General features: G+C 60.4%; 105 protein-coding genes, 2 tRNA genes and 8 pseudogenes (2 of these 115 cut by a window edge). 57 read left to right on the top strand and 58 right to left on the bottom strand.

The features are described 5' to 3' along the window. From ADA16_RS05285 to ADA16_RS05250, 8 genes are all read left to right on the top strand, one after another. Positions 1 to 739, top strand: the 3' portion of a protein-coding gene (locus tag ADA16_RS05285; RefSeq protein WP_048759813.1) for an AMP-binding protein. Its footprint begins 143 nt before the window's first position; 739 of the gene's 882 nt are visible here — the last part of the coding sequence; its start codon lies beyond the left edge, outside the window; the stop codon is at positions 737 to 739. Continuing rightward, positions 736 to 954 (top strand): hypothetical protein, encoded by a 219-nt coding sequence (locus ADA16_RS05280; protein ID WP_148132123.1) that lies wholly within the window; start codon positions 736 to 738, stop codon positions 952 to 954. Before ADA16_RS05285 ends, ADA16_RS05280 begins: the two co-directional genes overlap by 4 nt. Then, positions 951 to 1994: an ABC transporter ATP-binding protein gene (locus ADA16_RS05275; protein WP_048759811.1), complete on the top strand. Its 1044-nt coding sequence runs from the start codon at positions 951 to 953 to the stop codon at positions 1992 to 1994. Before ADA16_RS05280 ends, ADA16_RS05275 begins: the two co-directional genes overlap by 4 nt. Next, entirely contained in the window at positions 1991 to 2743 is a 753-nt protein-coding gene (locus ADA16_RS05270) for an ABC transporter permease (RefSeq protein WP_048759809.1), read from the top strand. Before ADA16_RS05275 ends, ADA16_RS05270 begins: the two co-directional genes overlap by 4 nt. Continuing rightward, on the top strand, positions 2740 to 3477 hold the full coding sequence (locus tag ADA16_RS05265; protein WP_048759806.1) for an ABC transporter permease: 738 nt from the start codon (positions 2740 to 2742) through the stop codon (positions 3475 to 3477). Before ADA16_RS05270 ends, ADA16_RS05265 begins: the two co-directional genes overlap by 4 nt. A gap of 107 nt (positions 3478 to 3584) precedes the next feature. Continuing rightward, complete coding sequence (locus tag ADA16_RS05260) at positions 3585 to 4268, top strand: class I SAM-dependent methyltransferase (RefSeq protein WP_048759970.1); 684 nt, start codon at positions 3585 to 3587, stop codon at positions 4266 to 4268. Beyond that, the gene (locus ADA16_RS05255) at positions 4265 to 6043 is read left to right on the top strand and encodes an ABC transporter ATP-binding protein (RefSeq protein ID WP_048759802.1); all 1779 of its coding nucleotides are present in this window, start codon (positions 4265 to 4267) and stop codon (positions 6041 to 6043) included. Before ADA16_RS05260 ends, ADA16_RS05255 begins: the two co-directional genes overlap by 4 nt. Continuing rightward, the gene (locus ADA16_RS05250; protein WP_048759800.1) at positions 6040 to 7773 is read left to right on the top strand and encodes an ABC transporter ATP-binding protein; all 1734 of its coding nucleotides are present in this window, start codon (positions 6040 to 6042) and stop codon (positions 7771 to 7773) included. The genes ADA16_RS05255 and ADA16_RS05250 overlap by 4 nt, the downstream gene beginning before the upstream one ends. Positions 7774 to 7998: 225 nt before the next feature. On the opposite strand, the gene pth is transcribed toward ADA16_RS05250, so the two are convergent. Next, positions 7999 to 8607: an aminoacyl-tRNA hydrolase gene (gene pth / locus ADA16_RS05245; RefSeq protein ID WP_048759796.1), complete on the bottom strand. Its 609-nt coding sequence runs from the start codon at positions 8605 to 8607 to the stop codon at positions 7999 to 8001. A gap of 152 nt (positions 8608 to 8759) precedes the next feature. On the opposite strand from pth, the gene ADA16_RS05240 reads away from it, so the two are divergent. The 5 genes from ADA16_RS05240 (at position 8760) to ADA16_RS11440 (ending at position 12924) form a co-directional block, all read left to right on the top strand. Continuing rightward, complete coding sequence (locus ADA16_RS05240; protein ID WP_152680730.1) at positions 8760 to 9647, top strand: ABC transporter substrate-binding protein; 888 nt, start codon at positions 8760 to 8762, stop codon at positions 9645 to 9647. After that, on the top strand, positions 9647 to 10645 hold the full coding sequence (locus tag ADA16_RS05235; RefSeq protein WP_048759792.1) for a FecCD family ABC transporter permease: 999 nt from the start codon (positions 9647 to 9649) through the stop codon (positions 10643 to 10645). Before ADA16_RS05240 ends, ADA16_RS05235 begins: the two co-directional genes overlap by 1 nt. Beyond that, positions 10635 to 11618 (top strand): FecCD family ABC transporter permease, encoded by a 984-nt coding sequence (locus tag ADA16_RS05230; protein ID WP_048759791.1) that lies wholly within the window; start codon positions 10635 to 10637, stop codon positions 11616 to 11618. The genes ADA16_RS05235 and ADA16_RS05230 overlap by 11 nt, the downstream gene beginning before the upstream one ends. A 6-nt stretch (positions 11619 to 11624) precedes the next feature. Then, on the top strand, positions 11625 to 12410 hold the full coding sequence (locus ADA16_RS05225; protein WP_048759789.1) for an ABC transporter ATP-binding protein: 786 nt from the start codon (positions 11625 to 11627) through the stop codon (positions 12408 to 12410). Positions 12411 to 12801: 391 nt separating this feature from the next. Next, the gene (locus tag ADA16_RS11440) at positions 12802 to 12924 is read left to right on the top strand and encodes a hypothetical protein (protein WP_275042182.1); all 123 of its coding nucleotides are present in this window, start codon (positions 12802 to 12804) and stop codon (positions 12922 to 12924) included. Positions 12925 to 12995: 71 nt separating this feature from the next. Here the strand turns inward: ADA16_RS11440 and ADA16_RS05220 are convergent, their stop codons facing one another. From ADA16_RS05220 to ADA16_RS05205, 4 genes are all read right to left on the bottom strand, one after another. After that, positions 12996 to 13637, bottom strand: coding sequence for a 50S ribosomal protein L25/general stress protein Ctc (locus tag ADA16_RS05220; protein WP_048759787.1), 642 nt, complete (start codon positions 13635 to 13637; stop codon positions 12996 to 12998). Between the two features lie 250 nt (positions 13638 to 13887). Next, positions 13888 to 14865: a ribose-phosphate diphosphokinase gene (locus ADA16_RS05215; protein ID WP_048759784.1), complete on the bottom strand. Its 978-nt coding sequence runs from the start codon at positions 14863 to 14865 to the stop codon at positions 13888 to 13890. Between the two features lie 7 nt (positions 14866 to 14872). Continuing rightward, positions 14873 to 16360 carry a bifunctional UDP-N-acetylglucosamine diphosphorylase/glucosamine-1-phosphate N-acetyltransferase GlmU gene (glmU, locus tag ADA16_RS05210; protein ID WP_048759782.1) on the bottom strand — a complete coding sequence of 496 codons (1488 nt, stop codon included), beginning with the start codon at positions 16358 to 16360 and terminating at the stop codon, positions 14873 to 14875. A gap of 86 nt (positions 16361 to 16446) precedes the next feature. Continuing rightward, a tRNA-Gln gene (locus ADA16_RS05205) sits at positions 16447 to 16517 on the bottom strand. 96 nt (positions 16518 to 16613) lie between these two features. Between ADA16_RS05205 and ADA16_RS05200 the strand changes: the two genes are divergently transcribed. The 9 genes from ADA16_RS05200 to ADA16_RS05160 all read left to right on the top strand — a co-directional run bounded on the left by ADA16_RS05200 (position 16614) and on the right by ADA16_RS05160 (position 26709). Next, positions 16614 to 17279 (top strand): TetR/AcrR family transcriptional regulator, encoded by a 666-nt coding sequence (locus tag ADA16_RS05200; RefSeq protein ID WP_048733949.1) that lies wholly within the window; start codon positions 16614 to 16616, stop codon positions 17277 to 17279. 44 nt (positions 17280 to 17323) lie between these two features. Beyond that, positions 17324 to 20950 (top strand): transcription-repair coupling factor, encoded by a 3627-nt coding sequence (gene mfd, locus ADA16_RS05195; RefSeq protein ID WP_048733951.1) that lies wholly within the window; start codon positions 17324 to 17326, stop codon positions 20948 to 20950. A gap of 7 nt (positions 20951 to 20957) precedes the next feature. Beyond that, on the top strand, positions 20958 to 22013 hold the full coding sequence (locus tag ADA16_RS05190; RefSeq protein ID WP_048759780.1) for a MazG nucleotide pyrophosphohydrolase domain-containing protein: 1056 nt from the start codon (positions 20958 to 20960) through the stop codon (positions 22011 to 22013). A 70-nt stretch (positions 22014 to 22083) separates the two neighbouring features. Continuing rightward, the gene (locus ADA16_RS05185) at positions 22084 to 22944 is read left to right on the top strand and encodes a lytic transglycosylase domain-containing protein (protein WP_048759777.1); all 861 of its coding nucleotides are present in this window, start codon (positions 22084 to 22086) and stop codon (positions 22942 to 22944) included. Between the two features lie 85 nt (positions 22945 to 23029). Further along, a complete protein-coding gene (eno, locus tag ADA16_RS05180; protein WP_048759776.1) occupies positions 23030 to 24304 on the top strand; it encodes a phosphopyruvate hydratase in 1275 nt (424 codons plus the stop codon). Positions 24305 to 24418: 114 nt separating this feature from the next. Next, positions 24419 to 24955, top strand: coding sequence for an FtsB family cell division protein (locus ADA16_RS05175; RefSeq protein ID WP_048759774.1), 537 nt, complete (start codon positions 24419 to 24421; stop codon positions 24953 to 24955). Positions 24956 to 25093: 138 nt separating this feature from the next. Beyond that, positions 25094 to 25630 carry a DUF501 domain-containing protein gene (locus ADA16_RS05170; protein WP_048759771.1) on the top strand — a complete coding sequence of 179 codons (537 nt, stop codon included), beginning with the start codon at positions 25094 to 25096 and terminating at the stop codon, positions 25628 to 25630. Then, complete coding sequence (locus ADA16_RS05165; RefSeq protein ID WP_048759770.1) at positions 25631 to 26620, top strand: Ppx/GppA phosphatase family protein; 990 nt, start codon at positions 25631 to 25633, stop codon at positions 26618 to 26620. It abuts the gene before it with no gap. Positions 26621 to 26632: 12 nt separating this feature from the next. Further along, positions 26633 to 26709, top strand: a tRNA-Leu gene (locus ADA16_RS05160). Between the two features lie 106 nt (positions 26710 to 26815). Here the strand turns inward: ADA16_RS05160 and ADA16_RS05155 are convergent. Beyond that, complete coding sequence (locus tag ADA16_RS05155; RefSeq protein ID WP_048759768.1) at positions 26816 to 28399, bottom strand: succinic semialdehyde dehydrogenase; 1584 nt, start codon at positions 28397 to 28399, stop codon at positions 26816 to 26818. 71 nt (positions 28400 to 28470) lie between these two features. Next, the gene (locus ADA16_RS05150) at positions 28471 to 28803 is read right to left on the bottom strand and encodes a hypothetical protein (protein WP_048759765.1); all 333 of its coding nucleotides are present in this window, start codon (positions 28801 to 28803) and stop codon (positions 28471 to 28473) included. A gap of 237 nt (positions 28804 to 29040) precedes the next feature. Between ADA16_RS05150 and ADA16_RS05145 the strand changes: the two genes are divergently transcribed. After that, positions 29041 to 29868 carry a Bax inhibitor-1/YccA family protein gene (locus ADA16_RS05145; RefSeq protein WP_048759764.1) on the top strand — a complete coding sequence of 276 codons (828 nt, stop codon included), beginning with the start codon at positions 29041 to 29043 and terminating at the stop codon, positions 29866 to 29868. A 284-nt stretch (positions 29869 to 30152) separates the two neighbouring features. On the opposite strand, the gene greA is transcribed toward ADA16_RS05145, so the two are convergent. Then, positions 30153 to 30665 carry a transcription elongation factor GreA gene (gene greA, locus ADA16_RS05140; protein WP_048759762.1) on the bottom strand — a complete coding sequence of 171 codons (513 nt, stop codon included), beginning with the start codon at positions 30663 to 30665 and terminating at the stop codon, positions 30153 to 30155. Between the two features lie 174 nt (positions 30666 to 30839). After that, a complete protein-coding gene (locus ADA16_RS05135; protein ID WP_048759761.1) occupies positions 30840 to 31307 on the bottom strand; it encodes a DUF4307 domain-containing protein in 468 nt (155 codons plus the stop codon). A gap of 260 nt (positions 31308 to 31567) precedes the next feature. On the opposite strand from ADA16_RS05135, the gene mca reads away from it, so the two are divergent. The 4 genes from mca to ADA16_RS05115 all read left to right on the top strand — a co-directional run bounded on the left by mca (position 31568) and on the right by ADA16_RS05115 (position 34969). Next, positions 31568 to 32422 carry a mycothiol conjugate amidase Mca gene (mca, locus tag ADA16_RS05130; protein WP_048759969.1) on the top strand — a complete coding sequence of 285 codons (855 nt, stop codon included), beginning with the start codon at positions 31568 to 31570 and terminating at the stop codon, positions 32420 to 32422. Positions 32423 to 32449: 27 nt separating this feature from the next. Continuing rightward, entirely contained in the window at positions 32450 to 32734 is a 285-nt protein-coding gene (locus ADA16_RS05125) for a hypothetical protein (RefSeq protein WP_048733974.1), read from the top strand. 319 nt (positions 32735 to 33053) lie between these two features. Further along, a complete protein-coding gene (locus tag ADA16_RS05120; RefSeq protein WP_048759759.1) occupies positions 33054 to 34145 on the top strand; it encodes a 3-deoxy-7-phosphoheptulonate synthase in 1092 nt (363 codons plus the stop codon). A 38-nt stretch (positions 34146 to 34183) separates the two neighbouring features. Next, the gene (locus tag ADA16_RS05115) at positions 34184 to 34969 is read left to right on the top strand and encodes an isoprenyl transferase (protein WP_048759758.1); all 786 of its coding nucleotides are present in this window, start codon (positions 34184 to 34186) and stop codon (positions 34967 to 34969) included. A 30-nt stretch (positions 34970 to 34999) separates the two neighbouring features. On the opposite strand, the gene coaA is transcribed toward ADA16_RS05115, so the two are convergent. Then, positions 35000 to 35935 carry a type I pantothenate kinase gene (coaA, locus tag ADA16_RS05110; RefSeq protein ID WP_048759755.1) on the bottom strand — a complete coding sequence of 312 codons (936 nt, stop codon included), beginning with the start codon at positions 35933 to 35935 and terminating at the stop codon, positions 35000 to 35002. 150 nt (positions 35936 to 36085) lie between these two features. Between coaA and glyA the strand changes: the two genes are divergently transcribed. After that, a complete protein-coding gene (gene glyA, locus ADA16_RS05105; RefSeq protein WP_048759752.1) occupies positions 36086 to 37387 on the top strand; it encodes a serine hydroxymethyltransferase in 1302 nt (433 codons plus the stop codon). Between the two features lie 71 nt (positions 37388 to 37458). On the opposite strand, the gene ADA16_RS05100 is transcribed toward glyA, so the two are convergent. Continuing rightward, positions 37459 to 38523, bottom strand: a complete 1065-nt coding sequence (locus ADA16_RS05100; RefSeq protein ID WP_239659346.1) for an HNH endonuclease signature motif containing protein — start codon at positions 38521 to 38523, stop codon at positions 37459 to 37461. Between the two features lie 356 nt (positions 38524 to 38879). Then, the gene (locus tag ADA16_RS05095; RefSeq protein WP_048759748.1) at positions 38880 to 39419 is read right to left on the bottom strand and encodes a GNAT family N-acetyltransferase; all 540 of its coding nucleotides are present in this window, start codon (positions 39417 to 39419) and stop codon (positions 38880 to 38882) included. Between the two features lie 80 nt (positions 39420 to 39499). Between ADA16_RS05095 and ADA16_RS05090 the strand changes: the two genes are divergently transcribed. Beyond that, positions 39500 to 40258 (top strand): enoyl-CoA hydratase-related protein, encoded by a 759-nt coding sequence (locus ADA16_RS05090; RefSeq protein ID WP_048759746.1) that lies wholly within the window; start codon positions 39500 to 39502, stop codon positions 40256 to 40258. 44 nt (positions 40259 to 40302) lie between these two features. Here the strand turns inward: ADA16_RS05090 and metS are convergent, their stop codons facing one another. The 5 genes from metS to ADA16_RS05065 all read right to left on the bottom strand — a co-directional run bounded on the left by metS (position 40303) and on the right by ADA16_RS05065 (position 45412). Beyond that, positions 40303 to 40470 carry a methionine/alanine import NSS transporter subunit MetS gene (gene metS, locus ADA16_RS05085; RefSeq protein WP_048759742.1) on the bottom strand — a complete coding sequence of 56 codons (168 nt, stop codon included), beginning with the start codon at positions 40468 to 40470 and terminating at the stop codon, positions 40303 to 40305. 6 nt (positions 40471 to 40476) lie between these two features. After that, positions 40477 to 42087 (bottom strand): sodium-dependent transporter, encoded by a 1611-nt coding sequence (locus tag ADA16_RS05080; RefSeq protein ID WP_048759740.1) that lies wholly within the window; start codon positions 42085 to 42087, stop codon positions 40477 to 40479. Positions 42088 to 42417: 330 nt separating this feature from the next. Then, on the bottom strand, positions 42418 to 43590 hold the full coding sequence (locus ADA16_RS05075) for an acyl-CoA dehydrogenase family protein (RefSeq protein ID WP_048759734.1): 1173 nt from the start codon (positions 43588 to 43590) through the stop codon (positions 42418 to 42420). A gap of 620 nt (positions 43591 to 44210) precedes the next feature. Beyond that, positions 44211 to 44984: an alpha/beta fold hydrolase gene (locus ADA16_RS05070; protein WP_048759732.1), complete on the bottom strand. Its 774-nt coding sequence runs from the start codon at positions 44982 to 44984 to the stop codon at positions 44211 to 44213. 35 nt (positions 44985 to 45019) lie between these two features. Continuing rightward, positions 45020 to 45412: a DUF5997 family protein gene (locus ADA16_RS05065; protein WP_048759965.1), complete on the bottom strand. Its 393-nt coding sequence runs from the start codon at positions 45410 to 45412 to the stop codon at positions 45020 to 45022. A gap of 40 nt (positions 45413 to 45452) precedes the next feature. On the opposite strand from ADA16_RS05065, the gene ADA16_RS05060 reads away from it, so the two are divergent. Both ADA16_RS05060 and ADA16_RS05055 read left to right on the top strand, forming a co-directional pair. Further along, complete coding sequence (locus tag ADA16_RS05060; RefSeq protein WP_048759730.1) at positions 45453 to 46205, top strand: LysR family transcriptional regulator; 753 nt, start codon at positions 45453 to 45455, stop codon at positions 46203 to 46205. 64 nt (positions 46206 to 46269) lie between these two features. Beyond that, positions 46270 to 46902, top strand: coding sequence for a GNAT family N-acetyltransferase (locus ADA16_RS05055; RefSeq protein WP_048759728.1), 633 nt, complete (start codon positions 46270 to 46272; stop codon positions 46900 to 46902). A gap of 30 nt (positions 46903 to 46932) precedes the next feature. On the opposite strand, the gene ADA16_RS05050 is transcribed toward ADA16_RS05055, so the two are convergent. From ADA16_RS05050 to glpX, 4 genes are all read right to left on the bottom strand, one after another. Next, on the bottom strand, positions 46933 to 48531 hold the full coding sequence (locus ADA16_RS05050; protein WP_048759726.1) for an MDR family MFS transporter: 1599 nt from the start codon (positions 48529 to 48531) through the stop codon (positions 46933 to 46935). Continuing rightward, on the bottom strand, positions 48521 to 49120 hold the full coding sequence (locus ADA16_RS05045; RefSeq protein WP_239659345.1) for a TetR/AcrR family transcriptional regulator: 600 nt from the start codon (positions 49118 to 49120) through the stop codon (positions 48521 to 48523). The genes ADA16_RS05050 and ADA16_RS05045 overlap by 11 nt, the downstream gene beginning before the upstream one ends. Before the next feature lie 329 nt (positions 49121 to 49449). Then, positions 49450 to 50850, bottom strand: a complete 1401-nt coding sequence (locus ADA16_RS05040; protein ID WP_048759723.1) for a class II fumarate hydratase — start codon at positions 50848 to 50850, stop codon at positions 49450 to 49452. A 160-nt stretch (positions 50851 to 51010) separates the two neighbouring features. Then, on the bottom strand, positions 51011 to 52036 hold the full coding sequence (glpX, locus tag ADA16_RS05035; RefSeq protein ID WP_048759721.1) for a class II fructose-bisphosphatase: 1026 nt from the start codon (positions 52034 to 52036) through the stop codon (positions 51011 to 51013). Positions 52037 to 52406: 370 nt separating this feature from the next. On the opposite strand from glpX, the gene ADA16_RS05030 reads away from it, so the two are divergent. Continuing rightward, the gene (locus tag ADA16_RS05030; protein ID WP_082150658.1) at positions 52407 to 53036 is read left to right on the top strand and encodes a DUF4245 domain-containing protein; all 630 of its coding nucleotides are present in this window, start codon (positions 52407 to 52409) and stop codon (positions 53034 to 53036) included. A gap of 118 nt (positions 53037 to 53154) precedes the next feature. Here ADA16_RS05030 and ADA16_RS05025 read toward each other — a convergent pair whose 3' ends face one another. The 4 genes from ADA16_RS05025 to ADA16_RS05010 all read right to left on the bottom strand — a co-directional run bounded on the left by ADA16_RS05025 (position 53155) and on the right by ADA16_RS05010 (position 57677). Further along, on the bottom strand, positions 53155 to 53445 hold the full coding sequence (locus tag ADA16_RS05025; RefSeq protein ID WP_048759717.1) for an exodeoxyribonuclease VII small subunit: 291 nt from the start codon (positions 53443 to 53445) through the stop codon (positions 53155 to 53157). 61 nt (positions 53446 to 53506) lie between these two features. Then, a complete protein-coding gene (gene xseA, locus ADA16_RS05020) occupies positions 53507 to 54742 on the bottom strand; it encodes an exodeoxyribonuclease VII large subunit (RefSeq protein WP_048759716.1) in 1236 nt (411 codons plus the stop codon). A gap of 107 nt (positions 54743 to 54849) precedes the next feature. Further along, complete coding sequence (locus ADA16_RS05015) at positions 54850 to 56046, bottom strand: DUF6542 domain-containing protein (protein WP_048759714.1); 1197 nt, start codon at positions 56044 to 56046, stop codon at positions 54850 to 54852. An 80-nt stretch (positions 56047 to 56126) separates the two neighbouring features. Then, a complete protein-coding gene (locus ADA16_RS05010; protein WP_048759712.1) occupies positions 56127 to 57677 on the bottom strand; it encodes an AI-2E family transporter in 1551 nt (516 codons plus the stop codon). Positions 57678 to 57771: 94 nt separating this feature from the next. Between ADA16_RS05010 and ychF the strand changes: the two genes are divergently transcribed. After that, positions 57772 to 58854, top strand: coding sequence for a redox-regulated ATPase YchF (gene ychF, locus ADA16_RS05005; protein ID WP_048759710.1), 1083 nt, complete (start codon positions 57772 to 57774; stop codon positions 58852 to 58854). Positions 58855 to 58874: 20 nt separating this feature from the next. After that, positions 58875 to 60386, top strand: a complete 1512-nt coding sequence (locus ADA16_RS05000; protein WP_048759708.1) for a recombinase family protein — start codon at positions 58875 to 58877, stop codon at positions 60384 to 60386. 540 nt (positions 60387 to 60926) lie between these two features. On the opposite strand, the gene ADA16_RS04995 is transcribed toward ADA16_RS05000, so the two are convergent. Further along, the gene (locus ADA16_RS04995) at positions 60927 to 61331 is read right to left on the bottom strand and encodes a MerR family transcriptional regulator (RefSeq protein ID WP_048733850.1); all 405 of its coding nucleotides are present in this window, start codon (positions 61329 to 61331) and stop codon (positions 60927 to 60929) included. A gap of 169 nt (positions 61332 to 61500) precedes the next feature. On the opposite strand from ADA16_RS04995, the pseudogene ADA16_RS04990 reads away from it, so the two are divergent. Further along, positions 61501 to 63061 (top strand): annotated as a pseudogene (locus tag ADA16_RS04990) (SulP family inorganic anion transporter). 169 nt (positions 63062 to 63230) lie between these two features. Here ADA16_RS04990 and ADA16_RS04985 read toward each other — a convergent pair. Further along, on the bottom strand, positions 63231 to 63767 hold the full coding sequence (locus tag ADA16_RS04985) for a hypothetical protein (RefSeq protein ID WP_218079069.1): 537 nt from the start codon (positions 63765 to 63767) through the stop codon (positions 63231 to 63233). A 35-nt stretch (positions 63768 to 63802) separates the two neighbouring features. Between ADA16_RS04985 and ADA16_RS04980 the strand changes: the two genes are divergently transcribed. From ADA16_RS04980 to ADA16_RS04970, 4 genes are all read left to right on the top strand, one after another. After that, positions 63803 to 64276, top strand: a complete 474-nt coding sequence (locus tag ADA16_RS04980) for a recombinase family protein (RefSeq protein WP_080972893.1) — start codon at positions 63803 to 63805, stop codon at positions 64274 to 64276. A 170-nt stretch (positions 64277 to 64446) separates the two neighbouring features. Then, positions 64447 to 65469 (top strand): DUF4192 domain-containing protein, encoded by a 1023-nt coding sequence (locus tag ADA16_RS04975; protein ID WP_048759705.1) that lies wholly within the window; start codon positions 64447 to 64449, stop codon positions 65467 to 65469. A gap of 160 nt (positions 65470 to 65629) precedes the next feature. Beyond that, on the top strand, positions 65630 to 65773 hold the full coding sequence (locus ADA16_RS11225; RefSeq protein WP_016456431.1) for a hypothetical protein: 144 nt from the start codon (positions 65630 to 65632) through the stop codon (positions 65771 to 65773). Between the two features lie 91 nt (positions 65774 to 65864). Continuing rightward, complete coding sequence (locus ADA16_RS04970) at positions 65865 to 66290, top strand: single-stranded DNA-binding protein (protein ID WP_016456430.1); 426 nt, start codon at positions 65865 to 65867, stop codon at positions 66288 to 66290. Between the two features lie 569 nt (positions 66291 to 66859). On the opposite strand, the gene ADA16_RS04965 is transcribed toward ADA16_RS04970, so the two are convergent. From ADA16_RS04965 to ADA16_RS04955, 4 genes are all read right to left on the bottom strand, one after another. Beyond that, positions 66860 to 68191, bottom strand: a complete 1332-nt coding sequence (locus ADA16_RS04965) for a hypothetical protein (protein WP_016456429.1) — start codon at positions 68189 to 68191, stop codon at positions 66860 to 66862. 270 nt (positions 68192 to 68461) lie between these two features. Continuing rightward, positions 68462 to 68692, bottom strand: a complete 231-nt coding sequence (locus ADA16_RS11115) for a hypothetical protein (protein WP_070431900.1) — start codon at positions 68690 to 68692, stop codon at positions 68462 to 68464. Between the two features lie 1042 nt (positions 68693 to 69734). After that, entirely contained in the window at positions 69735 to 70034 is a 300-nt protein-coding gene (locus ADA16_RS04960) for a hypothetical protein (RefSeq protein WP_024058949.1), read from the bottom strand. A gap of 171 nt (positions 70035 to 70205) precedes the next feature. Next, positions 70206 to 70514 carry a helix-turn-helix domain-containing protein gene (locus ADA16_RS04955; RefSeq protein ID WP_024058948.1) on the bottom strand — a complete coding sequence of 103 codons (309 nt, stop codon included), beginning with the start codon at positions 70512 to 70514 and terminating at the stop codon, positions 70206 to 70208. Positions 70515 to 71986: 1472 nt separating this feature from the next. Between ADA16_RS04955 and erm the strand changes: the two genes are divergently transcribed. Further along, positions 71987 to 72841, top strand: coding sequence for a 23S ribosomal RNA methyltransferase Erm (erm, locus tag ADA16_RS10840; RefSeq protein WP_016456425.1), 855 nt, complete (start codon positions 71987 to 71989; stop codon positions 72839 to 72841). A 72-nt stretch (positions 72842 to 72913) separates the two neighbouring features. On the opposite strand, the gene ADA16_RS11370 is transcribed toward erm, so the two are convergent. From ADA16_RS11370 to merA, 4 genes are all read right to left on the bottom strand, one after another. After that, on the bottom strand, positions 72914 to 73267 hold the full coding sequence (locus ADA16_RS11370) for a type IIL restriction-modification enzyme MmeI (protein WP_016423158.1): 354 nt from the start codon (positions 73265 to 73267) through the stop codon (positions 72914 to 72916). Between the two features lie 368 nt (positions 73268 to 73635). Beyond that, positions 73636 to 74025 carry a class I peptide chain release factor gene (locus tag ADA16_RS04940; RefSeq protein ID WP_015381421.1) on the bottom strand — a complete coding sequence of 130 codons (390 nt, stop codon included), beginning with the start codon at positions 74023 to 74025 and terminating at the stop codon, positions 73636 to 73638. Positions 74026 to 74216: 191 nt separating this feature from the next. Beyond that, positions 74217 to 74567: a hypothetical protein gene (locus ADA16_RS04935; protein WP_048759963.1), complete on the bottom strand. Its 351-nt coding sequence runs from the start codon at positions 74565 to 74567 to the stop codon at positions 74217 to 74219. Then, positions 74564 to 75985: a mercury(II) reductase gene (gene merA, locus ADA16_RS04930; protein WP_048759700.1), complete on the bottom strand. Its 1422-nt coding sequence runs from the start codon at positions 75983 to 75985 to the stop codon at positions 74564 to 74566. The genes ADA16_RS04935 and merA overlap by 4 nt, the downstream gene beginning before the upstream one ends. Before the next feature lie 98 nt (positions 75986 to 76083). Between merA and ADA16_RS04925 the strand changes: the two genes are divergently transcribed. Further along, positions 76084 to 76473: a heavy metal-responsive transcriptional regulator gene (locus ADA16_RS04925; protein ID WP_005290994.1), complete on the top strand. Its 390-nt coding sequence runs from the start codon at positions 76084 to 76086 to the stop codon at positions 76471 to 76473. A gap of 46 nt (positions 76474 to 76519) precedes the next feature. On the opposite strand, the pseudogene ADA16_RS11465 reads toward ADA16_RS04925, so the two are convergent. Next, positions 76520 to 76765 (bottom strand): annotated as a pseudogene (locus tag ADA16_RS11465) (alkane 1-monooxygenase); the annotation flags it as partial. A 120-nt stretch (positions 76766 to 76885) separates the two neighbouring features. Between ADA16_RS11465 and ADA16_RS04915 the strand changes: the two are divergent. Beyond that, complete coding sequence (locus ADA16_RS04915; protein WP_224786632.1) at positions 76886 to 77167, top strand: putative quinol monooxygenase; 282 nt, start codon at positions 76886 to 76888, stop codon at positions 77165 to 77167. A 433-nt stretch (positions 77168 to 77600) separates the two neighbouring features. Here ADA16_RS04915 and ADA16_RS04910 read toward each other — a convergent pair. The 4 genes and pseudogenes from ADA16_RS04910 to ADA16_RS04895 form a co-directional block, all read right to left on the bottom strand. Further along, positions 77601 to 77902 (bottom strand): annotated as a pseudogene (locus tag ADA16_RS04910) (cytochrome c biogenesis protein CcdA); the annotation flags it as partial. Beyond that, positions 77899 to 78514, bottom strand: a pseudogene (locus tag ADA16_RS04905) (TlpA family protein disulfide reductase). The pseudogenes ADA16_RS04905 and ADA16_RS04910, both read right to left, overlap by 4 nt. 150 nt (positions 78515 to 78664) lie before the next feature. After that, a complete protein-coding gene (locus tag ADA16_RS04900) occupies positions 78665 to 80146 on the bottom strand; it encodes a multicopper oxidase family protein (RefSeq protein ID WP_048759696.1) in 1482 nt (493 codons plus the stop codon). 70 nt (positions 80147 to 80216) lie between these two features. Next, the gene (locus ADA16_RS04895) at positions 80217 to 80792 is read right to left on the bottom strand and encodes a CueP family metal-binding protein (RefSeq protein WP_048759694.1); all 576 of its coding nucleotides are present in this window, start codon (positions 80790 to 80792) and stop codon (positions 80217 to 80219) included. Between the two features lie 404 nt (positions 80793 to 81196). On the opposite strand from ADA16_RS04895, the gene ADA16_RS04890 reads away from it, so the two are divergent. The 6 genes and pseudogenes from ADA16_RS04890 to ADA16_RS11360 all read left to right on the top strand — a co-directional run bounded on the left by ADA16_RS04890 (position 81197) and on the right by ADA16_RS11360 (position 87279). Then, positions 81197 to 81919, top strand: a complete 723-nt coding sequence (locus ADA16_RS04890; protein WP_038626116.1) for a response regulator transcription factor — start codon at positions 81197 to 81199, stop codon at positions 81917 to 81919. Next, on the top strand, positions 81916 to 83043 hold the full coding sequence (locus ADA16_RS04885; RefSeq protein WP_048759693.1) for a sensor histidine kinase: 1128 nt from the start codon (positions 81916 to 81918) through the stop codon (positions 83041 to 83043). Before ADA16_RS04890 ends, ADA16_RS04885 begins: the two co-directional genes overlap by 4 nt. 111 nt (positions 83044 to 83154) lie before the next feature. Continuing rightward, positions 83155 to 83481: a heavy-metal-associated domain-containing protein gene (locus ADA16_RS04880; protein ID WP_048731341.1), complete on the top strand. Its 327-nt coding sequence runs from the start codon at positions 83155 to 83157 to the stop codon at positions 83479 to 83481. 51 nt (positions 83482 to 83532) lie between these two features. Continuing rightward, positions 83533 to 85728, top strand: a complete 2196-nt coding sequence (locus tag ADA16_RS04870) for a copper-translocating P-type ATPase (protein WP_082150657.1) — start codon at positions 83533 to 83535, stop codon at positions 85726 to 85728. Between the two features lie 89 nt (positions 85729 to 85817). Then, a pseudogene (locus ADA16_RS11460) lies at positions 85818 to 86503 on the top strand (DUF305 domain-containing protein). Between the two features lie 596 nt (positions 86504 to 87099). After that, on the top strand, positions 87100 to 87279 hold the full coding sequence (locus tag ADA16_RS11360) for a hypothetical protein (protein ID WP_239659344.1): 180 nt from the start codon (positions 87100 to 87102) through the stop codon (positions 87277 to 87279). Between the two features lie 136 nt (positions 87280 to 87415). Here ADA16_RS11360 and ADA16_RS04855 read toward each other — a convergent pair whose 3' ends face one another. The 7 genes and pseudogenes from ADA16_RS04855 to ADA16_RS04830 form a co-directional block, all read right to left on the bottom strand. Beyond that, the gene (locus tag ADA16_RS04855) at positions 87416 to 89308 is read right to left on the bottom strand and encodes a heavy metal translocating P-type ATPase (protein WP_048759685.1); all 1893 of its coding nucleotides are present in this window, start codon (positions 89306 to 89308) and stop codon (positions 87416 to 87418) included. Further along, positions 89305 to 89664, bottom strand: a complete 360-nt coding sequence (gene cmtR, locus ADA16_RS04850) for a Cd(II)/Pb(II)-sensing metalloregulatory transcriptional regulator CmtR (RefSeq protein ID WP_048759684.1) — start codon at positions 89662 to 89664, stop codon at positions 89305 to 89307. The genes ADA16_RS04855 and cmtR overlap by 4 nt, the downstream gene beginning before the upstream one ends. Before the next feature lie 82 nt (positions 89665 to 89746). Beyond that, positions 89747 to 90814, bottom strand: a complete 1068-nt coding sequence (locus ADA16_RS04845) for an LLM class flavin-dependent oxidoreductase (RefSeq protein WP_048759682.1) — start codon at positions 90812 to 90814, stop codon at positions 89747 to 89749. A 362-nt stretch (positions 90815 to 91176) separates the two neighbouring features. Continuing rightward, positions 91177 to 91719 (bottom strand): annotated as a pseudogene (locus ADA16_RS04840) (DUF488 family protein). 189 nt (positions 91720 to 91908) lie between these two features. Continuing rightward, complete coding sequence (locus ADA16_RS11350; RefSeq protein ID WP_275042183.1) at positions 91909 to 92394, bottom strand: sodium-independent anion transporter; 486 nt, start codon at positions 92392 to 92394, stop codon at positions 91909 to 91911. A gap of 66 nt (positions 92395 to 92460) precedes the next feature. Then, a pseudogene (locus tag ADA16_RS11345) lies at positions 92461 to 93588 on the bottom strand (SulP family inorganic anion transporter); the annotation flags it as partial. Positions 93589 to 93613: 25 nt separating this feature from the next. After that, positions 93614 to 93922 carry a hypothetical protein gene (locus tag ADA16_RS04830; RefSeq protein ID WP_048759680.1) on the bottom strand — a complete coding sequence of 103 codons (309 nt, stop codon included), beginning with the start codon at positions 93920 to 93922 and terminating at the stop codon, positions 93614 to 93616. A gap of 399 nt (positions 93923 to 94321) precedes the next feature. On the opposite strand from ADA16_RS04830, the pseudogene ADA16_RS04825 reads away from it, so the two are divergent. Next, positions 94322 to 94615: pseudogene (locus ADA16_RS04825) on the top strand (YtoQ family protein); the annotation flags it as partial. A 110-nt stretch (positions 94616 to 94725) separates the two neighbouring features. Here ADA16_RS04825 and ADA16_RS04820 read toward each other — a convergent pair. Next, positions 94726 to 95049, bottom strand: coding sequence for an amphi-Trp domain-containing protein (locus tag ADA16_RS04820; RefSeq protein ID WP_048759677.1), 324 nt, complete (start codon positions 95047 to 95049; stop codon positions 94726 to 94728). Positions 95050 to 95370: 321 nt separating this feature from the next. Between ADA16_RS04820 and ADA16_RS04815 the strand changes: the two genes are divergently transcribed. Further along, complete coding sequence (locus tag ADA16_RS04815) at positions 95371 to 95865, top strand: 2'-5' RNA ligase family protein (RefSeq protein WP_048759675.1); 495 nt, start codon at positions 95371 to 95373, stop codon at positions 95863 to 95865. Between the two features lie 79 nt (positions 95866 to 95944). Here ADA16_RS04815 and ADA16_RS04810 read toward each other — a convergent pair whose 3' ends face one another. From ADA16_RS04810 to ADA16_RS04790, 5 genes are all read right to left on the bottom strand, one after another. Continuing rightward, positions 95945 to 96829 (bottom strand): hypothetical protein, encoded by an 885-nt coding sequence (locus ADA16_RS04810; protein ID WP_048759673.1) that lies wholly within the window; start codon positions 96827 to 96829, stop codon positions 95945 to 95947. 145 nt (positions 96830 to 96974) lie between these two features. Further along, positions 96975 to 98198 carry an MFS transporter gene (locus ADA16_RS04805; RefSeq protein WP_414629646.1) on the bottom strand — a complete coding sequence of 408 codons (1224 nt, stop codon included), beginning with the start codon at positions 98196 to 98198 and terminating at the stop codon, positions 96975 to 96977. A gap of 72 nt (positions 98199 to 98270) precedes the next feature. After that, a complete protein-coding gene (locus tag ADA16_RS04800; protein ID WP_048759668.1) occupies positions 98271 to 98795 on the bottom strand; it encodes a CBS domain-containing protein in 525 nt (174 codons plus the stop codon). A gap of 297 nt (positions 98796 to 99092) precedes the next feature. Next, the gene (locus ADA16_RS04795; RefSeq protein WP_048759666.1) at positions 99093 to 99965 is read right to left on the bottom strand and encodes a patatin-like phospholipase family protein; all 873 of its coding nucleotides are present in this window, start codon (positions 99963 to 99965) and stop codon (positions 99093 to 99095) included. 99 nt (positions 99966 to 100064) lie between these two features. Then, entirely contained in the window at positions 100065 to 101315 is a 1251-nt protein-coding gene (locus ADA16_RS04790; protein ID WP_048759664.1) for a glutaminase, read from the bottom strand. A 151-nt stretch (positions 101316 to 101466) separates the two neighbouring features. Here ADA16_RS04790 and ADA16_RS04785 point away from each other — a divergent pair, with 151 nt between their 5' ends. Next, complete coding sequence (locus tag ADA16_RS04785; protein WP_048759662.1) at positions 101467 to 102900, top strand: GuaB1 family IMP dehydrogenase-related protein; 1434 nt, start codon at positions 101467 to 101469, stop codon at positions 102898 to 102900. Between the two features lie 81 nt (positions 102901 to 102981). After that, positions 102982 to 103500: a YchJ family protein gene (locus ADA16_RS04780; protein ID WP_318155904.1), complete on the top strand. Its 519-nt coding sequence runs from the start codon at positions 102982 to 102984 to the stop codon at positions 103498 to 103500. A 12-nt stretch (positions 103501 to 103512) separates the two neighbouring features. Here the strand turns inward: ADA16_RS04780 and ADA16_RS04775 are convergent, their stop codons facing one another. Next, positions 103513 to 104490 carry a DUF808 domain-containing protein gene (locus ADA16_RS04775; RefSeq protein ID WP_048759656.1) on the bottom strand — a complete coding sequence of 326 codons (978 nt, stop codon included), beginning with the start codon at positions 104488 to 104490 and terminating at the stop codon, positions 103513 to 103515. A 171-nt stretch (positions 104491 to 104661) separates the two neighbouring features. Between ADA16_RS04775 and ADA16_RS04770 the strand changes: the two genes are divergently transcribed. Continuing rightward, positions 104662 to 105369, top strand: a complete 708-nt coding sequence (locus ADA16_RS04770; protein WP_082150655.1) for an isochorismatase family protein — start codon at positions 104662 to 104664, stop codon at positions 105367 to 105369. Here ADA16_RS04770 and ADA16_RS04765 read toward each other — a convergent pair. Further along, positions 105366 to 105920 (bottom strand): gamma carbonic anhydrase family protein, encoded by a 555-nt coding sequence (locus ADA16_RS04765; protein WP_048759654.1) that lies wholly within the window; start codon positions 105918 to 105920, stop codon positions 105366 to 105368. The genes ADA16_RS04770 and ADA16_RS04765 overlap by 4 nt on opposite strands. A gap of 106 nt (positions 105921 to 106026) precedes the next feature. On the opposite strand from ADA16_RS04765, the gene ADA16_RS04760 reads away from it, so the two are divergent. From ADA16_RS04760 to ADA16_RS04745, 4 genes are all read left to right on the top strand, one after another. Further along, complete coding sequence (locus ADA16_RS04760) at positions 106027 to 106350, top strand: putative quinol monooxygenase (RefSeq protein ID WP_048759955.1); 324 nt, start codon at positions 106027 to 106029, stop codon at positions 106348 to 106350. After that, a complete protein-coding gene (locus tag ADA16_RS04755; protein WP_048759652.1) occupies positions 106350 to 106967 on the top strand; it encodes a hypothetical protein in 618 nt (205 codons plus the stop codon). Before ADA16_RS04760 ends, ADA16_RS04755 begins: the two co-directional genes overlap by 1 nt. 170 nt (positions 106968 to 107137) lie before the next feature. Beyond that, the gene (locus ADA16_RS04750; RefSeq protein ID WP_048759650.1) at positions 107138 to 108004 is read left to right on the top strand and encodes a 3-hydroxybutyryl-CoA dehydrogenase; all 867 of its coding nucleotides are present in this window, start codon (positions 107138 to 107140) and stop codon (positions 108002 to 108004) included. Positions 108005 to 108282: 278 nt separating this feature from the next. Beyond that, a complete protein-coding gene (locus ADA16_RS04745; RefSeq protein ID WP_048759647.1) occupies positions 108283 to 109641 on the top strand; it encodes an acid phosphatase in 1359 nt (452 codons plus the stop codon). 8 nt (positions 109642 to 109649) lie between these two features. Here the strand turns inward: ADA16_RS04745 and ADA16_RS04740 are convergent, their stop codons facing one another. The 3 genes from ADA16_RS04740 to ADA16_RS04730 all read right to left on the bottom strand — a co-directional run. Continuing rightward, positions 109650 to 110801: a MalY/PatB family protein gene (locus ADA16_RS04740; RefSeq protein WP_048759644.1), complete on the bottom strand. Its 1152-nt coding sequence runs from the start codon at positions 110799 to 110801 to the stop codon at positions 109650 to 109652. A 96-nt stretch (positions 110802 to 110897) separates the two neighbouring features. Beyond that, complete coding sequence (locus tag ADA16_RS04735) at positions 110898 to 112481, bottom strand: glycerol-3-phosphate dehydrogenase/oxidase (protein WP_048759642.1); 1584 nt, start codon at positions 112479 to 112481, stop codon at positions 110898 to 110900. Positions 112482 to 113165: 684 nt separating this feature from the next. After that, positions 113166 to 114719, bottom strand: partial view of an FAD-binding oxidoreductase gene (locus tag ADA16_RS04730; RefSeq protein ID WP_048759640.1) — the 3' portion only. 141 nt of this gene lie beyond the right edge of the window; only the last 1554 of its 1695 coding nucleotides appear in the window; its start codon lies off the right edge, out of view; it ends in the stop codon at positions 113166 to 113168.

Below are 114719 nucleotides of genomic sequence, written 5' to 3'. Positions count from 1 at the left end.
GTTGGCCGAAGCCGGCATCGGCCCCGGCGATCGCGTGATCTTCCAAGTTTCGGAGAACCGCGGGCTCATCCGGGCGTTCTGGGGCTGCGTCTACGCCGGCGCGGTTCCGGCGCTTGCGCCGCCGGTGTCAGGCCCGGTTGACGTCGACAGGGTGCGGACGCTCTCGGACATGATGCCCGGGGCCCCGATTCTGGTCGACGAACGCAGTCACACGCTGCTCACCGGCGCAAACGGTGCCGTGGTCGTGGGCGAGGATCGGCTGCTCGACGTGTCCATCGTCAATGACGCTGCCGTGGAACCGGGTGCGGCGATGCCGGGTGATGCTGAAACGGACTTCTCTCAGGCGGGGGAGGTGGATTCCGGGGATGGCGCCGGGACGGTCCCCGCGTTCCCGGTGCGAGGTGGGACGGCCGGCGAAGCCCTCATCCAGTTTTCGTCCGGCTCCACGGGATCGCCAAAGGGCGTCATCGTAACCAACGAGTCCGTGCTGAACGGTCTGCGCGCGACGATCCCACGCCACGCGCACCGGTACGAGAACAAGATGCTCACGTGGCTGCCTTTGACCCACAACCTTTCGCTGATCGGCTTCCACGTCTACGCCCTTTTTCGTGGGTACGACCAGGTGTTGCTGCCGGTTTCCGAGGTGGTCGCCGATCCCCCGAGGTGGTTCGAGGCCGTGACCAGGCACCGGCCGAGACGACCGTCGTCCGGGCGACTGGCCCGGGTTCCTACAAAATGACCGCGGCGATTGCTGCCGCCACCGTTGTGGCGGTCGCGGGGAAGCCGGTCGCGCCGGGGTGCCGGGATCTCGTCGGCCACCCCCGGCTCCTCGAACCGGTCCTCGCCTTCGCCCGCGATGCGGGCATCCATATCGAGGTGCCGCATGACAACCCGACCACGGGGCCGCTGCCGACAGCGGCCCACTGCGATACCAAAGAAAAGGGGAAACGATGACGGATCAAGCTGAACGAGGTGCGGCGATCGTCGTCCGCGACCTCACGAAGAGCTACCCGATTGCGGGCAAAGCGGGCACCCCGCCCGAAGGCGGGGCAGGTGCCCCGCCGGACGGCGGGCGCAAGGGAAAGCGCGGCGCCCGGATGCGCAAGCATGTGCTCGACGGCGTGAGTTTTACCGTGCCCGCCGGGGCGATCGTGTCGTTCCTCGGCCACAACGGTGCAGGCAAGACCACCCTCATCCGAATCCTGTCGACGCTCATCACCGCCGACTCCGGCGAGGTGAGCATCTTCTCGCGCGATGTGAAAGAGGACCCGGCGGGCGTGCGCGCCGACATTGCCACCACCGGCCAATTCGCGGCGATCGACGAGAACCTCACCGGCCGGGAGAACCTGGAGTTCTTCGGGCGGCTGCGCGGACTCGACCGCGCCGCCGCGGCCGCCCGCGCGACGGAACTGCTCGCGCAATTCTCACTCGCGGACAGTGCCTCGACGCTGGCGTCGGCCTATTCGGGTGGCATGCGGCGCCGTCTCGACATCGCCGCGTCGCTGTGCGTCGTGCCCAGGCTGCTGTTCCTCGACGAACCCACGACGGGGCTGGACCCTGTCAGCCGCGAAGAGCTGTGGGGCTTCATCCGGCAACTGCGCGACGACGGAATGACCCTGGTGCTGACCACCCAGTACCTGGAAGAGGCGGAGGCGCTGGCCGACCACGTCCATCTGCTCAAGGATCGCCGCATCGTCGCCAGCGGAACGCCAGAGGAATTGCGCCGCGACTTCGGGTCGCACGTGCTCCGCGTGTCCTTCGCCACCGCCGCCGAGGCGGAGGCGTTCGCCCGCTGCCTCGGGGGAACGTGCCTAGACGGCGCCCGCGTCGCGGGGAAGTCGGTGTCCCTCGACGTCGACCCCGGACCGCGGGTCCTCGAGGCGGTGGCGCAGGCGATGGAGGCCTCGGAAGCGTCGCCGGATTCGCTGAGCGTGTCGCCGCCCACCCTCAACGAGGTGTTCATATCGATGAACGCAGGGGGTGCGGCGCGATGAGTGCGACGTCGGTCGCGGCGTTTCTCCGTCGGGATCTGCTGCTGTTGCGACGCAACACCGCGTCGCTGATCTCCATGTTCGTAGTTCCGCCCCTCTTCCTGCTGTGCCTGTACGCGGTGTTTGGGTACTCGGCGGGGCAATCCGGCTTCGGGTACCTGCGTTTCGTGCTCGGCGGCTGCCTGTTCCAGGCGGCGATGTTCACTGCCGCGGCGTCGGCGATGGCGGTGGGACAGGACGTCGAATCCGGGCTCGTTGACCGCGTGCGCGTGTTGCCCGGGGCCACAGGCGGCTATGTCGCCGGCAGGCTCGCCACCGATGTGCTGCGGATGTCCGCGTCGATCGCGGCGCTGCTGGTCGTCGCGTGGGCCTGCGGCCTCGACATGGCTGTCGGTGACGTCGCGTGGACTGTCCTGTGGTCGCTGCTCGCCGCGGCGGTCCTGTCCCTGGTCACGGACGGGGTGATTCTGATGGTGCCCGCCCCGGTGTCGACGGCCTCATCGATCCAGGCGTTGGAAATGCTGCTGCTCATGTTCTCCACCGCGTTCATTCCGGCGACCGCTTTGGACGGCTCCCTTCGCGACATCGTGCGCCACATGCCTTTTTCGCCGGTGATCGAGGTGATTAGGGCGGCGTCCCCGGACGCCTTCCCGGATCGCGCCGGGGAAGAGGCCGCCCTGTGGCTCGGTGTCGCGGCGGTCGCCGGAATCGTCCTGTTCATCCGCCGGTTCACCTCGAGGAGCGAATCATGATTGGCGCCATCTTCGTGCATCTGCGGCGCATCGCCCACATTTGGCTGCGGCGCCCCGACTTCTGGTTCATGACGTTCATTGCTCCGCTCGTGTACCTGTTCATCGTCAACCGCATGTTCGGTGGCCTGGTCAGGCAGCTCACCGGAGAGTTCGAACTCCGGAACGCGATCATCCTGGTCGTGACGGCGTGGGCGTTCATCCTGGCCATCACGGGATCGTCCACCGTGTTCGTTGAACGCAGCAATGGCTTCCACGAGCGGTTGATCACCATGCCGGCGCCGTACGCGGCCGTGCCGGCCGCACGGATCATTGCCGAGTTCATCCGGATCATGGCGATGACGGCCGTCGTCGCGGCGGTGGCCGCCTTGCTTTCCGACGGCCCACCGGAGGTGTCCTGGTGGTGGAGGATCGCGGTGACCGGCGCGATGGTTGCCGCGGCGGCCGCATGCACCGGCACGTACATCGCGTTCTCCATCACCAGCCCCCAGGGTTCCGTGGCCCTCATCCCGTTAATCATCGTTGCGATGTTCGTCAACACGGTGCTCATGCCCGCCGACCACTTCCGTCCCCTCCTGCGCGGAATCGCCGGGCACACCCCCGTATCCGCGGCCGGCGAGGCCGTCAACGGCACCGGGGCTGCGGGTCTGGTGGTCTGCGCGGCCTGGTTCTTAGGCATCGCCGTGCTCGCGGCGTGGGGCATCGCCGTGAAAACGAGGCCGGGGGAGTCTGCATGACGGGCACGTCCACGGGGGCATCGCCGCCGACGACGGCCCGCGAACCCGAGCACCTAACCCGAAACCGCCGCGTGGACGCGGCCCACACACCCAGGAGACAGAACCAGATGAAGTCGATTGCCCAGATTGTCCAGAACAACCGCAGACTCCTCGCGGCCTACGAGGACAAGGTCCAGCCGAGGTTCCTCAGCCGCTATGCGCGTGAACCGATGGACGCCGCCGCCGTGTATCGGAAGCTCCGTGCGCTGGATCCCGGGCCGGATGCGCCGGCCCGGGTTCTCGACCTCGGTTGCGGAACCGGGTGGCTCGCCCGCATGCTCGCCGCCGAGCCTCGATATCGCAGGGCGAACATCGTCGGTTACGACCTGTCGCCCAATGCGATCCGCATCGCCCGCGAACGCGCCGCCGTCGACGGGCTCGGGGCCCGGACGGAATTCCACGTCGCCGACGTCCTCGCGCCGCTCGCGGGAGAGCCCGGCGGGGCCGATGAAATCTGGGTGTGCGGCGCGCTCCACCAAATGAAGGATGCGGGTGCCGCGCTCGGCCGGGTCGCCGGGCTGCTCGCCGACGGCGGCATCGCTTACGTGCAGACGTTCGCCGAGGATCCCGGCGTGAACGAGCGGGTCGACATGGCCGTCATGGCGAAGATGGGCCACCGGGTTTTTCGGGGCAGCGAGCTCGATGACCTCGCCGAAGCCAACGGGCTGAAGCTGGGCGGAGCCTCACGCGCCGGCATGGTGTACTTCTGCACTCTCGCGAAGAAGAGCGCGATCGGGGAGGCGGGCAAGTGAGCGCCGTGGACGGGACCGTCGGCCCGTGGTCGCTGCTCGCCCCAATCCGGACCCGGATGCGTGCGGTGGTCGCGTTGTCCGCCCTGTCGTCGGTGGCTACCGTCGCTTCGCTGGTCGGCATCATCGACATCGCGATGACGTACCCGGAGGCCCCGGCGCATCGGACGTGGTTGGCCGTGGCTGTCATCGTCGTCGCCGCGACGGTGCGCATGGTCGCGGACGGCGCCGCCGGCATGCTCTCGCACCGGGCGGATAACGACCTGCAGCTCCACCTCCGGTGCCGGCTGGTAGCCCAAATCCGGAAGTTGCCGCTGGGCTGGCTGGACGCCCGGCGCTCGTCGGGAGTCATCGGGTCGGTTGAGAAGGACGTCGCGGCTGTCCACCAGCTCATGGGCCACACCGTCGGTGAGACCGTGGTGGCGGTGTTGGTTCCCCTGCTTTCCCTCATCGCGCTCGTCGCGGTGGATTGGCGGATCGCGGCGGTGGCGGTCGTCCCGGTGCTGGTCACCTTCGCCCTGATGGGCGTAATGATGTCGCGTGGCGCCGGCCTTCAGCGCGACTACGAGCGAGCCTCCGAAGGAGTGACGGCCGCGGTTATCGAGTTGGTGCGCGGCATCCCGGTGATGAAGTCCTTCGGACGCGCCAACCAGGGCTCGGGCCGCTACGATGCCGCGGCGTCGTCGTTCGTCCGCGCGTGGTCCGCCTGGTCCCGGCAGTCGAACATCTATCTTGGGCTCATCGACGTGGTGACGTCTCCGATCACGGTCCTCGCAGTGGTGTGCGGCGCCGGCCTCGCTCTGAGGGACGCCGCGGACGGCACACCGGAGGGTCTCGTCGCCGGGCTGGTTCTCGGCCTCGGACTCTCCGCGGCGATCGTGCGGGTGGCCATGAACTCCGAACCCATCATCGCGGGGATCGCCGCCCTGAAGTCCATCGCGGAGGTGCTGGGCACGCCGCCGATTGCCGAGCCCGCCGATCCGGTGCCCGCGCGCGGAGGCACGCTCGAGGTCCGGAACCTGGTCTTCTCCTACGGCGATGGGCCGCGGGCCCTCGACGGGATGTCCGCGACGTTCGAACCGGGGACCCTCACTGCGCTGGTGGGGTCCTCCGGTTCCGGAAAGTCCACCGTCGCCCGGCTGTTGGCGCGTTTCTACGACCCCGTTGAAGGCTCGGTGCTGCTGGGCGGTGTCGATCTTCGCGACATCGCCGTGCGCGACGTGCACCGCTCGGTGTCGGTGGTGTTCCAAGATCCGCAGTTGCTCACGCTGCCGTTGCGGGAGAACATCCGGCTGGCCAGGAGAGACGCCACTGACGGCGAAATCATGGTGGCCGCGAAGCTCGCGAACCTCGATGCGGTCATCGAGGCGCTGCCGAAGCGCCTGGATTCGGTGGTCAACGTCGACGTGACCTTTTCCGGTGGCGAGGCGCAGCGCGTGGCCATCGCGAGGTCGATCGTCACGGACGCGCCGGTGCTCATCTTCGACGAGGCAACCGCTTACGCGGATCCGGCTTCCGAGGCCCTCATCCAGTCCGCAATCGAGCGTTTGGCCCGTTCGCGGACGGTGATTGTGATCGCGCACAGGTTGAGCACGATCCGCAACGCCGACCGCATCCTCGTTCTCGATGGGGGAGCGGTCGCGGAGGCGGGTACCCACGACGAGTTGCTTGCGCGCGGTGGCCGCTACCGGGATTTGTGGCGCGCGTTCGCGCTCGACGACGAACCATCCGCCCCGCGGGGCACTGAATCAGACGATGAAAAGGCGGGGAACCGATGATTCGGGACTTATGGTCGATGACGGATCGGCGCTCGAGAATGACGCTGGCGTGGCTCATTGCGTTGGCCGCGCTTGCCGCGCTGGCCCAGGGAGCGGCGTTCGTCGCGCTGCTGCCGCTGCTGTCGGCTCTGGCCGAGGGAGATGATGCGACGGCGTGGCGTTTCACCGGCGTCATCGCCGGCCTCGCGGCCGCCCATGCGGTGCTGTCTCTCGCCGCGGGGACGGTCGGCAGGGCGAATTCCGCAGCGGTGCTGTCGTCCCTGCTGCGTTCCCTGGGCGAACGCGTGCTGACGTTGCCACTCGGGTACGTCACCAAGTCCACGGCCGGCCGCTTTTCGGAGATGGCGTCGTCGGGTATCGCGTTTGCGGCGTCCGTGCCGCACGTGATCCTGCGGCCCGTCATCGCCGCGGTGGTTGCGCCGACCGTCATCGCCTTCGGAATTCTGGCGGTGGATTGGCGCGTCGGTTTGGTTCTCGTCGCGTCGGCGCCGGTGATCTTCTTCGCCTACCGGGCCATTGGCCGGGTCGGCGGGGAGTCGGACGAAGCGCATGCTGACGCCGTCGCTGCCGTCTCCGGCAGGCTGATCGAGTTCACCCGCTGCCAGCAGGCGATTCGCGCCGCGAGCGACGGTTCGGCGGCGGACGCGATGGTGGATGAGGCGATCCGGGCCCAACACGATGCGTTCGCGAAGGCGACGTCGACGCAGGGGGCGGCCATCGGACGGTTGAGTTCGGTCGTCCATGCGGTGTTCACGGCGGCGGTAATCGTCGCCGTGGCAGTCGCCGCGACGGGCGGGATGGCGCCGGCGCATTTGGCGCCAATGCTCATCGTGGTCGTCCAGTTCACCGGACCGATCACCACGGCGGGAGCGTTGTCCGGCGGTTTCGGTGCGGGCCGCAACACGTTGGCTGCGCTGCGTGACCTGCGGGCAATCCCCGCCCTTCCCGAACCGACCGCACCGGAGCTGCCCGACGGGCATGACGTGGAGTTCCGTGGCGTGAGCTTCGGGTACGGGGAGAAGAAGGTCCTCGACGGCGTCAGCTTCCGTGCACCTCAGGGAGCGCTGGTTGCTGTAGTGGGACCGTCGGGGGCGGGCAAGACGACGGTCATGCGGCTGCTGTCGCGTTTTCATGATCCGGACTCGGGGGAGATCCTCATCGGCGGGGTGCCCTTGCCTCGGATCGGCACCGACGGCGTGAACTCACTGGTGACCCCGGTGTTCCAGGAGACGTTCCTTTTCGACGCGTCCGTGCGGGACAACGTGGTCTTCGCCGACCCCGAATTCGGTTCCGGGCCCGGTGACGGGGACCGCTTGCGCGAGGCCGCCCGGCGTTCCGGGGTGGACCGCATCGTGGAGCTGCTGCCTTCCGGGTGGGATACCCCGGTGGGGGAGGAGGGGACGCTGCTGTCGGGAGGCGAACGGCAGCGCCTCGCCATCGCCCGGGCGCTTCTGAAGAATTCCCCGGTGGTGCTTCTCGACGAGCCGACGTCCTTGCTGGATGCGGCCACTGAGCGGGCGATCATCGGCACGATTGAGGCGTTGCGCGGCGATCACACCGTGATCGTCGTCGCCCATCGCCTGCACACCGTCCGCGATGCCGACCTCATCGTCGTGCTTTCGGAGGACGGGACGGTCGCAGAACGGGGTACGCACGATGAATTGCTGGCGAAGGGCGGTCGCTACGCCGAGTCGTGGGCGTGCCGGACGGGGAGCTCCCCGGGCGCCTGATCCTCATCACCTGGTCGATGCCCTCACGGGCGCCCTGCCGCAGCTTCCCGAATCCCACCGCCAGGCGCTCGGTGGGCAGAGCGAAACCGCCGACGAAAACGCCGAGCAGCACGAACACCGACGAGCTGTAAGGCTGAAGCTTCCTAGAAAGCGAAAATAGCCCCCTTCCTCATCCCTGTGAAAGCTGGGAGGGAAGGGGGCTCTTTGCTGCCTTGCCGCTAGCTACTACCGCCCGTGGACCTGGTTTTGAGCAATTTCCAGCCCGTGGCTGGCGATTAGCTCCACTGCCTCCGCCGCGGTGGGCAGGGTGAAAGCGAGCTCCTCGCGCTCCTTGGCATTGAAATTACGCAGCACATAATCAGCTGGATCCTGGCGGCCCGGAGGACGACCAATGCCAATGCGCACACGCATGTAGTCCTTCGTTCCCAATGACTTCGAGGTCGAACGCAGCCCATTGTGGCCATTCTCGCCCCCGCCGCGCTTAAGGCGCACCACACCCGGGTCCAGATCTAGCTCATCGTGGACCACCACGACGTCGGTAGGTGCGACATTGAAGAACTTGGCCAGCGCCGCGACCGGCCCACCCGACAGATTCATGTACGTCCGGGGCTTAGCCAGAATCACCTGTCGCTCGCCACCATCGGAGGTCTTAAACCGAGTCTGCACAATCTCAGCATTCGATTTCTTGTGCACGCTAAACGACGACGGCATCGGAGAAGTCCGGCTGGCTAGTTCATCTAGCACCAGATGTCCGACGTTATGGCGGGTGAGTTCATATTTGGGCCCAGGGTTGCCGAGCCCTACGACAAGCAGAGACGTGGTGGAGGCGTTCATGAGTTCAATCTTGGCACACGGGCCGGGTTGTGGAGAACAGGCAACTGCGGGGGTAGAGGCCGGGGCTAGTCGAATGAAAAGTCAAAAATAAGTGGTTGCGCTAGGTTAGCCAATGATTGCAAAATTAGGTCATGCTAAATTACTTAAATCGAATGAGCGTGGCTGAACCTCGCCGCGCACGATTTTTCGCCGCCATTATTGCAATGAGTCTCGCCCTGGTGTTTGTCCTGGTCGGATGCGCTGATGGGCAGGAATCTAATGGTGACTCTGCGGCAGAAGAGAAGAAAGACGCTTCCTCCATCCGTGTAGTAGCTCTCGACTGGCGTTACGAGGAAATTCTTTACGCACTTGGTGTTAAGCCGGTCGGTATTGTAGAGATTGGCAAGTCCGCCGCGCCTAAAACCCTCGAGGGCAAGCTCGACGGCATTACATCGGTGGGGCAGGCGAAACAGCCGAACTTGGAGGTCATTCAGTCGCTTGAACCGGACTTGATTCTGGCAAGCCCGACACGGCAGGCATCCATTATGGATCAGCTGAAGGAAATTGCTCCGACCGAAGCATACGGTGACACCTCCTATACCGAGGTGCTCGATGCGATGGATGACATTGCGACCAAGATTGGCGCTGAGGACAAGGCTGCAGAAGTCCGCGCCCGCATCGAGGACAAGGTGGTAAAGGCAAAGGAGAAGGTCGCGCCGGGCACGCGAGCAGCCCTCGTTGGTTGGTCCAAGAACACCCTCTACACTTGGGTCAAGGACTCCTTCGCAGGTTCTCTCCTGACCGCTGCTGGTTACGAGTACGGCTACGATGGAGAGAAGTCCGCCATCGAGTCCAAGACTGACGTAGCCGAGCTGACCGGTGACAAGCTCCCGGGAATGAAACTCGACGTTATGTACCTGTACAACGATATTGAGGGATTCCGTTCCAGCCCGTACGCAGATGTCGTAAGCAACATCGTTGACGTTGATCAGGACACTTGGTCACGCTCCCGCGGTCCGCTGGCCGCAGAGGCGATGTTGGATCAAATTATCAATTCCTAATGAAATTCCGTGCCTTTTGGGCATGCGTACTCATCTGTGTAGTAACTGTCGTGGCAATTAGTTTCTACCGACTATCTGGACTGTCAGCTCCGGCTAATGCCCCGCAGCTCTATCCGGAATTACGCAGCCTTACCCGTGATCGACTTTTAGCAGCTGTGATCGTCGGCGCCAGTCTCGGTGTCGGCGGCGTTCTGCTGCGTACCGCAACTGCCAATCCGCTGGCTGACCCGCAAATTACCGGAGTTAATTCCGGTGCTGCATTTGGCGCTGTTGCGACTGCGTTCGTAACTGGGTCTGCGACTGGTGCGCTGCTTTTGCCCGGCGCGTTAATTGGTGGTGGCGCGGCGGCAGCATTCACTATCTCTTTGAGTATGCGTGGATCTAGCCCAGAATCTGGCGGTGCAAACGCGATTCAAAAGATGGTTTTATTGGGCATTGCTGTGTCGGCCATATTTAGCGCGCTGACATCAATCTTCCTCGTCTTGGATGAAGCTCAGCTGACTACCGTATTGGCCTGGCTCAATGGTCGTCTCGCCGGAGTTCGCCTGCCGGACCTGGTTCCAGCCCTAATCGCCTTGGTGCTCATCTTTCCTGCCTTCGCCGCAGGTGGGCGTGCCCTAGATGCCCTCGGTGCCGGTGATGCAGTCAGTAGGTCTATCGGTGCGAATCCCGCGCGTGTGCGTGTCGGAGCAGTTGTCGGGGCTGTAGTACTGACCGCCACATGTGTAGCGGCCGCGGGGCCGATTGGTTTTCTGGGGCTGCTTGCGGCTGTCGTCGCGCAGCGAGTAGCGGGTCGCACGCACAGGCGCAGCCTGGTGGCAGCTGCCGTCGTAGGCTCGGCCACGCTTCTCATCGCGGATAGCCTGGGGCAGTGGCTGTGGGCCCCCGCGGAGACTCCGGTAGGCATTCTCACCGGTATTGCAGGCGCTCCGCTGCTGCTATGGGGAATCCGTTCGATCAGGTCTGCACGTCAGGGAGGTCGCAGGCGTGGTTACTAAGAGTCGCTTTGCCCTAGTGCTCCTCGTCAGTTCATTGTTCCTCGTGCTGGCTTGCCTAGTCGGTATGGGGATTGGAGCAGTTCAGAAGTCGCTTCCCGACGTTATTGCCGGGCTTCTTTCCGGAGAAAATCTCTATTGGCGCTACAGAATGCCACGCATAGTCGTGGGCGTGCTGGCGGGTGTGGGGATGGCCGTTGCAGGAAGTTTGCTTCAGGTCGCATTGCGTAACCCGCTAGCGGCGCCGGACACTCTAGGAATTACTGCTGGAGGTGGCCTGGCGGCGGTCGTCGCACTTCTCGGTTTCGGATCTCTGCCAGCACTGGCACTCACCCCAATCGCGTTCGTTGGTTCCCTTCTCGGGGGATTGACGGTTTTTGCAGCGGCTGGTCGGGCAGTGGCTGATCCTGCGCGTTTGGCGCTGACAGGCGTGGCTGTATCTGTGGGGCTTGCTGCTGTGACACAGCTGCTCCTTGTGCGTGTGGCGCCAGAGGCCGGTGCCGCGATGACTTGGCTGAAGGGTTCTCTATATGCGCGCACCATGTCGGATGCGCTTACCGTTGCCCCCGTCATCTTTGTGGGGACAGCAGTGGCATTGGTGTTCGCGCGCCACTTCAACACCCTGGTACTGGATGATTCAACGATAGTCAGTATCGGTGGCCGTTTTAACGTGCTGCGAATCCTAGCGCTGATGGTCGCAGTGGCATGCGGCTCCGCGGCGGTAGCAGCAGCGGGTGTCTTGGGATTCGTCGGGCTGATTATCCCGCACGCAGCGAAGCTGTTGGTGGGGCAGAATCTTGCGCGTCAGATTCCCGTGGGCGCCGTGGCGGGTGCAGCTCTGGTGGTCGCTGCTGATGCTGTGGGGCGCTGGGCGTTTGCTCCGACGGAGATTCCCGTGGGGGCGTTAATTGCAATTGTCGGAGCGCCCTATTTCATCTACCTGGTTCATCGAGTAACGAGCGTGAAGAGGAAGTAGAAACTTATGACAGACTCTCTTACCTGTACTGAAGTGTCGGCGGGCTATGGCGCAGAGTTGATTGTCAAGGATGTCACGCTGAAAATCCCGCACGGGAAAATTACGGCTCTTATCGGTCCTAACGGCAGTGGAAAATCGACCCTGCTGAAGGTGCTTGGCAGGCAGTTGACACCTGAACGTGGAGCCGCAGAACTGGACGGTCGCCGAATCTCCGAATTTGGGGCTCGTCAGTTCGCCCGGCGCCTGTCCTTTCTACCGCAGCAGCCTGTGGTTCCGGATGGGATGACAGTTCGCGAGCTCATCGCTTTCGGCCGCTACCCGTATTCGGGAGCTTTTGCGTCGTTAAGCGCCGAGGATCACTCGGCGATTACGCAGGCGGCCCGGCAGACCGGAATTGAACAATTCCTTGATACGGATGCGATGGCGCTGTCCGGTGGGCAGCGGCAACGAATGTGGATTGCCATGACCTTGGCTCAGGACACCGATATTATGCTTCTCGATGAGCCGACGACCTTTCTCGATCCCGCGCACCAGCTGTCGATTCTTGACTTGGTTCAGGAACTAAACCGTAAAGGGCGGACGATTGTAATGGTTGTCCATGACATGGCTCATGCGGCGAAGTACTCCGACTATGTGGTTGTGATGCGCGATGGACGCATCGTTGAACAGGGCCCGACGCGAGAGACTTTCGATTCGGCTTTGATTCGACGTGCATTTGGAATCTCGTCGCTCATGGTTGAAGATCCGGAGACTGGGCGAAATCTTCCAATCGCCTATGGCGTGCATAAGTAAGTTAGGGTAGCCTTACCTTCTGTGTTGCCAAATGTGTATGTAAATAGTGACAGTTGTGAAGCCGAAATTAGGCGACGACTCGTTTCAGCTCTCCGATCCGAGCGTCTCCTGATTCAAGAAGGAAAGTCAGTTCAACAGGCCGAACGCCTCATCGACAGTGAGCTAACTTCAGCAGATTTACTTAGGAGACTCGCTGAAGAGCGCTTGCTCAGCATAAATCCAACGAACCTCGACCGAGCCTATGTCGAGGTCGCCGATAGTGTGGTGGGCCTGCGCTGCTGGCTCGGTGGAAAACAGTTCGGCGTTTTTTTTTGGGGGGGGGAGGCTCCTCTTCGTGTCAGCCGCACCCGCAAAACACTGTGATTGTGCTGCGTGATGGTAGGCCGGCGCGTTGCTGTTTGGCGTTATTGCAGATGTGGGCGGGGTAGCGGCTATGGCCATTGCGATGGCTGGTGCTAATGCTCTGCTGATTACGCCGGCAGTGGCGATGATGATGAAACATCGCAAAGCATAGAAAAGCGGGGACGGAAGATTGCTTCCGTCCCCGCTTCGTCTAGCTGTTAGCTAATTTTACGAGCGCTGAAATTACTCAGCGGACTCATCAGTCGGCTCATCCGGAGTCTCAGCCTCGCCCATGCCCTCGATGTCGGCATCGACGTCACCAGCCGGCTCCTCCTCCGGAGCAACAATGTTGAAGATCAACAGATCGGCGTCGTCCGTGAGCTCCAGGCCCTCCGGCAGGGTGACGTCGCCAGCATGAACCATGGTGCCGACCTCGGCGCCCTCGACGGAGACCTCGATCTCTTCCGGAATAGCCAGAACCGGTGCGATAACCAGAATGGTCTCGGCATCCTGCGTGAGCAGGGCGCCCGGGGCGACCTCGCCGGTCGGGACGACCGGCACCTCAACCTCGACCTTCTCGTCACGGTGAATGGCGAGGAGGTCAGCGTGGTCGATGTCGAGGGTCAGAGCGTTCTGGTCAACAGCCTTGACCATGGACAGCTGGGACTCGCCCTCGATGTTGACATCCAGAACAGCGTTGAGGCCGTGGTTACGGATCACAGCGTGGAAATCCAAGGTGTCAACGAGGATGTGCTTCGGGGCATCCAGAGCGGCGCCGTAGATGACAACCGGGATGTCGCCAGCAACGCGGGCACGGCGAGCGGCACCCTTGCCGAACTCGGTGCGGTTACGAGCATCAATCTTGATGATGTTGGGCTTTGCCATGAAAATGGACTCCTAAACGATTCGATATTGAGTCGTCGAGTCGAGCACGTGCCGCATCCATGCCACCGTGGGGGCAAAAGTTGGGCTGCGAGCGTCGCGTCGATAACGGCAACCAACTATTGTGGCCGCCCTCGCCGAGACTTACCGGAAAAATTGTAGTGGACTAACAGCTCAAACAGCAAACCCCGCCACCACCAGCAAAACTAGGTTGCCGGTCGCGGCGGGGTGCCCGTCGTCAAGCGGATAGAGTTTAAGCCTGCCCCTCGAAGAGAGTGGTAACGGAGCCGTTTTCGAAGATCTCGTGGATCGTCTTAGCCAGCAGCGGTGCGATTGGCAGGACGGTGAGGTTGTCCCAGCCCTCGGTGGACTGCGGCAGGGTGTCAGTGGTGATGACCTCGCGGGCGCCGCACTTGGATAGGCGCTCACGGGCCGGGTCGGAGAAGACACCGTGCGTGGTAGCGATGATGACGTCCTCAGCGCCAGCCTCACGCAGCACGTTGACAGCGCCGGCGATGGTGCCGCCGGTGTCAATCATGTCGTCGATGAGCAGGCATGTCTTACCGGAGACCTCGCCGACAACGCGGTTGGCGACAACCTGGTTGGCGACATCGACGGAGCGAGTCTTGTGAATGAAGGCCAACGGGGCACCGCCCAGGGTGTTGGCCCATTTCTCGGAAACCTTCACACGGCCGGCGTCAGGGGAGACCACGACCAGGTTATCCAGGGAGTAATTCTCCTTGATGTACTCCGACAGAATCGGCATGGCGTGCATGTGATCGACCGGGCCGTCGAAGAAGCCCTGAATCTGGTCGGTGTGGAGGTCCACGGAGACGATGCGGTCAGCGCCTGCGGTCTTGAGCAGGTCAGCGACCAGGCGAGCGGAAATCGGCTCACGGCCGCGGTGCTTCTTGTCCTGGCGGGCGTACGGGAAGAACGGCAAGATAGCGGTGATGCGCTTGGCCGAACCGCGCTTGAGCGCGTCAATCATAATCAGCTGTTCGATGAGCCACTTGTTCAGCGGTGCCGGGTGTGCCTGCAGTACGAAGGCGTCGGAACCGCGGACGGACTCCTCGTAGCGAACGAAGATTTCGCCGTTGGCAAAATCACGAGCGGTCATCGGAGTCAGCTCGATGCCGAGCTCCTTGGCAACTGCCTCGCCCAATTCCGGGTGTGCCCTTCCGGAGAAGAGCATGAGGTTCTTCTGGTTATCAATCCACTGGCCGGTCATCTGCCGTCTAGCCTTCCTGGTCTTCCTTGTTGTCAGCGTTGTCAGTCGCCTGCGCCGCCTGCGCTGCCTCTGCAGCAGCGGTCCCTGGGCGCTTCCGCTCGACCCATCCCTCGATGTTGCGCTGACGGCCACCACTGACCGCCAATGCTCCCGGAGGAACGTCGTCCTTAATAACAGTACCTGCACCTGAGTACGCGCCATCACCCACGGTCACAGGAGCGATGAACATGGTGTCGGAGCCGGTGCGAACATGCGAGCCGATGACGGTGCGGTGCTTATTGACACCGTCGTAGTTCACGAACACGCTTGAGGCGCCGATGTTGGAGTGCTCGCCGATCTCCGCGTCGCCCACGTAGGTCAGGTGCGGAACCTTCGAACCGGTGCCAATCTGCGCGTTCTTCGCCTCCACGAAGCCACCGAGCTTCGCGCCGACACCGAGCTTGGTGTTCGGGCGAATATAGGTGAACGGTCCGACCGTCGCATCCTCGCCAATTTCCGAATCGGAACCGTGGGTACGCACGACGCTGGCGCGCTTGCCGACGATCATGTTGGTCAGTGTCGTGTCCGGTCCCACGGTGGCCCCATCGCCGATTATGGTCTTGCCGTGCAGCTGGGTGCCCGGCAGGATCGTGACATCGCGACCAATTTCTACCTCAACATCAATCCAGGTGGTGTCCGGATCGACGATAGTGGCTCCCGCACGCATAGCTGCCTCGCAGGTGCGACGGTTGAGTTCGCGACCCAACGTGGCCAGCTGGACGCGGTCATTGACACCGGCGACGACGGTGGCATCGGCGAGGCGGTGGCCACGTACTGAGCGGTCGGCTTCGCGGGCAATGCCAATGACATCGGTGAGGTAGAGCTCGCCCTGGGCATTGTTGGTGTCCAGCTGCTTGAGCGCGTTGGCCAAGGTCTCGGCGTCGAAAGCGTAGACACCGGAGTTGACCTCGGTGATTTCGCGTTCTTCGTCGGAGGCGTCCTTTTCCTCTACGATGCGCAGGACTTCGCCGTCTGCGTTGCGGACGATGCGGCCGTAGCCGTGTGGGTTGTCAGCAGTGGAGGTCAGCACGGTCACGGCAGCGCGTGGCATACGGTTGTGCTCTTCAAGGAGGGCCTGGAGGGCCTCGGAATCCAGCAGTGGAACATCGGAGGTGGTCACCAAAATAGTGCCCTTGAAGCTCTGCAGTTCAGGGTGCTCGAGCGCACACTGAACAGCGTGGCCGGTACCGTTTTGCTCTTCCTGTGGCGCAATGACGACGTCGTTGGAGTGCTCGGCCTTCTCCGTCCACGCACCGATGGCGTCAATTACCTTCTCGCGCTGGTGGCCAACGACGACAGCAATCTCATCTGGATTAATGCCCTTGGCGGCATAGAGCGCGTGCTCCAACATTGTGCGACCGCCGAGAGCGTGCAGCATTTTCGGCGTATTGGATTTCATTCGGGTGCCTTGACCCGCGGCGAGAATGACCACAGCGGTGGCCGAACCGTTCGACATGAAACTTGCTACTCCTCAGTCAGGGTGCATCACGGTCACGGCGGGGCGAAAAGTCACTTCTTAACAAGGGGCCGGCCCCCCGCTTGCTCTCCCACCAGGACTCGAACCTAGAATGCCGGTACCAAAAACCGGAGTGTTGCCATTACACCATGGGAGAATGGCACAAAGCGGACCCGCTTGTGCCTGCGATATACGATAGCAAGACTTTAGCCACTAATCTAAAAGCATGGCCTCCAATTCTCCGAGACGACGTATGACCGGTCCACAGCGCAAAGCTCAGCTGACAGAAGTCAGCCGTGGAATCTTTGCCGCCAAGGGGCCGGATGCCGCCTCAATGGAGGAAATCGCTGCCGCAGCCGGGGTATCGAAGCCGGTTGTGTACGAGCATTTCGGTACCAAAGAGCGGCTCTACCAGGCAGTCGTCGACCAGGAGATGAAGACTCTCGAGGCCACGATTACGGAGGCGCTGTCTCTGGGGCGTTCTCGTTACCGTATTGAGCAGGCGGTATTGGCACTGCTGACTTATGTGGAGGAAAACCCGGAGGGATTCTCCATTATTTCTCGCGACCCCGGCGTGGCGGGTGGCTATGAGACGCTGCTGAACAACGCCACCGAGTCGGTTACTCCGATCCTCTCCGAGGCTTTCAAGCGCGCCGGCTTCGACCCGTCCATGTCGGTGCTCTACGGAAACTGCATGGTCGGCATGGTTTCGCAGACCGCTCGCTGGTGGCTGGAGAAGCGCAGTCCGGATAAGGAGACAGTCGCAGCGCACATCGTCAATCTGTGCTGGAACGGGCTGGCCGGTATGGAAGGGGCCCCGGTTCTGCATGGCTCCGCTGATGTGCCAGAGGCTGCGGAGGGGGCGAAGTTCGGCGCAGGTGCTGCAGCAGACCCGATGCAGGTGGCGGAGAACGGCTAACCAGCACGCAGGGCGAATCCGGGGTGCATGGTTATATTGGGGCTATGCCAACTTCTGCGTCTTCCTCGGCGAAAGCCACACCCAGCATTCTGCCGAACCCGCTGTCGGGGCTGGAAAGTCTCGTTGTCACGGATCCTCAATTTGTCGGCGTGCTCGGGCGTATCGGTGAAGACTCGCTGGCGCTCACGGGTGCGGACGCGGTGCGTTCGCACCTTATTTACGCCATGTCCACGAAGGTGCCGGTGCTGGTAGTCACGGCGACTGGTCGTGAGGCGGAGGATCTGACTGCCGAGGTCAAGTCCATGATTGGCAACCGAGTGGCCATGTTCCCCTCGTGGGAGACGCTCCCGCACGAGAAGCTTTCGCCGGCAGTGGATACCGTGGCGCAGCGTCGTAAAGCGCTTTACGACGTTCGTCGGGGCAAGGTCGACGTGCTGATTGCGGCGGTGCGCTCGTTGGTGCAGCCGATTGTGGATGACCTCGATGCTGAAACCAGCGCGCCCATCCACATCCAGCTGGACCAGGACTGCGAGGACCTGGTTGAACGGTTGGTGCATCACGGCTATTCGCATGTGGATATGGTCGGCAGGCGTGGTCAGTTCGCCGTGCGCGGTGGCATCGTCGATGTTTTTCCGGCGACCGAAGAGCTGCCGGTGCGTATTGAGCTCTGGGGTGACGAGGTCACCGACCTGCGTGCCTTTTCTGTTGCTGACCAGCGAACGATTTCCGAGGTAGAGGTCGACCAGCTGGATATCTTCCCGTGTCGTGCACTGCTTATCGACGATGACGTGAAAGCCGCCGCGGAGAAGCTCGCCACCACGCGCTCTGGGCAGGTCCAAGAAATGCTCACCCGCATCGGCGATGGCCAGTGGGTGGAGGGCATGGAGTCGCTGATTCCACTGATCAGTCAGCATCCGATGAAGATGCTCACCGAGGTCATGCCGGAGAAAACGCATGTGCTCATGTGTGGTCCGGAGCGCATTCGCTCCCGTGCGCAGGATTTGATCAGTGCAGGCGAGGAGTTTATGGCCGCAGCTTGGGAAACGGCTGCGATGGGTGGCTCGGCGCCGATTGCCACCGATGGCCTGGAGCCCAGTGCGTACCGCAGCTTGGCATCCATTCCTATGCCCACCTCGTGGCATATTTCGCCGCCCGGCATGTTGGAGGCGGGAGTCACCGAAGATGATGTGCTGCCGCTGACCTTTGAGCCCGGGCCCGCGCCGCGGGGCGACCTGAAGGAAATCGGTCACCTGATGAAGCAGCTGCGCGATGCCACAGTCGCGGGGGAGCGAGTGGCGTACGTGGCGGCGACGCCCGCGGGGGCACGTCGGCAAGCGGAAAAGTTCAGGGAAGCCGGAATTGCGACGCGCATGGCGGCAGGCCCCGAGTATCCGGAACCTGGGCGGATTACCGTCTACCAGGGCGTTTTGCACGGCGGCCTGGTGTTCCCGCGTATTCCTGGTGGCGCGCTGACGCTGATTACAGAGCAGGACATCACCGGCAACCGCATCGCGGAGGGCGCACTTGGTGGGCGCCGCAAACCGGCGAAACGCCGTGGTCGTGTGGACCCACTGGCTCTGAAGGCCGGTGACTACGTCGTGCATGACACTCATGGCATTGGTCGGTTTGTGAAGCTCACTGAGCGCACCATTGGTACGGGCGAGGATCAGGCGCGCCGCGAGTATGTGGTGCTCGAGTACGCGCCGAGCAAGCGCGGAGGTCCTTCCGACCAGCTCTACGTGCCGATGGAGAGCCTGGATTTGCTGTCGCGCTATGTCGGCGGCGAAAAGCCCGCGCTGTCGAAGATGGGCGGCTCGGACTGGAAGTCCACCAAGCGCAAGGCCCGCGGTGCCGTCCGCGAGATTGCCGAAGAGCTGGTCAAACTCTACGCCGAGCGCCAAGCCGCGCCGGGCCACGCGTTCGCTCCGGATACGCCGTGGCAGCAGGAGATGGAGGACAACTTCCCCTTCACCGAGACCGAAGATCAGCTGCAGGCCATCGACGAGATTAAGTCCGACATGGAAAAGCCGGTGCCGATGGATCGTGTGCTCATCGGCGATGTCGGCTACGGCAAGACCGAGGTGGCACTGCGTGCTGCCTTCAAGGCAGTTCAAGATGGCCGCCAGGTGGCGGTGTTGGTGCCGACCACCCTTCTGGCGCAGCAGCACTTGACTACTTTCACTCAGCGTATGGAGGGCTTCCCGGTCACCATCCGTGGCCTATCCCGCTTCACCTCGCCGAAGGATTCCAAGGAGGTCCTCGAGGGGTTGAAGAACGGGACGGTCGATATTGTTATCGGCACGCATCGCCTCCTGCAGACCGGCGTGCAGTGGAAGGAACTCGGCCTGGTCATCGTTGACGAGGAGCAGCGTTTCGGCGTCGAGCACAAGGAGCACATCAAGGCGCTACGCCACCACGTCGACGTGCTCACCATGTCTGCAACGCCGATTCCGCGCACGCTCGAAATGTCGATTGCCGGCATCCGCGAGATGAGCCAAATTCTCACTCCGCCGCAGGACCGTCATCCGGTGCTGACATACGTCGGTGCGCAGTCCGACAAGCAGGTCGCCGCTGCTATCAGGCGCGAGCTGCTTCGCGACGGCCAGGTGTTCTACCTGCACAATAAGGTGGAAACCATTGACAAGGTTGCCCAGAATATTCGTAATTTGGTACCAGAGGCTCGCGTGGTGGTGGCCCATGGCCAGATGGGGGAAGAGCAGCTGGAGCGCACGGTCGATGGCTTCTGGCAGCGCGAGTACGACGTTTTGGTGTGTACCACCATCGTGGAGACCGGACTGGATATTGCCAACGCCAATACGTTGATTGTGGAAAACGCCCACCATATGGGTCTTTCCCAGCTGCACCAGCTGCGTGGTCGCGTGGGCCGTTCCCGGGAACGTGCCTATGCCTACTTCCTCTACCCGGAGAATCAGACACTGACGGAGACTTCCTACGACCGTCTGTCCACCATTGCGCAGAACAATGATTTGGGTGCCGGCATGGCTGTGGCCATGAAGGACCTGGAAATGCGCGGTGCCGGAAATATTCTCGGTGCGGAGCAGTCCGGTCACATTGCCGGTGTTGGCTTTGACATGTACGTCCGGCTAGTCGGCGAGGCCGTGGCTGCGCTGAAGGCAGTGGCCGATGGTGAGACTCCGGATGCTTCCGATAACGAACCGAAGGAAGTTCGGATTGACTTGCCGGTTGATGCGAATATTCCGGCTGACTATGTTTCGTCGGAACGACTGCGTCTGGAGGCGTACCGCAAATTTGCTGCCGCCAGTGCGCTGGATGATATCGACGTAGTGCTCGAAGAGCTCGTTGACCGCTATGGAACCCCACCCATTGAGGTGGAGAGACTGGCAGTTATTTCACGACTTCGAATTATTTGCCGGGAATTCGGCGTGCATGAAGTTCAAGCTATGGGGGCGCACATTAGAATAACCCCTATGGAGCTTGCTGACTCCAAGCAGGTGCGTCTCAAGCGCCTGTATCCACAAGCGACCTATCGTGCGGCAACGCGCACGGTTTCCGTCGGAATGCCGAAGGAAGGGCGAGGATTGCGGGCAAAACCTGTCCGCGATATTGCATTGGTGCAGTGGGTAGCAGACTTCTTGACATCGATGGCGGGAATTCCTCGTATGGACATCTCGCACATGGGAAAGGACTAGAAACCGTATGACTATCATCAAGCTCGATAGCCGCTTTCCAACTGCAATTCCGCTGGAAGCCGCTAACCTGCTGACCGGTGAAGTCAGCTACACCGAAGAAGTCCCCATCCGTGTGCGCTGGGCAATCGCAGACGCCGGTGGGCACTCGGTGTCCCAGGCGGAGATTCTGGTCACCACCGATATGGAAAATGACGAGGTGCTCGATCGCCTCGATGTGGGCGAGAAGGTCTACTCGGTCGAGCTGGATGATGCGCCGGACCCGGCAGCCCCGGCAGCCCCGGCAGCCCCGGTTGCGGCGGCTCCCGTGCAGGAGTCGGCACCAGAACCAGAACCGGAATCTGTGGCGGAACCGGCCCAGGCTCAAGAGACTGGGCAAGAACCGCTGACTCCGCAGGAACAACTTGCCGCAGCTCGCCTGCCCCATGTCGTCGAGGCCGTGGACATCATGGCGGCCGCACGTCGCACGGGGCAGTGGGAAGCTCGCCAAACGCACAAGAGCTTGCTGCCGTATCTCATTGAAGAGACCTACGAGTTTGTCGATGCCGTCAACGAGGGCGGTGACATTCGTAGCGAGCTGTCAGATCTGCTGCTGCAGGTCCTCTTCCACGCCGAAATCGCCGAGGACTTCGACTTCGACGATGTGGCGACCGACTTTATTTTGAAGATGCGTGCCCGTCAGCCGTACCTCTTCGACGGCACTGTGGCCGAGGGAGAGATGGTCTCGGAGGAAGAGCAGGAGCGACTGTGGACTTACGGCCGCGGACGTCCGCGCTCGAACCCGGCCACACAGCTGCCAGCGCTGACACTGGCTGAGGAAGCCATCCGCCGTGCCCGTGCGCTCGGCCTTTCCGATGCCGATATTCCGGTGGAGATTCTGGTTCCGACCCCAGGACTGGAGACCGATTCCGGTGCGGAAGAGCGGACTCGACAGGCTTCACGCGCATTCCTGGCTGAGCTGGCCCAGATGGAGAATCAGCAGGCTAGCCATGCCGAGCAGTGGGCAGTGGACAGCGAAGATAACGAAGAGGCTGAGGGCTCCTGGCCGTCGGAAAGCGACAGCTAGTTTCCAATAAAAGCGATTTCTATCCTCTAATTTGAGTGATTTTACGGCTCACCCCGTAGAGTAATTCTCCATGCCTTCTAATTCTCCCTTTGATGAATACGCGCACCCCGCACCTCGCGGGGCAAAGTCGCGTGGCCGCAGTAAGGGGAAGAAGAAGTCCTCGCGGGGCTGTGGCTGTCTAGGACTTACCTCCCTGGCAGTGCTGATTATCATTGGCACGGTTGGGGCGTTGGCGATGTTCACTGGGCCTGTTATCCCGACGTTGACCAAGAAACCGATTCCGGATAATGTGCCGCCTGCTGCGGCTGGACCACCGCCAATGATTGATGTCAACGCTCCCGGGCGTACCTCTGAGCAGCTGCGACAGTGGGCCCAGCAAATTTCCCCGAAGACGGGGATTTCTGAGGATGCTCTCCGCGCCTACGGCAACGCATATGTGATTGCGACCGAACAGTTCCCGGACTGCCACCTGGAGTGGAACACGCTCGCGGGGCTTGGGAAGGTGGAGACGCATCACGGAACTTACTCGGGCAATTGGCTCAAGCCGGCGCATATCGGTGCCGATGGGGTAGTGCGTCCGACGATTATCGGTCCAGCGCTGGACGGCACAAGCGGGTTTGCCGAGGTTCTCGATACTGACAACGGCGAACTCGACGGTGACACAGAGTACGACCGTGCTGTGGGGCCGATGCAGTTTATTCCCGAGACGTGGCATCGCTTTGCGATGGATGCCTCGGGTGATGGCATCGCCGACCCCCACAACATCGACGACGCGACCGCGACTACCGCACGGATGCTCTGCAGTGAGGAACGTGACCTTGCCACCCCGGAAGGGTGGGCATCTGCAGTTCGCTCATATAACCAATCTGAGCAGTATCTTCGCGATGTTCGGGATGCTGCGGCGAACTATGCACTGAATCAGCCCGCATAGGGTGAAAGAGATTTAAGGCGAAGGTTGGCAAACCGTGCCACAATTGAAGGCATGTGCCGGAAGGGTTCCGGCGGAAAGGTGACCTATGGCTGCAATCATCGAGTTGAACGCACGCGAAATTCTGGACTCCCGTGGTAACCCGACCGTTGAGGTTGAGGTGCTGTTAGAAGACGGCGCTGTGGGCCGTGCTGCGGTTCCGTCCGGTGCCTCCACCGGTGTGCATGAGGCTCACGAGCTCCGCGATGGTGAGGACCGTTACCTGGGCAAGGGTGTCCAGAAGGCCGTCCGCGCTGTGCTCGAGGAAATTGAGGACGCAATTATTGGCCTCGAGGCTGAGGATCAGCGCCTCGTGGACAAGACCATGATTGAGCTGGACGGTACTGATAACAAGTCCCGTCTGGGTGCCAACGCCATTCTCGGCGTGTCCATGGCCGTTGCTAAGGCTGCCGCTGAGTCCGCTGGCCTCGACCTGTTCCGCTACGTCGGTGGCCCGAACGGCCACATTCTGCCGGTTCCGATGATGAACATCCTCAACGGTGGTGCACATGCGGACTCCGGCGTTGACGTCCAGGAGTTCATGATTGCTCCGATTGGTGCCCCGACCTTCAAGGAGGCACTGCGTGTCGGCGCTGAGGTCTACCACGCACTGAAGAAGGTCATCAAGGACAAGGGTCTGTCCACTGGTCTCGGCGATGAGGGCGGCTTCGCTCCGTCGGTTGACTCCACCAAGGCTGCACTGGACCTGATTGTTGAGGCAATTGAGGCCGCTGGCTACAAGCTGGGTGATGATGTCGCTCTGGCTCTCGACGTCGCTTCTTCTGAGTTCTTCAAGGACGGCAAGTACCACTTTGAAGGTGGCGAGCACACCGCTGAAGAGATGGCCGCTGTCTACGCTGACCTGGTTGAGAACTACGCCATCGTCTCCATCGAGGATCCACTGCAGGAAGATGACTGGGAGGGCTACACTACCCTGACCGCTCAGATTGGTGACAAGGTCCAGATCGTCGGCGACGACTTCTTCGTCACCAACCCGAAGCGCCTGGCTGAGGGCATTGAGAAGAAGGCCGCTAACGCTCTGCTGGTCAAGGTCAACCAGATTGGTTCCCTGTCTGAGACCTTCGAGGCCGTCGCAATGGCCCACAATGCTGGTTACAAGACCATGATGTCGCACCGCTCCGGTGAGACTGAGGACACCACCATCGCTGACCTGGCTGTCGGCCTCAACTGCGGCCAGATCAAGACCGGTGCTCCGGCTCGCTCCGAGCGTGTTGCTAAGTACAACCAGCTGCTGCGCATCGAGGAGTACCTCGGCGACGCCGCAGTCTACGCTGGCCGTAGCGCTTTTCCGCGTTTTAAGTAAATAGCTGATGCGCTGCAAAAAGCGGCGTACAGCACTGCCCGCCCGCGCCACGCACGTGGTTGTGGGCGGGTTTTTCGTTATTTCATTGGCTGACGGTCGGGTAGAGTGTGGGGCATGAGTGCATCGGACCGATCTCGTCGCGGAACACAGTCGCGCCTTGCAGGGGCGGGGCAGCGTTCGGCATCGGCAATCGCATCGGGTATGCGCTCGCTGAGCACGGCACAAAAAATCGGTATTGGTCTGCTGGTACTTTTCTTGGTGTCTGTTCTCGCAATTCCGCTGCGGACTTTTGCACAGCAGCAGGCGGATGTGGCTGAAACGCGGGACAATATTGCTCGCATGGAGCAGCGAATTGAGCAGTTAGAGGACGAAAAGGAGCTCTACTCCAACCCCGCCTATATCAAGGAGCAAGCACGTCTGCGCCTGGGGTTGGTAGAGCCGGGGGAGACCCCATTCCGCATCCTCGATCCGGCAGTGGGCGAGCAGCCTGTGATGCAGCCGGAGGAAATTCCGCAGCACCAGGCCAAGAAGTGGTACAAGACCCTGTGGGACTCCATTTCCATCCCGCCCGAGCCCGAGGAGACTCGCCCCAATCCGGGACGCGATCAGGCAACGAGGCCAGAGAGCTTGCCGACGGTACCGGAGTCCTAGAACTCCGTAGGGCCAACTGGGGCCTCTCGGTGAGGTTTTATGCGCGGCAGGGTGTGCTGTCGTAAAGCGAAACAACGCGCCTGTAAGGCGACTGTGAGATTATGTGTCAGTAAAACGGAAGCAAAAGGAGTGTGACCGATGTCTGTGGATACCGCAGATTTGGAAGTGATAGCGGAGCAGCTCGGACGTGAACCGCGGGGAGTAGTGGACGTCTCTTACCGCAGCCCCGATGGCACTCCCGGTGTGGTTAAGACGAAGCCGCGCCTGGACGATGGCACTCCGTTTCCCACGCTCTTTTACCTGACTGATCCGCGTCTGACAGCGGAGGCCTCCCGGCTGGAGACGACCGGCGTGATGAAGGAAATGACTGCGCGTCTGGAAAGCGACGAAGAGCTTGCCGCTGATTACCAGCGTGCACACGAGGCGTTTTTGGCGGAGCGCAACGAGATGGAAGACCTGGGCACGGACTTCTCCGGTGGCGGCATGCCGACGCGCGTGAAGTGCCTTCATGTCCTCATTGCCTACGCGTTGGCAAAGGGGCCGGACCACTTCCGACTGGGTACGGAGTCGGTGGCGTTAGCGGCGGAGAATGAGAAGCTGCGCGGCACCGCGATTCCCGCGGACTGGCCAACGATTTCCGAGCTCGGTATTGCGTATCCGGGGGTGGAGGGGTAAATGACAACGCTCGCTGCCGTCGACTGCGGCACTAACTCGCTTCGACTGCTTATTAGCAGGGTCGAGGTCGTCGATGGGATTCTGGAGATTACAGAATTGCACCGATTGATGGAAATTGTCCGCCTTGGGCAAGGCGTGGATGCCACGGGCATGCTGGCCCCGGAGGCACTGGAGCGTGTGCGGGAGGCTCTGACGAAGTACGCGGAGCTCATGCAGGTCGAAAAGGTGCAGGCAGTTCGCATGGTGGCGACATCGGCGACGCGCGATGCAAGTAACTGCGACGATTTCTTCGCCATGACCCGCGAAATTCTGGCTCCGTGGGGTGCGGAGGCCGAGGTTATCTCTGGCGATGAAGAGGCCGCGCTGTCCTTCCGTGGTGCAGTCGATGACCTGGAACCAGAGCTCGGTCCTTATTGCGTCATCGACGTGGGTGGCGGCTCTACCGAGGTCATTGTTGGCGATCACGACGGCACGGTGGCCGGTTCCGATTCCGTGGCCATGGGAAGTGTGCGCCTGACCGAGCGTTTCCTTAAGACCTCGCCACCGACGGCGGAGCAGGTCCAGGAGGCGCGCTCGTATGTTGCGGAACTAGCTGACGAGGTTGTTGCGCAGGTGCCTGTAGAAAAGGCTCGCACCATAGTCGGCTGCGCCGGGACTTTCACCACGCTGTCCGCGCTGGCACAGGGGTTGGAAACCTATGATCCGGAGGCAATCCACCTGTCACAGCTGCGCTTTACTGCGTTGCGTGCCCTGACAGCATCCGTCATTGAAACCGACGCAGAATCGCTCGCGGCCAACCCGGTCATGCACCCGAAGCGCGCCGATGTCTTCGCCGGTGGTTCAATCATTGTCGACGGCCTGATGGACATGTTTGAAGCGCTGCCGCGTTCCGAAGCAGCGAAGGAAGAGCAGCGCTTTTTCTACATCAGCGAGAAGGATATCCTCGACGGAATTGTGGCGAGTTTGGTAGACATCCATATCGCCCATTAATCTCTTCTAGGGGCCCCTATAGCCCAATTGGCAGAGGCAGAGGACTTAAAATCCTTTCAGTGTGGGTTCGAGTCCCACTGGGGGCACCAAAAGGCCAGGTCAGAGAGTTTTCTGACCTGGCCTTTTCTTACCTGGACTTCAAACCGTCCGAAAAATGTCCGAATAATAATCGGGTATGTGCGCGCTCCACGCGTATTACGGCAGGACGTTGAACTTCTTGCCGAGGATAAGTGCCGTGTTGAACACCTTCGAGTACAGCTCGCGGGACATGTGCGGCATTGACACTGGGGAAAGGCGCTGCACAGTCACCGTCTGCTCGTCGGTGTACTTTAGCAAGCCGCCCGCTGCTTGACGACGGCCCACACCCGAATCCTTGAAACCGCCCATCGGGGCATCGACAGACGCGAAGGCCGCAGCAAAACCATCGTTGACATTGACGGTGCCGGCTTCCAGCTGTGGTGCCAGCTCCTTTGCACGACGCGGGGAGGTCCACAGCGAAGCGTTGAGGCCGTAGCGGGAATCGTTGGCCTTGGCGATCGCCTCATGGACGTCCGAGACGCGCTGGAGGACTACTACCGGGCCGAATACCTCTTCGGTCAGCAGGGCGACGCCCTCCGGGACGTCGGTAAGCACGGTTGGCTCGTAGAACAGCGGCCCCAAGTCCGGGCGGGGACGACCGCCGGCCAGCACGGTGGCACCGGCCTCGATAGCATCGTCGACCATCGACTTGACGATGTCGAACTGGCCCTGCGACTGCAGGCAGCCCATTTCGGTTTCCCACTCGTAGCCAGCGCCGATGGACATGGCCTTAACACGGTCGGTGAATGCCGGGACGAACTCGTCCCAGACGGAGTCCACGACATAGATTCGCTCGATGGACACGCACAGGTGACCGGAGTTGGTGAAGCAGCCGATGCGCGCACCTTCGACCGCGCGGTTGATGTTGGCATCCTCAGCGACAATCAGTGGGTTCTTGCCGCCGAGCTCCGCGGAGAAACTGATCAGTCGCTCACCGCACTGCTGGGCCAGAGAGCGGCCGGTCTCGGAAGAGCCGGTGAACATCAGGAAGTCACACTGACCGACAATGCCTTGGCCGACCACGCGGCCCGGACCTGGAATGACCTGGAAGAGATCCTCCGGAAGGCCCGCTCGGTAGAGCAGATCGACGGCGAAGAGAGCGGTAAACGGCGTCGTGCTGTCCGGCTTGAGCACGATGGCGTTACCGGCCATCAGCGCAGCCAGCGCGTCGGAAACCGCGAGAGTCAGCGGGTAGTTCCACGGCGCAATAACACCGACGACACCCTTGGGGTGGTGATAGACGGTGGTTTTGGACAGCACCGGTACTGCGCCGTGTGCTCGCTTCGGTTCCAGCAGCTTCGGCCCCTGGTTGCCGTAGTAACGAGCCGTGATGGCGGTGTGCACGAGCTCCTCATGGGCGCTAGCGCGGTTCTTTCCGGTCTCAGCCTGTAGTAAATCCAGCAGCTGGTCGCTGTGGGTAAACAGCAAATCGTGGAAGTGGTGCAGCACTTCGCCGCGCTTTTCCGGCGCCATACGAGCCCACTTCTTCTGGGCCGCGCGGGCACGCTTGAAGGCCTCGTCGACATCGGCCTGCGTACCGACGGGGATCTGCGCCAGCTCCTGGCCGGTAAACGGCGCCGAGATGGTGGAGGTTTTCGACTTATCAGCTACCGTGACGCGCTGGAGTAGGCGGGCAACGAGCTCGTCGTTAAGCGGATTGCGGATGGTAGTTCGGTTTGTCGTGGCAGTAGATGCTGTCATGGCACAGATACTACTGTTGCGAGGCACCCCGAGATAGAAAATTTGGCAAAACTACTAAAACTTAGAAAAGTTTAGTAGGTAGTCCAGCCCATCCGGCGGTTGCGATCCGGTTCGCGCGGGCCATCATTGCCGAACTCGAACGGTTCGTGACCATCGACATCGCCGTAGCGCATTTCCGGGTCATCATTCAGATCATCGTCGACATCGATGTCCGGCTTTTCCTCGGCCAACCGCTTGCCGAGGGTGTCATGCGGAGAAGCGCCCCGCCAGCGGTCCGGCGGATCCATCACATAATTTTCGCCATCACCGGTGAGGAAGTCGCCATCGAGTCCCTCCGAGCCATCGAGCGTGGTCTCGTCAAAATCACCAGTGGTATCCGGATCGTAGTCAAGGCCATCAGACATCTTGACCAGCCTCCTGTTCGTAATCACTCAAGTGGTGCCCACGCCTGGCGACTGTGAGTTTTTCCGTGATTACAAGATCACCGCCAGCAGGCGAGGAATTATCTTGATACTAACTGTTTTTCAGGGTTGGGAACAATACCTAGACACCGTCCGTTGTAGACAATGTAGGCAAACGTACGCGCGTGTGCCTGAGTTCAAAACGTGTAAGAAAAACTGAGAAAAAGAAAGAAGGACGACGTGCGCGAAAGCAGCAATCCTGCCTTCAGTTCACTTACTAAGACCGTCGCCCGCGGACAGGCGGGCGCACAACACTACGGCCAAGGTCAGATGGGCGCTGACTACGGGGATAACCCGTACCAGTCGCAGGTTGCCGCCGACTACCGTCCGATGACGGTCGACGATGTCGTTTCCAAGACCGGCATCACGCTGGCAACCATCATCGTTTTGGCTGCAGTCAACTTCTTCATTGCCGTTAGCGTCTCCACCAGCCTGGCCATGATTCTGACCATCGTCGGTGCCATCGGTGGACTGATTACTGTTTTGGTTTCCACCTTCGGTAAGAAGTACGGCTCCGCGCCGGTCACGCTGACCTACGCCGCTTTTGAAGGCCTCTTCGTCGGTGGCATCAGCTTCATGTTCACCGCACCTATCCAGGGCGTTGCCGCTGGTGCGCTGATTATGCAGGCGGTGCTGGCCACCCTGGGTGTCTTCATCGGTATGCTCTTCGTCTACAAGTCCGGTGCTATCCGCGTGACCCCGAAGTTCACTCGCTTCATGAGCGCAGCTCTGATTGGTGTCCTGGTCCTCATGCTGGGCAACCTGCTGCTGTCCCTGTTCGGTCTGGGCTTCCCGCTGCGTGACGGCGGCATGCTGTCGATCATCTTCTCGCTGGTCTGCATCGGCCTGGCGGCCTTCAGCTTCCTGATTGACTTTGATCAGGCTGACCGCCTGGTCCGCGCAGGTGCTCCGGCCCAGTACGCCTGGGGCGTTGCCCTCGGCCTGGCCGTGACCCTGGTCTGGCTCTACACCGAGATTCTGCGTCTGCTGTCCTACTTCAGGGACTAAGCGCTAGAAAACTAACTAACGCACAAGCGCCGGTTAGCCCGTTATTGCGGGTTGGCCGGCGCTTGTGCTTTGCTGTGCTCTGTCTTGGGGCTCAGCAGTCAACATTTTGACCGATCGGGCTGTGCAGTGTGACGTCGTAAAGCGCGATATTGAAGCAGGAGAGGGCACAAAAAATGGACCGATAGGCCATATGGGCTTCTATCGGTCCGAGAATCGGGCGCTGTGGCCCGAGATTGCTGCCTGGGTTGAGGCGGCGTGACGCCGGGAATAACTAACCTAAGCGTTTAGGCGTCCATCTCCGGGTTGTACGGCTCAGCCTTGACCACGGTGACGGACACTTCGTCGCCGCTCGGGGAAGTGTAAGTGCGGGTCTCGCCCTCCTTGGCGCCGACCAGAGCCTTACCCAACGGGGAATCGGTGGAGTAAGTCTCCAGGTTCGGGTTGGAGGAGTCAGCGCCACGGGTACCGATGAGGAAGGTTTCGGCGTCGTCCTCGTCGCCGTCGTAGTAGACGTGGACCACGGTGCCGACCAGAGCCACACCGGACTCCTGCGGAATCTCGCCGACAGTGGCGCGCTGGAGCAGGTCTTCGAGGTAGCGGATGCGTGCCTCTTCCTGTCCCTGCTGCTCACGAGCGGCGTCGTAGCCTGCATTTTCCTTCAAGTCGCCCTCTTCGCGGCGCTCGTTAATCTCGGCGGCGATGACCGGGCGGTTCTCATATAGCGCCTCAAGCTCGGCCTTGAGCTTGTCGTAGGACTCCTGGGTGAGCCAAGGGCTATTGTTCTGTGCCTCAGTCATGGTTCCTCCTGTGTTTTTGGCTTAATTAATAAAAAGCGGCCCCGCGTGGGGCCGTCGGCTGCGTCACAGGATAGCACTGTCACACCTCATGGCAATAACAGGCATGGCGGAGTGTTGTCGCACACGCTTTACGACGTGCCGCTGACGCGCTTCATCCTAGGTAGCGAAAGGGGGTTACTTCGCAGGTGCGAGGAACTCCGGAATGTCGGTGGAGCAGCCGTAGACGTCGCCTGCGACGGCCAGCTCGCGGGTGGCAATAGGAACATCCATGCGCACGGTAGCGGGGCCGCCGCCCGGGACAAATACATCGCGACGGCCGACCTCGGCTAGGTCATAGTTCAGCGCGTAGATGATGCAGTAGCTGTCCAGTTCCGGCTTTTCGCGGGTGACATCCAGTGTGAAGATGAACTGCTCATCTTCCTTGCCCGGAGTGCGGCTCCAGCCCGCCTGTGTTGCGGAGACATCCGGGGCGGAGACGCGGTTCATCTGAACGAAGATGTATGCGCCGGTGATGACGAGCATGCCAACAATAGCGATGACAACCAATTTTGCGGGGAGAGTGCGACTGTTGTCCCCATAGCGCTCGCGCTTTTGTTTAGGCGCCGCGGTATTTCGGGTGTTTCGCTCCGAACTTTCAGCCATGCTTTTTAGCCTATCGGAGTTCCTGGCCGACGTGGTAAAATGTTGACAGTTAAACAATAGTTCTGGTGCGGTGCGGTGTTGTGCTGCTATGTTGTTTCGCTGTGTAGCGATGCCGTGTGGGGCTGTGATGTCGCAGCGTTATAGTGGGGCAGTACTAAACGGCGCTATTGCAGTGTCGTCGCGGTCGAAGGGCACCGACCTTCGCCAGAAAACACGGACCGAGACAGTAGGGGGAGTGGCTTCAATTGGCACTTCGTCTGATGGCAATTCACGCTCATCCTGATGACGAATCGAGCAAGGGCGCTGCAACGATGGCCCGCTATGCGGCAGAAGGGCATCGCGTCAAAGTGGTGACCTGCACCGGCGGTGAGGCTGGCAGCATTCTCAACCCGGCCATGGATCGACCGGAGGTGCGCGAGAATATCGCCGCGGTGCGCGTGCATGAAATGGCTGCAGCCGCTGAGGCTCTCGGCGTTGAGCATGAGTGGCTGGGCTTTACTGACTCCGGTCTGCCGGCAGGCAACCCGGTGCCGGTGCTGTCGCACGGTGTGTTTGCTCGTCAATCGGTCGAGGATGCGACCAAGCCTCTCATCCGAGCTATCCGTGAGTTCCGTCCGCACGTCGTCATTACGTACGACGAAAACGGTGGCTACCCGCACCCGGACCACATCATGACCCACATCGTGTCCATGCGCGCATGGTTGGAGTCCGGTATGGATAAGTATCCCGAACTCGGTGAGCCGTGGGAGATTTCCAAGCTCTACTACACCCACGGGTTTATCAAGGCGCGCCTCATCGCGCTGGACAACTACTACCGCGACAACGGTCTGGAAAGCCCCCTGGCAGAGTCCTTCCGCCGCTGGACTAGGACTCCCGGTGACATCATGACCCGCGTGACCACACAGGTTGAGTGCGGTGACTACTTCCCGCAGCGCGACCAGGCGCTGCTGGCGCACGCCACTCAGATTGATCCGAACGGGCCATTTTTCGCCGTGCCCGCGGACATTCAGCAGCGCGTTTGGCCCACCGAGGAGTTCGAACTCGCCCGCACTCGCGTGCAGACCGAGCTGCCAGAGACCGATCTCTTCGCCGGTATCGACCCCGACGCGGAATAGTCCGGAATTAACGCTAAGCTGGAACTCATGATTGAAAGCTTCGATGCCTTGGCGGCTCGCACGACAATTTTCCTGGCGCAGAACCCCACTGGTCCGCGGGGTGCTGACTTCGGTAAGGCCTCTCCTATTGGCCTGCTCATCATTGTCGTTTTGCTCATCGTCATCCTGGCTCTCGGCTGGGACCTCTCGCGGCGCGCGAAGCGCATGGCCGCTCGCCGGAAGTTCGCCGAGGCGCACGGCATGGATCCCTTCGATTCCGAGGCCGTGGATAAGGCGATGGCTGCAGCGGAGCAGCGTCGTGAAGCGGAGTAGTTAACGCCAAGGCGTGCGTCCGTCGCTTGACGACGGGCGATACGTGCGTGCCCCTGATTGCGTCCCACGGGATGGGATTCGGAGTTCGAATTGCGGGATTACGGGCGGTGCGCTACAGTCAAGCACATGCGTATGTGGCGATTTTATTTTTCGAAGGCTCCGGAGGCAGTGACGACCTAGTCACAGCCGGCGGCTAATCGTCACGTCGCCACCAACCGGAGCCAAAGGCAGCAGCCCCCAACCAATTAGGGGCGCTGCCTTTTGTCGTATCTACAGCCAATTACATGCGTAACTAATCCCCCAGAGAAAAGAGACCCCCGTGACCCCTCCCACTTCCCTCGAAGCCCCCGCCTCGACCGCGAATCGCCGCGTCGTAGCCTTCCACGACCTTCCCTCCCCGGAAGAGGTCATGGCCAAACAGCCACTGACCCCGAACTTGGTTAACGAGGTAGAGCAGTCGCGACTCGACATCGCCCGCGTCATCGCCCGCGAAGACGACCGACTGCTGGTTGTTGTCGGCCCGTGCTCCATCCACGATCCCGAGGCCGCCATCGACTACGCCCGCCGCCTGAAGGCCACCGCCGACGAGCTCGACGAGGATTTGCTGGTTGTTATGCGTGTCTACTTCGAAAAGCCGCGCACCACCGTCGGCTGGAAGGGACTTATCAACGACCCCGACCTGGATAGCTCCTACAAGATCAACAAGGGCCTGCACATGGCCCGCGAGGTGTTAATCGAGGTCCTGCGCACCGGCCTGCCCGCCGGCGCCGAATTCCTCGAGCCCAACAGCCCGCAGTACATCGCCGACGCCGTCTCCTGGGGCGCGATTGGTGCGCGCACCACGGAGTCGCAGGTCCACCGCCAGCTCGCTTCCGGACTTTCCATGCCCATCGGCTTCAAAAACGGCACCGACGGCAACGTCCAGGTCGCCGTGGACTCGCTGGTCTCTGCAGCAAACCCGCACTTCTTCTTCGGCATGAACGACCAGGGCCGCGCCGCCGTTGTCGAAACCGCCGGCAACCACAATTGCCACCTCATTCTCCGCGGCGGCACCTCCGGCCCGAACTGGGATGCGGAATCGCTTGACGACGCCGAAGCCCGCCTGAACAAGACCGAGCAGAACGTCAGCATCATGGTGGATGCCTCCCACGCCAATTCCGGAAAATCCGAGGTGCGCCAGGCCGAGGTTGTTGAGGAGCTGGGCAAGCTCATCGGGGGCGGCGACGAGCGCATCACCGGCATCATGATGGAGTCCTTCCTCGAAGCCGGCGCGCAGAAGATTACCGATGGCCGCGAGGGACTCGTCTACGGCAAGTCCGTCACCGATGCCTGTATGGATTGGAAAACCACCGACCGGCTGCTGCGTACGCTTGCGGCAGAAGTCCGGAAGCGTCGGCAGGCACGCGACTAAGCGCAAAGTGGCCATGCCCATTGGGTAGGGTTACATATGTGAAAGAAAATCAGCCGTCCTCACTCCGGCGGATTGCATATCCGCTCTACGAGCGCAAACTAGCCCAAGAGCTAGAAGGAAAACCTCGCCCCAAGCACGTTGCCATCATGGCCGATGGCAACCGTCGCTGGGCGAGGGAGGCTGGATTCACCGACGTCAGCCACGGCCACCGCGTCGGCTCCCGCAAAATCGCAGAATTCGTCGGCTGGTGCGCCGAGCAGGAAATCGAGCTGGTCACCATCTACCTGCTCTCCACCGAAAACCTCGGGCGCGACCCCGAAGAGCTGGAGTTACTGTTCGACATCATCGCCGACGTCGTCGACGAATTGGCGCAATCGCCTAACGACATGCGCCTGCGCATGGTCGGCCACCTCGAGCTACTTCCGGAAAAAATGACCGTCCGGCTGCGCCACGACGAAAAAGTCACCGCGAACAATACCGGTATCCAGGTCAACATCGCCGTTGGCTACGGTGGCCGGCAGGAAATCGTCGACGCGGTGCGCAAAATCATTCGTGAATCAGTCGCCGAAGGCGTTGACGCTTCCGAACTTGAGGAACGCATCACCACAGATGCCATTTCCCGCCGGCTCTACACATCCGGACAACCGGACCCCGATTTAGTCATCCGCACTTCCGGAGAACAGCGGCTCAGCGGCTTCCTCCTATGGCAAACCGCCTACTCCGAGATTTGGTTCACCGACACTTACTGGCCTGAGTTCCGCCGCATTGACTTCCTCCGCGCACTTCGAGACTTTTCGCAGCGCTCGCGCCGATTCGGCAAATGATTCCCCACATCCGGAAAAATTTTCCGGATGTTAGAGTTTGCGCATTCGGACCCGGGAGACCTTGTGGTCCCGGGACTTCGTCAGAACCAACGACGCCCGCACCCGGGTGGGCAAAATATTTTCCGTCAGGTTCGGCAAATTCACCTGCTGCCAAATACGTCGGGCCACCTCGGCCGCAGCTTCGTCGTCAAGCGTGGCGTAATCCGCGAAGTGCGCGCCCGGAGCGCGAAACGCCGTCTGGCGGAGACTGAGGAAACGATTAATGTACCAGCGTTCGATGTCCGCGCGCGGGGCGTCGACGTAGACGCTGAAATCGAAAAGATCCGAAATCATCAGCGTCGGGCCCGTCTGCAAGACATTGAGCCCCTCGAGAATGAGAATGTCCGGACGGTCGACATCGACGAACTCACCCGGCACCCGGTCATAGAGCGTGTGCGAATACACCGGTGCCTTGACATGCCGCGCTCCCGACTTCACCGCCGTAACAAACCGCATCAACGCACGCTGATCATAAGACTCCGGATACCCCTTACGCTGCATGATGCCACGACGATTCAATTCCTCAGAAGGGTAGAGGAAACCATCAGTGGTGACCAAGTCCACCCGCGGATTGGTCTCCCACCGCTCGAGCAGCACCTGCAGCAGACGCGCCGTTGTCGACTTGCCGACCGCGACCGAACCCGCGACCCCGATAATAAACGGTACCGATGCCCCCTTCGAAGGATTTTCCCCAAGGAAGTTCGATGTCGCAGCGTTCAACTCCCGATGTGCCGCCACGCGCATATGAATCAACCGGGAAAGCGGAAGATAGACCTCGGCGACTTCGTCCAGGTCGATGTTTTCACCGATACCGGAAAGTCGTTCAGCTTCCTCTTCCGTCAGCACCAGAGGCATATTCTTGCGCATTTCGCGCCACTGCTCGCGTTTGAACTCGACGTACGGGCTGGGAGATGTTGCGCGCGTCATACTTCCAATTGTGCCAAGGGGGTGCCGAAAACCGGAAAACGGGTCAATAAAGGGGGCATGCTTGATTGGTGCTGCTTTCGTGGTTTGCCCCATAAAGGGCTAGCATGGCCTGTGGCATTGAAGTTTTATTGAAAGGTCGAAAACCTACTCATGACCGGGTCTAACAATAACGATGTCCGCTACCAATCGCTGCGTGAACTCGATCCCGACCTCGCAGAGGCAATGGCAGGGGAACTCTCTCGTCAGCGTGACATGCTGGAAATGATTGCTAGTGAGAACTTTGTTCCGCGCGCAGTGCTGCAGGCTCAGGGCTCGGTTCTGACCAACAAGTACGCCGAAGGCTACCCGGGTCGTCGTTACTACGGTGGCTGCGAATATGTCGACGTCGTCGAGGACATGGCTCGCGACCGCGCCAAGGAGCTCTTCGGCGCTGAGTTCGCCAACGTGCAGCCCCATGCAGGTGCACAGGCCAACGCCGCTGTTCTGCACGCGCTGATTAACGCCGGCGACAAGATTATGGGCCTTGACCTGGCACACGGCGGTCACCTGACCCACGGCATGAAGCTGAACTTCTCCGGCAAGCTCTACCACGTCGCCGCATACGGTGTGGACAAGGACACCATGCAGATTGACATGGACAAGGTGCGTGAGCAGGCGCTCGCAGAAAAGCCGGATGTTCTCATCGCAGGTTGGTCGGCGTACCCGCGCCACCTCGACTTCGAAGCTTTCCGTTCCATCGCCGATGAGGTCGGCGCGAAGCTGTGGACGGACATGGCGCACTTCGCCGGTTTGGTTGCCGCTGGCCTGCACCCGTCGCCGGTTCCGCATTCTGACGTCGTATCCACCACCGTTCACAAGACCCTCGGTGGGCCGCGTTCGGGCATGATTCTGGCGAAGCAGGAGTACGCCAAGAAGCTGAACTCCGCTGTTTTCCCGGGACAGCAGGGTGGTCCGCTGATGCACGCCATCGCTGGTAAGGCCGTGGCTCTGAAGATTGCTGGTACTGCGGAGTTCAAGGAGCGCCAGGAGCGGACTCTCGCCGGTGCTCGTATTCTGGCTGAGCGTCTCACCGCTTCCGACTGCGCCGAGGCCGGCGTCGATGTCCTCACTGGTGGCACCGATGTCCACCTGGTACTGGCGGATCTGCGCAATTCCGAGATGAATGGCCAGGAGGCCGAGGACTTGCTCCACGCTGTTGGTATCACCGTCAACCGCAACGCTGTTCCGTTTGACCCGCGTCCTCCGATGGTTACATCCGGACTTCGTATCGGTACTCCGGCGCTGGCCACCCGTGGTCTCGACGAGAAGGCTTTCACCGAAGTCGCCGATGTCATCGGTACCGCTCTGGCCGCCGGCAAGAATGCGGATGTTGATTCCCTGCGCGCTCGTGTTTCGAAGGTCGCTCAGGAATTCCCGCTTTACGACGGCATCGAGGACTGGAACCTCATCTAACTCTGCATTTTTGCAGCGTGAGTACCCGTTCTAGCAGTGCGCTAGGACGGGTTTTCCCATACATCCGGGTTTTAGTCCGGAGGTGGTGGCTCTGGCCCAAGCTGTTTCGTCGTGCCCGCTCGATACCCCGCGTACGACCTCCCGGACATTGATGTCACAAACGAGTTACTAAACAGCGGCGGTCGAGTTTTGTCCGGTGGGCGCCACCGAATATGTCCGGATGTGGGGATGCGTTCGAGGTAGCCGTTGCGCCCTTCACGGTCGTCGTCGTTAAGCCCGTTGTGTTCCCGGCAGACCATGGTGAGGTTGTCCAGCGTGGTTGGACCCCCGTGTTTGTGCGCGACTAGGTGGTGCGCTTGTCCGCTATAGGCGGGGCGCTCGCATCCCGGCCAGGCGCAGATGGGGTTGTCGATGAGCATCGCAATGCGCTGCTCTTCGGTCGCCAGGCGGGGGTTGCCGATGGGAAATAAGTCCGTAATGGCGCTGTGTTCGTCGTAAAGCACGGCCCACCCGGTGTCGGCGAGGAGCGTGTTGAGGAAGACGTCGGGCGCGAGTGCGGAACCGTTGGTGGTGGCGGCGAATCGCGGGCTGTAGTCGATGAGATCTTGTGCGGTGATGATGATGGCGGGTTGGTAGCGCATTTCATCGAGCTTGTCGACGGGCGTTGCGGCGTCGGCGTGCTCGAGGCGCTCGGCAAGCGCTTGGCCGACGCAGCGATCGTGGGAAAACTCCGGACGTAACTTCCGGATTTCTGCGGCGCGGATGGTGAGCGGCGACAGGAGATTGTCGAGCATGTCCGAGGGGCCGGAGATGTGGAAGTGCTTCATTCCCCGGATGTCTACCTTCCGGGAAAATCGGGCGCGCAGGTGCTGGGGTGGCTCGTCCTCGGTGTTGAGCTCGGTGAGAGTTTCCCGCATGTAGAGGTCGAGTTCTTCGAAGCCGAGGCGCTCGGCGGCAGCGACGAAGGTGAGGCGGAGGTTGTCGTGGAGTTCTGCGTTGTTGGCTTGGCGGCTGCGTTTGTCGATAAGCACGCAGGTGTCCAAGCTGAGTTCGAGCCGACGGGCAAGGGCGGTGGCGTCTTCGCGAGCTTTGGTGTTGTCCTCGGTATCGGCGGGTTGGAGGTAATGGGCGGCCACGCGCAACAAAAGCCGGAGGCGCGCCGGGTCGAGACCGAGGGTTGCCGCCAGGTGGGAGGTGGCTTCACGGCCGTCGGGACGCGCGGCGTGGAGTTCCGCCAGCGTGTCCATTCCGCGCGAGGCCAGTGCGGCGAGCGTCCCAAGAACTGTCATGCCTTCGAAGGTAAAAGTCCGGATGTAGGGGGACAACGGCCCGCGGGGCTGGCTGTGGATAACTCCGCTGGTTTAGCAGTTATCCACAGCCGGACTTTTCGCGCTGCCCCGCGCAAAAGCAGCACCGAGCAAAAGCATCGCTACGCAACCATGCGACCGCACTGCCGCACCGCCAAACAACCGCCTCGCCGCACGGCCGCCTGTTACGCCCCGAACTCGGCGAGTGGCTGCCCGGTGAGGCGGAAGGTGTCCCATTCGTCCATCGGGAAGGCGCCGAGCGAGCGGTAGAAGTCGATGGAGGGCTGATTCCACTTCAGGACGCACCATTCGACACGCGAGTAGCCGCGTTCCACGGCAATTCGCGCCAGGTTTTGCAACAGTGCTTTGCCCTTGCCGGTGCCGCGCGCTTCGGGGCGGACGTAGAGGTCCTCCAGGTAGATGCCGTGCGTTCCTTCCCAGGTGGAGTAGTTGAGGAACCACAGCGCAACGCCGTCGAGGCGCGGGCCAGCGCCACCGCCACCAACACCGCCACCGGTGCCGTTATCGTCGCAATCGTCCAAATTTCCGGATGTGGAGTCGACGACGTGGCAGAAAATCGCGGGGTTGTCCCCGAAGAGTTGTTCGCGGAGGCGCTCCGGGGTCAGGCGGACGGCGTCGGGTTCTTTTTCGTAGGCCGCCAGGTCTTTGATGAGGTCGACGATCTCGTGGACGTCGTCAGGCGTGGCGGGGCGTGGAAGTGTCATGTGTTCCTTGTTACTTGTGGCGGGTGATTTGGGGCAAAAGTGCGTCCGAGTTGGGGGAGATTGCGATAGTCTGCGGGGTTATGAGCAACGTTACTCAAGAATTTTCCGACGGCATTCTAGCCATCACCATCGACCGCCCGGATGCATACAATTCCCTGGATAAGAATCTCCGGTTGGAGCTGAAAGCCGCTTTTGAGCGTGCGCAAGAGCCGGATGTGCGCGCTGTTATCCTGCTCGGCGGGCCGAAGGCGTTTTGCACGGGCCAGGATTTGAAGGAGCACATCTCTGACCTGCAATCGGGCGCTGGCATGGGCAAGGTTGTCGATGAGTACAATCCGATGATCGCGGAGCTGACCGCGATCAACGTGCCGGTGATTGCCGCTATCGAGGGGGCTGCCGCGGGTGCCGGTTGGTCGCTGGCGCTGCACTGCGACTTCCGCATCGCTGGCCCGAAGGCATCGTTCAAGGCGGCGTTCCCGTCGATTGGGCTGGCCACGGACTGTGGCATGTCGGCGCTGCTGCCGCGCATGGTTAGCGACGCGAAGGCGCGTGAGCTGTTGTTCTTCGATAAAAAGGTGCTTGCCGACGAGGCCCTGAGCCTCGGCCTGGTTACTGAAGTGGTAGACGATCCAGCGGCTCGGGCACGTGAGCTGGCAGCCCAGTTTGCCGCGGGCCCGACGGCCGCGCTGAAGGAGATCAAGACTCTGCTGCGCCGGGACACTCTGGCCGCTGCGGCGGCGGAGGCGGATGCGCAGGCGCGCCTGGCGGTCTCGGCCGACCATAAGGAAGCGGTGGCCGCTTTCTTGGAGAAGCGACCACCGCGTTTTGTAGGTGAATAAGTCACATACCTGGAGCAGCGAGAGGAAAGGGCAGTAGTGAATAACTACTGCTCTTCCTGTGCTCCTAGTACTTCACTGGTGAGTCCTGGGTGATCGCCCAGCTCACCGGAAACCTCATCTGGGTGCTTGGACAGGCTGATCAGCGCGACCGCCAGTCCGCCCCAGATGACGATGATGAACAGTGCCATCATGACAATTGCGATACCGGACATTGTGGCTTAAACCTCCTGATTTTCCGGAGTGTGCTTGCGTGGCAGGTGTGAGGTCCGCTTGAAGTCCGGAGTCACACCGAAGTCTGAGCCCGGAGGGCCATCGAGGCGGTGCTGACCGCGCCATGGCAGGATGGCCATAATCAGGGCGCCGATGAGAATCACGCCGATGACACCCCAACCGAAGACATCGATCTGCGCATCGGAGTAGCCACCGTAGTTTTCCTGGAACAGGCCGATGAGCTCCTGGAACAGGATGACGGCGAGAATGACCGGAGTGATGTTGCCGACGAAGATTTGCCACATGGTGCCGACCTTGAACGAGGACACGGCATTGAGGTGCATGGCGAACTCGTTGGTGCGGCGCAGGATCCAGTCGGTCGCGATGATGGTCAGCAGCGCAACCAGGACGATACCGACGTTGTTGGTGAACTTATCGACGATGTCAAGGGTTGCCAGACCCGAAGTGGTCGGGAAAGCGAGCAGCGAGATGACGGCCATGGAGCCACCGACCGTGAGGGTGGCTTGTACGCGGCCGAGGTTCAGCTTGTCCTTGACCGCGGAGACGACGACCTCCAGCAGCGACATCAGGGAGGTCACACCGGCGATAGCCAGGGAGAGGAAGAACAGCAGGCCGAAGACGGAACCGATGCCGAAGGGCATCTCGGAAATGACCGTCGGGAAGGCGATAAAGGCAAGGCCGATACCGGAGGTTGCGACCTCGTCGACAGCCTGGCCCGACTGCGTTGCCATGAAGCCCAGGGTGGCGAAGACACCGATACCGGCGAGAACCTCGAAGGAGGAGTTCGCGAACGCGGTAACCAGACCGGAGCCGGTGAGGTTAGTGCGTGGCTTCAGGTAGGACGCGTAAGTCAGCATAATGCCGAAGGCCACCGACAAGGAGAAGAAAATTTGGCCGTAGGCGGCGATCCACACGCTGGAGTCAGAGAGTGCAGACCAGTCCGGGGTGAAGAATGCGTCCAGACCCTTTGCAGCGCCATCCAGGGTCAGGGAGTAGATGACCACTGCGACGAAGAGAACGGTTAGCAGCGGGATGAAGATGACGGAGACCTTACCGATGCCCTTGTCCACGCCAGCGGCCAGAATGCCGATGACGAGAACCCAGACAATCAGCAGGACGATGGAGATTGATGGGACGAAGTCCAGCGAGAAGACACTTTCGGTGTCGGCTTGGAGGAAGTCGTTCATGAAGTGGGCCTCGGCATCCGCGCCCCAGCTCCTTTTGATGGACTTCCAGGCGTAGATGAAGGACCACGCGATAATAACGGCGTAGTAGACGGTAATGAAGAAGGCGATACCGACCTGAATCCAGCCAATTGGCTCTGCCCAGGACTTAATGCGGCGCATCGACTTCGGTGCGGAACCGCGGAAGCGGTGGCCGATGGCGAAGTCGAGGAATAGCAGTGGAATACCTGCGGTCAGAAGTGCGACCAGGTACGGGATAAGGAAAGCGCCGCCACCGGAGTCGTATGCGACATAGGGGAAACGCCAGATGTTTCCGAGCCCGACTGCCGAGCCGATGGCGGCGAAAATGAAGGCTGCTCGGGTGGAAAACACCTCCCTTCGCTGAGGGGTAGCGGTCGAGTTGGTTGTGCTCATTGCCTCTGGAACTCCGATCCTTCATCTCCGGTCACGCATCAGCGTGGCCTCGGGCGAAATTGGTGAAGTGCATCACCATTACCTAACAAAATCTTAGTATATGAGATGGGTATCCCATTGTATAGTTTCGGTTTTGCAGGGGGTAATGGTTTTGGTTAGGGCTGGAGCACAGGGGCGCAGGGGAGGGGAGCTCCAATCAAACGTCGAAAAATAGTCACCGACCCTATGAGCTGCCTCAGTCACAAGCACGCAAGCCACAAGCATGCAAAACCCCCGCCAGGAAAACCTGACGGGGGTTTGGTCGAATCAGTTAAGCCGACGCGCTCTGCTTTACTCTGCGCCGCCCTTGGCGATACGACGGAAGATGATCTCCTTCATGATCTCGTTGGTGCCACCGTAGATGGTCTGGACCTTGGAGTCGAGGTAGTGAGTGGAGATCGGGTACTCGAGCATGAAGCCGTAGCCGCCGAACATCTGCAGGCAGCGGGTAACGATGTCCTGCTGCTCCTCGGTGGTCCAGTACTTGGCCATGGAAGCGCCGGTCTCGTCCAGCTGGCCAGCGTTGTGAGCCATAACAGCCTGGTCAACGAAAGCCTGCAGGGCAGTGACGCGGGTAGCGATGTCAGCCAGGTAGTGGCCGTGAACCTGGTGCTGGATGATCGGGCGACCGAATGCCTCGCGCTCCTGAGCGTACTTGTAAGCGAGGGTCCAGGCGCGGCGGGAAGTTGCCACAGAGCCGCAAGCCAGGGTCAGACGCTCGTGAGCGAGGTTGGTGCGCAGGTAGCCGAAGGCTGCGCCCTCTTCACCGAGCAGGTTCTCAGCCGGAACGCGGACGTTGTCGAAGTTGAGCTCAGCGGTGTCCTGAGCCTTCAGGCCGACCTTCTGCAGCGGGCCAGCCTTGGTGAAGCCCTCGAGGTCGGCGTCGACGATGAACATGGAGACACCGGCGCGGCCCTTGGACGGGTCGGTGATAGCTGCAACGAGAGCGAAGTCAGCCATCATGCCGTTGGAGATGAAGATCTTGGTGCCGTTGAGGACGTAGTGGTCGCCGTCCTTCTTAGCGAAGGTGCGCATACCAGCCAGGTCGGAACCTGCGCCCGGCTCGGTCATGGCGAGGCAGCCGATGGTGTCGCCGGCGTTCATGGAAGCCAGGTACTTCTGCTTCTGCTCTTCGTTACCGAACTTAGCCAGGTACGGAGCGACCAGGTCGTTGAGAACGCCGAAGGAAACGACGATGGAGCCACAGTCAGCGTTGGAGAGCTCTTCGTTCAGGACCTGGTTGTAGCGGAAGTCCATCTCTCCACCGCCGCCGTATGCCTCTGGGGTGGACATACCGATCAGGCCCAGCTCGCCGGCCTTCTTGAAGACCTCGCGGTCCGGCTGACCTTCCTTGTGCCAGCGCTCTACGTTCGGGGTGATTTCCTTCTCGACGAAGCCGCGAACCATGTCGCGGAACATGTTGTGCTCTTCTTCGAAGTGAGTGCGGGGCAGAAAGTCCTTCATGACATGCTCCTAGAAATGTTGATCGTGGAAATTTTGTCTTAAGGCCTTTTCATACGTCGTAGATAAACGCGCGTGGCCTCGGTTCATCGTCATAGTGACTATGACTGTTGTACCCCATTATGCACGAGTGTGATGAGAGACACTGATTTTTTTAAAAGTTTTCTCCGATACGTGGCGTGAAATCGCTTGACGACGGTCATTGCGCCCCGGCCGCTGCGCAAAAATTTACCCCCGTTGTGGTTGGGGATTGCTATCACGCCGGGCCCGCTACCAACAATAGACAGGGTTAGGTAATGCTAACCTACCAACCCAGGTAAAAGGCTATTTTTATCTTTGCGGGCAGTTGGATTATCGGGTCTTTTTGATGGCGTGACCGAGCGTGCGAAGTTCTGCCGTGGGGGTGATTAACGAAACATTCTCGTTTTCTTATTCCCATCTGTGCTGGTGGTCGATACTATGGGCTTCAGGTGGAAAGCGGTTTTCTTGATTATCCGAGCTCCTTCCACTGCAGTCATAGCAACCTCCAATTGCACTCGAAAAAATGACGCGACCCGTGCGCCGTCCCTTGTGGAATGGACAGCGAGCAGGTCGCGTCATTTTTTATTGCCGTGGTTGAGGGGCTAGTCGGCAATCCCGTCAATGTGCGCCAGCAGGGCAGAGTTGTAGTACTCCGGAGCCTCCTGGTTAAGCAGGTGCTTGGCCGGCGAAATGGTAATCATGGTCGAGCCCGCGATGCCGTCGTGAAGCGAAGTGACGATGTCGAGGGATGTAGATGTGTCCTGTTTGCCAGCGATGACCAGCGTCGGAGCGGTGATGTCGGCGAGGCGCTCGCGGGTATCGAAGCGAGACAGTGCGCCGCAGGCACCGATGTAACCGTCGTTGGGGCAGTCGGCAATCATGTCGCGGAAGCGGGCTGGTAGCTCGGGGCTGGTGTCGAAGCACTGGTCGGTGAACCAGTTGCGGACGACAGTGTCGGCAAGAGCGACCGTGCCCTTTTCGCGCACGAGCTCAGCCTTTTCCTGCCAGGCCTCGGGTGTGCCGAACTTCGGCGCCGTCGACGACAGCGTCAGGCTGGCCACGCGATTGGCGTGCTCTAGCGCGATGGTCTGGGCGATAGCGCCGCCGAGCGATAGGCCGACAAAGTGCGCGCGGTCGACATCCTCCTCATTGAGAACCTCGATGATGTCGGCAGCCAGGTGACTCATATTCCACTCGCCCTCGGGGATGGGGGATTCGCCATGGCCACGGACATCAGGGGTGATGACCTGGTACTTCTCGCTCAAAGCGGCTACCTGCGGCTCCCACATCTCCTGTGTGGTGCCCAGGGAGCCAATCAGGACAACCGTGCCGTTGCCCTTGTGGTTGATTGCATGTGCGGTGTAGTCGATGGCCATGGGAAAACCTCCTTAAAAGGTGTTGGCTGTGTCAGCTATTTCTCGGCGTTGCGAGCAGCTTCAGCGGCAGCCCGACCGGGGCCGTCGTCCTTCTTGGCCTCTGCCTCCGCGGCTTCAGCGCGCTGCTTCGCCATGGACTCGCGGGCGGTCGCCAGCCACTCCGGCATCTGCTCGAGCAAGTCCTTAATCTCCGCCGTCGTTAGCGGCTTGTCCATGTCGTTCTTCTTCAGCGCCGTAATGGTGATGCCCAGCTTTCGGGCAACCTCCGGACGCGGATGCGGTCCATTGCGGCGCAGCTCAGCGAGCCACTCCGGCGGATTGGACTGCAGTTCCGCAAACTGTGCGTGCGAAATCTCACCAGTGCGAAATTCCTCGGGCGTGGCCGGGAGGAAAATGCCAAGTTTCTTGGCTGCGGTTAGGGGTTTCATGGGTTCAACGCTAGCACCCATTCGAGTAACCTTGCGGAGTATGTCAACCCCTGAACCCGCCGTCCTGCGCATCGTGTTCGCCACCGGCACCAGCCCCGAGAAGTGGTTTCGTCGCTTCCGAGACCGCATTCCGGCAACACTGCACACTCATGTCGCTGACAATCCGATGTCCGACCTGGTCAACGGGGGCGCTGATATGGCGCTCGTGCGGTTGGAGTCGGAAAGCGCGCTGCCCGAGTCGCTCCATCGCGTCCGGCTTTACGACGAAGCCTGGGGCGTGGCCTTCGAAAAGGAACATGTGTTCTCCCTTACTGAGTCCGTGCCGGAAGGGCTATTGGAAGACGAAACTGTGCTGCTGACCTCCGTGGATGCGGACGAGCTTCGACAAATGCTGCCTATCGCAGCCACTGGTGCAGGTGTCGTGGTGGGACCGCGCACCATTTTGAAGGCGCTGTCGAAGAAAGCAGTGTCCTCATCGGATTTGGTCGCTGAGGAAGGGGATACAGAGCCACTGTCGCGGACAGCCATTTGGCTAGTGTGGCCGAAAGCGGAGGACGACGAGCTCCGGCAGGAGTTCGTCGGCATTGTTCAGGGGCGCAGGGAGGGCTCGACACGCACGCAGTTGGGGCGCAGGAAGGCTGACGAGGCTCCGAAAAAGCTCTCAGCCAGAGAAAAGACGCTTGCTAAGCAAGCCCGCCGGCAGCGCGCGGGGGCCGTCGTAAAGCATGCGCGCAGTGGCCGTGGCGGACGTCGAAGCGGTGGCGGAAGCGGGCGGACGCGTAGGCGAAAGTAATTTTTTTACAATATTTTTGCCGTTTCATTCGACGCGCACGGAAAAATTAGCCAAACTTGTAGTTATGGCTGAAAAGAAGCGCGATTTCACGATTCGAATGATGCGTGAAGAGGACTATCCACAGATCCAAGAGATCTACGAGATTGGCCTGGATACGGGGCATGCATCGTGGGAACATTCCGCTCCCGAGTGGGATGAATTCATCGCTCTGAAACGAGTGGATTTGTGTTACGTCGCAGTCGACGCGGAGAATCCAGACAAGATTCTGGCATGGGCATCGGCGGCGCCGGTGTCGAAGCGTCCGATTTTCAATGGTGTCATCGAAGACTCCATCTACGTTCACCCTGACGGACAGGGTATGGGATTGGCCGCGACGCTGTTGCAGAAGCTTATCGACGATGCCACCGAGCTCGACTGCTGGTCGATTCACTCGTGGGTCTTCCCGGAGAATGTGGGCTCGCTAAAGCTGCATCAAAAGCTCGGTTTCCGTGAAGTGGGCATCTACCATCACATGGCAAAGATGACCTACGGCCCGATGGCGGGGCAGTGGCGTGATGTCATTATTTTGGAAAAGCTGCTGGAAAAGCCGGAAGAGCGCGCGCTGAAGCGCGTCCAGGAAGAAGCAGAAGCCGCCGGCGAGCCGAACCGTCCTATTTTGGACAAGCTCGACCGCGCCGACGGCCAGGTGGGAGCATAGCCGCCGCGAGCTGCGGCTCCCGCGTATTAGCTACTCGACGGTTTCCTTCAAAGGATCCTCGCGAACGAAGAACACAATGATTGCTGCCAGAATAATCACTGGTGTCAGCACTAAGAAGATCGGCGTCAAACCATCGTTGTAGCTGGAGATCAGCGCTTCATGGATTGGCGCCGGCAGGCTATCTAGCACCTGTGGTGTCAGGGAGCCGATGGACTTGGAGGAAAAGCCCTCCGGGCCCATCTGTTTTGCGAACTCCGCCGCAGCCTCCGGGGATGCGGCCTTAATCTGGTCGATGGCAGCGGGGACACGCTCGCCGGCCAAGTCCTTCATGCGGTGGATGAAAATCGAACCCACAATGGAGGAACCGACCGCACCGCCAATCTGGCGGAAGAAATTATTCGCAGCGGTAGCGGTACCGACCATGGCGACAGGGAAGGAGTTCTGGACAATGAGCACCAGAACCTGCATGCCGGTACCTAGACCGAATCCCATGATGAATAGGTAAACGCCAACCTGCCAAAGCGGGGTAGTGGTCTCCAGCGTGGACAGTAAGTAGAGGGAGACAGCCATAATCATCAGGCCAATGAACGGGTAGAAGCGGTACTTACCGGTGCGGGAAACAATTTGGCCCACGCCGATTGAGGTCAGCAGCATGCCGACCATCATTGGCGTCATCATCAAACCTGCGGCGGTCGGTGACATTGAGTGGACCATCTGCAGGTAGGTCGGAATATAGGCCATAGTGCCGAACATCGCGATACCCAGAATCAGGCCCGACACGGTTGTGAGCACAAAGTTGCGGTTGCTAAACAGGTGCGTCGGAATCAGTGGGTTGGAAACGCGAGTCTCGGTGAAGAAGAACAGCACCCAGGAAATCACCGAGGCAACGATAAGTGAGATGATGACCCCGGAGTTCCAGCCGTACTGTGTACCGCCCCAGGTGGTGGTGAGGATTAGCGTCGATGCAGCGGCAGTCAGGAACATCGTGCCGATGTAGTCAAAATTTCCTTCCCGCTGGCGTCGAGGCAACTTCAGGAAAGCCGCGGCTGCCAACAGTGCAACCGCTCCCATCGGGACGTTAATCCACAGGCCCCAACGCCAGCCTGGGCCGTCGGTAAACCAGCCTCCCAGCACCGGTCCCAGCACGGAACTCAGGCCGAACACAGCACCCATGATGCCCATGTATTTACCGCGCTGGCGTGCAGGGATAACCTCAGCCAGGATGGCCTGCGAAGAAACCATCAATGTACCGCCAGCAAAGCCCTGAAAAGCGCGGGCTGCGATGAGCAGGCTCATGGAGTCGGTGACTGCACCCATGACGGAACCGACCATGAACAGCGCGATGCCCATCATGAACAGGCCCTTGCGCCCAATCATGTCACCGAGCTTGCCGACAATCGGCATTGCCACAGTCTGTGCCAACAGGAACGCAGAAATGACCCACGACATGTGGTCGACACCGCCGAGCTCGCCGACGATGGTCGGCAGCGCGGTGGCGAAAATCATCTGCCCCAGCGAGCTCATCAGCATAGTGAGAATGAGCGCGAAGAAGATGATGCCCAAGCGGGAATTGTTGTCAGAAACCGTGGTGTCGGTTTTGTCTTGGATCGTGGTGTCGCTAGCTGTCACTGTTCCTCCTCCAGAAATTCTTAACGACGTCGGCGGCGTCGTGAAGCGGTGTGTCTGTTGTGAATTCGTCCCGATGAGCCGATGAGTAGAGCACGCATTCGCGGACGAAACCGACCGACAGTGCTACCTCGTGCCCGACGGGCAGCTCGGGGTGCGTGCGCGACTGTGGATTCATCTCGAAATAGCGCTCAAATGCGGACCGGACGCGGCGCATTGAGCTGCCAAAATTGGAAATGACAACCGTCGAGAGCTTTGGCTCATTGCGCAAAATCTCGCGGATACGCTCCTTGAGCATGCGGTGAAATTCCTCGGTTGCCCCCAGCTCTTTATATCGGAGTAGCTGGGATCGCTGCTTTTGCTCAATGAAATCGAGCATGTCCGCGATGGGGTCTTGGTGAGTTTGAGCGAGGAATGTCTCTTCATCGTCAGCATCGAATGACATGATGCCGCTGCCGAAGATGGATTGATCCTTGGAGTCGAAGTAATTGAAGAATGTGCGTCGACTGATATTGACCCGCTGGCAGATGTCTTCGATATTGACTTGGTCGTATCCGCGATCTAGCACCAGAGCGGTCGCTGCATCGGCCAAAGCACAGTGTGTTTGAAATCTTTTGAGCTCCCGGAGACTGCATTCGGGACGTTGGCCCGGGTCCAATCTGGGATAAGCATTTTCATCAATTTGCACAAGGTGCAAAGTTACACCGAGTGTAATTCGGTGGCAAGTTGACTAATCAACATAAAGTTTGCCGCAGGGCGCATCCCCGGCAGTATGGCAGGGGTCGAATGGGGGACACGAAGTCACTCTCCGATCATTGCGAATGGGGAGTGACAAAACAAAGGACCCCGGAGTCTTTCAACGAAGTGAGACTCCAGGGTCTTATGTAAAAGGTGCTCTCACACCTTTGAGTTCAGAAAGAACTAGTCACGATCAGTGTTGGCCATTGCCAGCACGTCGAGGCGCTTGTCCAGCTCTTCTTCGGTCAGCTTCTCACCGTCGACGAAGCCCATGTCGATTACCGTCTGACGGATGGTCTTGCCTTCCTTCAGAGCAGTCTTAGCGACCTTAGCTGCGTTCTCGTAGCCGATAGCGGAGTTCAGCGGGGTGACGATCGACGGGGAGGACTCAGCCAAAGTCTTCATACGCTCGATGTTCGGCTCGATGCCGTCAACCAGCTTCTCAGCGAAGACGCGAGCGGTGTTGGCCAGCAGCTTGGAGGACTCCAGGACGTTGCGTGCCATGACCGGGATGAAGACGTTCAGCTCGAACGCACCGTTAGCGCCGGCGAAGGCGACAGCAGCGTCGTTACCCATGACCTGTGCTGCGACCTGAGTAGCGGTCTCACACAGAACCGGGTTGACCTTGCCCGGCATGATGGAGGAACCCGGCTGCAGGTCCGGCAGGTGGATCTCAGCGAGGCCGGTCAGCGGGCCGGAGCCCATCCAGCGAATGTCGTTTGCAATCTTGTTCAGGGAGACAGCAACCGAGCGCATAGCGCCGGAGAACTCAACCAGGCCGTCGCGGTTAGCCTGAGCCTCGAAGTGGTTCTGCGCTTCCTTGAGCTCCTTGACACCGGTGAGCTCAATGAGCTGCTCGGTGACCTTGGCGCCGAAGTCCGCCGGGGTGTTCAGGCCGGTGCCGACAGCAGTACCACCAATCGGCAGCTCGCCCAGGCGCGGCAGGGTGGCCTCGATGCGCTCAATGCCAGCCTCAATCTGGCGAGCGTAACCGGAGAACTCCTGACCCAGGGTCACCGGGACAGCGTCCATCAGGTGGGTACGGCCGGACTTAACAACGGTCTCCCACTCCTTGGCCTTCTTAGCCAGGGACTCCTGCAGAACCTTCAGGCCCGGGATGAGGTCCTTGATAGCTGCCTCGGTTGCCGCGACGTGAGTTGCAGTCGGGAAGGTGTCATTGGAGGACTGCCCCATGTTGACGTGGTCATTCGGGTGAACCTCAACGCCGTTGGCCTTTGCAATGGAAGCAATGACTTCGTTGGTGTTCATGTTCGAGGAAGTACCCGAACCGGTCTGGAAGACATCAATCGGGAACTGGTCATCGTGCTTGCCTTCGGCAATTTCCTTGGCAGCGGCGACGATGGCATCCGCCTGCTCGGCAGACAGCAAGCCGCGATCCTTGTTAACGATGGCGCAAGCTGCCTTCAGCAGACCCATAGCGCGAATCTGTGCAGACTCCAGCGGACGGCCGGAAATCGGAAAGTTCTCAACTGCACGCTGAGTCTGTGCGCGCCACAGGGCGTCAACCGGAACCTTGACCTCGCCCATGGTGTCGTGCTCGATGCGGAACTGCTGCTCTGTCATTCGTTGCCTCTTTCAGTTAGGGGAACTTGAGTGCGTGCACAACGGCCGATTCCGCATGTCATTTTCATGCGATGCAGAGCCGCTAGCGCATTCGCCTTCAAGTATGAATCAGTTTGATAAAAAAGTGGTGCCCTGAGGGCACCACTAAAGGGGTAGTTACTTACAGATCGATGTCCGGCATCTCACCGGAGCCGTAGTCGATGGTGGCGTACTTGCGCAGCTTCTCCAGGGAGTGGAAAGCCTCGATGCGGCGAATGGTGCCGGACTTGGAGCGCATGACCAGCGAGCGGGTCCACGCACCGTTACCGCGGTAAGCGACGCCGCGCAGCATGTCACCGTTGGTGACACCAGTGGCAACGAAGTAGCAGTTGTCGGATGCAACCAGGTCATCGGTGGTCAGAACACGAGACAAATCGTGTCCCGCGTCAAGCGCCTTTTTAATTTCAGCCTCATCGCGCGGGTGCAGCTTGCCCTGAATCTCGCCGCCCATACACTTCATGGCGCAAGCGGTAATGACACCTTCCGGAGTGCCGCCGACGCCCATCATGATATCGACGGAGTTCGTGTTCTGAGCTGCGGCAACAGCGCCGGCAACGTCACCGTCGCCGATGAGGCGAACCTTGGCGCCAGCCTCGCGGATGTCACGAATCATGTCAGCGTGGCGCGGACGATCCAGCACGACAACGGTGACATCTTCCGGACGCAGCCCCTTGGCCTTCGCAACGGCCTTAATGTTGTGCTCAACCGGCGCTTCGATGTCAATCTTGCCGGCAGCCTCCGGGCCAACAGCAATCTTGTCCATGTAGAACACAGCCGATGGGTCGTACATGGAACCGCGGTCTGCGGCAGCAAGAACGGCGATGGAGTTCGGGCGGCCCTCTGCCATCAGAGTGGTGCCATCAATCGGGTCAACTGCGATGTCGACGGCCGGGCCTTCGCCGTTGCCGACCTTTTCGCCGTTGAACAGCATCGGGGCTTCGTCCTTTTCGCCCTCGCCAATAACAACGACACCGTTCATGGCCACGGTGTTGATGAGCTGGCGCATGGCATCGACGGCAGCGCCGTCGCCCTTTTCCTTCTGACCACGACCGACCCACTGACCAGCTGCCAGTGCAGCGGATTCAGTAACTCGGACGAGCTCCATCGCAAGGTTGCGATCTGGTGCTTCAGGATTCGAGGCGTTCATTGAATTCTGGCCCTTCCGTCTTTTTTAGGAACTCTTTTGAGGTTTGAGAATGTGCTGGGAGACGCCACGCCAGGAAACTGGGGTTTAGCGCTGCAACAATTTCTATTTATCGATGTTTGGCGCGACCTTTTGAGCGCCATTGCATCTGTTACTAGTGTTCCACCTTTTTCATGTTCGGGGGTGGACACAGTGCCAAAGTGGGGGGAGCTTCAGGGCTAAACCCCCACATCACGCGGGTATCAAAAGTTTGTTCCGGCGCCAGTTCGCTTGACGACGTCGACAGCGTCCGTCACCAACCATTGCTAGCTGCAGCTGTGCGGATGCAGCCGATGACTAGGTTCGTTGCGAGGCGTTTGGCATACTTGAGCGCGTGGCGAATGAGAAACCTAGGATTTTGCAGGACAGCCGAGATATGATTCTCACCCTCGTGGTGATGTTCCTTGCGGTGGCTGTCACCATCGGCTTTACCGGCCTGTGCAGCTTTAACCCCGGGAAGCCGGAAAACGGTCCGGTGCGCGAGGTCGATGCCGCCCCATTCGTGAACATGGAGGCTCGGCGCGTGGACTATCCAGTTCGCCTGCCGAAGGTACCTGAGGACTGGACTTCAAACTCGACCCGCGCGGGTATGGCGGCGGGGAAGCAGACGACCATTATTGGGTATGTCACCGCTAGCGGAGCATTCGCCCAGGTCACGCAGACAGATGCGGAAGCTGGCCAGCTGCCGGATGACGGTAAGAACCGTCTCCGTGACGGCACCACGGATGTTGAAGGCACAACCTGGACCAAGTATGCGCCGGCTGAGGACAACGTGCGTCGAGTATGGGTTGGTGACCTCGGTGATGCTCGCGCGATTATTGAGGGCACTGCCAGCGACGAGGAATTCACGCAGTTGGCCACGGCTTTGCAAAAGGCCGAGCCAATTGATCCGGATGCATCGATGCCAGAATCGTCACAGTCGCAGCAGACGGCGTCCGACGTGCCTTCGACACCAGCAAAGTAAGCTGAGTTGAGAGGTCGCCTGGGTCGATAATTCCAACTAGCGCGATAAAATAGCTGAACTCAGCTATCGGCCACGAGATGAGAAACGACATGCACTGACGGTCGTTTCTCGTCTCTTTTTATTCTTCGCCGCCCGTATTTTCCGCAGAAGCTGAGGCATCTTGATTCTTGCTGGCTAAGGCAGCTTCGACCTTTGCCCGTGCACCAGCCAAATGCTCCTCGCAGCGACGAGCCAGAGCCTCGCCTCGCTCCCACAGCGTCAGCGATTCATCCAAGCTCATCTGCCCGAGTTCCAGGAGCTTTACAGTCTCTACCAGTGCATCTCGCGCCTGCTCGTAGCTCAGGTCCTCAACCGGTACCTGTTCCTCCGAAGAGGGAGCCTGACCCGCGCCGAAAACATTGTCATTCATTAGCGAATACGTCCTTCACATCTAGTAATTAAAGCTTCAAGGTTGGAAAAGTCATTGCTTACTAATTCGCCGGCTTCGTAGCTAGCGTCGCTGCAGAGATGGAGCCGTCACTGACGCGAATTCGTAGTTGGGAACCCATCGGAGCATCTGCAATAGAGGTCACAATCTGTGGTTCTGGCTGAGTAGCCGATTGTGCCTGCACGATGGCATAGCCGCGAGCGAGGGTGGCAGAGGGGCCAAGTGCTGAAACCTTGCCGCGCAATCCCGATACCACTGCTTCCTCGCGTTCCAAACTGCGGTTGATGAGAAAACGCAGCCGATCCACCTGCGCCGTGACAAATTCTTCACGCACGCGGATGGGAGTGTGCGGATCGCGCAGTACCGGCCGCGACGTCAAATCCCGCAGAGTAGCTACTTCACGGTCAACCCACCGCCGCAGAGACGCCGAGGAACGCTCACGGAGTTGTTCAATTAGGCGACGTTCCTCGGCGGCATCGGGCACCGTCTTCTTCGCAGCATCCGTCGGTGTGGCAGCACGTAAGTCAGCGACGTAATCCAACAGCGGAGTATCCGGTTCGTGCCCAATTGCGGAAACCACCGGTGTTGTCGCCTTACTCACCGCACGAATCAGCGCCTCATCTGAAAAAGGCAGCAAATCTTCGACACTGCCACCGCCACGGGCGACGATGATGACATCGACCTCCGGGTCGGCGTCGAGCTGTGCCAGCGCCTCAATAATCTCCGGAACAGCCTTGGCTCCCTGCACAATTGTGTTGATTACCCGGAAATCCACCTCAGGCCAGCGGGCACCCGCAACCGAAAGCACATCGCGTTCAGCTGCCGAACCGCGACCGGTAATCAACCCGATCTTGTTGGGGAGGTAGGGCAGAGGGCGTTTCAGCCGTGGATCAAAAAGGCCCTCCGCCGCTAGCGCCTGGCGCAGCTGCTCCAACCGCGCCAACAGCTGCCCCAAGCCCACGGGCCGCCACTGCGTAGCCCAGAGGGAAAACTGCCCTCGGCCGGCATAAAACGCAGGCTTACCCAAAACCACTACGCGGTCGCCGTTGCGCAACGGATTATTGCGCAGAGCCGCCGTAGAACAAGTCACCGACACCGAAAACTCTGCGGAGGTGTCACGCAGAGTGATGTAGGAGAGCTTCCAGCTCGGCTTGGAGTTGACCTGGGCGATTTCCCCCTCGACCCAAATCTGTCCAAGGCGCTCAATATAGTCCTTGACTAACTGGTTCAGGCGCCGAACCTGAACCGGTTTCTCGGCCGACGTTTCCAATTTCGACATACATCAACACTTACACGATGGGGCGGATTGTCCTGCTAACAAACGCACGTTGCCCACAGGCTAAATCTGCCTGTGGGCAACTGTGACGGTAAAAGTGCAAGCCCGAGCTACTTGCGGTAACGAGACCTGCTATCGCGGCCGGTTATCCGCTCCTGGCGGGGGCGCTGCTGTCGCGGCGGCCACTCCTCGGTACGGCGGTGATTGTCCATCGGGCGTGTGGGGCGCTGCTGCGACTTTGCGGACGGGGACCCCGGCGAAGACTGCTCTCCCCACATCCGCGCCGTTCCTTCCGCTTGACGACGGGGGAACTCCGGCGTTGGCCGCTGCGGTGCGTTTGGCCGTTCAATCGGACGACGAGGCTGCTGGCGAGCGGAGTTCGACGCGGCCGAATCCTGAGTAAAGTGCGGCTGACCCGGCTGCGGGCGAGACTGCCAACGTGATGTCGGTTGCTGGGCACGCTGTGCAAAATTGGAGCGCTGCTGTGGACGCTCACTTGGGCGAGGCATCTGTGTCGGGCGCTGTTGGGAACGTCTGCCCGAACGGTCAGCTGAGCGCTCTCGTAGTCGTTCGGCTGGACGTGGCGCAGAGCTGGAGCCTGCTGCCGGCCGGTTACTAGAACGAGTATTCTCCTGCTGTGTCCGCGTTGCCTGTTGACGTGCCTGGCGGCGAGCTTCCGCATCTCGGATAATATCCGCAGCGGGACGTCGTGAAGCAGAACGTTCCTGAGAGCGAGAAGCTACGCGGCGATCAGATTCGGCGAGTCGACGGCGAACTTGAGAGCTGGATTCAACGGCGGCCTCATCGCGATTCTGCCGTTGCTTGGCGGCCTTGCGCTGAGTATTGAGAGTTTTCTCCTGTTTGCGGGTGATTTCGAGGTAACGCCACACTGCGATGATGACGCAGATAATCACCAAAACCAGCAGCCATGGGAACTGCTGGATGATGGGATATGCAGAGGTCACTAACCGGGCGCGTTTAGAGGTTGTCGCGGTCGCGCCACCATTTTCGGGATCGGCGAAAGAACCCGTAAACCACGCTGTGAAAAAGGTGACAATCGCGAACAGAATGGGAATCTGCGCGACTGTAACCACTAGGCCGCGGGGAACGACCAGTAGAGTTCCGGCCACGGCGGCCACAGTAAAAGCAATGAAGTAGGGCTTACCGATTGACCCGTTGGGAACAGAAAAAAGCAAACCAATAACGCCGGCCAGAAGCATCAGCAACGGCGGCACAAACATTGGCACGCGTGGAAGCAGTGGTTTGTCCCCACTGCCTTTACGGGTTACTGCTGATCTGTTCGACACGAATGCGTATCCTACCGGTTACTAGTGATAAAAACGGGCAAGCACGACATATAGGCTCGCCCGTGTCTTGGAACTTTGCCTTATTTATCCTTCTTTGAGAAAGGCCCCGAAACCACTTCGGAAATCTTGTGGAAGGCCTTGGTCATCGTTCCCTCTTCCTGCTTGGTCGGACCGGCATCGGGGGAAACCTGACCAGCGGTGCGAGCATCCGCCTTCACAGCGCTGTCTGCGGAGGTATCTGTATTGTCACTACCCAGGCGGAACGAAGCCAGGCGGTCGCGCATCGCACGGCCGGCAGCCTCAATCTGAATACCGGAGATTGAACCCGCGTCCGTGGCGAACTTGATGTCCTTTGCGGTCTTGTCACCTGTGCGCAGGTCTGTTAGGTCACCTAGGTAACGGAACCAGACCGCAATGACTGCAGTGACCGGCACAGCAAGGAAAGCGCCGATGATGCCGAAGATGCCGCCACCGAGCAGAACCACCAGCAGGACGATTGCGGCGTGCAGGTCCATGGCCTTGGACTGCAGAATCGGCGAGAGGATGTTGCCCTCAATCTGCTGGACGGCGATGATGATAATCAACACGAGGATCGCCGTGGTCAGGCCGTTGGCCACCAATGCGACAACCACAGCAATGAAGCCCGCGGTGAACGCACCGACAATTGGAATGAAGCCGGCGAAGAAGGTCACCACGGCGAGAACCATTGCCAGCGGCACGTTCAAAATCGCAAGGCCGGCACCGATGAAGACCGCGTCGATAAGCGAAACGATAGCCTGCGTGCGGATGTAACCCGACAGCGTGTTCCAGGAGCGGGTGAGAACCTCTGTGAGGTGCCAGCCGAGGCGACGCCCGGTCAGGCGGCGGAGCCAGGGGAGGAAGTCCTGGCCGTCTTTGATGAAGAAGAATGTCAGCACCAGCATGGCCATCGTAGTCACGGCGACCGATGAGACCACTGAAATACCCTGGAATACCGTGTTGGCGATATCGCCGGAGCGCTCCTGGAGCCATTGGGAACCCTGGTCCAGAGCGTCGAGGATTTGTTCATCCTTGACGTTAAATGGCGGTGCCTGAATGATGTTCTGGACCTCTTGAATGCCATCTGTGAACTGGCGACGCAATTCGGGGAACTGCGACTGCACAGTTGGTGCGAGTAGCGCGACAACACCGCCAAACATTGCCAGCGCTCCAACAATGACCGTCAGTGCGGCGAGTGCGCGGGGCCAGCGGTGCTTCATCAGGAACACGGCGGGTGGAGCCAACACCGTGGAGACAATCAGGGCCAGCAGAATCGGCAGAACGCCAGCCCAAATCTTCCCCAGGATCATAGTGATGACGTACAGCGCCGCTGCGGTGATGAGGAAGCGCAGGCACCAACCCGCAAACCATCGGGCACCTTCGCCGATGACGTCAGCGCGATCGATGGATTCCGTGTCGTTTTCGCTCATAAGCTCATTGAGGTTTTCAGCGTCCTCCGGCAAATCCGGTTGGGTCGCCGCAGACTTATGGGCGTCGGAGGGGATAGATAGAGACTGTTCCACACGTAGAGGCTCCGATCCCATTACATAATCGATAGCGTCTTTTTCGGACTGTGCAGTCCACTCTTCGCCTTCATTGGGTTTATTGCTCACGTATTCATTATGGGGGTTCGGGCGGCGTACAGGGCAACTTCACGAAGTTAGGGCGAGTTCAAATCTTTCTCCCCGAGCCCGTAAGATGAGCTGTGTGAGTCTTACACTTGGAATCGTCGGTCTGCCCAATGTCGGAAAGTCAACCCTATTTAACGCTTTGACGCGCAACGATGTGCTGGCTGCGAATTATCCGTTCGCCACCATCGAGCCGAACGTCGGCGTTGTGGAGCTTCCCGATCCCCGTTTGAATAAGCTCGCGGAAATTTACAAATCGAAGCGTATCGTTCCAGCCACGGTGTCGTTTGTGGACATCGCCGGCATCGTCAAGGGTGCGTCCGAGGGTGAAGGTTTGGGTAACAAGTTCCTCGCCAACATCCGCGAGGCTGACGCGATCTGTCAGGTCGTCCGTGTCTTCAATGATGACGACGTCGTGCATGTCGACGGTAAGGTCGACCCGGCCTCCGACATCGGTGTGATTGAAACCGAGCTCATCCTGGCTGATATCCAGACTATTGAGAAGGCGTTGCCGCGGCTGGAAAAGGAAGCCAAGAAGGACAAGGACAAGGTCGGGGAGGTTGAGGCTGCCAAGCAGGCTCTTGCCGTGCTGGAAGAAGGGCGCACTCTCTTCGCTGCTTCCGATGATGTGAAGCTCTCCGCTCTGCGCGAGCTGCACTTGCTCACCGCAAAGCCGTTCCTCTACGTCTTCAATGCTGACGAGGAAGTGCTTGCCGACGAGGACCGCCGCGCGGATCTGGCCGCCGCTGTGGAACCGGCGGACTGCGTTTTTCTCGATGCCAAGGCTGAATCCGACCTGCTGGAGCTGGATGAGGAATCCCGCAATGAGCTCCTGGCTGAAATTGGCCAGACCGAGCCGGGTCTGCATTCGCTTGCTCGCGCTGGTTTCCGCACTCTGGGTCTGCAGACCTACCTGACTGCTGGTGAGCAGGAAGCTCGTGCTTGGACTATTCGCAAGGGTGCCACAGCTCCGCAGGCTGCCGGTGTGATCCACACTGACTTTGAGCGTGGCTTTATTAAGGCTGAAATTGTGTCCTTCAATGACTTGGTTGAGGCCGGCTCAATCGCTGAAGCGAAGGCCAAGGGCAAGGTCCGCCAGGAGGGCAAGGACTACATCATGCACGACGGTGACGTGGTGGAGTTTCGTTTCAATGTAACCTGAGGCGCGCTAGTGTTAGCGGCATGACAACACGTGCTGCTATTTACCTCCGTATCTCGCTAGATGCTGCTATGGACGGTCTTGCCATCGACCGGCAGCGTCAGGACTGCGAAGCCCTCGCCGAGCAACGCGGCTGGGATGTCGTGCATACCTACGTCGACCAGTCGATCTCCGCGTCGAAGAAGGACGTGGACCGCCCCGACTACGACGCCATGGTGGCCTCTTTTGAGCGCGGCGAGATCGACGCGATCATTTGCTGGGACCTCGACCGCCTCACGCGGCAGCCATGGCAGCTCGAAGAGTGGATCGACAGGGCAGAGGAGCAGGGGCTGAAACTCGTCACCGCAAACGGTGATGCTGACCTTGCCACCGACGGCGGCAGAATGTACGCGCGTATTAAAGCAGCCGTGGCGCGCGGCGAGATCGAGCGAAAGAGCATGCGCCAATCCCGTGCGCAACAGCAGCGCGCCGAGCAGGGCCGCTGGTACTCCGGCGGTGTCCGCCCGATCGGCTACACCCCCACCGGCGAGATCATCCCCTCCGAAGCCGAGGCCGTGCTCGGGATGTTCCGCGCTGTCGAGCGGGGCAACTCCATGCGCGACATTGCACGCGCTTTATCTGGGGTCGATCAGCCGGGCTTGCCGGATATTCCGACCACGCCGCGCCATATGCACACCGTGGTTACAGAGCGCAACGCACGCCGCCGCGCTGCTGGCCAGGAAGAAAAGCCGGTTCCCGACGCGCAGCCGTGGGCCTATACGTCGTTGCACTCGATCCTGCGCAACCCCGTGTATGCCGGCTACTCCACGTACAAGAAGGCCAAGCGCAAAGGCGTGAAGAACAAATACCGCCGTGTCACGCATATCGTCCGCGACCCCGATACCGGCGAGCCTGTGAAAGGGCAGTGGGAACCGATCGTCACACCCGATCTGTGGTGGCGTGTGCAGAACGTGCTCGATGATCCCGACCGGCTGACCAACAAAGAGCGCCGGAACACTCGCCGCCATCTCGGATCGGGCCTGTATGTCTGCGACGAGTGTGGCGACCCCGTGCGCACGCATGCCGACCGCTACCGCTGCGCCGCCTGTGGCTTAGTGCGCACTCACAGCGTCGATGATTTTGTGCTCGCCGTGATCCGCGCCCGCCTTGGCCGTGACGACCTGGCGGACCTGCTGCCGACTGTGGACGACGACGAGGTCAACGCCATCGACGACGAACTCGCTGAGCTTCGCGCAAAGCTCGCCCGCGTCCAGGCTGACTACGATGAGGAGCTTATCGAGGCCCGTGACCTCAAGCGCGCGCGAAACCGTTATGAGCCGCAGATCGAGAAACTCGAAACGCGCCGTGCCCGTCTTGCTGGCGCATCGGCGCTGCTCGACACAACCGGCTACGCCTCGCCCGTGGATGCCTTCGACAACGCAGAGCTTGCCGTGCAGCGCCGAGTCATCAATACCCTGTGCCAGGTGCGCCTGCGCCGTGGCGTGCGCGGCACCAAGACCTTTAACCCTGAATCGGTGCAGATCGTGTGGAACTAGGTTGCAGTGTGTGACACGTCAACAATCGCGCGCATGCGCTGCGGCGCGCAAAGCTCTTACGAAGGAACGCCACGGGAGCCGGCAGTTCGGGGGAGATCTGCCTTCGTGTATCGGGGGCGACACTGCTCAACCGTGGCGTTCGCAGGAAGTATGACACGGCTCTTGTTACCCCAGAGGTCGTAGGTTCGAATCCTGCCCCCGCTACCAACTTCCAAGCCCCTACCAGGAGAAACACTGGTAGGGGCTTTAGTTATTTCTCTTAAGGCGCACGTCCTGGGACTCAAATCGGGACTTTAGCGATGGCATTTTGTCACTTAAGCCGGTTTGGAGGTGATGGGGTTAAGTGACAATTTTCGATTTTGTGACCTTGGATGACTGTGTCGTTTTGAGGAGTCGTCTGCACGGATTTCAGAAGTCCTCTGTACTATCGCCATCCACTCCGGAGAGGCCGCGGGCGTTCGTCCACTTCATCTGGAACGCGATTCGACAGAGCGCATTCAATACGATGGTCTTTTTCTCCCTGCGAAGGATGGGGGCAGTTTAGGGTACCAGGGTGTTGACCAGATCGAGGAATTCCTCAGCGTAGGCAATTTGCTTGCGTAGCTTTTCGTAGCGGGTGCGCGTCTCCTCACGAATGTCGGCAAGGGTGGCCTTGGCATTACTCCGTGCCTGCTGTGCGGTATCACTGTCCTGCCCGCCATCTGAACTATGAAGAATCTCCGCAGCTTCCAGGAATTCCCGCATCTGATCCAGAGTAAACCCCAGCGGTTTCATCCGTCGCACCAGCAAAACACGACGTACATCAGCCTCACTATAAAGCCTGAACCCACCAGGGCTACGCCCCGATGGGGTAATCAGGCCGACGTTGTCATAATAACGCAAGGTGGGAATCGACAACCCCGTCTGGTCAACGACCTCGCCGATCTTGAAATTACTGTTTTGCATTGCCTGTTCTCCTTCACGGTGATGTTGCCCACGGGTTCCTGTGCCTGGGTTGGCGGTTGAGTAAAACTCCCGCTACCATGACCACCATCACCAAACCTAAAGTTACTAGAGGGTTGGATTCCTTTCGGGCGTTCGCCCAGTTACCTATCCCCTCAAAGATTGGACATCTATGACTGAAACTAGCACGGCGGCCCCCCCGCCCCCTCCTGAGTCCAGACGGCGCTGATGCCCCTACCGGGATCATCGCATCCTTCCGTTACGCATTTTCTTCCCCCGCCCGTATCCGTATAGAGATTCTGGCCGGACTGGCGGTATCCCTGGCGCTGATCCCTGAGGCCATTGCCTTTTCCATCCTTGCCGGTGTTGACCCAGCCATGGGTCTGTTTTCCTCGGTAGTCATGGCCATTGCGATCGCCTTTACCGGTGGCCGCCCGGCAATGATCACCGGCGCCACCGGGGCTATTGCCCTAGTCATTGCTCCTGTGGCGCGTGGTTACGGGATGGATTATTTCATCGCCACCGTCCTGTTGGGCGGTGTCCTACAAATCGTGCTCGGCGCCCTCGGTGTGGCGAAACTTCAGCGTTTTATCCCCCGATCGGTGATGCTGGGTTTCGTCAATGCACTGGGCATTATGATTTTCACCGCCCAACTCGAACACCTCATTGATGTGCCTTGGATAGTCTACCCACTCGTCGGCTTGGGTGTGGTGATCATGATTTTCTTCCCCAAGCTCACCAGTGTGATCCCCGCCCCGCTGGTCACGATTATCGTGCTCACCGGTTTGGTCATTGCCGCCGGTTTGACTGTCCCGACGGTCTCGGACATGGGCAAGATGCCGGAGACCTTACCGTCCCTGTTTATTCCGAACGTGCCGTGGACGTTGGAGACCCTGCAGATCATCGCGCCTTATGCCCTGGCCATGGCCGTGGTCGGTCTCATGGAATCGTTGATGACCGCCAAGCTCGTCGATGACATCACCGACACTCATTCCGATAAAACTCGTGAATCCTGGGGACAGGGGGTGGCTAATATTGCCTCCGGTTTCTTCGGCGGCATGGGTGGCTGCGCGATGATCGGTCAAACCATGATCAACGTCCGCGAATCCGGGGCACGTACCCGCCTATCCACCCTGTTAGCCGGTGTGTTCCTGCTGGTCCTGGTCCTGGCACTGGGCGACATCGTTGGCATGATCCCGATGGCTGCCCTGGTGGCAATCATGATCATGGTCTCGGTCGGCACCATCGACTGGCACTCGGTGCATCCACGCACCCTTAAACTCATGCCGGTCTCTGAGACCATTGTTATGGCCGTGACGATTATTGCCACCCTAGCCACCAGCAACCTGGCCATTGGTGTGGTGTTGGGTGTGGTCACCGCGATGATCATGTTCGCCCGTCGGATGGCACATATCGCTTCCATTGAAAAGGTCTCCGAGATCGACGGCGACGGCGATGGAGAGATTGATACTCGTACCTACCGGGTGCATGGCCAGTTGTTTTGGGCATCAAGCAATGACCTGGTTTATCGCTTTGATTACACCGATTCTGCCCGTCATATCACTATTGATCTCACTGAGGCGGAGATCTGGGATGCCTCCACGGTCGCGACCTTTGACGCGATTACGCAGAAGTTCCAGGACAGAGGCAAAACCGTGTCCATTATCGGGCTCGACGGTCCCAGTCAGGACCGGCTGAACCGCCTGTCTGGCCGGCTTGGCACCGGCCACTAACATCCCCCGACTCGAGCACATCGACTTGGCGCCCCAACTTATAACCGGGGCGCCAGTTTATTGGTGCTGTTGCAAAGTTGGGGCATAGGAAGAGCATAAAAGAAGCGTAGCGGTTAACCGCTACGCTGTGTTGTGGGGATTTTTACTTTTTACGGTGCACGTGTTCTAGTTAGTGGTTCGTTTCTTTCCTCGGGTGATTGCGACGGTATTCCTCGACTAAGTGAGCAATACCCGGCGCAGCCTGGGACAACATCCAGGTCATAAGCGCTATAAGAACCCCTATGACGATAAGTGTTAACGCCAACCAGCCCAGTGTTGGGCCGATGCCGTTGGCCTCCTGGACGTGACCCCACAAGGCAGACACGCCGTCGGGTATGCCGAGCATACTTAGCAGCCCGTTCCCCAAGGCTCCGACAGCAACGAGTGCGATAGCAACGAAGAGAACACTGGCTGCAATCCACGAGGCAGACATGCAGGCCTTAATAAAGTTCGTGTTCGACTTTTCCATATCGTCGTTATACTGCTTGCGTTCTGCGCGTATCTCCTCCAGCAGCTTTTCGTTGGACTCCTTCTCCTGGAGCAGAGCGCTGCGAGCCTTCTTAGAGGCTTCTGCTGCCTCGTGCAGGCTCTTAGGCTCTTTCGACATTGCCTCAGATACAGCTACTTCTACCAGCGGTTCCAGGCTAGAAGTCAGGCTCGAAGTCATCTGAGCGTTCAGGCTCTGGCTGCGACCCGGACCACATCTACTCAGACACCATCTCCGGCACCAACTGGCAACGGCCTGGTCTTGATGACGCGCTGGCGTACATGCGCCCCGACGACACGCTCGTTGTCACGCGCTTGGACAGGCTCGGCCGCAGCCTCGCGGACACCGTGAACACCATCGCTGACCTCGCCGAGCGTGACATCAACGTCAAGGTGTTGGAGCCAGCGCTGGACACGTCGAAGCCCACCGACAAGGTGGTTATCAACGTCATGGCAAGTCTTGCCGAGTGGGAGCGTGACCTGCTTGTCCAGCGCACCCGTGAGGGCGTGGCGCACGCCCGCGCACAGGGCAGGGTCGCCGGCCCCAAGCCGAAGCTCAGCGCTGAGCAGGCGCAGATGGCCAAGGAGCTTATCGACGGCGGCAAGTCCGTCAGCGCTGTAGCGCGCACCTTTAACGTCTCGCGGCCGACGATCTATCGCGCTCTCAAGCGCATCGAAGCCGACGCTTAAGCACAGGCTGCGTCGCTAGCGCTCGCACCCGGCGAGAAGGCATCAGGCTGCGCTAGCGACGCTCGGCACACATGAGTGCTGCACTGCTGGGATACGCCTGCGACCGGCAGAGCCGGGCCGAATACGGGATTGACCACATACACCCCGTATTCGTGCAAAGGAGCACTGCCATGTCCACCCATTCTCACACGCTTGCATCCCACGGCGAGATCCTCGCGAACCTCCCCGGCATCCTCGGGTTCTACCCGAACAACTCGCTGATCCTCGCGTTCTTCGTCGACGACGAGGGCGTCGACACCGTCCGCCTCGGCCCGGTCGCACGGTTCGACCTGGACGAAGCAGTGGAGAAGCTCCCCGAGAGCCGCGAGCGGTTCGCAGCGTGGGTCCACCACCTCGAACTCGACGCTGTTATCGCGTACATGATCAGCGATGACATTGCGCAGCCGGTCTTCGACGAGACGGCCACGTACCTCACCAGCGGGGCCTCGCCGCTACCGCCGCTGCTCGGGGTGGTGCAGGTGCCCGAGATCGTCACTGGGGCTGCTTGGTGGTCTGTGTACCAGCATCCGCTCATCGACGAGCCGCGCCACGGTGTTGTCGGCGAGGTCGCCGCATCAGCGGCGCTGCAGCAGATGCTAGAGCACACCGGCGAGCTGCCGGAGCCGAGCAAAGACGACATCGAGGCACGGTTGAACAGCACTGACCACGGCATCGACGCTGCCGAGCACGCCGACATCATCGAAGACGCGCTGGCGTATATCCCGCCCATGTTCGCAGACGTGCTGCAGCGTGAGTATGAGCAGGCGGCGGCAGGGATCACCCAGCCGAGCGCTCGCGCTGTTCGGTCTGCGCTGAAATGCTTCACCACGCCGCGCTTGCGGGACACGCTGCTTGCCGCACTGCTCGATGACCCGCAGGCGGGCCTTGCGTTCATAGAGAAGGTTATGCGCGCTGTCCCGACCAGCTGGCCAGGCATGCGCTCGCAGCTCACCGCCACTGTTGCCGTGCTCGCTCACGCCACAGGCCAGCCGGGGCTAGCTGGCGTGGCTGCGCAGCGAGCCACCGAGATCGGGCCAGACGAGAACTTCCCGTCGCTGGTGGCGAAGCTGACCGATATCGGCCAGGGCGAGCGGATGGTCGAGCTTGTCCGCGAGGGCGCTGAGAAGACCCGCACGATCTTGTTTGCCGAGTAGCACCACACACCCCGTTGTAGCAATGCAACGGGGTTTCTTTTTCTCGCGGGGCCTTGGCTTGCGACGACAGACACCGCAACGAGGCAGGGGAGTGACCTTTAGACAGCAGAGCTGTCTCCAACAGACGGATTGACCATCAATCCGAACAAGGAGGCACGTGATGCGCGACATCACCCACACCGACCTGGAACTGCTCTACCAGCTCGCCGACGGCATCGACGGCGAGGACGCCGATCCGGGCGCAGCACAAGAACTGCGCGACCTAGAGGCGGCAGGCACACCGCTGCCCTGGGCAGTGTTGTAACGACAGCGCAACCGCCCCGCAGCAGCAAAGCAGCTGCTTAAGTACCCAAATTGCACGGCAAATCACACCCACTCACGTAAGGAGAACCAACATGTCCAACCCCTTCAACAACGGCACCATCGTCGGCAACGCAGCTCGCGCACCCAAGCTGTTCGAGCACGCAAACGGCGGCGCGACGGTGAAGCTCAGCGTCTATGCGCGCAACACCTTCAAGAACAAGTCCACCGGCAAGGTGGAAAGCGAGATCGTGGAGCTGACCGGCTACGTCCAGGACGCCGCGAACCCCGGTGTGTTCGGCTGCATCGGCTCCGGCGATCGCGTTGCGGTGAGCTACTCGCTCAAGACCGACGTCTACACCGACAAGGACGGTGTGAAGCAGTACCCGCTGGTGGCGCGCATCGACACGGTGCAGCTGATCGATTCCAAGAAGGAGTCCGCTGCTCGCGCTGCCCGTCGCGGAGGCGAGGCGGCGACCGCCGCCCTGGCTGGCGCTGAGGGCGAAGAAGTACCGTTCTAACTACGAAACCCCGCAGGGAAACCTGCGGGGTTATTTTTTCAACCATTTCACACGCCAATTTGCTGCGAATCACTTGTGCAGTTTTACGGTGCAGTGGTGCGGTGCTTTTACTGGCGTTTCTGCTGCGCAACTCACTGCACTATGTAGTGTCTGTGACATTTCATTAACACGTAGGTTGCACTGTGTATTGGGCACCCATTTCATCGACACGTTTACTGCGCAATCAAATGCCCTGTCACTTTAATGACATGTGAATTGGGCAGTGAAGTGGTTTGTCATCCTATTGACACCTTTACTACGCAACAGAATGACAACGACATTCTGTCGGCCCTTCTACGGACATCTCTTCTGCGCAGCACATGCCCCGTCGTACACACCGACGTGCTGCGCACTATCTCCGCCACTCAACAGGCCAATTCACTGCGCAACGTAGTGACACCGGCCCCGCCTAGCCGAGATTTCTTCGATTTTCGCTGAATATCAGCCGTTTACCCGCCGCCAATGACCTACGACGCCGACGGCCCCCTGTTAGGCCCGCAGAAGGCCGTACAGGGCAGGGGAGAGCAGTGCTACAACTCCATACCGCCATCACGATCACGCTGCTGTTGCTGCTGGCGGCGCTTCTCGATGCGCTCGCGTGCACGCTGCTGCGCCCCGCCCTTCTTGCCTGAGGTCTGCGACTGCCTGAACAGCGTGTAACGCTCAAGCAACTCTGGGCTGCGATGCAGTTCTTGCACCAGGAACTTCTTATCCAAGTGCTCCAACTGTTGTCCTGACTTCACCGCTTCTTCGATGATGATGGCGGCTTCATCTTCGGCGTCCGTGTGCGCGTTGCGGCGGATCTGATCAGCCTCATCGCGGGCATCCTTGCGCGTTACTGCAGCGTCGCGTGTGGCCTCGTCGCGGATGCTCGTGGCCTCATCTCGTGCTTTGCTGCGGATCGTCTCGGCGTCGCGCTCAGCCTGCTTACGGGCCTCGTCGGTCTTGCGAGTGATCGTCTCTGCTTCGCTGCGAGCTGCGGCTGTAATATCGCCCGCCTTGGCCCGCGCAGTCTCTTCGGCTCGTTCGAGCAGCTCGTCTGCTTGCGCTTCGGCCAGGCCCAACTCCTGCTCAGCATCCTTGCGTGCTTCGCTGCGGATCTCTTCGGCTTCTTGCTCGGCCTTCTCGCGTGCTTCCTTGAGCACACGCTCGGCAACCTCGCGAGCCTGTGCTTCAGCATTCTCCTGTACGCGCTGGGCTGCTTCGCGGGCTTCTTGCGCCTGTTCAAGTTCCTTAGCAGCCTGCTCGCGGTCACGATCAATTGCGTCCATGTCGCGCTGCACGGATCGCTTCTTGACTTCCACATCATCCTCGCGCTTGGCGAGATCGCGCTCCCGGTCTTGTTGCTCGGTGTAGCGGTCGAGGTTGAGTGACTCGTCATGACGTTCGGAGACTTCTAGTTCCACCGGATAGCCGAGCGAGTGCATGTGTTCGCGCAGGCCCCGTTGCGCGTCGATGAACTTCTGGTTACCCGAGATCTGCTTGCCCTTCTTCGGGCCGGATGTGTACCGCACTGAGGTGTCAGTGTTGTACGCGATGCCGGGGCGGCAACGGAGCTTGTCGGGATCTTCGGGCTTCGGTGAGAACGTATCCGCCTGGAACTGGATGTGTGGCGTTGATTCGTCAAAGTTCATATCACCGCCAGCGACTGCGTCGATACCGCCGGGGATGAAGTTTTCTGCAAGCCAGCGCATTGACTCTTCGAGGTACTGCTTTGCTTCCTCGTAGTCGCGGGCGACATAGCGCGGACGTTTCACTTCGCGCCCGTCCACCTCACTGGTGTAGTAGTCGGGGATCTCCTTGCACATCGACTTCGGCAGATACACGACGAACAGCGACGTCTTGAAACTGTTCTTCTGCACGCGCACTCCGTCCATCCGAGGCGTCTACGGCCGCCACAGGGCCGTACAGCCGCTGCCACAAAGATGAACCAATCGAGTCGCGGCGCTACACATTTGCATCAACAGCTGCCGCTGGATCTGCTGCAGCGCGACGCGCTGCGAAACACACGTCGCTGGCGGTGCTCATTACATGCGCTTGCGCGCATATCTCCGCCGCGAGCGTGATGCGTCTGCACCGATACTGTGCTTATGGCACGGGCCGATATGGAGTGTGTTACTCAGCCCGTGTCGTTACCCCCGCAGCAGCATCAACACCGCCTGGCGGCGGATGGCTCGCTGCGGGATTTTCACCACCCTGCAATAACCGCCTAACGGCGGTGTCACGGTGCAGGGTGTGGCTGTGCGCACCACGTAGGCGATGTCGGTCTTGCCGTTCAGTTCGACGCCGTGGCACGTTCGCAAGCTCACGTTGCACACGGCGTGCGCGATGACGCGGGAAGACGCCGCAAGCGGCGTTTCCACCCGTCATCGGCCCTTACTTTAAGACCGACATACAACGGACGTAGCCGCATGTGGTGCGCACAGCGTGGCGACCTGCAGATTTTGTGTAGGCACCATGTGCGCTTCGCGCATCAACGGGCCGTTTCGGGTAAGGGTCGAAGACCGCATTAAGACCCGAAACACGCAGGTCGCAGCCCCCTTCTGTGTCAAAACCCCTATATGTTTGTCGTTATAGGGGTAGAAGGGGGAAAAGGGCATAAGGGGGTGCGACGCCTCCGCTGCGCTCCGGCGCTCGGCATAGCCGAGGCACTGCACCGGGTATTACTGCTCGCTGGCGCTCGCATAACCCGGTGCCCGGCGCTGGCGCGCCGCCCCCTACAGCCCCAGTCTCAGACCTCGCTCGCTCGGTCTGGCTGGTGCTGTCTTGCCCTCCGCTTGCGCTCCGGTCAAGATGCCCAATAGTGCAGCTGGCGCTGCACCTTGTGTGATGACCCATGCTCTGCATCACGACACTGCCGGCAATCCGATATATCCCGTTGATATACATTCGGATATGCCAGCATCGATGTGTCGTGTTTGGGTCATCACGAAACGCTCCATCACGGCAAGCCTGCCGAGATGGATATTGGCGTATCTCACGACGCGGCATTATGCGGCATGCGCCGCATACCATCTGCCGTCGCGGTTGCATCTTCAGCAGCACAGCTGCTGAAATCTGCTCTGTCCACGCTGCTGTCTTTGCTGCACCCACGGCCCCGTCTTCGGCATATTTCAAGTCCACACAAGACTATGCCGGCCAGAACCGCGCATAACAGCAGCGCGACATACCGCCAGCCATGTGGCGGATGATCCAGGCGACGGGGCAGACGTGTATATGCCCCGTCGCCGATACCGGCGCAAGCATCGTGACAGTGTCACGTGTAGCGGTGCCGCAGCCACCCGCACACACGCGAAAACCCCGCCCTTGCGAGCGGGGTGTGTGGCGACATCAAACGTGACGGCTGTACGTCGTCACGCCGCGTGGCCGTACACACATGAGGTGATTGCGTGTACGGCTAAAGGGTTAGTCGGGTACAACTTCTAGATGCCGCTTCGGCTTACTGCCCTCGGTGCTCTCAGGCGTGTCGCCGTCACCGTTCTCAGGTGTATCGCTGTCCCCTTCGGTGCTGGCGGACTTGTCACCGTCCCCTTCGGTGCTGGCGGACTTGTCACCGTCGAGATTCACCTCGAACTCTTCGGCATACTTGCGCAACTGCGCAAGGCGCTCCTTTGTCGCTTTGTGTGCACGGCGCGCCTCGTTCACGGTATCTTTTGCTTGCTGCTCATCGCGCAGCGCTGCTGCGTAATCGTCTCTGAAAGACATGGTTTGTTCTCCTTGGTTGAATGAACTGTTTATTTGGACTCGGGGCACGACGGTGGAGCGCGCGTGTGTAGTAGCACGGCCATCACCCATCAGCCCTCGCACTCAGTTCAAGACCCAGCCTGACTAGCTGAGCTAAGCGGCGGGATCTCGTCGTAGGCGGGTTTGTCCGCATTAGTGCTTCACACCGCCCAGCACCGTGACGAGCTGCTGGCGCTGCTCATCTGTCAGTTGGGGCGCTGCATTCACGACGGCATCGACGAAGCCGTCGAATAGCTGCGGGGCAGGGCGGCGTGCGGCCGCGAGGTAGGCGTCGAGATCGTCTTGGCGAATCCGATAGGCGGTGCCGAAACGGTGGAATGAAAGACGGCCCTCTTTAATAGCTTTTCGCAACGTGGACTCGGAGCCGACGCCGAGATCGGCGAGTTCCTGCAGCGTGTAAAAGCGTGGCGCGACGGCGGTAGTCGTGTCCTTTTCGGACATAGAAAAACGCTCCTGGGCAGATTGATCTGTCCCGGAGCGGGGTGCTTTACCGGCTTGCTATTCAGGCGGCTTGGAGTGCCGTGCTCAACTCGCTAGAACGGTGGTCTGCCGTCCCATCGCTTTACGGGAGCGCTTACTCCCTACCTGACCGCTTTTGTGGTTGGCAATGCCGTTGCCGACCGGTCTATCTCGTCGGAGGAACCGCGCCTATCACGGTCGAGAGGCTGTCTCTTTATGAATTATCCTCGGGGTTATCCCCCGTATGCGGCTGGCTAAACCAAAAACGAATTAAAACGCCACATACGGTCTGGGGGCCATCGTACGGAACTTATGCGTCGCGCACAATAGCCTGCGACCTAATCTTTACGAATCGAACCGAGCACGTTTCTACACGCCACGTGGCACGGCTGGGGTGTTGTGGTGGGGCAGCTGTTGTGTGGCGGCATGGTGACACGCAAGGGGCGCGCCTTTTTGTGACCTGTGACACGTCTATAGTGTGCTCGTTTCGTAGTTTTGACCTCGTTTCGTAATTTGCCGATCAAAATACGAAAAAATTACGAAACGCTCTACCTGCGGTTTCGTAGAACTACGAAAATCGGAAAACCAAATTACGAAACACGCGATAACGCTGTGACCTGCACAGACACGTCACATTTCGGGGATGTTTCGTAATTTTGCGGTATTTCGACCCAAACCTTTTAAGAGAGAGACACAGACACGCATTGCAGGCACATGTCTACGACACAGAGCGTCCTCGTTGAGGGCACGCTGCAGGGGTTGCAGCTATGTGACACGGGACACAATCGCAATCAAGGTGTCTCTTCTTATTTAGATTTTCTTCAAAAAGTGGAAAAATTACGAAACGAAAACCATTTACGCTGCTCAACGTATGTTTTTGTGTTTCGTAGTTTTGTTCTTTTCGTTTACGAGATTACGAAATGACCCGCAAATGCCTACCGTGACCTGCGGTGATGTGTTTCGTATTTTTCTGCGTAATTTCACGTCGCCCGAAGCAGGCACCCTGCCGTGTGCTTGCTGCAGGGCTGCGGCCGTCCCTCCATGTGGAGCGTCAGTGTCGATGCTGTAACTTAAACGTACATACATTTGTGGCGCTCTCGTTACGTGTCTGTGCATTGCCGAGCTCTTTACTGTTGTGTGTGGGCGCGCAGCCGTAGTGTCCGTGCCACTCCGAGTAGGGCGCGTCGTACCCCAAACCCATGTTCAATTAAATTCCAATCCAGAGAGGTCTTGCACTGTTGCGGTGCGGTTGTCTTCTTTCTCACCGTATTGGACCCTGCGAAATTAATTGGATACGATAGGCCCATGTTGATTTCAGGTTCCGTTTTCATGCGGCCGCTCACCAGCCGCTAAGGCGGTTTTCTCCCTCCCGCAGGTTAGAAACCGCTCCGGTCCTTTAGCCGGGCGGCCATTTGCCATGCCCGGCTCCGTTTCAACTCCACGGAGCACACCTGATGTCTACATACGGATACGGCCGTCACGAACATGGCCAAAATTTTCTCACAGACCACAAGATCATCAACTCCATCGTCGATCTTGTAAAACAAACCTCCGGCCCCATCATTGAGATCGGGCCAGGAAGCGGTGCCCTCACTCACCCGATATCCCACTTGGGGAGGGCAATAACGGCAGTTGAGGTAGACGCAAAACTAGCTGCCAAACTCACAAAAAAGACCGCCTCGGCGTCGGTCGAAGTGGTCCATGATGATTTCCTCAACTTCCCGTTACCCGCCACTCCCTGCGTCATTGTGGGAAACATTCCCTTTCACCTCACCACTGCCATTCTTCGAAAGTTGTTGCATGCGCCGGCATGGACTGCCGCTGTACTCCTCATGCAGTGGGAAGTCGCTCGCCGCCGGGCCGGGGTAGGTGCAAGCACGATGATGACAGCTCAGTGGTCCCCATGGTTCACGTTTCACCTTGGTTCCCGAGTACCAAGGTCTGCTTTCCGGCCACAGCCAAACGTTGACGGGGGGATCTTAGTGATCCGCCGGGTGGGTGACCCGAAGATCCCGATAGAGCAACGCAAAGCCTTTCAGGCGATGGTGCACACCGTTTTCACCGCCCGGGGACGCGGGATAGGGGAAATTCTCCGAAGGGCAGGGTTGTTTTCATCACGTTCAGAGACACAATCATGGTTGCGCTCGCGAGGAATCGACCCCGCAACCCTACCTCCCAGATTGCACACCAGCGACTGGATCGATCTCTTCCAGGTGACTGGTTCCTCTTCACCGCGCCATCGGCCCATTTCACAATCGGGAAGTAGTCAACGCCCTCCTCAACGGAAAAATCGAGGCCGGCGGCGGTAATCCCCCCCCACCACCAAAACCGAAATCCACCAGTAGTAGTGAACGACCCATGTTCGTCTACCGTGAGCCGCGTTATGGCAGTGACGTGTTCTCGTCGGGCACAGTCATAGTTCCCGGCGTTGCCAGCGACAGGGTTCTACACCCAGCAGCGGGACCGATCAAAATCACCCGCACGGGGAACGACCCTGCTGGTGGTTTCGATTTTGATGAAAGCGAGGAGACATAGCCCCTCGCCAACTCCCCGTAGCTGGCGAACAGTAGCTCCTGGCGCTGGCGCTCGTTGGTGAGTTTGCGTGCCACATCGAAAGCCTTATCGACTTCCCGGTCCAAGTTGTTGTGGGCCTTGAGCAGAATTGGGTCCATCGATAACGGGTTGTAGTGCTCCGCGAGTGACCGCTGGGGGTGCCGCTCGCGTGCCCGCAGCACCAACTGTCCAGCGTCGATGATTCGCTGCTGCGCCTTCTCATCTAGTTCACACAGAGCTGGTCCGCAGTTGTAGCTCCCGATGTACTCCGAAAAACGGAAAAAATAAATAGTGGGGATACATCAACCTTCCACTTTCCATTCTTCCGGCTCAGAGTATTGAGGGGTCTGGGACCGGGTCCGTAAACCCTTTATGTTTTTCGCGCACAGCGGTTTTTAGCGACGCACCCTATAGGTTTTCCGCAGAACCTATATGTGTTTCTGTGCACCCCCATATGTTGTCTGTTTCTAGCGGTATTTCGTTGTACTTTGCGCATCGAATAGTTATTTATCGACGACACTCCGTCGAGTTCAAATTTAACGTGTAGTGCTTAACCTCTGCGATGAACTCTTTGATCCCGGGACGTGATGAGGACTGGGGCTATTGTGCTCCCCCGAACGCTACGGCCCGGGGACACGAGGCTGTGTCGCAGGTGCAAGCGAGAGGACCAGGAGCGAAACACAGACCGCTGAGTCGACGCAGTCACGGTAAAGACGGAGCCGTCTAGGCGGTGCTCGAGGTTGCGCGAGATACGGTGACGCTGGGCGTCGGTAAGCGATGCGCATTCGGCGACATCGATGGAAAGCTGGACTTTGCCGTCCGTCGTGTTGACGCCCTGGCCGCCTGGAGTCGACGATTTCGCGAAACGCTCCGCGAGATCGGCGGCGATGACCGCACCGTCGGGGATCCCCGGGCCGGGCGCTATGGTCAGGTCGTTCATGCCGCCCAGCCTAGGTGCCCACAACCCTTTCTCGTCTCGGCGGAAGCGGAGACCGCGTCGCGACGGCCGGGATCCAGCCTCAGTATTATCCTCGTCACCGGTTGATTCGAACGCTTTTTGCTCCTCCTTCTCCCGTCGGGCTTCGATTTCAGCGGCCTCCGTAGGTGGCAGTGATCGCTGGATCCCTCGAACTACCGGTTCCGATCAGCGGTCGAAGGATTTTCGCAGCAGCCGGACCTGCGGCGCCGGTGCCGCCGCCGTAGCCTGACGAGCATCCCCGCCATGACGGCCATCACGACGGCGGTCCCGGCACCGATGATCCAGGGATTACCGAGGAGCCCACCGACGCCTGCAAGTGCTCCGCCCGCCGCGATGAACGGCAGGCCGCAGCAGAGCAGCGACGGAAGCGCGCAGCATGCCAGCAAGAGCAGCCCGGTCACTGCAGCGACGACGGGACCGGCGCGCCATTCGTCGCGGTCCTGATCGGCGCTCATCGTCTGCTTCAGGATGAGATCTCCCCGATTGCCTGTGTCGCCGTTCATGCGCAGCACGACAGCAGCGACGGGTCGGTGGTGAAGGCCTTCGCGGCGATCCGGATGCCCTCGGCCATGGTCAGGTAGGGGGCCCAGGCGTTGGCGACCTCGGCGACGGTCCTGCCGAGCACGTGGACGCCTGCGGCGGCGAGCTCCCCGGCGTCCTTGGCGACGGCGGTCAGGCCGAGGATCTCGTTCGTCTCGGCGTTCACGACGATCTTGATGAACCCGCGGGTGTCGCGGTTCACCAAGGCGCGGGGCACGTGGTGCAGGGGCAGGACGCGGCAGTCGCAGCGGATCCCCGCGGCGAGGACGTCCTTCTCGGTCATCCCGACCGCGCCGATCGCGGGCCCGGTGAACGTCACCCGCGGCAGGCGGGCGTAGTCGACGGACCGGTCGGCGTCGGCGAACGCGTTCTCGGCGACGAGGGTGCCGTGGTGGGCGGCGACGTAGACGAACTCGGGGTGCCCGGTCACGTCGCCCGCGGCCCAGACCCGCGGGTTCGAGGACTGCAGCCGGTCGGAGACGACCACCTCGCCGGAGTCTCCGGTATTCACCCCGACCGCATCGAGGTTCAGGCCATCGGTGACGGGACGGCGTCCGAGGGCGACCAGGACCTGGTCGGCGCGGAACTCCTGCGAGCCGCCGGACAAGGCGGCGGTCACGACGGCCTCGCCTCCCGTGCCGCGGGAGACCCGGGTGGGCACTGCGCGGCTGACGACGCGGATACCCTCGTCGGCGAACACCTCCTGGAGCGCCTTCGACACCTCCGGCTCCTCCTTCGACGCGAGCCGGGACCGCACGAGCAGCGTGACCTGCGAGCCGAGGCGGGCGAACAGCTGCGCCTGCTCCAGGGCGACGTAGCCGCCGCCGAGCACCAGCAGCGACTCGGGGACCTCCGTCAGCTCCATCGCCGTGGTCGAGGTCAGGTATCCGGTCTCCTCCAGGCCGTCGATCGGCGGTGCCCACGGGCGAGAACCAGTCGCGACCAGGTAGTGGTGGGCCTCGATGGTCTCGACGCTTCCGTCGGATCCGGCAACATCGAGAACCGGCGCATCAGGGGTGCCCACGAACGAGGCGTCGCCGCGGAGGACCTGCCAGCCGTAGGAGTCGGCGACGTCGGCGTACTTCTCGCCGCGCAGCGACTCCACCAACGCTTGCTTCCCAGCGATCAGCGCGGGCATGTCGACGGGATCCGCCGTCGTCGCGATCCCGGGGAACCGGGTTGCGGCGTCGACCGCGACGTGCCGCGCGCCGGCCGCGGCAATGAGCGTCTTCGACGGGACGCAGCCCGTGTTCACGCAGGTGCCGCCGAGCGTCCCGCGCTCGATCATCACCACCGACTTCCCGAGCGTGCTGGCGCGGATCGCAGCGGCGAACGCGCCGCCTCCCGATCCGATGATGGCGAGATCGTACTTCGTAGGCATCGCTGCTCCTGTCAACTCTTGGCTTTCTGCTCTGTCTCAGCCATACTGGACCTTCCAGTGCAGGGGAAGGTCAAGCGCGGCCACGGAGGGAGACAGTAATGTGGATCGGAGAACTCGCCGAGAGGGCGGGCACTACCGCGAAGACCCTTCGCTTCTACGAGGAACAGGGCCTTCTGCCCCCGACCGAGCGCACGCCGTCCGGATACCGCGACTACGCGCCCGAGACGGTCGCTCGGATCGACTTCATCCACCGCGGCCAGGCTGCGGGCCTCACCCTCGCCCAGATCCGCCAGATCCTCGACATCCGCGACGGCGGCCATGCGCCCTGCGAGCACGTGCGCGACCTGCTTGACGTGCGCCTCGCTGAGATTGAGCAGCAGATCGCGCAGCTCTCCGTGCTGCGCGACACTATCGCGGACCTTAGCCAGGACGCCGCGCACCCGGATCCTGAAACGTGCAGCACCGATCAAGTGTGTAGGTACTTGTAGACGGCGGGAGTCAATGACTCAAACGCTACAACCCCGATATGCGCTAGCGCAGGTCGATGCCGCCGGTGCCCACCTCGATGATTTTGGTGGTGTCCGCGATAGCACACAGCAGCGGCATCGGGGCGGAGGCCTGCAGCGCGAAGTGGTGGACTCGGAAGGACGCGTTGTTCACGCCGATTTCGTCCGCAGCCTGGGTGATCTCCAGATGAGTCTTGGCGATCTTTTCCGCAGATGGCCCGCACTAGCTGCCGAAGGCGTAATGCCCGAAGCTTAAGAAGCCGAACGCTTTCATTGGATAACACTCCTTTTGATGGTGTTAACGAGAGGGAGTAACTTTGCAACGACATACCGTGGAGTTCAAGTTCAACGTTTAAGCGCCGCGTCTGACTTATAGCGAAGGTGTTCTATGAGCATGATCGAGCTGAACGGCACCTTGATCTGCAAAGACCACAGTGATGTTTCAATCGTTGAACGGTTCCTTCCAAAACACGTTGAGCTCTCTCGTGATGAACCCGGGTGTCTGCGCTTCGAGGTCACTCAATCCGACGACCCGCTCGTATGGAATGTATCAGAACAATTCACTGATCAAGCATCGTTCGATTCGCACCAAGCGCGGGTTAAAGCGAGCGAGTGGGGTCAGGCAACAGCGCATATTCAACGTGACTACACCATCACGGGGCCCAGGGGAGGGTGAAATCGTTGACTACCGCTAGCAAGCTTCCGCCAGTGTACCCGAGCGTAAAGGCGCTAGGCAGTCACGCGCCCAACAGCAGCGTGCTGAGCAAGGGCGCTGGTGTTCCGACGGTGTACGTCCTATTGGCTACAGCTCAACAGGCGAGATCATCCCTGCTGAGGCGGAGGCTGTACTTGGTATCTATCGTGCTATCGAACGCGGTAATTCCATGCGCGATATCGCCAGCGTGCAGTGCATTGCTGCTTCAATTGGCCCTTCTTGCGTGCTCTCTTCTGTCCCAGCCACTTTATTGGCACGTAGATTGCACTATGTACTAGGCAGCCATTTCATTGACACGTTAATTAAACAGTGAAGTGGCCAGCCATTCGATTGGCACGTTTACTGCGCAATAGATTGACACCAACGCCGTGTCCTTTACTCGGGAGACACCCCCGGTGACGGTGGCCAGCACAAAGACGACGGTGAAGCCGAGAATGAACAACCCGGCCGCACCCGCTACCGCCCACTGGCGTTTGGTGACCACCGCGCCCCCTCGGCGTCGTAGTCGACCTCCCCGCCGACCACACTGGCCAGATACGACATATATCCGGGTACCAGGGGTACGACGCACGGGGAGGCGAACGAGATCAGACCTGCAGCTGCTGCAGCCAGGATGCCGATCATCAGTGGCCCGGTGGCCGCGGCGTCGGCGAACTGCTGGCCGATCGCCAACTGCGCAATCACATCAACGGTCATGATGCTGGTGCCTCCTCGGCCAGCGGCAGAGCGACATCAAGGATGTCATCGGCGGTGACCTCCCTCAGGAACACCGCGGCCGGGCGGTGGCTTCGGTCCAGGACAATGGTGGTCGGGATGACCGAGGTCGGCACCTCCCAGGGCCGCAGCGATACGAAACGGCGGGTCGTAGATCGAGGGATAGGTCACCGCGTTGTCGAGTTTGAAGTCCTGGGCGATGGTCTGGTTGTAGTCACGGACGTTGATGCCCAGCACCGTGCCACCGAGGGGGTCGAGAGTCTCCTGGACAAGCTGCAGGTCATCGACTTCCGTCCGGCACGGTGCACACCACTAGCCCCAAGCGTTGAGGACGACGACCTCGCCTTCAAAATCAGACAGGCTGATCTCCTCACCTTCCTCCATCAACGACGGGCAGGAGAAGCCCGGCAGCGGCGCACATTCCTCCTCTGCGTAGATAATCTCGGTTTGGCCTCCTGGTGAGTGGAACTGGAAGGTGCCCCCCCCGACGGCGACGGCGTTTCGGACGCCGTCGCCTGAGGAACAGGCCACCAGGGTCACGGCGGTGAGCACCGCGGCAACCGCGATGGCGGCTCTGCGGGGTGTGCTCGGCATGGATTAGATCTCCATATTCCGGGGCGGTGGGGAAGAAGACGGTGTTCTGGTTGTCCCGGAAGACCACAACACCGAGGCAGGTCATCGTGCTGCCCGGTGGGTGGCCTGCAGCGACTCTGCCCACCTCGGCACTCAACCCTGCTGTGGGGGTTACTCGTAGCGAAGCGAGCTGAGCATCCCGGTTTCCATGTGATAGGCGTTATGGCAGTGAAATGCCCACTCACCGGGGTTGTCAGCGATCAGGTCGGCGATCATGGTTTCACCGTGGCGGAGAAGGACGGTGTCCTTGCGTAGCCCGCCGCTGCCGGGCAGCGCCCACGTGTGGCCGTGGATGTGCATGGGATGGGGCATCATGGTCCTGTTGCGCATGACCATCCGCAGGCGCTGGCCCTCCTGCACGGTCGCGGAGGACGATTGGCCGTCGGTGAGAATGCTCCATTCATACGGCATCATCTGCCCGCCCAGGTCGATGCTGACTTCTCGGTCTGGTGTGCCCTCGGGCAGGAGTGCACGTTCTGCTGGCTTCAGGGAGGACAGAAGCAGTCCGGTGGATGACAACTCGGGGAAGTCGACATCGGGGCGGGGGGCCTGGCCGCCGGCGGTGCGGATGACGGCGAAGGCGCGGTCGTCCTTACCCACCGCCAAAGCCGTGAGCGGGAAGATGCCGTCGCCGAGGATGACCTCGACGTCGACACGCTCGCCCATCGACAGGTAGATCGATTCGGTCTCCCGGGGCTGGACAGGGAAGCCGTCGGTGTGGGTGACGGTCATGCGGTGACCACCGAGGGCCACCTTGAAGATGGTGTCACCGCCGGAGTTGATAAACCGCAGGCGGGCCTTGTCGCCCGGGCGAGCCTCGAAGGTCCGGTGAGCACGGGGGATACGTCCGTTGATGAGGTAGTGCGGATACATCACATCGCCGGCATCCCCGCCCAGTACCCGGTCCGGGGTGCCGTGCATCATATGGCCGTGACCTCCCATCCCCTTCTTCCCGTTATGGTCGCCCGAACCCATTCCGGTGAGCTTGTCGAGCTCATCGTCGGGAGTGCCCTGAATGCCATCGACCCAGTCGTCGAGCACGATGGTCCACTCGACGTCCTGGTCTTCAGCGTCTTGCGGGTCACGGACGATCAGTGGGGCGTGGAGGCCGCGATCAAGCTGCAGGCCGGTGTGGGAATGGTAGAAGTAGGTGCCACCGTGGGGGACTTCAAAAACATAGGAGAAAGACTCGCCAGGTTCAATGGGGGCCTGGGTCATGCCGGGCACACCGTCGGCTGCGTTGTGGAGTGCGATGCCATGCCAGTGGATGGAGGTGCTCTCAGGCAGTTCATTGGTGATATCGACCTGGAGGACATCGCCGGCGGTGGCCTCAATGGCCGCATCCCCGGTGTCAGAGACGTATCCCCACGTCTTGGCTTCGATGCCGCCGATATCCAGAGAGAGGGGCCGGGCGGTCAGTGTCCGGCGCACCGTCGGCTCACCGAGCGCAGTGGGGGTGGAAGTGGGGCGAAGGGAGGGACCTGCTGCCGGGGCAGCGGGTCCAGGGTCGCTGGTGCAGGCAGCCACGGCCCCGGTGCCGGCGAGGACGAGCCCGCCGAGCAGAAACTGTCGTCGGGAAAACGCATTCGTCATGATTTAACCTTCCTGGTGTAAGAATTCAGTGACACGGGAGACAGGTGCAGGTGAGGACCCTGCTGAGCCATCACGTCAGGCGCAGGTCTGTGACACAGGTGGCACCGTCGTCGGTGGTGGAAAACTCCGTGGTGCCGGTACGCCCCTGGTAGCTGACCTCAATCAGGCCGGTGACATCATCGGGAAGCCAGAAGCCAATAAACCCGTTGTCGAAGGTGGTTGTCGCCTCGTCCACCAGCACCTCACCGGTCGCCTCATCGGTGATCGTGACCTGGATATCCTCATTGCTGAGTTCCCCCAGGCAGGTCGTGAGGCTGTGGTAGAAGCAGTCGTGGGTGGAGGTGAGATAGGGTGCGATCGAGACATACGTCTGATTGTCGGGAAGATCGACCATGACTTCCTGGTCACCGCTCGAGAGCAGCAGTTCATCGGCACGCACTGAGGCGATCAGATCCGTGGGACGCTCAGCGACCTTCTGCCGGTCAAGGTGATCAATGATCTCCACCGCGTCCATGTCGGTCAGGCCATGGATAGTCAGGAACGTATCCTGGGACACCGTCCCGTCGGCCGTGGGTTCCGGGTCGGCGGCCGAACACCCCGTGAGGGCGAGGGCAAGGGCGGCGACTGCGATCGCTGCTCGTTTCACGTCAATCTCCTTGGATCGTGGGTAGGACCGTGAGAAGACACCGCCTCAAGGTCGATGCCATACCTTTATCTAGCACGGGTGCCTGACGGGCTAGAAATCAAAAACCCTGCTCACAGCTTTATAGCAGGGCGAAAAGAGGGTGAATTCGGTGAGCTGGGTCACCACCGGGACACCACCCCACAGCCGTGGGCGATGTCCTTCTACCCGCCCCGGGTATGCGGTGTTTGCAGTGAAACCCCTGGTGGCGCCTGCTGAACCGACCAGGGGAGGCGATGCCGCCGGCCCGGGGTGGGGCACAGGGGTGACGGCGGTCGAAGGGTTATATTTGAAGATTTGATGAAGATTCCCCGCCGGGCACTGAGCGAGGATGGTATTCCCCCCTGGCCGGAGCGATACTGGGGTCTATGGCTGACCACACACCGACCACCGCCACGCCCCCGGGGCGGGTGCTGGTCGTCGATGATGAACAACCCCTGGCTCAGATGGTGGCCTCCTACCTCATCCGGGCAGGCTTCGATACCCGTCAGGCGCACACCGGCACCCAGGCCGTGGACGAGACCCGTCGCTTTTCCCCCGATGTTGTGGTGCTGGATCTGGGGCTGCCCGAACTCGACGGCCTGGAGGTGTGCCGACGGATCCGCACCTTCTCGGACTGCTACATCCTCATGCTCACCGCGCGTGGCAGCGAGGACGACAAGATCAGCGGTTTGACCCTGGGGGCGGATGACTACATCACCAAACCTTTTAGCATCCGGGAACTGGTGACCCGGGTGCATGCAGTGCTGCGCCGTCCGCGCACCAGCACCACCCCACCGCAGGTGACCACCCCCTTGATCGTTGGTGACCTCATCCTTGACCCCGTCGCCCATCAGGTGCGGGTGGGGGAGACGACTGTGGAGCTCACCCGCACGGAGTTCGAGCTGCTGGTTGCCCTGGCCCTGCGCCCCGGCCAGGCGCTGACCCGCCACGACCTGGTCACCGAGGTCTGGGACACCACCTGGGTCGGTGATGAACGCATCGTCGATGTCCACATAGGCAACTTGCGTCGCAAGCTCGGCACCGACACCCGAGGCCGGGGGTTTATCGACACCGTGCGTGGCGTGGGCTACCGGGTGGGGCAGCCATGAATCACGGACCCGGCTTGACCTTCCGCTTCCTGGCCGCCCAGGTGTTGGTCGTGGTGATTAGCCTGATGGTGGCCGCGGCCGTGGCCACGACGGTGGGGCCGACCCTGTTCCATGATCATATGTTGATGGCCGGCCGGGAGGACCCCTCGCTGGAGCTGTTCCATGCCGAGCAGGCCTACCGGGACGCCAACCTGATCACCCTGGCCGTCGCCCTGCCCACTGCCTTGATCAGCGCCCTACTGGCCAGCCTGTGGTTATCGCGTCGCCTGCGCACCCCCCTGCAGGATCTCACCCGCGCCGCTACCAGCCTGGCGGCCGGTAACTTCCGTATCCGCGTGCCCGCCGGAGAAGCCGGCCCCGAGGTCACCACCCTGGCGCATGCCTTCAACATCATGGCCGACCGACTGGAACACACCGAACAGGTCCGCCGCCAGATGCTCTCTGATCTGGCCCACGAAATGGGCACCCCCTTATCGGTGCTCACGGCCTACCTCGATGGTCTCCAGGACGGGGTCGTGGACTGGAATAATGCCAACCACACGATCATGGCTGACCAACTCACCCGCCTGACCCGGTTGATGGAGGACATTGACGATGTCTCCCGGGCCCAGGAACACCGGATCGATTTGGACCTGGCGGAGGAAGGGCTCGGGGATCTGCTCCATACCGCCGCTGCTGCCGCGGGGGAAGCTTATGCTGACAAAGGCGTCGATTTACAGGTCGAGACCATTACGGACACCGCCCGGGTGATCGTGGACCGGCAACGCTTCGGCCAGGTGATGAGCAACCTCCTGTCGAACGCGCTACGGCACACCCCGGCCGGCGGGCAGGTCCGGATCAGCGTCCACCGCCAGGGGGCGTCCACCGCGCTCATCCACGTCGCCGATGACGGCGAGGGCATCCCACCTGGCCAGCTCGGACACATCTTCGAACGCTTCTACCGGGGGGATGCCGCCCGCAGCCGGGACAACGGCGGGTCCGGTATCGGTCTGACCATCTCCAGGGCATTGATCGAGGCCCACGGCGGCACTCTCACTGCCACCTCCCCCGGACCCGGTCGCGGAGCGGTGTTTGCCCTCCGCCTCCCGCTGTCCGCTCCCGACAGTGAGGGGGCTGCTCGGTGACCACACCCTGCCCCGCGTGAGGGCCGTGCCCTCCACTCCTTGAAAATATACCCCGGGGGGGTATATGCTAGCGAGCGTTACCGCATCCCACCGACCCGTAGGAGCTTTCCCATGATCACCTCCCCGCCCCGCCTCTTGCCGATGGCCTCCCACGGCTGCAGCTGTTGCGGACCTGCCTCACGTGCCGACACCGCCTCCGTCCCTGCCGCCAGCGACTCGTCAGCAGGAGGGTCCTCCCCTAGCTACCAGGTCACCGGCCTGACCTGCGGGCACTGCGCGAAAAGCGTGACTCAGGCCCTTCAGGGGCTCCCCCAGGTCGACGACGTCCAGATTGACCTCGCTGCTGGTGGTGTTTCCACCGTCACGGTCACCGGTGCCGTACCTCCGGAGATGGTTCGCCGGGCCATCGAGGAGGCCGGCTACACCGTCTTATCCTGATCAGTTTTACCCATCATCTCGACCCCGACCGGGTTGAGCGGAAGGAACGTCATGAGCACTCCCCACCATTCCGGCGATCACCATGGTGATCACCCCGCTCCGGAAACAGACCACACCCACCACCCGGATCATGCCAGCCACGAACACCACACAGATGCCGACACCCACGGCCAGGCGATGCCCCACGATCACCCGCACTCCGCCCTGGACGACGACCACCACGTTCATAGTCACGGCGAACACGCCGGACACAGCACCGCAATGTTTCGGGAACGCTTCTGGTGGTCGCTGATTCTGTCCATTCCCGTCGTTATTTTCAGCCCCATGGTCGCCCAGCTGCTCGGTTACCACCTCCCGGCATTCCCCGGATCCACCTGGATCCCCCCGGTGCTAGGCACGATCATCTTCGTCTACGGCGGAACGCCTTTCCTCAAGGGAGGATGGAACGAACTGAAATCCCGCCAACCCGGGATGATGCTCCTGATCGCCATGGCCATCACCGTGGCGTTTGTCGCCTCCTGGGTCACCACTCTGGGGCTGGGCGGTTTTGACCTGGACTTCTGGTGGGAGCTGGCCCTGCTGGTGACCATCATGCTGCTGGGCCACTGGCTGGAGATGCGTGCTCTCGGGGCCGCGTCCTCCGCGCTTGACGCGCTGGCTGCCCTGCTGCCGGATGAGGCCGAGAAAGTCATCGACGGGACCACCCGCACCGTGGCCATCTCCGAGCTGGTCGTCGACGACGTCGTGCTGGTGAGGGCCGGTGCCCGGGTGCCGGCCGACGGAACCATCATCGACGGAGCCGCCGAATTCGATGAGGCGATGATCACCGGCGAATCCCGTCCCGTCTTCCGCGACACCGGTGACAAGGTGGTCGCCGGTACCGTGGCCACCGACAACACCGTCCGCATCAGGGTGGAGGCTACCGGCGGGGACACCGCCCTGGCCGGGATCCAACGCATGGTTGCCGACGCCCAAGAGTCCTCCTCCCGGGCCCAGGCCCTGGCGGATCGGGCGGCAGCGTTGTTGTTCTGGTTCGCGCTGATCTCCGCTCTGATCACCGCGGTGGTGTGGACCATCATCGGCAGCCCGGACGATGCCGTGGTGCGCACGGTCACGGTGCTGGTCATCGCCTGTCCGCACGCCCTGGGCCTGGCGATTCCGCTGGTCATTGCGATCTCCAGCGAGCGGGCCGCGAAATCCGGGGTGCTCATCAAGGACCGGATGGCGCTCGAGCGGATGCGCACCATCGACGTGGTGCTCTTCGACAAAACCGGCACCCTGACCGAGGGTGCGCACGCGGTCACCGGTGTCGCAGCAGCTGTCGGCGTCACCGAGGGCGAGCTGCTGGCCCTGGCCGCCGTCGCGGAGGCCGACAGCGAGCACCCCGTGGCCCGCGCCATCGTGGCGGCCGCGGCCGCCCATCCCGAGGCCTCCCGTCGGCAAATGCGTGCAACTGGTTTCAGCGCCGCCTCCGGCCGGGGGGTCCGGGCCACTGTCGATGGCGCTGAGATCCTCGTGGGCGGGCCGAACATGCTGCGCGAGTTCAACCTCACCACCCCGGCCGAGCTCACCGACACCACCAGCGCCTGGACCGGGCGTGGGGCCGGTGTGCTCCATATTGTCCGCGACGGTCAGATTATCGGTGCGGTGGCCGTCGAGGACAAGATCCGCCCCGAATCCCGCGCCGCCGTGAAAGCCCTGCAGGACCGCGGGGTGAAGGTCGCGATGATCACCGGTGACGCGCAGCAGGTGGCCCAGGCGGTTGGCCAGGACCTGGGGATCGATGAGGTCTTCGCCGAGGTCCTGCCCCAGGACAAAGACACCAAGGTCATGCAGCTGCAGGACCGGGGTTTGAGCGTGGCCATGGTCGGCGACGGTGTCAATGACGCCCCCGCTCTGACCCGCGCGGAGGTCGGTATCGCCATCGGTGCCGGCACGGATGTGGCCATGGAATCTGCCGGGGTGGTCCTAGCCAGTGATGACCCGCGGGCAGTGCTGTCGATGATTGAGCTGTCCCAGGCCAGCTACCGCAAGATGATCCAGAACCTGGTCTGGGCCTCTGGCTACAACATCCTCGCCGTGCCGCTGGCCGCCGGAGTGCTCGCCTCGATCGGGTTCGTGCTGTCCCCGGCCGTGGGCGCGATCTTGATGTCTGCCTCGACCATCGTGGTGGCCCTGAACGCCCAGCTGTTGCGCCGGATTGATCTGGACCCGGCCCACCTGGCTCCCACCAGTCCGAAGGAGTAACACACCACGCCTACTCCGAAATCCACCGCCGTCCACTGATCCACCACTTCTCTCCACTGCCCCCCATATGACCCTGAAAGGGCTCCACCATAAAGCGCACCCTTATTCTTTCCGCTCTCGCCGTGGCCTCCACCCTGGTGCTGGCCGCCTGCGGTGAGGCCACCGACTCAGGCAACACCGACGCCACCACCTCGGCCACCAGCACTGCGACGACTACCGCTGAGACGACCGAGACCACCAGGGCGGCGACTGATGAGGACGGGGAGATCTCCGCCGATCACAACGACGCGGACATCATGTTTGCCCAGATGATGATCCCCCATCACAAGCAGGCCGCGGAAATGAGTGAGATGCTCTTGGCCAAGGAGGGCATCCCCGCCCAGGTCGTGGAGTTTGCCCAGGGAGTTATTGACGCCCAGGGACCGGAGATTGACCGGATGAACGCCATGCTCGAGGCCTGGGACCAGCAGCCGGTCACCGACTCTGGGGCATGGGGACCATGGATGAGATAGGTGGAATGGATCACGGCGAGATGGGTGGCATGAGCGGGATGATGAGCCAGGAGGACATGACAGCCCTTGAGGAAGCCCAGGGCACCGGCGCCGCCCGCCTTTACCTGGAGCAGATGACCGCCCACCACGAAGGCGCGGTCGACATGGCCCGTGACGAGGTTGCTGACGGCCAGAATCCCCATGCAATCACCCTGGCCGAACAAATTATCAACGACCAGGAGGCCGAGATTGCCCAGATGCAGCAAATGCTCACTGACCTATGACAGGTCCCCGTCTTTTTCTGATCCCGAGGACAGGAATCTGAAAAAGAGGGATAACCGTGACGATTGCCACCTGCTGCGGGCGATGGGTCGTTGTCACCGCAGCGGGTGCACCGGGGTGGATGTTTCTACTCCCTCTGGTCGCACCACTGAGGAAAGGGGAAAGCCCCTGTGTCCAGAACCTTGGAGGACTACGCATTATTGTCCGATACTCACACGGCCGCCCTGGTCTGCCGGCAGGGCAGCATTAATGTTGGGGGTGTCCCCCGAGTAGTGGACACGGCGTTGGTGTCAGTTAGGCAACGAGGCCTACGGTAGCAGCCGTCGTCGCGGTCTCGAAGGTTGTACTGCAATCCTAGCTATCGCTTTTTACTTCTTGTATCTACTCAATCTCTAGCAGCTTCTACTGTATGTCCATAGGGTAAAGGGTATTTAGCAACGACACGTCGTGGAGTTCAAATTCAACGTTTAACGCGGGCAGCCGCTGCCGGATTCTCGGTGGCGATTCCGACCCGAACCTCGGGGACATTCTCGCGCTTCCTCATCTACGTGAGCTCCGCGACGCCGGCCAGCTCACCGCTACCTCCATCTTCGATAGCTTGAGCGAGCTCGACCACGACCATCTAATCTGGTGCACTGGTTTCCGTCCGGCCCTCGGCCCATTCCGCCACCTCATGCGTGGCCGTGAAACCGCGATGAAGAATCTCCATCTAGTTGGTTACGGCAACTGGACCGGCGACGGCTCGGCAACCCTGACGGGTGTCGAGTCCTTTTGCTGAATACGCTGCCCAGGTAGTCGCGGGTCGTGTCGATGAAGCACGGCATCAAAAGTTTTGAGACGACGCTTGGTCCCTGAGCAGCTCGATCCTTCAAAGATCCGCGCTGGAGAGCCAGCGCGCTGGGCGAAGGTGCGCCTCAGCGCTTCGCTCGCGCAGCCCGCAGGCCGTTCAAGATCACGATAACTTCAGCGACCTCGTGAACCAATACGACGGCGGCCAGACCCAGCACGCCGCTGATCGCCAGCGGCATCAACACGATGATGATGGCCAGAGACAGCACGATGTTCTGGTTAATAATCCTGCTGCCTCGACGGGCGTGCTGCAGCGCCTGCGGGATCAACCGGAGGTCGTGGCCGGTGAAGGCGACGTCAGCGGACTCGATTGCGGCGTCAGAGCCGGTCGCTCCCATTGCTATGCCCACCGTCGCGCCCGCCAGCGCAGGAGCGTCGTTGATGCCGTCGCCAATCATCGCCGTCGGCGTCTTGGAGGAGAGCTCGGCGACGATGCTTGCCTTGTCCTCCGGGCGCAGCTCAGCGCGCACATCGTCGATTCGGGCGATTTCAGCCAGAGCCCGGGCGGTGCGAGCGTTATCGCCGGTTAGCATGCTCACTTCCACGCCGTTGGCGTGCAGGGTCTGCACAGCTTCGGGTACCTCGGGCCGCAGCTCGTCGCGGACCCCGACCGCCCCGGCGAGAGCGTCATCGACGGTGACAAGGACGCAGGTCTGGCCCTCGGACTCCATGCGCTCAACGTCTGCCTTCAGTGGCCCGGCGTCGATCCACCGGGGACTGCCCACAAGTACCCGTCGACCTTCGACGGTGCCGCCGATGCCATGCCCGGCTTCCTCGCTGATGTCCAAGGCAGCGGGCGCTTCGGGCCCCGCTGCCGCGATCGCAGCGGCGAGGGGGTGCGTCGATTGCTGCTCAACTGCCGCCGCGAAAGCAAGCACCTGAGCCCGATCGAATCCGTCTGCCGGGACCACGTCGGTAACCTCGGGCTGGTTGCGGGTAAGGGTTCCGGTCTTGTCCACCGCCAGGTGGCGGATGCCGCCGAGTCGCTCGAACGCCGCGCCGGATTTGATGACCACGCCGAACTGGCTGGCCGCGCCGATCGCGGCCACGACCGTCAGCGGCACCGAGATTGCCAGCGCACACGGCGATGCTGCGACCAGGACCACCAACGCGCGGGTGATCCACGTCTCGGGGTCGCCCAGCAGCGAGCCAATCACGCCGACCAGCACCGCCAGGATCATCACCCCGGGCACTAGGGGTTGGGCAATCCGGTCGGCGATCCGGGCGCGGTCGCCCTTTTCCGCCTGCGCCTGCTCGACCAGGTCCACGAGTGTGGTCAGCGAGTTGTCCGTTCCAGCTGCGGTCGTCTCGACCTCCAGCACGCCGGCGGAGTTGATTGCTCCCGCGGGCACCTCGTCGCCGGGCGCAACCTCCTCCGGAATGGATTCTCCGGTGATCGCTGAGGTGTCAAGGCTGGAGCGCCCAGACCGAATGATGCCGTCCGTGGCGATCCGCTCTCCGGGGCGCACGAGCATCAGCTCGCCAGCCACGAGATCCTTCGCTGCGACCTCGACCGTCGTACCGTCGCGCAGCACCGTCGCGGTCTGCGGTACCAATTTCAACAGTGCCCGCAGTCCGCCCTGGGCCCGGTCCATCGCCTTGTCTTCCAGTGCCTCGGCGATCGAGTACAGGAACGCTAGCGCCGCCGCCTCTCCGACGTAACCGAGGATTACCGCGCCGACCGCGCTGATCGTCATCAGCAAACCAATGCCGAGCTTGCGCTTCGTGGCAAGGTTCCGGATAGCGCCGGGCGTGAACGTATACGCCCCTAGCAGCAGGCCGATCCAGAACAGAACTGTCGCGGGTGTCTCTAGTCCGGACCAGTCCAGCGCCAGACCTATGCAGAGGGCTACGCCGGAGAAGATCGGCAGTAGCAACTCGGGGTCCTTCCACCATGGCCGATCGAGATCTTCGATCTCCGTGGCTGGTTCGTGTTCGCATCCACATGCTGAACTCATGCGTCCGCTCCTTTTCCGTCGCAGCCGGGCACCGAGCACTCAGGGTCGATGCACGGGGCGTTTTCGTCGACAGCCAACGTCGCGTTCACTAGTGCGTTGAGCGCTGTCGCGAGGTGCGGATCGGCGATTTCGTAGCGTGTCTTGCGGCCCTCCGGCTCGGCGACGACGATGCCGCAGTCACGCAAGCAGGTCAGGTGGTTCGAGACGTTCGAGCGGGTCAGGTTCAGGTCGCGCGAAAGCACGGCCGGGTAGCTCGGGCCGTCGAGTAGGGTGATCAGGATTCTGGAGCGCGTCGGATCCGCCATGGCCCGGCCGAGCCGGTTCATGACGTCGAGGCGTGAAGCAATAGTCAGCATATGCTGAACTATACAGCAATTACTGAACTATTCAACACGCACTGAACTGACATTGAAGCGAAGAGCTTGCGAACTGCAGGAATTAGTCGATGAGATAGCCGGTAACTGGGCCTTCGTGATTCGGCTGCCAACCCAACGCGGGGGCGACATGCGTGGCGAAGTTGTCCAAGATCTTCACGTTGACGTCGACGCCCATCCCGGTGGGGATGGTGATGAGCAGGGTGTCGGCGGACATGACGGCGGCGTCGGCTTTGAGTTGCTCAATGAGCTTGTCCGGCTCGGCGGCGTAGGTGCGGCCGAAGGTGGAGGCGCCGACGTCGGGAAGCATGCCCACCTGATCGGAGTCGGAGGCCTGCATGCCGAACAACTGCATGTCCGCGCCGTCGACGATGGGGAAGACGGAGCGGGACACCGACACACGCGGCGTCCAATCGTGGCCCGCCTTCTTCCACGCGGCGCGGTAGCGGCTGATCTGATCCGCCTGGATTTCGCCCAGGGTCTCGGCGGTGGTCTCGGAGACCAGCGTGGAGGACATCAGGTTGAGCCCGTCCTTGGCGGTTTGCTCGGCAGAAGCGTGGGTACCGGAGCCGTAGAAAATGTGCTTACGCAGTTCGGGCACCATGGGGAAGATCGGCAGGGCGGAGCCGGGCTGGAACATGTTGGGGTACTGCCGGTCCAGCGGTGCGGCGGTGGCGAATCCGTTGCCGTCCACTGCAGCCATGAACGCCTCGAGGTGGGCTCGCGCCACGTCCGCGCCGTTGGGCGTTTCACCCTTGTAGCCGAAGGCCTCCCAGCCGCGGTCAGCCACCTCAGGGGCGCCGCGCGAGACGCCCAGGGCCACGCGGCCACCGGAAATGTGGTACAACGACGTGGCCTCTTCGGCGAGGTAGAGCGGGTTTTCATAGCGCATGTCGATGACACCGGTGCCGACCTCGATGTGTTTGGTGGTGGCCGCGACAGCACCCAGCAGCGGCATCGGGGCGGAGGCCTGCGGCACGAAGTGGTGGACACGGAAGGACGCGTTGTTCACGCCGATTTCGTCCGCAGCCTGGGCGATCTCCAGATGAGTCTTGGCGATCTTTTCCGCAGATGGCCCGCGCTGGCCACCGAAGGCGTAATGCCCGAAGCTTAAGAACCCGAACGCTTTCATTGGATACCACTCCTTTTGATGGTGCTAACGAGAAAGTAACTTTGCAATGAGATACCGTGGACTTCAAGCTCGACGTCTAGGGCCGTGGCAAGTCGGTAGTACGTTTTTCGATTCGATGCTTTGGGGCACACTACCGGGGTTGCCGGTGCTCTTCTTAGATTGCGCGGTTCAGATTTCCTAACCTAAAGCTCGTTTGAGCGTGCTATCCGCTGGTGTGCCCCCCCCGATGCTGCTGCTCATAAGGTGGTGGGCGCTCCATGAATACAAGGCGTAAGTCGCGCCTTAGGTCAGGCCGAGGAGGATGCCGTGGCTCACTGAGTCGTAGTCCGAGTTTCCGCACCCACTGGCCTCTGGTGTACGCGCTAGCCCCGCTCGGGGTAGCGCACGAGGAGATCGTTGCCGATGACTGCGCCGTCGTTGAGCGTTGCCTCGCTCACCTTCGCCCCGGCTGCACCCAGACCCATAATGTGGCCAACCTCGTCACCGTGGGCGATGAGGTGGTCGGCAATGATACGCCGGTGGCAGCGCCACCACACCGCCTCGGCGCACATGATTGCGGTGGGGGTTTCGGCGGCGTTCGCCCGTAGCTGCGAGATTGCGTCGGAGAACTCCTCGCCCAGCGCATGGTCGGCGTAATTGTGGAAGCTGCGGTTACGCCAGTTGCCGTTAACCTCAAACGGCACCGAGTGGGACACGTTGCGCCGCCCGGTGAGGCCCTCGCTTCTGCTGTAAGTGATGCCACATGTAGGAAGGTGTTCGGCAAGGTAGTCGCCGTTGAACCACGGTTACTTCCTGGATCCGGGCAGCTTGCGCACATCCACGATGGATGCCACACCGGCAGCTTTGATCATTTCAGCGAAGTCCTCGAACTCGAGGTTGGAGTGGCCCACGGTGAAAATGCGCATGTCGCCAATGCTACGCGCCAAGCGGTTACACCCACATCGGCTTCACGAATGAGAAGGTGACTTTGCAACGACACGTCGTGGAGTTTAAGTGCAACGTGTAAAGGTTTTTCAAGCATCGCGCGATGGGGACGTGGACCCACGATTGCAGGGTCGACTGCGACGGAGTGACCATTGTCTGGCTCAGCCAAGCTATTGACTCTGCGATGCCGCGGGTGCGCCATCCGACTCTTCATGCTGAATGTGCGAGGCATGCAGTCGGGCGTGGGCGATGGCATCGAGAGTGTTGTCGAAGACGTGATTCTCGTGCGCAAGCTGGTCGAATACGCCGAGTTCGCGCAACACCGGAATATATTCGGGCTTCGTGGCAGCGAGCAGGACCCTGGTACCGTGGCGTTCGAGGCGCCCAATCGTGTCGGCGAGCATCTGGGCGCCGGTGGTGTCGATCGTCGTAACGTAGCGCATGCGGAGCACGACAACCTTGACCGACGAGACATCAGCGAGCTCGAGGAGGAAATCGTGCGCCGCACCAAAGAAGAGGGGGCCTTCCATTCGAAAGGCGGCGATGTGCTCGTCGAGAAGCTCACGCTCCTTGTCGCGGTGGTCTCCCTCGTCTAGCGGGACGGCTTCCAGCACCGCCGTGCGGGCGGTATCGCGCAGTGCGAAGAAGCCCGCCATAACAAGGCCGATGAGTACGGCGACGACAAGGTCGAACACGACGGTGGCGGCAGCCGTGATGAGCAGGGTGGCTCCGTCGCCCTTGGTGGCGCGTATCACCGAGCGGAGGTTCCGCGGGTGGGTCATCTGAATCGCTGTGGCGATGAGCACGCCGGCGAGCGCGGCGAGAGGAATCTCGGCCACCCACCGGGCCGCGACGAGTACGGAGACGAGCAGCAGCGAATGGAACACCGCTGCCAGGCGTGTGCCTGCGCCTGCCCGCACATTGACGGCAGTTCGGGCGATCGCGGCGGTCGCGGGAATCCCGCCGAACAGGGGCGCGACGACGTTGGCCACGCCCTGCCCGAAAAGCTCACGGTCGGGATCGTGCCGGTCGCCAACAGTCATTGCGTCGGCAACCGTCGCAGACAGTAACGATTCCAACGCACTGAGAGCTGCGACGGCGATCGCTGCCAACAGAAGCGAATCCAGGTGCTCTCACGGGATCTGCGGCCAGCGCGGGGCAGGCAACGTCGAAGGGATGTAGCCGATGGTCTTCAGACCGCTGTCTGCCAACATGTTGATGGCCGTCGTGGCAGCTACCAACACCAGCGCCGCGGGGAAGCCGCTACGAACGCGTGCAGCAAGCACGATTCCGGCCGCCACCGCAAGGGTCATCACGGGCGCCTGCCATGCCGGAGCGTCTAACCAAGCTTTGATCGAGCCCCACGCCAACCCGAGGACTTTCTCGCCGTCCACGTCAACACCGAGTGCTGCGGGCAGCTGTTGGAGGCCGATGATTAACGCAATACCGGCGGTGAAACCTTCGACGACAGGTAACGGCATGTACTTCATCGCGCGGCCAGCGCCGGTGAACGCCAGCAAGAGCAGCATGAGCCCCGCCAGCACGCCGACGACGAGCACCCCATCGGCACCATGGTTGGCCACGATGGGGATTAACACGACGGTCATTGCGCCGGTCGGGCCGCTTACCTGGACGTTGCTACCACCGAAGGTCGCGGCCAGGATGCCCGCGACGATGGCCGTCGTAATCCCGGCCGCCGCGCCGACATCGGACGCAACGCCGAAGCCGAGCGCGAGGGGGAGTGCGACGAGGACCACCATGAGGCCTGCCGAGAGGTCGCGCCCGATTGTCGCGCGGGACCAGTCCGAGCGGCGCGGTGCGAAACACAGGGCACGGGACCGGATGCCCACTGTAGAGGCGGCGGAGGAGGGCCGGCTACCGGATCCGGGCTTTCGCGGCGATGAGCAGCAGGGCGGCATGGTCGATTTCGCCGTTTTTGATCTCGCGATTGAGCTTGTGTAGCACCACGGGGCAGCGCAGGCAGCGGATGCCGGATTTGCAACACTTCTTCTTCGGCGTCATCGCGGCCAGTTTGAAGGGGTCCTTGCCGGCGAGCTTTTTCGCGGCCTTGGCCTCGGCCTTCGAGTATTCGGGCAGGCGTAGCGAGGTCGTTGCCGCAGCCTTTTTCTTGGCTTTGGCGGCGTCCTTCTTCTTGCCTTTGTCGCCTTTCTTGCCCTTGGACATGCGCGTTCCCTTCGTCGCGAGTGTTCCCGAATTAGGTTAGCGTCGCCTCATGTGACTTGGGTAGGCGTGGGTACCTGGTGGGTGTATTCAGGTGTTGCTTGACGATGGCTTGCCGGTCGGCCAGTGCCGCAGCGGTAAATGACGACGAAAGGACGCAAAATCGACCAAAACGACTCAGATCTGTCCGCTGTGGCCTGCGGAAATGGCGAGCGATAGTGAGTTGTTTTGACGACGGGCGCTCCTCGGCGTGCAGGAGTTCATTGTGCGCCAGATTGGACAGCATCACCCTGGCCGCTGGGCCGATGTCACCGCTGTCAAAGCTCGAGCCCATTAACTCGAACCACGCATAGGCGGCGTTACAACCCGAGAAACACTCGGCCCGTGTGCGAGCACCGGGGGGGGGAGGCGCCTGCGGGATTCTGGCGTGATCACCAGTCGTCGAAGGTCAACTCCATCCGTACTCGTACTTTGATTGAGAAGGCGGATATGGTTGTCGTCCGTTTCGGCGACCAGTACAAGCAGTGGAACGCAGCTTTCGACGCGGGCTACTGTGCTGCGCTGGACAAGCCGTACATCACGCTTCACGGTGAGGGCATTGTCCACCCGCTCAAGGAAGTTGATGCTGCTGCTCAGGCGTGGTGCACGACGAACGACCAGGTTGTAGAGATTCTGCGCTATGTGCTCAAGGCGTAAGGCCTGCAGAATTAGAAGCCAAGACAAAGGACGACTCCGGAAGACAATTCCGAAGTCGCCCTTTGCTTAGTTAACACTGCGCGGAACAAAAACGGACAGCAACAAGCCGGCTAGGAGATTGCGAAGCCCGATGCTGGGCCGGGTTTTTCGACGGGCTCGCCACCTTCGTCGACCATCCAGTCAATTTCCAGCTCCAGCTCGCGCTCAATACCAGCGCGCTTTCGGGAATCGACAACTTCCATCGTGGTATTAAACGATGTCGGCATGGTCATCGTCACCGCGGACTCGCCAGTGCCGAGAGTCATTTCCCCGGCGCGGATGCGAGCCGCCAGCGTCTCCAGCAAATCGGCGAGCTCATTGCGGCTGAAGCTTGCCTTGCTCTTCACCAACTTTTGATTCTTCGGGGGCGTAATCTTTTTAGGTTTCGGTGCCATGTCTTTGCTCACCTTTCCAGCCGCGGCGGTAATTTTGCAGTGTGGAGAATCGGCCGTCACTCCACACTGTCTTTGAAGATGCTCTTAAAGCTTTCAAGAAGCCTATCCATCTCCATTATCCCAATAAAAAATAGTTTTTACCAGGGGTAATAATAAGAGGCTAGAAATTACGGAAAGTGGGTTATAAATTGTGAAAATTCCTGCGCTATGCTCTGGATTGCAAGACCCTGAGTGCTTTAGATGAGGCACTCTAGTAATGGTGCCCTTGGTCAGTGCTTCAAGCACGTCGACGGACAGCAATAGGGGAGGAGTAAGCGTCACATGGTGTCACCTGACAACATCCTGATGTACCTTCTGCCTGAGCAAGAGGCGCAGGTTAAAGAGATCTTTGCGCAACTGGCAGAGCGTGGATTCCCGCAGCAGAATCAAAAGCCCCACATCACTGTGACTTTTGCGCCGACTATGAGACCGAAGGTAGTCCAACGAGCAGCCGAGATTCTTCCACCTCTTATGCCTGCGGAATTCCGTAGAGTAGGAACGGTAGTGTTCGGTACAAAGGGTAAACAAACCGTCGCATGGTTGTTAGAAACAAGCGACGAGCTGGAAGAAGCTGCTCGCGAGATTAGCCGTCTCAACCCTGACGGTCGCGGCTCTCGCTGGATTCCGCATCTGACTATGGGGCTGAGAATCCCGCGGGATATGGTTCCCGGTTACGTCCGGGCTCTTGACGAAATAACAAGCCCGCACTTCAAAACCCTCAACGCGCCGCGTGCTGCATTTTGGAGCCCTAAAGTGCAGGGATTAACGGAGTTTTAACGCGCCCCGGCAACGAGCGCGTCGCTACTTCGCAGCTCCCGCACCGCTACTTCTCAAACGCAGAGGATCCAAACGAACGCTAAGCAGCGTCCATAATCTTCTTTGCCTGGGCATCGAAGACCTCCAAGGCACGCTTCTTTGCCGCTTCCTTGGACTCCGGGGATGCCTGTGGAATCGGCATCGGTTCCGTCATGTTTTCCATGTCGGTACTGGGGGCGTCCGGATTCGGGGCAGCAGACACCGTCACCAGGACGCCATTGACGATGCCGACAATGTCGTAGCTTGTCGCAGTGGCGGTCGTCCCACCGGAGTTAATGTCAATAACAGTCTCGTGTGCAGTGAGCTCTTCTGGCTTGACGGAAAGATCTGGGTCCCACTTTTCCCGGTGCATTTTCATAGTGGTCGTCATATCCACGTCATTAAGCATGTCCTGCACCTCAGGAGAAAACTCCTGCCCTTCCATGGATTCGTCCAGGATGTCGGAAGCATCCATCGAAGCGGTCACATCGGAGCATTTTTCCAGGTTATCCGTGTACTCCTTGTACACCTCAGGGGACTTCAATACTGAGACGCTGACAGTGACGTGTTCTTCCGTGAGGTCGGCGTATGCACCGACGGCGTTCTCCAATTCCTCCGTCGGTTCAATGAAATCAGCGCATTCGGCCGGCTCAAGTTCTAAGGAATCGTCCGAAAACATCTCCATGGCATCCTTGTATCCAGCGGTCCTGTTTGCAGAGAAGTCCACGCCTTGAACTTCATTAGTGAGCAGGAGCTGGTCTTCAGCTGCAGCAGGCGCCGAGCCGTCTGCCTTCGTCATTTTGTTAGTCGACTCTTTGCCTGTCTCACCACCGGCATTGCTGCTTTCTTCCCCAGCGCCACATGCGGTGAGCAACGCGGCGCTCGTACAACCCGCGACAACAGCTGTCGCAATCTTTTTCCACATTCCAGAGCTGCGCTGCTTCATGATTCCTCGTCTCATCGAGCTAAAAATCAACAACCTATGCCATCTGCCCAGGCGCCCTGAGCAGAAGTCAAACTTTGGTGAAAGAAAGAATACAAGAGCTCGTCACCGCTCGCTTCTCAAAACAAGGTTTCCAGTCGCGTCTGCTTTACGACGTTCCTTCAGTGGCCACTGCAGACTGTGCAACCTTCGCCACGGGATACATGGAGGTCAACGCGATGATCGCACCGAAGATGAAAACAGGCACGAACCCGAATTTCGGTGCCGCGAAAGAAATGACAAAAGGAGCGAAGAAACCTACATATGTCAGCGAATAGTAGATGGCAGTGGCAGCACCCAGCTCAGCAGGTGGTGCGATAATTTGCACTTCGCGGAGGCCGGAGACCATCATCACGCCGTACGCGGCACCTAGGGCCAGGGCAGCGGGGAAAACGCTCCACACGTTCTGGGTGAGTGCGACGATGAGGCTGAGCAGCATTCCGACCGTCGTCAAGCCAAGACCGAAAATAGCCGGTGGGATAAAGCTGCTGGAACTGATGCGAGTGACCAGTGGTTGCACCAGAACGCCGGTGCCCATCGTGAGGCAGGCGATGAGTCCTGCGAAGGCAATGGGGTAGCGGGACTCGGCGATTGTTGGAAGGACGACGAACGATGTGCACGCGGCACCGAAGACCCACGGTGCCCAAGCGGCGACTGCCCACAGGAATCTCGGGCTTAGAGTCACGGAGGAGAAGAACCGTTGCGAGACATCGCTGTGACCTGCCGCTGATAGTCCGCCGGAGGCGGTCCATGTCAGCGGTGCGATAAAAAGCAGCAATGCGAGATGAACAAGGTAGGGGATGACGTCGGGGCGGGGAGCAAACTCCGCGACCAGCCCTGAAGCCAGTGGTCCGAGGGAGAATCCGGCGGAGAGCGCAACGGTTGCGCGCCGGGCGGAAATTTGAGGTGCGACGGGCGCGATCTCCTTGATCCACGAGGCGCCAGCAGCCATCACCATGCCCATCGAAATGCCGACGATAAGACGTCCTATCAGCAGTGATGGGAAGTGAAACCAGACGCCAGTGAGCAGGACTGCTGAGCCAACGGCAGAGGTTATCAGTGCGGGGCGGATGATGGCGCGACGGCCGAGCCGGTCGGAAAGTGGGCCGCAGACGAGTAGCGCGGGGATGAGCCCCGCGACATAGATGGCGAATAGAAAGGTGACCTGGGACTGGTTGAGGGCATCGACTATTCGATACGCGGGCAGGAGCGGGGCAAAGAGGTTGGCACCAAACGCAACCGCGAACATACCCAGGGCTACTCGAATCCAGTCTCGTGTCACGGTTGCCTCCTGACGACTTCTCTCCTGTGGGGGGATAAAACAGTGTGTCAACAAGAATAGGCCAGCTAGCAAACGCTAGCTGGCCTTTCGAGTTACTCGGGTTGCTTACCCAAGCTAGTCGCCCTAGTTATTGGCGGCACCGAAAAACGCGGTAATCGGCGAGAAGAATCCCTTGGACTTCTTCGGCTTCTTGGCTGCCTTTGTCTTGCCAAGAATTCGCTCAGAGATGCGGTCGGTAAGAACACCTACCAACTTGCCGCTGCGCACGACGGGCAGCTCGCTGAGACGCTCGTCGATAAGCTGGCGAGCCCTGATTGCAACCGGATCCTCAGGTTTGACGAAGACCTTCACCGGAGCGCCGACGGTGTTCATGTAGGCATCGCGGTCGGCGTATTCACGTAGTTCCTTCAGCGTAATGTCGCTGGTCAGGTAGCCTTCATCATCGACGAGGAAGACACAGGTATCGTCATCGAGACCAGCGAATTCAGCTGCGTAAGTATTCAGTGCCTCACCGACAGTGATGTCCTCCGGAAGTGCAATGTACGACTCGGTCATATGCATCCCGACGGTGTCGGGGAGGAGGTTGTAGGGGCTGATTGAAGATTTCGGCTTGAAGAAGTTGGCGATGGTGTTCTGTGTCTGTGTCATTTTTGGATCCTTTTCCAGGTATCCCAGCTCCTTTGCTAGGAGGGAATTTCTGTTGATTGATAAATTATGGCTCCCTCGCCTAAGAGCGTTGGCAATGTGATGCCGCAACTAAAGGTGGCCACTTGAGATGGGACCTTGCTTCGAGAGTCTGCCGAAACTCTCGATAAAGTGCAGGGCAGTGGCCTATGTGGATATAGGAGCCTCACCTAACGAGGTTGTTCGCTACGCAAAGGTTAACACAAGGTTACGTACACAGTAAAGAGGAATGAACGAAAAGCTTCTTGTAGGTATCGAAAGCTATATGCCCATGAACTCCCGAATCGCCGGCCATTCGGCATCAGTTTGTGCCTGGCCAAGCTCGTAATTGTGCAGCAACTTCGGACGCCTCCGCTCCGCCTTCGTGATGCTCATGTCATTGGAATAGAAAACATAGGCCTGGCCTTTTCGCTCAAGCTCAGCAGCCCAATCGAGAGATGCATTGTAGCGCTCATGCCTAGTAATAAGAAGCTCTGCCACCATCGGGTTGCTACGGAAAATCTGGCGCAGGAGCTGTGGGCGTGAAGGCGCTGTGCGGCGGAACCCCTTCGGGCGAGTTAGCACGATGAGGAACTTCTTAAAGCCGTCTGCCTCTGCGGCATTAATCGGAATGCCGCCCGATGATCCCAGCGCGCCATCGACGAATGGGATGCCGTCAATATAGGGCATGCGCATGACACCGGGAATTGTTGAGCTGGCGCGGGTGTACTTCATCAACGTAGGCAAATCTGGGATATCTTCCCGCCCCCAGTTGATGGTCTCGCCCGTATCTGCCCGGACGGCAGAAATCCGGTAGGGAGTTGGATTGTTCTTAAAAGTCTCGTAATCCAGTGGCATGGCGCCGTCGGGAAGCCCCGCGTCTTCATAGATGTACTCGGCATCGAAATAGCCGCGTCCGCGCAGCATCGGGCGCCAGCCACTGCTGGCGGGCTGTGCAATGAAGTCAGTGAAGCTATTTATAGAGCGCTGGATATCCCGGGAAAGGTAATTGACTACGTGAGAGGCACCGGCGCTTACCCCGCCGACCCAACCGACATCGATGTCCTCGCGAAGTAGTCGTTCGACGAAAGGCGCCGTGTAGCTATTGCGTGTTCCGCCACCTTCGAAGACTAACGCTACATCGCTGACCTGCATTTATATCCCTCCGGTTGTCGTCACGCTATTGCCTATCGGGCGTTACGCTCGTTCAAGACTACCTGAACGCCACTCATTTTAGATTTCGGTTAGCGTAATTCACGGTGCGTCCTGGAGGATGACCGGCAGCAACCCCTCGCCCATATCCGGGTTGGGCAGCACGCCCTCCGGGTCGTAGAACAAAATCTCCTTGCCCTCGTGGCTCAGGCGTCGCATCGCTTCCAGAATCAACGCGCGTCCGACCGGGTTGACAAAGCCAACGCGACTGATGTCGAAGACAACTTCGCTTTCCGACGGGGTGGAAGTCGCCAACCTGTTGAGAACGATTTCGGCCGCAGTGAAATTCACCGGGCCCTGAATCTCAATAATGGAGCGGCCATTGCTGACCCATGTGCTGCGCAGTGCACGCGAGCCAATGGCTTCGGCGTCCATGAGATGAAGGCCTAGGTCTTCGGAGAGCTTCCGGAAGATGGCAATACTGCGGACACTATTGCCGTGGTCGTTCAATCGTGGCGAAAAAGCTGCTAGCCCCGCCTGGCCTGGCAGGGCACCCAATAAGCCGCCGGCGACACCGCTCTTGGCGGGAATTCCGACTTCGGTAAACCATTCACCGGCCTCGTCGTACATGCCAGCAATCGCCATCACGGACAATACTTTGCGAACAACCGCGCGGTCGAGCACAGTCTGATTAGTTACCGGGTTAACGCCACCGTTGGCCAACACTGCGGTCATCATAGCGACATCGCGGGTGTTGACCAGTATGGAGCACTGCGCGGTGTAGCCGCGGACAGCATCGAGGGGCGTGGTTTCGATAAAGCCGTAAGCAGCCAACATGTGCGCGATGGACATGTTTCGATGTGCGGTGTCTATTTCGCTTTCGTAGGCGTCGTAGTCAACGCGGAGCTTGCGACCAGCCAAAGTTGAGAGAAGGTCCACCATATGGTTGGTGCGGCTCTTCCAGTCGGCACCTGGCTGACACACGAACTGGTTGACGGCGAGTGCGCCGACATTAATCATCGGGTTCTTCGGGCGATGTGTGCCCTGCTCCAGCGACAGCTCGTTGAAGGCTTCCCCGGAAGGTTCGGTGCCCACAATGCTGTCGATTTTGTCTTTGCCTTGTTCGGTTATGGCTGCGGCGTAAGCGAAGGGCTTGGACATCGACTGAATGGTGAATTCAGCGTCAGTATCGCCCGCAGTGTAGGTGCGCCCCGACACGGTGGTCATAGCCAGCGCCAGGCGGTCGGGGTTAGCTTCGGCGAGGGTGGGAATATAGTCCGCTACCTCGCCAGACTCATCGGGACGGACAGATTCGACGATTTCGGACAGGTAATCTTTGATCGGCGTCTTCATTAGATTTTGCTAAGCATCTTTCCTGGGAAAGGAATCCCGGTTGAGTCAACGGAGTCTTGTACGAACCTACACCAGGCCGTATTCGCTACAGGTCCCCGACTCTGCCCACTCCCGTCGTGCGCGCCGGGCAAATCGACTTATCCTGGTGTATGTGAAATTCCTTAACAATCAGTCCGCGCCCTACGAGTTGACCTACAGCGATGTCTTCATGGTGCCGTCGAAGTCATCCGTGGGCTCTCGCATGGGTGTCGATTTGTCCACTAATGATGGCACCGGCACAACCATTCCGATTGTGGTCTCCAATATGACGGCCATCTCCGGGCGCCGTATGGCCGAAACCACCGCTCGCCGAGGTGGAATTGCCATCCTGCCGCAGGACGTCCCGGCTGACATTGCCGCTGAAACCATTCGCAAGGTCAAGTCCGCTGGGCTGGTTTTCGACACCCCGATCGTCGTCAAGCCTCACCACACCGCTGGTTATGCGCGCCACCTCCTGCCAAAGCGCGCGCACGGTGCAGCAGTGGTGGTGGAAGATAACAAGCCGGTGGGGCTGATTACGGGGCGCGATCTGGCGGGAGTGGACAACTTTGCGCAGGTGGGGACGCTAATGTCCACCTCGCTTTTTACGCTTCCTGCCGACATTGAGCCGCGTGATGCCTTCGACCAGCTCACCGCATCCGGGCGCAAGCTCGCGCCGGTGGTTGATGCAGATGGTGTGCTGGTGGGAATTCTCAACCGCAAGGGGGCACTGCGTGCGACGCTCTATAAGCCGGCTGTCGACGCTGACGGCAAGCTGCGCGTCGGTGCTGCGCTTGGCATCAACGGTGATGTTGAGGGGCGTGCAAAGACGCTGCTCGACGCAGGCGCCGATGTACTCGTCGTCGATACCGCACACGGACATCAGGAATCGATGCTCCATGCTTTACGACGAGTCCGTGCGCTCAACCCACCAGTGCCAATTGCAGCCGGCAATGTCGTGACCGCCGATGGGGTTCGCGACCTCGCGGAGGCAGGAGCTGACATTATTAAGGTCGGTGTTGGCCCGGGTGCGATGTGCACAACTCGAATGCAGACGGGTGTGGGGCGTCCACAGTTCTCCGCAGTACTCGAGTGCGCTGCAGCGGCTCGTGAATGTGGCGTGCATGTCTGGGCAGACGGTGGTGTGAAGGATCCCCGCGATGTGGCTCTTGCGTTGGCTGCGGGTGCCTCCAACGTGATGATTGGTTCGTGGTTTGCCGGTACCTTCGAATCCCCGGGAGATGTTCAGAAGGACGTCGACGGACGCATGTTCAAGGAGTCTTTCGGCATGGCCTCGCACCGCGCGGTAGAGAATCGAAATGCGCAGGTGGAAGCCTTTGAGAAGGCTCGGCGTGAGATGTTCGAAGAGGGGATCTCGACCGCGAAGATTTACCTGGAGCCGGGCCGCGAAGGCGTAGAAGACCAGATTGATCGCATTATCTCGGGCGTGCGTTCTTCGTTCACGTACGCGGGTTCGGCCACCATCGAGCAGTTCGCTGAGCGGGCAGTGGTGGGAATTCAATCCGCTGCGGGGTTTGCGGAAGGAATGCCGAGGGCGACGCGGTAGCCGTCGGCAAGCCTGTCGGGGGTTGAACCGACTAGCGGTGCTGCGGACCAATTGGTAGGTATGTAAAGACGTTGTTTGGACGTGTTTAGTACCGCATGTGAGATTGGGGAGGGGCTGGCAACAATGGTTCGGCAGTTACGAGAAAACAGTGCTGCGGCGGAGGCTGGATTGGGAGCAGGAAGCGGGAGCGCGTTTTTCGCGCGCGCTCGCGTGGCCGATTCCAATCCATGCCCGTGCGGTGGGGGACTCTACGGGAAGTGCTGCGGTCCGCTGCACCGCGGTGAGCGGGAGGCGTTGACCGCAGCTGAGCTGATGGCAGCGCGGTACAGCGCTTACGTCGCACACGAGGCGGATTACATCTGGCGGACGTGGCATCCGCGCTACCGCCCAGAAATTATCAATGTGGATGACGGTGTGAAGTGGGAGGGGCTCACCATTATTAACACTGTCGATGGTGGCGAGGAAGACCGCGAAGGCATCGTGGAATTTGAAGCGGCTTTCCATGACCATGAGGGCATCGGCACGATGCACGAGCGCTCCCGCTTCGTGCGTCGCGCGCGACGCTGGGTCTACGTCGACGGTGAGGTCACGTACTCCTAAGCGTCAGACTTCTTAAGCAGACGCCTCGGCTGCGCCCTTCTTGTCATTCTCATCGTGTTTGTCGTGGCCGAAGGGCAGCACGGCAACAATCGCCACAATGATCGCGCCCCAGATGGCGCCGAAAATCAGTGAGCCGGTGGTGTTGGCCAACCAGCTGAGGAAGCCACCGGTAAACAGCTGCTCAAGGTTGTGGACTAGTTGGTAGGGGAGATGCCAGCCCAGTTCGTCGAGGCCGACGACCATGATGTGGCCACCGACCCACAACATGGCAAACGTGCCGATAATGCCGATTGTGGTCAGGACGATTGGCATGGCCTTGACCAGTGCCGCACCAAACTTGCTGACGCCAGCTGATTCCTTGGACTGCAGGTGCAGGCCAATGTCATCAATCTTCACCAAGAAACCCACCACGCCGTAAACCGCAAGCGTGATGATAAGCGCGACCACAATCAGAATCAGCGCACGATTGAGCAGTGGTTGATCGGCGACCTCGTTGAGAGAAATCACCATAATCTCCGCAGAGAGAATTAAGTCGGTGAAGATTGCAGACTTCACCAGCGAATCCTCATTCTGTGGCGTGCGGTTGGTCGCTGCTTCCATCCGCTCCTGCTCAGTCTGATCGGGAGAGATTTGGTGCTTAATCTTCTCCCAGACCTTTTCCATGCCTTCAAAGCACAGGTATGTGCCACCTAGCATCAAAATCGGCGTCAGCGCCCAGGGCAGAAACTGACTGAGCAGTAGCGCAATCGGCAGAATAATGACGATTTTGTTGACTAGAGAACCTTTGGTGATACGCCAAATAATCGGCAGCTCACGCTTCGGCGAGACACCTTCGACGAATTTAGGGGTCACCGCAGCGTCATCTACCACAACGCCTGCAGCTTTAGCGCTAGCTTTACTGGCCGCAGCCGCAATATCGTCTGTTGTTGCCGCTGCAGCGCGTGCAATCGTGGCAACGTCGTCAAGCAGCGCGACAAGTCCGCCTGCCATAAAAACCTCCCGCATTGGAGGACGCGACTAAGAGCCGACGTCGTATCAAAGGATTATCGAAACGATTCTAACCGCTACACCGGATTGACTCTTAGTTGTCGGTAGCTTGTTGAAGTCTTGCTGATAGTTAGCATGCTCCTTTAAATGTGCACGCGTGGCAAGATATAGACCATGAACGCTTCCTTCTCCGAAATCTACCGACAGGTCAACGCGGACAACGCCGATAACGCGGACAACGAGTCAGATACCAGCAACGATGCCGGCTCCGAGGAACAACAGCGCCCGGCGCGCCCACGCATGGCACTGGTAGTCGTCGACGCTCAGAATGACTTTTCCGCGGGTGGCGCACTTGCCGTAGACGGCGCGGAGGCAGCGTACACCGCCACGTATCTGCATGTCGCGGGCACGGCGAATAAGTATTCGGTTCTCGCGACCACTCGTGACAATCACATCGATCCGGGCACGCATTTCTCCGAGACCCCGGATTTCGCCAATACTTGGCCGAAGCACTGTGTCGCGGGAACCCCGGGCGCGGAAATCCATCCCGGGATGCAGCGCGCCATCGCGTTTTTCGAGCAACTCAATCCCGCTGCCGTGCGTATAGATGTCACGAAGGGGGAGTACGCCGCCGCCTACTCCGGTTTCGAGGGAGCAACGGAGGCTGGCGTTTCGCTTGCCGACGCCCTCCGCGCCTCTGACATCGAAGAGATCGATGTGGTGGGTGTTGCGACTGACCACTGCGTACGCGCAACCGTGCTCGATGGCCTTAAGGAAGGCTTTTCCGTCCGCGTTTTGAGCAACCAGGTCGCGGCGGTCGACCCGGAGCGCGGTAAAGCCGCACTAGCGGAAATGGCTGCTGCCGGTGCGACAGTGGTCTAGTTAAAAGTCACCATATCCAGGTCGACCTCGCGGAGATGGCGGTGGTTGGACGCTGTTTCCACATAACGCCCTGCATGGGCAATGAAGCCCTCTGCCTCCTCGGCTGAGAGTTGGCGACGTACCTTAGCGGGAACGCCTGCAGCCAGCGAACGGGGGTCGATTACCTGATCTTCCAGCACCACGGCACCTGCGGCAATGAGGCTGCCAGCGCCGATACGCGAACGCGACAACAAAGTGGACTTCATGCCGATGAGGCAACCATCTTCAACCGTGGTGCCATGAACCAATGCCATGTGTCCAACCGTGACATCATCGCCCAGAATGGTGGGCACGCCTCGGCCGACATGGACGGTGGAATTGTCCTGAATGTTGGTGCGCTGGCCAATACGGATCGGTGCGACGTCACCTCGGAGAACAGAACCGTAGAACACGGAGCTATCCGCACCGATTTCGACATCTCCGATAATGACCGCGCCGGGCGCAATCCAAGCGCTGGAATGAATGCGTGGGGTCTTATCTTGGTAGGTGAGAATGAGCGGAGTGTTCATCATACAAACCAATATAACTGTCACCTGAGGTCAGCGTAAGAAAAATTCTCAGCGAAACTCTATTAGTTGAAGGGTGCAATTCTGCCTGGACACGCCTACAGTGGGCGACATGATTTTTATCGTTGTGAATTACCAAGTTAAGCCGGAGTTTGCCGACGAATGGATGGACCACGTCGCTGAGTTCACCGCTGCTACCCGGGCAGAGGCTGGCAACAAGTGGTTTGAATGGTCCCGCAGCGTAGAAGACCCCAATCAGTACACCCTCGTTGAGGCATTCGATGACGACGCTGGCGAAGCCCACGTCAATTCCGAGCACTTTGCCAAGGGGCTGGAGGCGATGAAGCCACTGCTCACAGAGACCCCGAAGATTGTTTCGCAGGTACTCCCGGATAAGCAGGACTGGGATCGCATGGGCGAGCTGCAGGTCGACTAATGTCCGCAGACACCATCCGCGATAGTGCAGCGGCTCCCAGTAGCGGTGTCTATTCCCTGATTGGGCGTGGCTTGCGTATTGGTTCCGCTGTGCTCGCTTCTGCTCTCGTCGTCGGCCTCAGTGCTTGTGGCGATAGTGATAAGGCGGCCTTGGAGGGCAATCAAAGTCAGTCAAGCCAGGCACCGGGTGCTGTTACCTCCAGTGCTGCAATTCGGGATAACTTGGCTCAGCTGGCGGCAGATACAGCGGCGCTGAAGATTGCATCGCAGACACTGATTGCAAAGGAAACCGTCTCGGAAGAGACCCGAAAGATTGCGCAGCAGGCGGAGCCCGTCTTTGCTGAAGAGGAAGCGCAGCTAGTTAAGACTCTCGGCGTCGATGTTGATCCGGCTGAGACGAAGCTCGACACCGCTACCATGACCCGCCTTGAAAACGAGGAGGGGCCACACGCAGATATGGCTTACCTGACGTTGATGGAAGGCAGCCTGGACAAGATGCTCGGCCAGTGGGAGGAACTGGAAAAGCACGGCGGAAATGACCTGCAAGAGCTGGCACGTTCGTCTCGGCAGCAGCTGGAAGATATTCAGCAGGCACTGGCAAAACGTATGCAGTACTAGCCACTGTTCAGGCCAAGTGGAGGAAATTCAGATAAAAGTCCTGCAAAGCGCACCCGGGAAACTGGGGAAGTGAGTAGCGTGTAAATAAAGCCAGTGCGCTGTAATCGTCGTTAAGCGAACGCGCGCTCGGATGAAACACAATGCTGACTAGAAGGTAGGAAGATTCGCCAATGGCAAATAGCATCTCGCGAGTAGGCATCGTCGGCGCCGGTCAGATGGGCTCCGGCATCATTGAGGTCTGTGCGAAGGCCGGCAGTGATGTCAAGGTTTGGGAGGCCAAAGAGGAGTTTCTCGAGTCCGGCCGCGCCCGTATTGAAAAGTCGCTGGATAAGGCCGTTTCCCGTGGCAAGCTGGAGCAGTCCGCACGTGATGAGATTATGGGCCGTATCAGCTTCACCACCAAGCTGGAAGACTTCGCTGACCGTGAGCTGGTCATCGAGGCCATCGTGGAAAACCCGGAAGTAAAGGCCAGCGTCTTCTCGCAGCTCGATGAGATTGTTGAGTCGGACGATGCCATCTTGGCTTCCAACACCTCCTCGCTGCCGATTCAGTCCATTGCTGCAGCCACTAAGCGCCCGGAGCGCGTCATGGGTCTGCACTTCTTCAACCCGGTTCCGGTTCTGCCGCTGGTAGAGCATGTCGTTACCCTGACTACGGGTGATGTTCAATCGGAGCGCGCGTACGAGTACGCTTCCGAGGCGCTGGGCAAGACTGTCATTCGTGCGAAGGACCGCTCGGGCTTCATCGTCAACGCCCTACTCGTTCCGTACATCCTAGGCGCTATCCGCATGCTGCAGGACGGCATTGCAACCGCAGAGGACATCGACGCTGGCATGGTCAATGGCTGTGCACACCCGATGGGTCCGCTGACTCTGGCCGACATGGTTGGCCTGGACACCATCAAGTTCATCGCCGATGCCATGTTCGACGAGTACAAGGAGCCGACTTACTCCGCACCGCCGCTGCTCAAGCGCATGGTTGAGGCTGGCTACTTCGGCCGCAAGTCTGGACGCGGCTTCTACGACTACTCCAAGTAGTTCACGCTTTTAACCCCGTTTTGGGGCGAGTAGTGAATTCTTACCGGTTGGCGGGAGTTTATCCCGCCAACCGGTTTCTTTATGCATTTATCAGTGAAAACCCGGTGCTCGACGGGGAAACTGTCAGTCATCGGCACTAACATTTTGGAAACTTGTTTCTTTTCAACGCGCCGAAACCTCACCGTGGCCTTAGCATGAGTGAAGATTTTGTCAGACCTTGACTTATAGGGCACTTCACAACTGGTGCCCCAGGCAGCAATCTGGAAAGGAACGTCTCAGTGTCTTCTTCGAAGCCGCACAAGCGCACAGCAACTCGTACTCGCGTCGGCGCTGCTACCGCAGCGATGGCAGTTGTAATGGGGCTCACGCCGGCAACGGCTTGGGCGGCTCCGGTTAACCCGCTGGCCGAGCTGGGTAACCGCCTGGACTCAGTTTCTACGCTCCCAGCGAATGTAACCGCTCCGGAAGGGATCAAGCTGCCTGGCGGTGGCCTCGAGGTACCCGAATCCATCTCGTTGCCGTCGTCTTCCGGTGAAAACACCGACCCGAATGCGCCGACCCCGACTCCGTACCGTCCGGACCAGATTGTGCGCGCGTACCCGTCGGATGCCGCTACCGATAACTGGTTCTACTTCTACGTGGTCCACCCGTTCGTCGAGGTTCGAGACACGCACCCAGAGGTTATGGATCAGAACCTCGAAACCGTTGTTTGCATCAACAATGCTGCCAAGAACGACCCACAGGCACAGGAACTCGCTCTCGATGACGACTACCTGGATCCACTGGTCAATATCTCCACTGCTTTCGGTGCAAATCTGGGTCAGCATTTCCGTGATGCCTTCGATGAGGGACGCCTGCCGAAGGTGAAGGCACTGCTGTCCGGCAACCTTGCCCGCGGTGGTGGCCTGGTCAGCTCGACCTTCTTCGAGAAGTACGCATACGGCTATGATCGCCCGTTTGTGGTGGCACCGGAACGCATCGAGCGCTACTACCGCGAAGGTCAGGACGACCCGTACTCGACCACGCCGTCCTACCCGTCGGGCCACACCAACAAGGCTGCATGGACCTCGACCATGCTGGCTATGATGCTGCCGGAGGTCGCACCGCAGATTCAGGCGCGTGCTTCCGAAGCCGGTCATTCGCGCATTGTCATGGGTGTGCACTACCCGCTGGATGTCATGGGTGGCCGCATGATGGGCAACCAGGCCGCAGCTGACCGTTGGGCAGACCCAGAGTTCCGCCCACTCATCGAAGAAGCAATGGATGAGCTGCGCACTGAACTTGAATACCGCTGTGGCGACACCATCGCCAACTGCGTTGCCAAGGACACCCCGTACATGAGCACCGCAGCTGCCGTTGAGCAGTACACCGAGCGTATGACCTACGACTTCAAGCAGGTTGGCCCAGCTAATGAGCCAGTTGTTGTCCCGAAGCGTTACGCAGGTTTGCTGGAGACCCGCTTCCCGAAGCTGACTGAGGAACAGCGCAACTCCATCCTCGCTCAGACTGCAATCCCGTCCGGTTACCCGCTCGACCGCACCGACGGTGAGGGCCAGCACGTTCGCATGAACCTGGCTCGTGCTCTGGCCGCCGACGTCGTTGTCAACGCCGACGGCAGCGTCACTGTCACCAACTAAAACGTCAGCTAAAAGCGCAGGGCCGCGTCAAACCGGTCCAGGGCCTCACCGAGAATCTCCGGGGAGGTCGCAAAGTTAAGCCGCACATGACCAGCCCCGCCTTCGCCGAATGCGAAGCCGGGGTTGAGTGCTATTTTGGCGTTTTCCATCAGCCACGCAGCTGGGTCACCCTTGTCAATGCCGGGCACGTCACCCAAGTCCAACCACGCCAAGAATGAGGCCTGCGGTGGGTTAAAGCGAGCCTGCGGCGCAATAGTGGACAAACGCGTTCGCAGAGTCTCACGGTTGGTGCGCAGGACGTCGACAAAGTTATCCAGCCAGGGCACACCGTCGCGGTAGGCAGCAGTGGCAGCGGCGACTCCGAGAATTGAGGCGCCTTCGCGCACAATGAAGGGCAGCTTCCGCCAGGTTTTGGCATCTTCGTCGTTAAAGATGATCTGTGCACACTTTAGGCCAGCGGTATTCCAGCCCTTCGAGGTAGCAGTCACCGCGATAGTCACGGCTGCCGCAGTATCCGACACCGACGCGGTCGGAGTATGAGTGCCATCTAGAACAACTGGGCCATGAATCTCGTCTGAGATAACACGCGCGCCAAAGCGAGCGGCCAAATCGGTAATCTCACGCAGTTTGTCAGCGGAGTAGGTAAAACCGAGCGGGTTGTTCGGGTTACACAAGATCAGGCAACCTGCACCGTCGGCAAAGGCACGTTCGAGGGCGCCGAGATCCGGGCCGTCGGCAAGCGTGGGAATGCACACGGTCTCTCGTCCGAGCGCGGGACCCACCTGAAAGAACGGCATGTAGGCGGGCGTGGGGACGACAATCGCGGAATCGGGGCGGGTGAAGCGTTCCACTGCGAGCGTGACACCGCGGACGACGTCCGCGACGGCAAAGATGTTGTCAGGGTTCGGGCGCCAGCCGTAGCGTGCTGCAGAGAAGTCCGCAGTTGCGGTGGTAAGCGCGGAGATGTCCTGTGAGAGGTATCCGAACTGTTCGCGCTCACAGGCCTCGTGGATAGCGGCACTGACCGCAGGGCAGGTGGTGGCATCGGATTCGGCGACCCACAGTGGCAGCACGTCCGGGGAGTACGCGGTCCACTTGACTGTTCCACGGTTGCGGAGTTCATCGAGGGAAGGGAAAGTGACAGCGTTATTTACACTCATAGTTTCCGTGTATACAGAAAAACGGGCAGTCCGAAGACTCCCCGCTTTATTTAGTAGCTACGACCACGACCGGAGCGGCCACAGCAACGACCAGAACTAGGCCAGCTGCAGTGCCTCCTCAGCAGCTGGCAGGGCAGCGTCGCGATCAGCCTTGACCAGCCCGAGGCGTGTGCGGCGATCGAGAATATCGTCGACGCTGAGAGCACCCTCGTGGGTCACATGCCAGGCGAACTCGGCACGGGTCACATCGAGGCCCTCCGCCACCGGGTCGAGTGGTCGGTCGAGCGGGCAGGACTCGATGACCTCGAAGGACTCAGCGCCGTAGCGATTAAACAGCGGCATTGGGATGCGGCCTGCAGCGGCAGCGGTGCGGGCGCGGTCGAGTTCCTTCGGCTCGGAGCCCAGCACAGGGATGGTGCGGGTGGAACACGGAGCGAGGGAAACTCCGAGCTTCTCCGCGACCTTGTCCACGGTCTGCTCAGCCATCAGGCGGTACTCGGTGAGTTTGCCACCAGTAATGGAAATTAGGCCGGTCGGGCCCACCAGCAGGGCGTGTTCGCGGGAAAGGTCAGCGGTATGGGCCTCGCCGGCGTCGATGAGCGGGCGCAGGCCGGCGAAAGCGCCGATGACGTCGTCGCGGGTGAGCGGAACCGCGAGTGCTTGGTTGATGACATCGAGCAGAAAATCGATGTCATCCTCCGGTACTTCCGGCTCGTCGGGGATTGGGCCGGGTGCATCCTCATCGGTCAGCCCGATATAGACGCGGTTGTGTTCTGCGGGCAGGACAAAGCAGAAACGGTTGGTGTGGCCGGGCACCGGTACCGTGAGCGAACCGGTAGGGTTGCCCAGTTTCGCGGCGTCGAGAACCAGATGGGTGCCGCGGGACGGGCGAATCTTGATGTTTGTCGCCAGTTCTGCGGCCCACACACCAGTGGCATTGACGACAGCGCGAGCCGGCATTTCGAAGGAATCGCCAGTGAGCTCGTCGACTAGTGTGGCGCTCGTGCCAGAGGCGTTCTCGCAGCGTACGCGGGTCAAAATAGTTGCCCCGTAGCTAGCGGCCGTTCGAGCGATAGCGGTGACCAGGCGGGCGTCGTCACGCAGTTGACCGTCGTAGTTGACGTAGCCGAACTTTACGTCGCGTTCGCGGACGGTCGGTGATAGTTGACTGACTCGGCGAGGACCGACAGTGCGGGATAACGGCAGGGTAGTGGCAGAGGTACCAGCGATAATGCGCAGGAAGTCACCGGCCAAAAAGCCTAAACGCGGCAGAATTCGGGTCAGTGGCGCGAAACTGTCCATCACCGGCACGACCTGCGGCAGGTTATGTGCCAGGTGCGGTGCGGTGACATCGAGCAGTGCGCCACGCTCGATAGCTGAGCGGCGAGCGATACCGACATTGCCGCTCGCAAGGTAGCGCAGGCCGCCGTGGGCTAGCTTCGATGACCAACGAGAAGTGCCGAAAGCTAGGTCCTTCGTTTCGACGAGCACGGTATTGAGACCCCGCGAAGCCGCATCCAAAGCGATGCCGACACCTGTGATACCCGCGCCGATGACCAGCAGATCAGGGATCGCGCCCTTAGCGGTATCTTCGCGTAGACGATCCAAGTCCGCTTGCCGACGAGCCTTGTTCAAAACCGCAGCGGAGCGATCGCGCTGAGGAGCGTGCGTGGCAGTCATAGTCTTTCTTCCTCGACTTTCCCGAAGACGATGATGGTGGTGAAACTATCTGGCGTAAGTGATGAAGTTATGGAGGGGTGTAGTGATTTCGAACTATTTCGGGCGTAACCCATTGCAGGGCGCTTAGAAATAGACTAAGTTGTTCATTATCAACGACCGGCACGGATATTGATTCAAGAAATCTTTCTTAGCTGCGAATCAGTTCCAAGGATTACAAGGAAGGAGACACCTCGATGGCTATGCACCCAGCGTCCAACCGCTCTGAGTCCATGAACCGAGCTTTCGCTGCTATTGCACCATCGCTGCAGATGTGTTGCTGCTGTCTCCAGTCCGTGCCACCTCAGACAGGTCGTAATTAGAAAAGCACGCTTAGGCATGTAAAACGCCACACTGTTTGCGGTCGCACGGACGAAATCGCACCGATTAATCCGACCATCCCCACCATCCAAAGCATTCTTGCTTGGAAACTCAGGAAGAAGCGACAGCGACAATGACCGCAGCACTTGAATCTTTTACCCTTGACGATTACGTTTCACTATTTATTTATGACGGTCCAACGTCGCCGGAAATCTACGCTAGTGAACTGGTCAGTCTGGCGCACTAGTCGCTGCTAGTGGCTAGGCATGCCGGACTTTCCATGTTTGGCAGAAAATGGCTGTTGGGCTGCAGATGGCGGCAACAGGGTTAGATCATGTTGCCGTCGTAACGCTCTTCCAGGGAGCGCGGACCGGTAGCCAGCTTGCCCGGGTTGAGGATGCCAGCCGGGTCGAGTTCGGCCTTAATGGCACGCATAACCTTGGCGAACAACTCGGTGTTCTCCTCGTAGTACTGCGGGCTGTGATCCTGGCCAATGCCATGGTGGTGCGTGATGGTGCCGCCGAAGTTCATCATGGCCTCTGACGCCGCGGTCTTGATGTCCATCCACTGCTGGAGAATCTCGCCTTCGGTCTCGCGGAAGAAGTACGTGAAGTACAGTGAGCAGCCGGATTCATACATGTGCGAGATATGGCAGAAGACGTACACCGGGGTGCCATGCTTCTTGCCAGCGGCTTCCATCGAGGAGGCGATTTCCCGGCGCAGTGTGTCGGCGTTGTCCCAGGTAGTAGCGGTCTCCAGGGTGTCGACACCGACTCGGCGGGTCATCATGACATCGCGTAGGTACGGCGAGGAGAAGCGGTGGTTGACCCAGGCCATGCCCGGGATGGAGCCCATGCGGACGCACTTCTTAGCCAGCAGGCGAGCGGCCAGTCGCTCACGGGTGACGCGGGCGCCGACCGGATCAGTCTGGGCGAAGCCAAAAATCACCATGCACGGGGTATCGATGCCGCGCAGCTTCAGGTACTTTGTGACCTTCTCGGACATGCTGGCGGAGCCCAGCTGAGTGAGGCCAAACAGCGTCTCCTTTTCGTCGGAGATGCGCGCTAGGTGCGGGATATTTCCGCTCTGCTCCAACTTGCGCAGCTCCTCGGCGGCTTCCTCAAAGGAGTTGAAGAAGTAGGTGTCGAAGAGCATCTCCTTTTGTGGACGCTGATTTAGGGCAATCGTCACATGCGTGATGATGCCCAGGGTGCCCTCCGACCCTAGGAAAAGCTCACGCGGGTTTGGGCCGGATGCCGACGACGGCATGTCGCGGAACTCCATGGTGCCAGCTGGCGTGACGACGCGCATGCCAATTACGTTGCGGTCGATACGACCGTAGCCAGAGGATTCTTGGCCTGCCGAGCGGCAGGAAACCCAACCGCCGACAGTGGAGTACTCGAAGGACTGCGGGAAGTGGCCGGCGGTGAAGCCGGCTTTGGACAGCTCCTTTTCCAGGTCGGGGCCGAATACGCCGGTCTGGGCGGTGACGGTGCCAGCGACCTTGTCAATCTCGATGATTTTGTCGAAGGCGGTCATGGCTACTGCGATGGCCTTGCCCATACCTCCATCAACAGCCTCTACGCCGCCGACGACCGAGGTGCCGCCACCGAAGGGGACGATTGCGATCTTGCGTTCAGCGCATACCTTGAATAGGTCCTCGATATGCTTTTCAGTCTTCGGCAGCACGACAGCATCCGGGGCGACATCGAGTTTGGCTGCACGGAGGCGGGCCAGGTCGGGGTAGGACCGGCCGACCGCGTGTTTGACGCGGGTGTCGTGGTCGGTGGCGACGGCATCCGCGCCGACAATAGCTTCCAGAGCCTCGATATCTTCGGTGCTGAGACGGCTACTGGGGATGGTGACGTCGGCGATGTTGGG

The sequence above is a fragment of the Corynebacterium vitaeruminis genome, from assembly GCF_001054325.1.
Lineage (GTDB): Bacteria > Actinomycetota > Actinomycetes > Mycobacteriales > Mycobacteriaceae > Corynebacterium > Corynebacterium vitaeruminis_A.
This window is presented reverse-complemented; position numbering and strand designations above follow the sequence as displayed.

Bases quoted from the DNA above. Each gene is read 5' to 3' on its own strand.
- ADA16_RS05280 (WP_148132123.1), top strand. From the start codon at position 736: ATGACCGCGGCGATTGCTGCCGCCACCGTTGTGGCGGTCGCGGGGAAG.
- ADA16_RS05275 (WP_048759811.1), top strand. From the start codon at position 951: ATGACGGATCAAGCTGAACGAGGTGCGGCGATCGTCGTCCGCGACCTC.
- ADA16_RS05270 (WP_048759809.1), top strand. From the start codon at position 1,991: ATGAGTGCGACGTCGGTCGCGGCGTTTCTCCGTCGGGATCTGCTGCTG.
- ADA16_RS05265 (WP_048759806.1), top strand. From the start codon at position 2,740: ATGATTGGCGCCATCTTCGTGCATCTGCGGCGCATCGCCCACATTTGG.
- ADA16_RS05260 (WP_048759970.1), top strand. From the start codon at position 3,585: ATGAAGTCGATTGCCCAGATTGTCCAGAACAACCGCAGACTCCTCGCG.
- ADA16_RS05250 (WP_048759800.1), top strand. From the start codon at position 6,040: ATGATTCGGGACTTATGGTCGATGACGGATCGGCGCTCGAGAATGACG.
- pth (WP_048759796.1), bottom strand. From the start codon at position 8,607: ATGAACGCCTCCACCACGTCTCTGCTTGTCGTAGGGCTCGGCAACCCT.
- ADA16_RS05240 (WP_152680730.1), top strand. From the start codon at position 8,760: ATGAGCGTGGCTGAACCTCGCCGCGCACGATTTTTCGCCGCCATTATT.
- ADA16_RS05235 (WP_048759792.1), top strand. From the start codon at position 9,647: ATGAAATTCCGTGCCTTTTGGGCATGCGTACTCATCTGTGTAGTAACT.
- ADA16_RS05225 (WP_048759789.1), top strand. From the start codon at position 11,625: ATGACAGACTCTCTTACCTGTACTGAAGTGTCGGCGGGCTATGGCGCA.
- ADA16_RS05220 (WP_048759787.1), bottom strand. From the start codon at position 13,637: ATGGCAAAGCCCAACATCATCAAGATTGATGCTCGTAACCGCACCGAG.
- ADA16_RS05215 (WP_048759784.1), bottom strand. From the start codon at position 14,865: ATGACCGGCCAGTGGATTGATAACCAGAAGAACCTCATGCTCTTCTCC.
- glmU (WP_048759782.1), bottom strand. From the start codon at position 16,360: ATGTCGAACGGTTCGGCCACCGCTGTGGTCATTCTCGCCGCGGGTCAA.
- ADA16_RS05200 (WP_048733949.1), top strand. From the start codon at position 16,614: ATGACCGGTCCACAGCGCAAAGCTCAGCTGACAGAAGTCAGCCGTGGA.
- mfd (WP_048733951.1), top strand. From the start codon at position 17,324: ATGCCAACTTCTGCGTCTTCCTCGGCGAAAGCCACACCCAGCATTCTG.
- ADA16_RS05190 (WP_048759780.1), top strand. From the start codon at position 20,958: ATGACTATCATCAAGCTCGATAGCCGCTTTCCAACTGCAATTCCGCTG.
- ADA16_RS05185 (WP_048759777.1), top strand. From the start codon at position 22,084: ATGCCTTCTAATTCTCCCTTTGATGAATACGCGCACCCCGCACCTCGC.
- eno (WP_048759776.1), top strand. From the start codon at position 23,030: ATGGCTGCAATCATCGAGTTGAACGCACGCGAAATTCTGGACTCCCGT.
- ADA16_RS05175 (WP_048759774.1), top strand. From the start codon at position 24,419: ATGAGTGCATCGGACCGATCTCGTCGCGGAACACAGTCGCGCCTTGCA.
- ADA16_RS05170 (WP_048759771.1), top strand. From the start codon at position 25,094: ATGTCTGTGGATACCGCAGATTTGGAAGTGATAGCGGAGCAGCTCGGA.
- ADA16_RS05165 (WP_048759770.1), top strand. From the start codon at position 25,631: ATGACAACGCTCGCTGCCGTCGACTGCGGCACTAACTCGCTTCGACTG.
- ADA16_RS05155 (WP_048759768.1), bottom strand. From the start codon at position 28,399: ATGACAGCATCTACTGCCACGACAAACCGAACTACCATCCGCAATCCG.
- ADA16_RS05150 (WP_048759765.1), bottom strand. From the start codon at position 28,803: ATGTCTGATGGCCTTGACTACGATCCGGATACCACTGGTGATTTTGAC.
- greA (WP_048759762.1), bottom strand. From the start codon at position 30,665: ATGACTGAGGCACAGAACAATAGCCCTTGGCTCACCCAGGAGTCCTAC.
- ADA16_RS05135 (WP_048759761.1), bottom strand. From the start codon at position 31,307: ATGGCTGAAAGTTCGGAGCGAAACACCCGAAATACCGCGGCGCCTAAA.
- mca (WP_048759969.1), top strand. From the start codon at position 31,568: ATGGCAATTCACGCTCATCCTGATGACGAATCGAGCAAGGGCGCTGCA.
- ADA16_RS05125 (WP_048733974.1), top strand. From the start codon at position 32,450: ATGATTGAAAGCTTCGATGCCTTGGCGGCTCGCACGACAATTTTCCTG.
- coaA (WP_048759755.1), bottom strand. From the start codon at position 35,935: ATGACGCGCGCAACATCTCCCAGCCCGTACGTCGAGTTCAAACGCGAG.
- glyA (WP_048759752.1), top strand. From the start codon at position 36,086: ATGACCGGGTCTAACAATAACGATGTCCGCTACCAATCGCTGCGTGAA.
- ADA16_RS05095 (WP_048759748.1), bottom strand. From the start codon at position 39,419: ATGACACTTCCACGCCCCGCCACGCCTGACGACGTCCACGAGATCGTC.
- ADA16_RS05090 (WP_048759746.1), top strand. From the start codon at position 39,500: ATGAGCAACGTTACTCAAGAATTTTCCGACGGCATTCTAGCCATCACC.
- metS (WP_048759742.1), bottom strand. From the start codon at position 40,470: ATGTCCGGTATCGCAATTGTCATGATGGCACTGTTCATCATCGTCATC.
- ADA16_RS05080 (WP_048759740.1), bottom strand. From the start codon at position 42,087: ATGAGCACAACCAACTCGACCGCTACCCCTCAGCGAAGGGAGGTGTTT.
- ADA16_RS05075 (WP_048759734.1), bottom strand. From the start codon at position 43,590: ATGAAGGACTTTCTGCCCCGCACTCACTTCGAAGAAGAGCACAACATG.
- ADA16_RS05070 (WP_048759732.1), bottom strand. From the start codon at position 44,984: ATGGCCATCGACTACACCGCACATGCAATCAACCACAAGGGCAACGGC.
- ADA16_RS05065 (WP_048759965.1), bottom strand. From the start codon at position 45,412: ATGAAACCCCTAACCGCAGCCAAGAAACTTGGCATTTTCCTCCCGGCC.
- ADA16_RS05060 (WP_048759730.1), top strand. From the start codon at position 45,453: ATGTCAACCCCTGAACCCGCCGTCCTGCGCATCGTGTTCGCCACCGGC.
- ADA16_RS05055 (WP_048759728.1), top strand. From the start codon at position 46,270: ATGGCTGAAAAGAAGCGCGATTTCACGATTCGAATGATGCGTGAAGAG.
- ADA16_RS05040 (WP_048759723.1), bottom strand. From the start codon at position 50,850: ATGACAGAGCAGCAGTTCCGCATCGAGCACGACACCATGGGCGAGGTC.
- glpX (WP_048759721.1), bottom strand. From the start codon at position 52,036: ATGAACGCCTCGAATCCTGAAGCACCAGATCGCAACCTTGCGATGGAG.
- ADA16_RS05025 (WP_048759717.1), bottom strand. From the start codon at position 53,445: ATGAATGACAATGTTTTCGGCGCGGGTCAGGCTCCCTCTTCGGAGGAA.
- xseA (WP_048759716.1), bottom strand. From the start codon at position 54,742: ATGTCGAAATTGGAAACGTCGGCCGAGAAACCGGTTCAGGTTCGGCGC.
- ADA16_RS05000 (WP_048759708.1), top strand. From the start codon at position 58,875: ATGACAACACGTGCTGCTATTTACCTCCGTATCTCGCTAGATGCTGCT.
- ADA16_RS04995 (WP_048733850.1), bottom strand. From the start codon at position 61,331: ATGCAAAACAGTAATTTCAAGATCGGCGAGGTCGTTGACCAGACGGGG.
- ADA16_RS04985 (WP_218079069.1), bottom strand. From the start codon at position 63,767: ATGACTTCGAGCCTGACTTCTAGCCTGGAACCGCTGGTAGAAGTAGCT.
- ADA16_RS04975 (WP_048759705.1), top strand. From the start codon at position 64,447: ATGTCCACCCATTCTCACACGCTTGCATCCCACGGCGAGATCCTCGCG.
- ADA16_RS11225 (WP_016456431.1), top strand. From the start codon at position 65,630: ATGCGCGACATCACCCACACCGACCTGGAACTGCTCTACCAGCTCGCC.
- ADA16_RS04970 (WP_016456430.1), top strand. From the start codon at position 65,865: ATGTCCAACCCCTTCAACAACGGCACCATCGTCGGCAACGCAGCTCGC.
- ADA16_RS04960 (WP_024058949.1), bottom strand. From the start codon at position 70,034: ATGTCTTTCAGAGACGATTACGCAGCAGCGCTGCGCGATGAGCAGCAA.
- ADA16_RS04955 (WP_024058948.1), bottom strand. From the start codon at position 70,514: ATGTCCGAAAAGGACACGACTACCGCCGTCGCGCCACGCTTTTACACG.
- erm (WP_016456425.1), top strand. From the start codon at position 71,987: ATGTCTACATACGGATACGGCCGTCACGAACATGGCCAAAATTTTCTC.
- ADA16_RS04940 (WP_015381421.1), bottom strand. From the start codon at position 74,025: ATGAACGACCTGACCATAGCGCCCGGCCCGGGGATCCCCGACGGTGCG.
- ADA16_RS04935 (WP_048759963.1), bottom strand. From the start codon at position 74,567: ATGAACGGCGACACAGGCAATCGGGGAGATCTCATCCTGAAGCAGACG.
- merA (WP_048759700.1), bottom strand. From the start codon at position 75,985: ATGCCTACGAAGTACGATCTCGCCATCATCGGATCGGGAGGCGGCGCG.
- ADA16_RS04925 (WP_005290994.1), top strand. From the start codon at position 76,084: ATGTGGATCGGAGAACTCGCCGAGAGGGCGGGCACTACCGCGAAGACC.
- ADA16_RS04915 (WP_224786632.1), top strand. From the start codon at position 76,886: ATGATCGAGCTGAACGGCACCTTGATCTGCAAAGACCACAGTGATGTT.
- ADA16_RS04900 (WP_048759696.1), bottom strand. From the start codon at position 80,146: ATGACGAATGCGTTTTCCCGACGACAGTTTCTGCTCGGCGGGCTCGTC.
- ADA16_RS04890 (WP_038626116.1), top strand. From the start codon at position 81,197: ATGGCTGACCACACACCGACCACCGCCACGCCCCCGGGGCGGGTGCTG.
- ADA16_RS04885 (WP_048759693.1), top strand. From the start codon at position 81,916: ATGAATCACGGACCCGGCTTGACCTTCCGCTTCCTGGCCGCCCAGGTG.
- ADA16_RS04880 (WP_048731341.1), top strand. From the start codon at position 83,155: ATGATCACCTCCCCGCCCCGCCTCTTGCCGATGGCCTCCCACGGCTGC.
- ADA16_RS04870 (WP_082150657.1), top strand. From the start codon at position 83,533: ATGAGCACTCCCCACCATTCCGGCGATCACCATGGTGATCACCCCGCT.
- ADA16_RS04855 (WP_048759685.1), bottom strand. From the start codon at position 89,308: ATGAGTTCAGCATGTGGATGCGAACACGAACCAGCCACGGAGATCGAA.
- cmtR (WP_048759684.1), bottom strand. From the start codon at position 89,664: ATGCTGACTATTGCTTCACGCCTCGACGTCATGAACCGGCTCGGCCGG.
- ADA16_RS04845 (WP_048759682.1), bottom strand. From the start codon at position 90,814: ATGAAAGCGTTCGGGTTCTTAAGCTTCGGGCATTACGCCTTCGGTGGC.
- ADA16_RS11350 (WP_275042183.1), bottom strand. From the start codon at position 92,394: ATGGCGGGCTTCTTCGCACTGCGCGATACCGCCCGCACGGCGGTGCTG.
- ADA16_RS04830 (WP_048759680.1), bottom strand. From the start codon at position 93,922: ATGTCCAAGGGCAAGAAAGGCGACAAAGGCAAGAAGAAGGACGCCGCC.
- ADA16_RS04820 (WP_048759677.1), bottom strand. From the start codon at position 95,049: ATGGCACCGAAACCTAAAAAGATTACGCCCCCGAAGAATCAAAAGTTG.
- ADA16_RS04815 (WP_048759675.1), top strand. From the start codon at position 95,371: ATGGTGTCACCTGACAACATCCTGATGTACCTTCTGCCTGAGCAAGAG.
- ADA16_RS04810 (WP_048759673.1), bottom strand. From the start codon at position 96,829: ATGAAGCAGCGCAGCTCTGGAATGTGGAAAAAGATTGCGACAGCTGTT.
- ADA16_RS04800 (WP_048759668.1), bottom strand. From the start codon at position 98,795: ATGACACAGACACAGAACACCATCGCCAACTTCTTCAAGCCGAAATCT.
- ADA16_RS04795 (WP_048759666.1), bottom strand. From the start codon at position 99,965: ATGCAGGTCAGCGATGTAGCGTTAGTCTTCGAAGGTGGCGGAACACGC.
- ADA16_RS04790 (WP_048759664.1), bottom strand. From the start codon at position 101,315: ATGAAGACGCCGATCAAAGATTACCTGTCCGAAATCGTCGAATCTGTC.
- ADA16_RS04775 (WP_048759656.1), bottom strand. From the start codon at position 104,490: ATGGCAGGCGGACTTGTCGCGCTGCTTGACGACGTTGCCACGATTGCA.
- ADA16_RS04770 (WP_082150655.1), top strand. From the start codon at position 104,662: ATGAACGCTTCCTTCTCCGAAATCTACCGACAGGTCAACGCGGACAAC.
- ADA16_RS04765 (WP_048759654.1), bottom strand. From the start codon at position 105,920: ATGATGAACACTCCGCTCATTCTCACCTACCAAGATAAGACCCCACGC.
- ADA16_RS04760 (WP_048759955.1), top strand. From the start codon at position 106,027: ATGATTTTTATCGTTGTGAATTACCAAGTTAAGCCGGAGTTTGCCGAC.
- ADA16_RS04755 (WP_048759652.1), top strand. From the start codon at position 106,350: ATGTCCGCAGACACCATCCGCGATAGTGCAGCGGCTCCCAGTAGCGGT.
- ADA16_RS04750 (WP_048759650.1), top strand. From the start codon at position 107,138: ATGGCAAATAGCATCTCGCGAGTAGGCATCGTCGGCGCCGGTCAGATG.
- ADA16_RS04740 (WP_048759644.1), bottom strand. From the start codon at position 110,801: ATGAGTGTAAATAACGCTGTCACTTTCCCTTCCCTCGATGAACTCCGC.
- ADA16_RS04735 (WP_048759642.1), bottom strand. From the start codon at position 112,481: ATGACTGCCACGCACGCTCCTCAGCGCGATCGCTCCGCTGCGGTTTTG.